The following is a 113,568-nucleotide window of genomic DNA, read 5'->3' as shown; positions in this document are numbered from 1 at the left end:
ATGGGCCTCACGCCTTACCGATTTGAGGCGGCGATGCAATTCACTGCCGAGTTTGTCACCGGCCATCATGGCGGTGCGATCACCGTGGGTCACGCGCCACAACACTTCGTACAGAAGGCTCCAGCGCTGATCGCCCCGATAGTGCGAGGCGCTCTCCAGCAACTGCACCAACTCCAGCGGAACCCGTGCCTGAAAAGGCCCGGCTTCCCTGGGGTACTCTTCTTCACTGCCGAACAGGTCGGCGGCATCCGGCGACTTCCAGCTGACCTGGCTGGGGTCGATTTCATGGCTCAACAGCCAGCGAGCCTGTTGTCGCCAGGTCTCGAACAGGTCGTCGCAGTCGAGGCAGATCATCCCCACAGGCCCATTTGCTGAGGCTGAGGCCGGTCGCGCAACTGGTGATGCAGGAACTCGCTGGTGGTTTCCGCGTGCGGCGGGTGGTAATCACTGGTAATGATGAACGGCTTGGCCTTGGCCAGTATGCAGCGCATGCGGGTGAGGTCTTCGTAGCGGATGCGTCGCTGTCTGCGCAGCTCGACCAGCCGCTGCGTGGTGCGGATGCCAATACCCGGCACCCTGGCGATCAGCGCCGGGTCCGCCTGGTTCAGGTCCAGCGGGAAAACCTGGCGGTTGCCCAGCGCCCACGCCAGTTTAGGGTCGATGTCCAGCGCCAGATCACCGGGGCCGTCGAGCAGTTCACCCGCGGTAAAACCATAGCCGCGCAGCAGAAAGTCAGCCTGATACAGGCGATGCTCGCGCATCAGAGGCGGTGCCGCCAGGGGAACGCTGTTGGGGCTGTTGGGTATCGGGCTGAACGCAGAATAGTAGACCCGGCGCAGCTTGAAGTTGCTGTACAGCGACTGCGCGCTGTGCAGGATGGTGCTGTCGTCGGTGGCATCGGCACCGACAATCATCTGCGTGCTCTGCCCGGCAGGCGCAAAGCGCGGCGAGCGAGGCTCGTTGCGCACCGTCTGCTCACCGGTGTAAATCGTCTGCATGGCCTGCTTGATCGACGCGACGTCTTTTTCCGGGGCCAGGGTCTGCAGGCTCAGGTCAGTTGGCAGCTCGATGTTGACGCTGAGACGGTCGGCGTAGCGGCCGGCCTTTTCGATCAGCGCCGGATCGGCGTCAGGGATGGTCTTGAGGTGGATGTAGCCGCGAAACTCATGCACCTCGCGCAACAGCCGGGCAACTTCGACCAGTTGCTCCATGGTGTAGTCCGCGGAGCGAATGATCCCGGAACTCAAAAACAGCCCGCTCACGCAATTGCGGCGATAGAAGTCCAGGGTCAGGGTGACCACTTCTTCGGGAGTGAAGCGCGCACGGGGCACATCGCTGGAGCGACGGTTGACGCAGTACTGGCAGTCGTAAAGACAGAAGTTGGTCAGGAGGATTTTCAGCAGCGACACGCAACGCCCGTCCGGCGTGTAGCTGTGGCAGATGCCCATGCCATTGGTGGAACCGAGCCCGGACTTGTCCTGCGAGCTGCGCTTGGGTGCTCCACTACTCGCGCACGACGCATCGTACTTGGCGGCGTCTGCCAGAATGCTGAGCTTGTCGATAAGCTGCATGAAGTGCCCCTTGACTGTTTGTATATACAGTATAGGGGGGCGTGCAGTGTCACAAGTACCGCACGGCGGAGTTGTGCGTGGCGATTCTGAAACTGATCTGCGCGGGAGTTTATCTGCGTGGCTGGAAAGCAAGGTGCCGGCATGAATGTTATTTAATAACATTTATCCGGTTGATATGTAATACTGTAACAAATAGTTGCAGGTTACTTTTACTTGAAAAATCCTCCTGACGCTTCGACAGCAAGCGCTTCGATAGCAGGTTCCGTGCTGGCTCAGTCGGCCTGGAAGCGCGTCCTGTTTTCCCTTGCGATACTGATATTGCTCTGGCTGGCCATTGGCTGGTCGGTGGCGATTCCATGAGTGCCGCCATCGCTCTGGAAAACCTCACGGTGGCGTATGAACGCCGCCCGGCCGTGCACCACATCAGCGGGCGCTTCGAGGCCGGTAGCCTGACGGCTATCGTCGGGCCCAACGGCGCGGGTAAATCGACGCTGATCAAGGCCATCGCCGGCACCATGAAGCCTGCTCAGGGGCGCGTCGACCGGGGGCGTCTGGCAACCCGCACAATTGGCTATCTGCCGCAGGCCGCAGAAATCGATCGCAGCTTTCCGCTGAGCGTTGCGGATACGGTTTCGATGGGCGCCTGGCACAGCATCGGCCCGTTTCGCAGCCTGACCCGCAATCACGCGCGTCTGACCGGCGAGGCGCTGACGACTGTCGGCCTTGAGGGTTTTGAAGGGCGTAGCGTGGGCTCGCTGTCGTCTGGCCAGTTTCAGCGGGTGTTGTTCGCCAGGCTGCTGTTGCAGGACGCCTCGGTGATTCTGCTGGATGAGCCGTTCACTGCCATCGACGCGCGCACCACGCGTGATCTGTTGCAACTGGTGCGCGCCTGGCACGGGCAGGGGCGCACGGTGATTGCCGTACTGCACGATATCGAACAGGTCCGTCAGCACTTTCCGCAAACCCTGTTGATGGCTCGCGAAGCCATTGCTTGGGGTGAGACCTCGCATGTGCTTAGCGACGCCAACCTGCGCAAGGCGCGCAACATGGCTGAATACTGGAGCCCGGATGCCTTGTTGTGTGATGCCGAGGACGACGCATGATGCTCTATAGCCTGGTGGTTGAGCCGTTTATCGAATTCGGCTTCATGCGCCGCGCGCTGGTGGCGTGTCTGGCGCTGGGCATCGGCTCGGGGCCGGTCGGCGTGCTGTTGATGTTGCGGCGTATGAGTCTGGTGGGCGATGCGATGAGCCATGCGGTGCTGCCGGGCGCGGCGGTGGGTTTCATGGTCGCCGGTCTGTCGTTGCCGGCAATGGGGTTCGGCGGCCTGATCGCCGGGCTGGCAGTGGCCTTGCTGTCCGGTCTGGTGAGTCGACTGACCTCGTTACGCGAAGACGCCAGCTTTGCCAGCTTCTACCTGACCTCGCTGGCCGCCGGGGTGCTGATCGTGTCGCTGCATGGTTCCAGCGTCGATCTGCTGCACGTATTGTTCGGCACCATTCTGGCCATTGATGACACGGCGATCTACATGGTCGGCAGTATTGCCTCCTTCACCCTCATTCTGCTGGCGATCATCTATCGCCCGCTGGTGCTGGAGTGCTTCGATCCGGGCTTTCTGCGTGCGGTCGGCGGGCGCGGCTCGCTGTACCACGTTCTGTTCCTGCTGCTGGTGGTGCTCAACCTGGTCGCAGGCTTTCAGGCGCTGGGCACACTGATGGCGGTGGGCATGATGATGCTGCCGGCAACCGCCGCACGTTTCTGGACCCACTCGCTGAGTGGCCTGATGGTGATTTCGACGCTGCTGGCGACCTTGTCCGGGCTGATCGGGCTGATTGTTTCCTACCACCTTGGCGTCGCCTCGGGGCCGGCCATCGTGCTCACGGCCAGTGCGTTCTACGGCATCTCCCTGTTGTTCGGGCGCACGGGCATCGTGCGCCGGCTGTTTCCCAAACCTCACCTGGCTCACTGAAAAGGTACGTCATGAAACGATTGATGATGTTGAGTTCCCTGGCTGCACTGGCGTTGTCGGCATTCGCCAGCCTGGCTCAGGCCAAACCGCTCGAAGCCGTTGCCTCGTTCACGGTCATTGCCGACATGGTCAGTACGGTCGGCGGTGATCGTGTGCACGTCAGATCACTGATCGGTCCGAACGGCGATCCACACGTCTACGAGCCGACACCCAGTGACGCCCAGGCGCTGAAAAACGCCGATCTGGCATTTGTCAGCGGCCTGCATCTGGAGGGCTGGATGGATCGTCTCATCAAGGCTTCAGGCTACAAGGGGCAGCCGGTGGTGCTGTCCGAGGGCATCAAGACCCGCAGCATGGATGAGGACGGCAAGCGCATTGTCGACCCGCATGCCTGGAACAGCGCGGCCAATGGGGTGATTTATGTGCGCAACATCGTCGCAGCGCTGAAGAAAGCCGATCCGGAAGGGGCCAGCGTGTATCAGGCCAATGGTGATCGCTACATCGTCGAGTTGCAGCAACTGGACACCTACGCCCGCGATCAGATCCGTTCGATTCCGGCTGCCAGACGCAAGATCCTCACCTCTCATGACGCGTTCGGCTACTTCGGCGATGCCTATGGTGTGACCTTCCTGTCGCCGCTGGGCTTGTCTACCGAGTCTGAGGCGTCGGCCGCCGATGTGTCGAAACTGATCCGTCAGATCAAGACCGAACATGTCAGTGCCTACTTCTTCGAAAACTCCAGCGACCCGCGTCTGGTCAAGCAGATAGCCGAAGCCAGTGGCGCTCAACCAGGGGGTGAACTGTACGTGGAGTCCCTGTCGCCAGCCGACGGCCCGGCGCCAACCTACGCGAAGATGTTCCGTTACAACGTCGATACCCTGACTGCGGCAATGAAGCGCAATCAGTAAGCCTGAAGCTGCCCGGCGCTCTGATCACAGGCGCCGGGCAGCTCAACGCTTTAGTCGTTGAGGAATTTGAACACAGTCGTCTGGGTGTAGGCCTTGCCAGGATCCAGTCGGGTGCTGGGGAATTTCGGCTGGTTGGGTGCATCGGGGTAGTGCTGCGTTTCCAGGGTAAAGGCGCCCCAGTGCGGGTAGACCTTGCCTGCCTTGCCGTGAATGCTGCCATCCAGGAAGTTACCGGTGTACAGCTGCACGCCGGGCTCTGTGGTGAACAGTTGCAGTCTGCGGCCTGATTGCGGATCGCTGACCTCGGCGGCCAGTTTCTTCACATCACCCTTGGTGTCGAGCACCCAGTTGAAATCAAACCCGCCTTGCTTGGGTTCGGCGTATTTCAACTGCTGGTGATCAGCCTTGATGTGTTTGCCGAACGCGGTGGGCTTGAGAAAGTCCATGGGCGTGCCAGCCACAGCAGGCAGTTCACCGGTCGGGATCAGCTTGTCGTTGACCGGGGTGTAGTGCGAGGCGTGAAGGGTGGCGACCTGTTTGAGCACATCACCACTGCCAGCGCCGGCCAGGTTGAAATAGCTGTGGTTGGTCAGGTTCAGCACCGTCGGTTTGTCGGTGGTGGCGCGGTAGTCGATCTTCAGCTCGTTTTTTTCATTCAGGCTATAGGTCACTTCAGTCAGCAGGGCACCCGGAAAGCCCATCTCGCCGTCCGGCGACAGGTAGGTCAGCTTCACGCCGACCGAATCACCGCTCTTGGTTTCTTCTGCCTTCCACAGACGCTTGTCAAAACCCTGCGTGCCGCCGTGCAGCGCGTTGGTCTTGTCATTGAGCGGGACCTGATAGGTTTTGCCATCCAGACTGAATTTGCCGCCTGCCAGCCGGTTGCCGAAGCGGCCGATGGTCGCGCCGAAATAGACCGTACCGTTGTTCTGGTAGCCCTGCACATCGTCGAAACCCAGGACGATGTCTTCGACCTTGCCGGCCTTGTCAGGTACCAGCAGCGATTGCAGCGTCGCGCCGTAGGTGATGATGCTGGCCTGCACGCCGTGACTGTTGCGCAGGGTGTATTTTTCGACGGCAGAGCCGTCGGGCAGTTGGCCGAACGCGCTGTGTTCGCTGGAGAGTGCGGCGGCCTGTGCGGTCAGGGTGCTGATCATCAAGGACAGTCCAAGGGTGCTGAGAAGCGCATGTTTTTTCATCTGATCTGCCTGCTTTTATTGTTATTGGTAAGACTATTTGATCGGATTCAAGCCGATGCATGGATGTATAGCCTATAAAATGGTGCTTGAAAAATAAATTGTAATACTATTTAGTAGTGCCATCGTCGCGGAAGGCTTGTGACTTACCTTAGCCGATCTGTCGAATTTTTTGCCATGCAGCCCGAACGCCGTGCAACGGGTCGGCGCAGGCAGAGGTTGGACAAGACCGCGACACAAACATCCAAAAGTGCCTTTACAACAATAACAAAGGACATTTTTCATGAACTGGCTGCCCGTTTCCGAGCACCGCTTCAAGCTGGCCGAAGGCGCCTTCTGGGATGCCGAGCAGCAGGCTTTGTACTGGGTCGACATTGCCGGGTTTCTGGTGTGTCGTCTGGTCGCCGGGCAGATCCGCCAATGGCGCATGCCGGAGCCAGTCTCCGCATTTATTCCGACCGAGCAGGGTGATGCACTGGTGACACTGGCCAGCGGCGTCTATCGTTTGGACTTGGACTCCGACAAGACTTCCTTGCTGCCGTTCTGCGTGGCAGATCCCACACCCGGCAATCGCGCCAACGAAGCCAGGTGCGATGCACGCGGCCACCTTTGGCTTGGCAGCATGCAGAACAACATCGATGCCGAGGGCGGCGACGTGCCTTTAGTGCGTCGTTCAGGCGGGTTGTTCCGCGTTGAACCTGATGCCCGGGTGACTCGTTTGCTGGACGGGCAGGGCATCGTCAACACCCTGTTGTGGAATGAAGAGTGCAGTGTGCTGTACAGCGCCGATACCCTGGACGACGTCATTTATCACTATCCGGTGCTGGCGGATGGTGCTTTGGGGCCACGCAAGGTATGGGCGGAAAAACACCATCGAGGCTCACCCGACGGCTCGGCGATGGATGCCGAAGGGTATGTCTGGAATGCGCGCTGGGGTGGCAATTGCCTGATCCGCTTTGCCCCGGATGGCAGCGTTGACCGGGTTGTCGAGCTGCCGGTCAGCCATCCCACCAGTTGTGTATTCGGCGGTCCTGGCCTGGAGACGTTGTACGTCACCAGTGCCGCGCCTGCCGATGCAAATGGTCGCTTCGACGGCGCGCTGCTGATGGCGCAGGTTGGCGTCAAGGGCACGCCGTGTCAGCGGTTCGCCGGTTGAGAGGTTGAGAAACACGTCGCGCCGCCGTCTGTTTACGACGGGAGCGTGGTTGTAGATGCAAGGGTGACATTAGGTTACATAGCGGTCATCCGTTATATGGTATGACTATTTGATCGGTTTCGGATGCTCCGGCGTTTGCAACCGCCACCTCGCTGGTCGCTGTAGCTATTCAATAAAAATAAGGAGTTAGCTATGTTGAGTCGTCACGGGATTCGTTCCCTGTGCTGTGCCGCTGTCACTACCGCCATTCTGGGCATGAGTGGCATCACCTCCGCTGCCGAAGAAGTCAAAATCGGCTTTCTGGTCAAGCAGGCCGAAGAGCCGTGGTTCCAGGCCGAATGGGCCGCTGCTGAAAAAGCCGGCAAGGAGCATGGTTTTACCGTCATCAAGATTGCCGTGCCCGATGGTGAAAAGACCCTGACCGCTATCGATAACCTCGCCGCCAACGGTGCCAAGGGTTTTGTGATCTGCCCGCCTGACGTGTCGCTCGGCCCTGCGATTGTGGCCAAGGCCAAAGCGCTGGGATTGAAAGTCATGGCCGTGGATGATCGCTTTGTCGACGCCAAGGGCAACTTCATGGAGGACGTGCCTTACCTGGGGATGGCGGCATTCGAGGTCGGCCAGAAACAGGGCGCCGCCATGGCCACCGAAGCGAAGAAACGCGAATGGGACAAGGATGGCTGGAAGGGCACTTACGCGATCATCAACACCTACAACGAGCTGGATACCGGCAAAAAACGTACGGATGGTTCGGTGAAGTCGCTTGAAGAAGCCGGCTTGCCAAAAGATCACATTCTGTTCACCGCACAGAAAACCCTTGATGTACCTGGCAGCATGGAGGCTACCAACTCGGCTCTGGTCAAGCTGCCGAGTGACTTCAAGAACCTGATCATCGGTGGCATGAATGACAACACGGTCATCGGCGGCATACGCGCTACCGAGTCCGCTGGCTTGCGCCCCACCTCGAAAGAAAACAGAGTCATCGGGATCGGCATCAATGGTACTGATGCGATCGAGGAGCTGAAAAAACCCGATAGCGGCTTCTTTGGCTCAATGCTGCCAAGTCCTGACAAGGAAGGCTACAACACTGCACTTCACGTCTATAAGTGGGTCACCGAGGGCGTGGAGCCACCCAAGTACACCGCCATGGACGACGTGACACTGATCACCCGCGCCAACTTCCAGGAAGTGTTGACCAAAATCGGTCTGTGGAAGTGAGCTGAACGAGGGGCCTGATGTTCAGGCCCCTCACACGTGCGAGGAGATTGGTTCATGCAACAGGCTATCGAGCAATACGCCGCAGGCGGTGCCTTGCGCTTCAACGGCATCGGCAAGGTCTTCCCCGGCGTCAAGGCGCTTTCGGACATCAGTTTCGAAGCGCGCCCCGGCAGCGTCCATGCATTGATGGGTGAAAACGGTGCCGGTAAATCCACGCTGCTGAAAATTCTCGGCGGCTCTTATCAGCCCAACAGCGGCGCCTTGCAGATCGGCGAGCAGAGCTATCAGTTCAAGTCCACCGCCGAGAGCATCGCGGCGGGTGTGGCAGTGATTCACCAGGAGCTGCATCTGGTGCCGGAAATGACCGTTGCCGAGAACCTGCTGCTCGGGCACATGCCCAATCGCTTCGGTCTGATCAATCGCGGTGCGATGTATCGCCGCGCCGGCGAGCTGCTCAAGGGGCTGGCTGACGAAATTGACCCGCACACACGCCTGGGCGACCTTTCGCTGGGGCAGCGGCAATTGGTCGAGATCGCCAAGGCCATGTCGCGCAATGCCCATGTCATTGCCTTCGACGAGCCCACCAGTAGCCTGTCAGCGCGTGAGATTGACCGACTGATGGCAATCATCGTCCGCCTGCGCGACGAGGGCCGAGTGATTCTTTACGTGTCGCACCGTATGGAAGAAATCTTCCGTGTCTGTGACGCGGTGACGGTGTTCAAGGACGGACGCTTCGTCAAGACGTTCGAGCAGATGGCCGATCTCGACCATGACCGACTGGTGACCTGCATGGTCGGTCGCGATATCCAGAACATCTACAACTACCGTCCGCGCCAGCATCAAGGGCCAAGTCTGCGTGTCACCGGTCTGCTGGGGGCCGGCCTGCACGAGCCGGTCACCTTCGCCGTGCAGAAGGGCGAAGTGCTGGGCTTTTTCGGCCTGGTCGGCGCCGGACGTACCGAGCTGTTCCGGCTGCTCTCGGGGCTTACCCGCAGCTCTGCAGGCACCCTGCAACTGGACGGCAAACCGCTGACACTCAAGTCTCCCCGAGATGCCATCGAGGCTGGAATTCTGCTCTGCCCCGAGGACCGCAAGAAGGAAGGCATCGTGCCGCTGTCCAGCGTCGCGGAGAACATCAACATCGGTGCGCGCCCCCGGCACGTGAATCTCGGCTGCCTGATTCAGGGTCGCTGGGAGCGTGACAACGCACGCAGCCAGATCAAGTCGATGAACGTCAAGACGCCATCCCCCGAGCAGCAGATCATGTATCTCTCGGGCGGTAATCAACAGAAGGCGATTCTTGGCCGCTGGCTGTCGATGCCCATGAAAGTCCTGCTGCTGGACGAGCCGACTCGCGGGATCGACGTCGGGGCCAAGTCCGAGATTTACGAGATCATTCACAACCTGGCCGCCGACGGTATTGCGGTGATTGTGGTCTCCAGCGATCTGATGGAAGTGATGGGCATTTCAGACCGCATTCTGGTGATGAGCGAAGGCGCAATCACCGGCGAACTCAATCGCGACGAGGCTGAAGAGTCGCGACTCCTGCAATTGGCTCTGCCTCGCACGCGGGGCTGACAATCGGTCCCTGACCATGAACAATAAAAAAGAGGTGCGTATGTCTACCGAATCCAGCCTGCAGGCTCCCCGCCAGGGCATGAACCTGCGTCGTTTCGCCGATGACTGGGTGATGCTCCTGGCCGCCGTGGGGATTTTCCTGCTGTGTGCCGTGTTCATCGATAACTTCATGTCGCCGCTGAACATGCGCGGTCTGGGCCTGGCGATTTCCACTGTAGGTATCGCTGCCTGCACCATGCTCTTTTGCCTGGCGTCCGGGCACTTCGACCTCTCGGTCGGTTCGGTGCTGGCCTGTTCCGGGGTGATCGCCGGTATCGTCATCCGCGACACCGACAGCGTATTCCTGGGTGTCTCGGCAGCCCTGGCGCTCGGGTTGGTCGTGGGTCTGATCAACGGCATTGTGATCGCCAAGCTGCGCATCAATGCCCTGATCACGACTCTGGCAACCATGCAGATCGTGCGCGGCCTGGCGTACATTTTCTCCAACGGCAAGGCCGTCGGCGTTTCCAACGAGGACTTCTTCATCTTTGGCAATGGCCAGGTGTATGGCGTGCCGGTGCCGATCCTGATCACCATTGCCTGCTTCATATTCTTCGGCTGGCTGCTCAACTACACCACCTATGGGCGCAACACCATGGCCATCGGCGGCAACCAGGAAGCCGCGCTGCTGGCGGGTGTCCACGTGGACCGCACCAAGATCATCATTTTCGCCGTCCACGGCCTGGTCGGTGCATTGGCTGGCGTAGTCCTGGCTTCGCGCATGACTTCGGGGCAACCGATGATCGGGCAGGGCTTCGAGCTGACGATCATCTCTGCCTGCGTATTGGGCGGGGTTTCGCTGAGTGGCGGCATCGGCATGATCCGGCATGTGATCGCCGGGGTGCTGATTCTTGCAATCATCGAGAATGCGATGAACCTGAAGAACATCGATACGTTCTACCAGTATGTGATTCGCGGCACGATCCTGTTGCTGGCGGTGATCATCGACCGCATGAAGCGCCGCTGACCGGCCAGCGCAGTTAAAGAGCCCTTGTCTATGTATGGCAGGGGCTTTTTATTGCGGGTCAAACCGGCCGACTGCGGAAGTCGAGTCCTGCCCGGGTGCCCAGCGTCGGCATTGACTCCAGCGTCAGTGTCCACTGAAAGCGTTCACAGATACGTCGCACCAGAAACAGCCCGAGGCCTTTGCCACTGCCCGTCCTGATCGGGTTCCTCAGCAGCGACAGGTAATGCCGGGAAGCCTGCTCGGTGTCGAACCCTTCACCCGAATCGGTCACGCTCAACACATCATCCTTGAGTCGCACAGCGATGGTGCCGTCGTAGGTGTTATCTGCCGCATTGCGCAACAGATTGCCGACGGCAATGCGTAGCATTGCTTCCGGCACGTGCAGAGTCAGGGTCTGGTGGATCTGCACCGAGAACTTCACCGGCTTGCCGTCGAGCAAATGCTCATGATCCTTGACCAGACCGGGCAGCAGACGATCAAGCTCGATCGGGTCATCCCGGTTGGAGGTCAACGGCTCACGCGACAGGTAAAGCAGTGCAACCATGATTTCCGTCAGGTTTTCCACGGTGGCTCGCATGCGTTGCAGTGGTGGCGCTGCACGCGCCGGCAGTTTCTGCCTGGCGAGGATATCCAGCGCACCGCTGATCACGGCGATGGGCGTGCGGAACTCGTGGCTGGCCTGATCCAGCAGCGCGCGTTCGCGGGCCATGAATTGTTCGACCCGTTCCAGGTGCGCGTTGATGCCGCAGGCAATGTCCTTGAGCTCTTCCTGAGCGTATTGCACTGACAATCGCTGAGCGGGGTGTTCCGGGTCGAGTTGCTTCATGCCCAGTGCAAGCCCCTGAACCGGAAGATGCAAGCGCACGTACAACCAGGCGATCACAGCAATGATCAGAATCAGATTGAGTACCAGAAACATCGCCCCGATCAGCGCGATGAAGTTCTGCTCCCGCTCCAGATCGCTGATATCGATGGCGGCGATCAGGCGCTCTCTGCCAAGCGAGGTCACCAGCACCGCATAGTCGCGATCGCCATTGTCAGCGTCCTGGCGGTCCAGATCGCCCTCACTGTAATAGCCAGGTGCGAGTGCAGCGAGAGAGGGCGGCATGCCGGCTGCCGGCGTGCTGCCTGACAGTTTCCAGACCTGGATCCTGGCGTCTTTCTGCGCCGCGGGCAGCACGTCGTCTGCAAGCGTGTTGGCGGTCGCGGTCTCAAGCAGATCCTTCCAGATCGGATGATCAACAAGGTCCTGGCTCATGAACGCGAGGGTGGTCAGGCCGGTGGTCATCAGCAGCCCGAAACCGAGAATTATCACGCTGACGAGGCGATGCAGGCTGCCACGTCGGCGAGCGAAGTCAATCATGTGCGCACACGCACAGACGAAAACCGATGCCCTGCACGGTATGCAGCAATTTTTGCCCGGCAGCACGCTCGCCATCAATGGTTTTTCTGAGCAGGTGCATGTGCGAGCGCAGCAGATCGCCATCGGGCACGCTGTCACCCCAGACGAGTGATTCGAGTTGCGTGCGTGTGACCACGTGCGGTGAGTTGCGCATCAGCACCTCCAGCAGCGTTCGTCGGATCGGCGAGAACGGTAACGGTATGCCATCGCGCGTCACCAATTGCGTGCCGAGATCGAAGCGCAGGTCAGCGATTTCCAGTATTTGTCGCCTGTCTGCCCGCGTGTGGTTACGCGCTGCCAGCACTCGCAGGCGAATCTCCAGTTCAGGCAAGGCCAGTGGTTTGACAATGTAGTCATCCGCACCCGATTCAAAGCCTTCCAGCTTGTCATCCAGCTGGTCCTTGGCAGTCAGCAACATGACTGGCACCGGGTTATTCAATTCATTGCGCAGATGACGCAGCAGTGAGATCCCGTCCATGCGCGGCATCATCCAGTCCAGCACAATGACGTCGTAACGGTTTTCCGCGAGCAGGCGGATGGCCGACTTGCCATCCGGTGCGGCGTCCGGCGTATGCCCGCAAGCCTCCAGGTAATCAAACATGTTGGCGGCCAGCGCCAGGTTATCTTCGACAATCAAGACGCTCAGTGATCGTTCGAGCACGGCGAGCTCCCGGTGAGTTGTTTCAAGGCAGCATAGGGTGGTAGTTCAGCATCAGAACTTTCGCGATATGCCGATGAACATCGACGTCGAGCTGTCTGTGTCGTGCTCCACCAGCGGGCTGTCGCTCAGTTCATCCGGCAGGGCGCTATAGCGCAGGTTACCCGAGACTTCCCACTGTTTACCGATTGGCTGAGAAAAGCCAATGCCGACATAGGACACTGTGGCGCTACCGGGACGATACTCGGCAATGCCGCGTCGTTCTTCCTCGTTCAGGGTGCCGTAATAGTAATCCACCCTATTGCCGGACAGGTGGGTGGCACCGATGTTGGGTTTGAAGCGGGTGTTGCCCAAGGTAAAGGGGTACGCGTATTCGAGGTTTAACGAATAGCCATCGCTGGCACCGCTGATATCGTTTTTGGCGACCAGTTCAAGCAGGCCGGCATCACCGCGCAGCTTTGCCGCCAATCCGGCGTCGATGCCATTGTCGCGGTCTTCCAGCAGGTCGCGGTTGATGCCGTTTCGAGCCAGTTCGCGACGACCGAAATCGTCACGATCAATACCGTCCATCTGCAGCGCAAGAATGGCATCGAGGGCAAACGACTCGGTGTTGATCAGGTGGTAACCCGCTGTTACGCCGTTGACGTAAAAGCGTTCTCCTTTGTACCTGATCAGCGGGATCGGGTTGACCTGCGTGCCGACGCCTGCGTAAGGGCTTTCGCTGATGGCGGCGCCCAGGCCCAGACTGAAATCGCCCGGTTCGGCGTGGGCCAGCTGTAAAGACAGGGCAGGCAATACGACAACAGTCAGTGCAGGAAGGAAAAGGTGCTTCATGTCGAGGCTCTCTGAGTGGTCTTTCTGGCGTGCATCAGTGTGCGACTGCGCGTGTCGCCTGCATGTCGGCGTCGCTGCCAGCGAGAGAGTCAGGTGTGCGAGACAGGGTGGCCAGGTAACGCTGGACTGCCGGTACGAAATCGTCCGTGGCGGTCAGGCCGACGTACCCGTCGGGACGTATCAGAAAGATGATGTTTTCCTGAAGGCTTACGCCGTAAGCGTCACGTGCCTGACCGGTTTCATCGACCAGACCGTAGCGGTCATTACTGATGTGCGCGGGGCGAACCGCAACTGCCTGCAGGAATCGCTCGTCGCGGCTGCCGAAAGTATTTATTGCAGCGATGGCCTGCGTACCGAAGGCCAGCAAGGTGAAATGCCCACCTCTGAAAACGTCGAACAATCGTGTGCGTCCGCCGTGCTGCTGCGAGCAGGTGGCATCGGGTGCGCGATCACCTGCCTGGACCTTGCCATCGACGGTGTCGGCGCTGTTCACGGAAAGCGAACTGGCGCGGTAGTTGAGTAATAGCTGCCGCTCCTTGTCGCCACGCCTGAATGTGGGCAAGCCGGTGCCAGTGGTGTTATTGAAGAGTTCGCTGGACAACTCCAGCACCGCAGCAGCTACAGGCCTGCGTTCCTCTTCGTAAGTGTCGAGCAGTGCCTCGGGCGCGCCGTCCAGCACCGCTGCCAGTTTCCAGCCCAGATTCCAGGCGTCCTGCACGCCCGTGTTGAGGCCTTGAGCACCTGCGGGGGGATGCACATGGGCGGCGTCGCCGGCGAGGAACACCCGCTCGACCCGATAGCGCTCGGCCAGCCGCACATTGGGGCGGAATACCGAAAGCCAGGTCGGGCTGTGCAGGTGAATCTTCCTGGAGCCCGTAGCTGCCAGCCAGCGGGTCTGGATAGCATGCTCTGAGAGTTCCGGAGCGGGTTCGTCGGCGTCCAGACGCATCATCAGCTGGAACAGGTTCGAATGCGGAAGCGGACACAGGCCGATCATTCCACCTTTGCGCGTCGGCCATATGTGCCATGCATCCCGGGAAAGCCCCTCTACGTGCAGATCGCCAACGATCATCCGGCCTTCCTGAGACGTGGAGCCCGTGAAGTTCACGCCCAGCTGCTTGCGCACAAAACTCTTGCCGCCGTCAGCGCCGACCAGATAGCGGGCATGCACGATGCGAGGCTCTCCCTGACGTGCAACCCGAACAGAGACACCTTCGGCATCCTGTTTGATCTGGAGTGCTTCAGTGTCCCATTCAACCTGAGTGCCCAGTTCAGCCAGTCGATCACGCAACACCTGCTCTGTGCGCCATTGCGGTACGAGCCAGACGTTCGGGTACGGGATATCCGCTGTCTGTTTCTGGTACTTCATCATGTTCCATTTGATCTTCAGGAAAGAAACATGAAACTTCATCGGCGGATAAAGCTGCCCGACGCCCAACAATGGCTGGGCGACGCCAAGGTTATCGAACACCTCGATCGTTCGTGGCTGTATGCCTTTGCCGCGAGAACCATTGAAGGGGACAGCCGATTTTTCAATGATTCTGACCTTGATCCCGCGCCTGGCCAGATCGCAGGCCAGCGTCAGTCCGGTCGGCCCCGAGCCGATTATCAGGACGTCGCAAACGTCCTGCTCAACAGGCTGATGTGTATTCAATTTAAAGGTGTTTGACTGGAAATGAATATCGCCGTCTGACATACCTGAACTCCACTTTTGTGTAGGCCACTTCCAGCGGCAGGTGGTTGCCTCTCCTATTTCGGATACGATGTATCCGAAATAGGATTGTGTCAATAAATCAGATCATTCACAAGGCAGCCAAGCAGACGGACGGTGATCCAGGTTGGCGCATCACCGGGGTGGCGGTAATCGATCACGTTGGGCTTATAATCTGCAAATGACTGAAGACCTGAATTGCCAAGCCGTTCCTGGAAGCCCTCGCTGGTGGATGAACCGCGTACGTCGCGTGGAAAAAAGCAGAAGTCGAGGCAGGCCTTCCGTTTCGGCAGAACGGATCATTGCAACTGCCCTGGAGGCGGTCGACGAGGTCGGCGCGCAGGCGTTCAATATGCGCATGCTTGCGGAGCGGCTCGAGTCCGGTACAGCGACGCTCTATCGGCATTTCGCCAGCAAGGACGAGATACTGGTTTACGTGGTCGATAGCGTGCTGGGCGAAATGAGTGCGGATCAATCCGATGCCGCTGAAGGAGCACCGCAGGAGCAGGGCGGCGATGAGCATGCCTGGCAAAAAGCCTGCGCATCAGGCGCCGAACGCCTTTATCGCGTATTGCGCAAGCATCCGGGTATCTTGCCGCTGTTGGTGTCTCAGATACCGATCGGACCTAACGGGCTCAAGCGCCGCGAGCAGGGCATTGCGTTGTTTCTGGCCAACGGGTTTCCTGCCGAACTGGCTGCCCGCGCCTACACGTCGGTCGCTCACTATGTACTGGGCTTCGCCATACAGCAGCATTCAAACGCTGCAAGCAAAGCCTCGGACGGCGAGGACCTGGTCGAGTTTTTCTCCGCACTGGATGCGGATGAATACCCGGCGATTGCGGCTGCCGGACGCCATTTACCTGACGTTTCCGTGGAGGATGAGTTCAGGTTTGGCTTGCAGCTCATCATCGACGGGCTGGACCTTGCGCTTGCCGGGCTCCAGCAAGGCACCGGCGAGCGCTGAAGCAATGACTGTACTGGTCAGCGAGGATGCGACGCCAGCGCCGAGCTGCCCAGCCGGGTCAGTCCGTAAAGCGCAGCACCGACCGCCAGCATGATGCCTGCCCGCAGCCAGGTTTCCGGACCTTGCTGAGTGAGCAGCAACAGGCACGAAAGAATGCCCAGCAGCGGGATAACCCAGTGGACCTGAAAGTGCCCGGCTTCGACCTTGTCGCGCTTGAGTACCAGCACGGCGATGTTCACGCTGAGAAACACGAAGAGCAGCAACAGCACGACGGTTTCGGCGAGGATGGTCAGGGTGCTGGTGAAGGACAGGGCAATGGCCACCAGTGTGGTCGCCAGAATTGCCAGCCCCGGCGTGCGCCGCTTGGGCAGCACCGAACCCATCACCGCAGGTAACAGGCCTTCGCGCGCCATGCCGAAGGTCAGTCGGCTGGCCATGATCATGGTCAGCAGTGCGCCGTTGGCCACCGCAATCAGTGCAATGACCGCAAACCACGGCGCAGGTATGCCAAGGCCCGAGGCACTGACCACGTCCATCAGGGGGGCTTGCGAATCCTTGAGTTGCTCGACGGGCAGGACCATCGCTGCGCCCATGCCAACCAGCATGTACACCGCACCCGCCGCCAGCAGCGCGCCGAACAGGGCACGTGGATAGACCTTGCGCACGTCCTTGATCTCTTCGGCTAGATTGGCCGAGGTTTCAAACCCCACGAACGAATAGAACGCCAGCAGCGATGCGCCGAGAATCGCCGTCGCAGGCGAGGCGCTATCCAGTTCGAACACGCGTTGCGGCACGCCTTGGCCCTGGCTGACGAACCACACGGCTGCAGCGATGACCATCAGCAAACCGCTCAGCTCGATGACCGTCATGACCAGGTTGGCTGAAAGCGATTCCTTGATACCGCGTGCATTGAGCAGGCCGACGATGACCAGAAATGCCACGCAGACCCACTGCGCAGGCCAGTCGAGCAGCGCCTGGAAGTAGTCGCCGGCGAACGCCACGGCCAGCCCGGCAGCGCTGGTAACGCCTGCTGCGACCATGGAGAAGCCAACCAGAAACGACAGCAGCGGCTTGCCGAAGGCTTTTTCGGCGTACACCGCGGCACCGCCCGCACGCGGGTATTTGGTCACCAGTTCGGCGTAGGACGCTGCGGTCAACAAGGCAAAGCACAGGGCAATCAGCAAGGGCGCCCAGATGGCTCCGCCGACGCGTCCGGCGATCGTGCCGGCCAATGCGTAGACGCCAGCCCCGAGCACGTCGCCAAGGATGAACAGGGTCAGCATGGGCGCCGTGATTGCCCGGCGCAGCGATGAAGTCTCGGCAGTGGCCATGGTCAAGGATTCCTTTCTCTGCAGGTGCGGGTATCAACAGCAGAGCGTCGCGCGACAGGTAAATTCAAAACGATGGTGGCTGGCCTGGACCAGCGGCGCCGTTTGCCTGCTTGACGCTGAAATAAACGCTGTTGGCAAAAAAGGTGGAGCATTGTGTCGGGGAGGGGTCTCAATGAGACATTTGATGGATCAGCCAAGAGGCGAACATGAGTCATAGCAGCCAGCAACAGTTCAGGTCAGTCTGGGCAACCCTGCAGTCGTTGCGCAAGGAAGTGGCTGATCTGCAGCTCAGTGAACTCGAGCGTGCCGAAAGCCTGCGCGGTCATCAGACGGTGGACGACAGGGAGGTCATTGAACAATCGTTCGCGACGCTGGAACAGGCCATCGATAATATGGAAATAACGCTTGCCAGCATAGGTGAGGCCACTGGAGAGATCGGCAAGCTTTGAGCGAATGGCAGCGCCATCCTCAAGCGTGCGGCGTGAACCATAAGCAATTTTCCAGGTCTTATTCCGGCCCTGAAATTGATGCCACGCTGTTTCCTTCCAGAGTCTGTTCTCATGCCCGCATTGCCCCGTTTTTCCTGGCGCATCTGGTTGTATCTGGTCGCTCTGTTGCCGATCTACGCGAGCCCTGTCAGTGCTGCCGAAGAACGACAACTGGTCCAGGCAATCAATGATTTTCGCGGCCAGCCGCAGCGTTGCGAAGCGCGTACGACAAACATCTCCAGAGCCCTGGCGCTCAATTCCAGCGTGGCACTGCCGATCGGTTTCAGCGGTAATTTACGTGACGCACTCAAGGCATCCGGCTATCAGGCGGTCACTGTGCGGACCGTACGACTGGCCGGTGTGCAAAGCGCCGACGCAGCGTTCGACATGCTCAGGAGCCGCTACTGCGGTGCGTTGCTCGACCCGCAATACGCGGACATCGGCATCACCCGGCAGGGGAGCGACTGGCGTGTGGTGCTGGCGAAACCGTTGATCGACGAGAGCCTTGAAGACGCGCGCTCGGCTGGACGGGCGCTGCTGGCGCAGGTCAACGCCGCGCGTGCCAAGCCGCGCATGTGTGGCAAGCGGCCTTTCCCGTCGGCTCGGCCGTTGAGCTGGAATACCACCCTGGAAACGGCCGCGCAGGGGCACAGCCAGTCTATGGCCAGCGAGAATTACTTTACCCATCGCGGTTTCGATAATGACTCGCCGGCAGATCGCGCGCGTGCTGCCGGTTACGGCGGACGGCAGATCGGTGAAAACATCGCCGCGGGGCAGAGCACGGCCAGCAAGGCCATGGCGAGCTGGCTGGCCAGCCCGGGGCATTGCGCCAACCTGATGAACCCGATGTTTACCGAAGTCGGCGCGGCTTATGCGACGGCTACCCATGCTGATTACGGTGTGTACTGGACCATGCTGTTTGGTGCGCCCTGATCAGCAGCCAGCACCGTAGCGATCTTGCTCACCTGGCAGTCAGGCCGGGTACCGTTTGTCGCCTGTTCGATGTTATTTGAAAACCGCCGCTGATGAGCAAGGGTCGGTTGTACCACAAGAGGCGCGCTTGAACGGTGCGTCCGGTGGCAACGTCAGCGAGGTGTAACAGACGTCATGAAACGAACCATTGATGCTGCAGAGCTGAATATCTGTTTCAGCGAGGACCTCGAAAAGGCCTTATTCAAGTGGTTCGTCGCCAGCTTTCTGATGGGCAAGCGCATTCAGGCAGACATTGCCTGCGAGGCCTATCGCGTTATCGTCGAGAAGCATCAGCGTGACACTCCACGCAAGCTTGCTCACTGCACTCACCGGGAACTGGTCGCCATGCTGGGGCAGGCACATTATGTGCGCTATGACGAGTCAACGGCGCATCGACTGTCTGCACTGTGCGCAAAGCTCAATGACGAATACGCGGGCAAGATAGGTCGAATTCGCGAAGTGAGTGAGGATCGGAAGCAATTCGAGAAGCGACTCTGCGAGTTTGCCGGTGTCGGCCCCAAGACTGTTGAGATATTCATGCGCGAAGCCGGCAAGGTGCTGTATTGATTATGCCGCCAGTTTATATCGGTTGTGCAGGCTGGAGCCTTGCGCGTGAGTACTGGCCCGACTTTCCTGAACAAGGCAGCCATTTGCAACGCTATGCTTCGCGCTTCAACGCGGTCGAGATCAACAGCTCGTTCTATCGCCCTCATCGCGCTCAGACCTACGCACGCTGGGCGCAGGCGGTGCCCGCCGGGTTTCGCTTCTCGGTCAAGATGCCGAAACTCATTACCCACGAACACCGACTGCGCGAGTGCGAGACCGTTCTGACCACGTTCCTTTCTCAATGCACTGCGCTGGGTGACAAACTGGGCTGTCTGCTGGTCCAGCTTCCGCCCTCTCTGGACTATGCACCGCAGGTAGCTGAGAGGTTTTTCAGAGCATTACGCAATCAGTACGCCGGCAGCGTGGTATTGGAACCGCGCCATGAATCCTGGCGGCAGGCTCAGGCGCTGCTGATCGAGCATCACATTGCGCAGGTAGCCGCCGATCCGTCAGTAATCAGTGAAGGGCACTTGCCCGGTGGGTGGCAGGGTGCTCACTACTGGCGCCTGCACGGGGCGCCGAAAATTTATCACAGTGCCTATTCCGTCGAGCATCTGGAAGGTTTGGCTGGGCGAGCGTCGGCGTCTGTGGCGCGGGAAATCGAGACTTGGTGCATCTTTGACAACACGGCCAGCGGAGCCGCCGTCCGTGACGCGCTCGCGCTGCAGGCACTGGTTGAGCGCAACAGGGCTGGGTAATAGGTGCGAACGGGTGCAGTGCTCAGACCTCAAGCAGCTCACTCAACGCTTCGCTCAGTTGCTCGGCACTGAACGGCTTGGCGACGCAACGCCGGTTGAGCCACGCGTCGGGGATCCCCAGCCGGCCGTACCCCGAGCAAAACATGAAGGGTATGCCGCGATCGGCAATGGCAGCGGCTATCGGGAACGAGTCTCCGCCAATAATGTTGATATCCAGGATGGCCAGGTCGTACTCGCCGTTACGCGCATATTCAATGCCGTCGTTCAGCGTGCTGGCGTGGTAGGCGGTCGCGAAACCCAGGTCCTCGAGCATCATCTCCATCAACATGGCGAGCATGGTCTCGTCTTCCACCAATAGCACTTTGGGGTGCGAGGTCCGGCCGTCTGATTCTGAACTCATAAGCGGCTTTCCGGTTTGTCTGGCCAGGGAATCAGCATTGACCAGATGATTCCTGTACGGGCGAACTGAATGTCGGCCTGGCCTTTGAGCTCTCGCTCGATGCTGCGGCGTATCAAGCGCAAGCCAAAGCCTTTCACCGTGGTTGCGACGACCGGCGGGCCGCCTGTTTCCTTCCATTCGATCTTCAGCGTCGGGGGAGTGTGTTCGTCAGTCAGCGTAGAGGTCACTGTCACCTGACCTGAGGCCGAAGAAAGCGCACCGTGTTGCACTGCATTGGCCATCAGCTCATGGAGCACCATGGAAAGTGTCAGTGAAAAACGCGGTTCCAGGGTCACCGGATCGCCTTCGAAACTGATCCTGTGTGCCCCCGAATCCAGCTCCTGCAGCTGCTCGATCAAGTCGACCAGTTCGGTAGAGATCCATTCCGCACGCGCCAGTGCATCGTGCGCCTGGCTCAGGGCAAACAGGCGCGCGCCGAAGCTCTTGTGAAAGGATTCCAGTGACGCAGAGCTGTTGACGGTGAGAGAGGCTATGGCCTGAACGGTCGCCAAGGTGTTTTTTACCCGATGATTCAGTTCGTTGAGCAATCCGGCGCGGGTCAGCCGGTCTTCCAGTTGCTGGCGTTCCAGTTTGCTGGAGATCGATTGCGCCAGCCGATGGGTCGTACCGCTCTGCTTTAAAAATGTCGTTTCGCCAATACTGTCCGCCCCCTGATGTACGGGCAGGGTGAAGGAAAATACGCTTCCCGAATCCAGTGAGCTGTCGGCCCACAGACGCCCGCCGTGGGCCGTGATAATGCCCTGGCAGATATACAGGCCCAGGCCGTTGCCGCGTGGGTTGCCTTCCTTCACGGACCAGTAGCGCTGGAAAATGAAAGGCAGGTGTTCGGCCGGAATGCCTATGCCGTCATCACTGACCCTGAACAGCACTTCGTTCTGATCGGCTACCGCATCGATGTTGATTCGGCCACCTTTCGGGGTGAACTTGATGGCGTTACCGACCAGATTGGAAAGTACCTGAAAGATTCGTTCCGGGTCCGCATCGATCACCAGGCCTTGCGCGGCGGTGCAGTTGAGCTCGATGTTCTTTTCGGCGGTCAGCATCACCAGCAGGCCGCAGGCTTCTTCCAGCAGGCTGGTGACACTCAGCGGCAGGCGCGAAAGCTGGTAGCGGCCGGCTTCGATCTGCGCGGTATCGAGCAGGTCTTCCAGGAGGCTGTTCATGCGCGTCGTGGCTTTCTCGATGGTGCCCAGCGCACGCCGGATGTTGCGATTTTCAAAGTGTGTGTCGCCCACCGCCCAGCTTTGCATCATGCCGCACTGCATGATGATGATCGACATCGGGTTACGCAGGTCATGGGAAACCACGGCGACCAGCTCATCACGCAAACGGACCGCTTCCTGTTCGCGCTGCACCTGGCGCTCCAGGTCGCTTTCCAGAGCAGAACGACGAATGTCTTCAGCGCCATAAAGATCTGCGCGCGACCACGGGCTGGCAATGCCGGTAACCTCTTGCTCCCAGACATCGAAAGACTGCCTTGGGTGCAGACGATGGCTCGCGGAACTCTCCGGACGGGTACTGACGTGGTGGGTCGGGTTACCGCTCCAGTTTATCGTGGAGGTGAGTTGGGCGCGAAACCACATCACTGCATTATCAATCGGCTTGGGCAGCGTGAACGCGATGACGCCGCTTGCGATGTCTCTGTAAACGGCGCTGTCGGGAAGCTCCCTCTGCATGGAGTTGGTGTGGAAAACCCCCAGACCCTGCAAGCCCGTCGCCCGCTGTCTGGATCGCTGACTGGCCAGGCCGGTGTCGCGTATCCAGGTGTACAGCTCACGCACCTGTTCGATTGAAGGGCAGGTGCCGAACAGATAAACCTGATCGTCAATCAGCACCGCAGCACCGTCTGCCAGGGTCAGCGACATGAGAAGCTCGGGCCGGCTCACCAGCCCGTCGAGTACTTCATGATTGGCGCGACTCATGGCGTCTGCCAGTTGCCCGAGCAGGACAACTTTCTCTTCCCGCTCGCGCTGGATATTAGTCGCGACAATGGCGGAAATTTTCACCGACAGTAACTGACCGATCATCGCGCAGGCATCGCGCAACTCTCTGGACACCCGCAACGGTTCGGGGTGACCGCAGGCAACCAGGCCCCAGAGCTCGCCGCCGTCCAGCAAGGAGATACTCATCGACGAGCGCACGCCCATGTTCTTGAGGTATTCGCAATGCACCGGGGACACGCTGCGCAGCGTCGAGAAGCCCAGGTCGAGCGGTTGCCCGGTCGCCGGGCGCAGTGTTGGTATCAGGGGTACGGGAACGTAGGTGGCGTCCGGAATCACACGGATCCAGTTCAGCCGATACAGCTCTCGCGCCTGGGCGGGAATGTCCGAACCGGGGAAGTTCAGGCCGCTGTAGCTGGGCAGTGGCCCGGTCAGTGCCTGCGCAACGACTTGGCCATGGCCCTCGGGCTCGAACCGGTAAATCATGACCCGGTCGTAACCGGTAAGCGCCTGAATCTCGTGCACACTGATATCGAACAGTGTTTCCAGCGTCGTGGCTGCCTGCAGGTTGCGCAATACCCGGGTAATGATTCTGGACTGCCCATGACCGGTTTCCACGAAGGGCTCCAGCTCGATTATCAGCACATCGTCGGCACGCTGCAGCGAGGCGCTGTAGTGGGCTGTTCCGATCGTCAGTTTTATCGGGTCAATGTGTGGGGCAGCGGGGTGGCCGTACGCATGGTCGATGAGGGCCGACTGTTCGGGCGATAACAGCCATGACAAAGGCTTGCCCAGCAACTCGTCAGCGGCCATTCCGAATTCTGTTGCGCAATTGGCGCTGACCTGCTCAATGCAAAGGGGATCGCCTGCAACGCTGAGCAGTACGCCATGCGGCTGAATCGCGCCAGGAACACGGATCGGCTCTCGGGCACATTCGGCCAGCGCAGCTTCAAGCGCTGCGTCAGGCTTTGCATCCAGCATGTCCTTGATCAATTGCGTGAACTCCATAGGGTGTTTCAGCCGGGAACAGCCAGCCGCTGCTTGGTACGACGTGCAGTCGTTCAACGCTAAACGCGGTTCAGATGGTTTTTTTGTCGGCCGCAACGAAAATTTGAGCGGCCAGCGGCCCGGATGGACAGCGCAAGAAAATGCGAGGTTGCCGCGAAAGTGCGGCGTGGAGACCTAGATGATGCGCTCTGCTGATACAAGCCAGAGATGGAAGGAAGTAGGCCACCATAACAGGTGCCCGTTGAACGCGTAGCTTTAACTGACTATGTCGGGGAAATGCCTGCAAGTTGGCAGGTGTGGGCCTTTTGAGGCCCTGCCTGCCATTTTTTAGCGAATTATCGGCAAATGCTGGGTTGCTACAGGCCCGCTTGGGCAATCAGCCCTGGCCGTTCAACTTGCGTTCCAGCTCACGATTCTTTGCGCGAAGCGTTTCGGCATCCTGCTCTTTTTCCTTGATGGACGTCGGGGTGATGACCTTGTCTACGCCTTCGGTTTCGGGGTTTTCCTGCGCAATGTCCTTGCGCACCACATCAACCGGCTTGCCGGACTGGTCTGTCGTTGGCGCGGACTGTACAAGCGTGTGGCTGGAAGGCTTGTCAGTATGCTTGCTCATTGCAGTTCCTCTCTGTGTGTCGTCCTGCTTGGAGGAACGAACGGCGCGAAGAGTTCGACGTGTTTTCATGTCGGCACGGTTTGCGTGAGAAAGCAGCTGCAAAAAAAAGCCCCGCCAGACGAGGTCTGGCGGGGCTTTGCTCAAGCTCTGAAAGCCTTAGAGCGCCATGTCACTGGCTGGATTGCTTTTCGCTGGCTGTGCAGCAGGTGCAGGTGTTGGAGCATTACCTGTCTTGTTCACCGGCGGCGGTGGAGTCAGTTGCAGGACTTCGGCGGTGTAAGCCCATTCCTCGGCAACACGATCCGGATTGTTGTTCAGCTTGGTGCCGTAGCTAGGCACGATCTGGTGCAGTTTTGCCTGCCATTCCGGAGTCGCTACCTTGTCCTTGAAGACTTTCTCAAGTACGCCCAGCATGATCGGCGCTGCAGTCGAGGCGCCTGGCGAAGCACCCAGCAGGCCGGCAATGCTGCCGTCCTTGGAAGCAACGATTTCGGTACCCAGCTTCAGAACGCCGCCTTTCTCTTCGTCACGCTTGATGATCTGTACGCGCTGACCGGCTTGCATCAGGCGCCAGTCTTCTTTCTTGGCGTTCGGGAAGTACTCTTTCAGAGCAGCGAAGCGATCGTCGTCAGACATCATCACCTGACCGGCGAGGTATTCGATCAGCGGGTACTGTTCGATACCGACGCGAGTCATCGGCCACACGTTATGCGTGGTAGTGCTGGTCAGCAGGTCGAAGTAGGAACCGTTTTTCAGGAACTTGGTCGAGAAGGTCGCGAATGGGCCAAACAGGATCACGCGCTTGCCGTCCAGAACACGGGTGTCCAGGTGCGGAACCGACATGGGTGGCGCGCCAGTCGACGCGATACCGTAGGCCTTGCCCATGTGCTGCATGGCCAGGGTCTGGTTGTCAGTGACAAGCCACGAACCGCCGACCGGGAAGCCGCCGTATTCCTTGGCTTCAGGAATACCGGATTCCTGCAGCAGATGCAGCGCTGCACCGCCGGCACCGATGAACAGGAACTTGGTGTCGGTTTCGGTAACGGTACCGTCCTTCAGGTTCTTGTACTTGACGCGCCAGGTGCCGTCGTCGTTGTGATTGATGTCTTCGACTTCGCTCGACAACTGCAGATTGAAGTTCTGCTTGGCTTTCAGGTTGGCGACGAACTGACGAGTGATCTCGCCGAAGTTGACGTCGGTGCCGATCGGGCTCCAGGTCACGGCCAGCTTCTGCGCCGGGTCACGACCTTCCATCATCAACGGGACCCACTTCTTGATCTGCTCGTGGTCTTCGGAGTACTGCATGCCGCTGAACAGCGGGCTGGCTTGCAATGCTGCGTAACGCTTGCGCAGGAACTGGATGTTGTTGTCGCCCCACACGAAGCTCATGTGCGGTGTGGAGTTGATGAACGAACGCGGGTCTTTCAGGACGCCGGTCTTGACCTGCCAGGACCAGAACTGACGGGAGATCTGGAACGCTTCGTTGATCTCGATGGCCTTGGAGATGTCGACGTTGCCGTTCTTGTCTTCAGGGGTGTAGTTCAGTTCGGCGAGCGCCGAGTGACCGGTACCGGCATTGTTCCAGCCGTTGGAGCTTTCTTCGGCAACGCCGTCGAGGCGCTCGACCATTTCCATCGACCAGCTCGGCTCCAGCTCGTTGAGCCAGACAGCGAGGGTTGCACTCATGATGCCGCCGCCGACGAGCAGTACGTCGACTTTCTTGGTTTCAGCCGCCTGCACGGGCATCAGGCCCATGGAAATGGCCAGACCCAGGAGGGCCGTGTTCACTTTCTTAAACATTCTGTCATCCATCTGATAAACGCCATCCGCCGACTACTCCTGGGGAAACGGCCTGTCACATGCATCGAGCCTGCGACAAACACTCGCACCCACGGGGACTAGAGGTGGACATACAAGGCCAATATAATACCGCTCGAGACCTCAATTTATGTCCTGCTGCGCTGACTTCTTATCATCATTGGATTCAGCGTCATGAGTGACATTTGCTCTGTTGGTGCGCTGCGATGCCCGAGGGTCTTGCCCTCTGAGCCACGTGCGAAGACACACCTGGTCAGCCTGTTCACGGAGTCTGGGACGCCGCATCGGAGCATGGAGGCACGCCTGACGCGCAATTTTATGTACGCGTACTGCGCCACATCCTCGGTGGCATACCGGCAAAGACGCGGTATTTTCGCATAATGTGCACCCCGGTTGCGAGATGCCATCATCAAATTGGCCACGAATGCGTTGATTTAGACACTTCACAGCCTTCCACTGCCTATCTGTATCGGCATTTTCGCCCGGGTCTTTAGCCGTCAGACGGATATGGCCCTCACTCGGTCTGCAACCCGCTCCGAACAACGCGCTCATCCGGCTCCCATGCATTCATGAGCCAGGCTCATAACGGCGTGTGACCTTGGCTGGCTAATCAGCGCGCTGACCTCCTGTTAGGGTCCGTACTCGGCTGTCATGCGGGTGGCGGCAATGTCCGGATACAGACGCCCGTCAAACAGTTGGAACTTTGGAGGCGCTGACCAGTTAAACACTTATGACGGGTGATAGCGTTTTGGCTTTGATTACCCCCGAAAATAAAGGCAGCACGTCAGTGAGCAGGAGTACGCCCGGGCCGCTGACCACACCATAACGCCCGTCGCTTTACAGCAGCGACGGCTATTACCGAGTGATCCTGATGACCGAACCCAAGAAGCACAAGGAAACTGCTGGCGACAGCAGTACCGTGCAGCCCTCACGCCGAAACTTTCTGAAGTTCGGTGCCTCCGGCATTGCTGCGGCCACGCTGTCTACCTGGATCCCCTCCGACGGCATGCTGCAGGCGGCGCCTCTGGCACCTGCGGCCCCCGTGGTCGAAGACAGTGACGCGCCCGCAGCGGGTGAGCAGCGCATCCAGTTGAAGGTCAATGGCCAAGTTCATACCCTGAACGTGCCGGCCAATGCCGTTCTGCTCGATGTGCTGCGTGACCGCCTGCAACTGACGGGCACCAAGAAAGGCTGCGATCACGGCCAATGCGGCGCCTGCACGTTGTTGGTCAACGGCGTGGCGATCAACTCCTGTCTGTCGATCGCCGTTCAGCACCAGGGCGACAGCATTACCACCATCGAAGGGCTGGCCGAGAACGGCAAGCTGCACCCGGTACAGGAAGCGTTCTGGGAACACGATGCCTACCAGTGTGGTTATTGCACCTCCGGACAGATCATGAGCGCGGTCGCGATTCTCAAGGATCCGAACATTGCGTCCGACGACGCCAGCGTTAGAGAGGCCATGAGCGGCAATATCTGCCGTTGCGGTGCCTACAAGAACATTCTGTCTGCCGTGCAATCTGCGCGCTCGAAAATGGGAGGTGTCGCCTGATGCGAACTTTTGACTACGCTCGCGCCGCTTCGCCCGCGCAGGCTTTCAGCACAGCGTCCGGTGAAGGGCAACGCTTCTATCTGGCCGGTGGCACCACACTGCTGGACCTGGTCAAGCTCGACGTGATGCAACCGCAGCAACTGGTGGACATCAACCATCTGGCGTTGAAGCAGGTCGAGTCGCTGCCCGATGGTCGCCTGCGCATCGGCGCGCTGGTCAGCAATACCGACCTGGCCAGCCACCCGCTGGTGCAGCAGCGCTACCCGGTGTTGTCCGAGGCGATTCTTGCCGGTGCTTCGACCCAATTGCGCAACAAGGCGACCACCGCCGGCAATCTCATGCAGCGTGTACGCTGCCCGTATTTTCGCGATGGTATTTCCGCCTGTAACAAGCGCCAGCCGGGCTCTGGCTGCGCAGCGATCGGCGGGATGAACCGCAGTGTGCACGCAGTGCTGGGCACCAGCGAACACTGCATTGCCACGCATCCGTCAGACATGTGTGTCGGCATGGCGGCCATCGGCGGGCAGGTTACCGTCCAGGGCGCCAACGGCTCGCGGGATATCCCGCTCGCCGACTTTCATTTGCTGCCGGGTGATACGCCAGAGCGCGAACACGCGCTGGCGCCCCATGAGCTCATCACGCATGTGACCCTCGACGCGCCGCTGTCAGGCAGCCGCTCTTCTTACCTGAAGCTGCGCGACCGAACCTCTTACCAGTTCGCCCTGGCATCCAGTGCCGTGATTCTGGTGATGGACGGCAAGCGCATTACCGATGCGCGCATTGCGCTGGGTGGCGTGGGCACCAAGCCGTGGCGTGCCCTGGAAGCGGAACGTGCGCTGATCGGTCAGCGTGCCGACCCGGACACCTTTGCGCAGGTCGCAGCGCTGGCGATGAAGGGCTCGCGGGCCTATGAACACAACGCCTTCAAGATCCCGCTGGGTCAGCAGGTCATCGTCCGCAACCTTCGTGACCTCACGGCCTAGGAATTTCTCATGAGTGAAAACATCATTGGTGTGCCGCAGCGTCGTATCGACGGCGGCAAGAAAGTCAGTGGTCAGGCGCGCTATGCCGCAGACCATCCGATGGGCAAGATGCTTTACGCCTATGGCGTCTACAGCACCATCGCCAACGGGCGCGTGCTGGCCATAAAGGATCAGCAGGCCAAGGCGATGCCTGGTGTGGTCGATATCTTTCATCATGACAACTTCCCCACGCTGCACCGTACTCCGAACACCAAACTGAGCTTTGCCAAGATGCTCTCGGCCAGCAAGGCGGACGAGCATCGCCTGCCGTTCGAGGATGACCGTATCTACTACCCTGGCCAGTTTGTGGCCCTGGTGGTGGCCGAGAGCTTCGAGCAGGCGAGGGCGGCGGCCTATCGCGTGACGGTGGATTACGACGAGCGTCCGGCGGTCAAGGACCTTGCCGAAGGCATGCGCGTCAACGGCGCCCGCGATGGCGGTGCCGGGCACAACCGGGGCAACCCGGACAGCGCGTTCGATGGCGCAAAAGTCAAAGTCGACCAGACCTACACCACGCCGGTGGAAGTACACAACCCGATGGAAATGCACGCCAGCACCGCCTGGTGGCAGGACGGCAAACTGTTTGTCTATGAAAGCACCCAGGGCGTGGTCAACCACCGCAACCTGCTGGCCAACGTCTTTGACCTGTCCCCCGACCGGGTGGAAGTGCGCGCGCCCTTCATCGGCTCAGGGTTCGGCGGCAAGCTGTGGCCGTGGCCGCATTCGGTCGCAGCGTGCGCCGCTGCCAAAGTCACCGGGCGACCGGTGCAACTGGTGTTGCCACGTGCGCAGATGTTCACCACGGTGGGCCACCGTCCGGAAACTCGCCAGCGCCTGCGTCTGGCCACCGATGCGAGCGGCAAGCTGGTGTCGATTCGTCACGAGTCGTTCAACAACACCTCGATGCTCGATGACTACACCGAAAACTGCGGTGGCGTGACCAAAAGCCTGTATGCCTGCGATAACGTACTGGTCAGCCACAAGATCAGCCCCATCAACCGCGGTACGCCGACCTCCATGCGTGCGCCGGGCGCGGCACCGGGTCTGTTTGCACTGGAGTCGGCCATTGATGAAATGGCGCTGGCCAGTGGCATGGACCCTCTGGCATTCCGCAAGCTGAACCTCTCTGACAAGGATCAGAGCGCAGGCCTGCCGTGGTCCAGCAATCACCTGCCTGAAGCCATCGACAAGGCCGCCGAACGGTTTGGCTGGCAGGCACGCAAGGCCGACGTCGGTTCGATGCGCGAAGGCGATGAAATCATTGGTTACGGCATGGGCGCCTGCAATTGGGAAGCCTATCAGGTGCCCACTGATGCGCGGGTCATTCTGCGTTCCGACGGCACGGCTCTGGCTCAGTGCGGCTTGCAGGACATCGGCACCGGCACGTACACCATCGTCGCGCAAACCGTCAGCCAGTTGACCGGCATTCCCATGGAGCGCGTCGAAGTGGAACTGGGCAGCTCGTCGTTCCCGGCAGGCCCGGTGTCCGGTGGCTCGTGGGTCACTGCCAGCGTAATGCCGGCGATTGCCGGCGCCACCCGCGAAGCGTTGCAGAAACTGCGCCAGTACGCCGTCAGCAAGGATGCCGTGTTCGCCGGACAGGACGCCGAAGCGATCAAGGTCGAGAACGGTCAACTGGTCATGGGTGAGCAGCGTGCGAGCTTCGTCGATGTGCTCAATGGCCAGCGTCTGTCGCGTGCCGAGGGCACGTTCCAGAGTGGCATGCCTGAGGCCGGCAAGTACTCATTCCGCTCGTTCGGCGTGCATTTTGTCGAGGTGCGCTGGGACCCGGGCATTTCCAGCCTGCGCGTTTCGCGGGTGGTCAGCGCCATTGACGTGGGCAAAGTGGTCAACCCGCTGGCGGCACGCAATCAGGTGGAAGGCGCGATTGTGATGGGCATCGGCATGGCCTTGTTCGAGGCCGGTGAATACGATCCGCGCAGCGGCATGCCGGTCAATAACAACTACGCCGAGTACGTGGTACCGGTGCATGCGGATCAACCGGACATCGACGTCCTGCTGCTCGATTATCCGGACTACAACCTGGGTGAATTCGGCGCACGAGGTATCGGCGAGATCGGTGTGACCGGGCTGGCCGCAGCAGTGGCCAACGCGGTGTATCACGCGACCGGCAAACGGGTGCGCAGCCTGCCGATCAGCAAGGAAAAACTGATGGCAGGGTTGTAACAATGAAACAGCTTGATTTGCAGGTAGTACAACAGGCGAGGGACTGGCTGGCCAGCGGCAAGGCGGTCTGGCTGTGCACGGTTCTTTCCACGTTCGGCTCGGCCCCACGCGGGCCGGGTGCGATGCTGGTGGCGCTGGGCAGCAGTGAGCATCGCGGCTCTCTGTCGGGTGGTTGCGTGGAAGAGGATTTTCTCGAGCGCGTTGCCGCGGGGCAGTTCGAGCCGGTCAATCAGGTGGTTCGCTATGGCGACGGCGGCTTCGCGCCAACGCGGGCCTTGCCGTGCGGCGGTGTGCTGGATGTGCTGATCGAGTTCATTGCGCCAAAACCTGAGGCCGATGCACATCTGGCGGCCATCGAGCAGGCGCTGGCCGGGCGCGAACTGGTCAGCAGGCAGGTGCACCTGGGCGGTGTGCAGAGAGCGATCGGGCCGGCGACGATGGGCGAGTCGCGTGTGCAGGTCGATGGTGAACGGATCAGCATCCGCATGGGCGCGGTGTATCGTGTGCTGCTCGCCGGGCTGTCGCCGGTGGCAGAGTTCTGCGCCAGTTTTGCCGTTGCGATGGGCTATGAGGTGATCGTCTGTGACCCTCGTGTCGAAGTGACCTCAGGGTTTTCAATGCCAGGTGTCGAGGTGCGTGGCGTGCTGCCTGCGGTGTTCATTGCCGAGGGCGGCTGCCACAGTTCGACGGCCGTGCTGGCGCTGACGCACGATCCGAAGCTGGACGATCTGAGCATGCTCGAGGCGGTACGTACCGAGGCGTTCTACATAGGTGCAATGGGCTCGATGCGCACCAGCAGCAAACGTCTGGAGCGTCTGGGGCGGATTGGCGGGCTGGACGCTCAGGTCCTGGACCGGATCCACGCGCCGATCGGCCTGAACCTGGGCAGCAAGACGCCTTCCGAGATCGCCATTGCGGTAATGGCCGATATCCTGCGGGTGGCCAACGGTGTCAGTCGTGCCGATGTGTAAGGTGTTGCCGGCAGGCTTCTGCCAGCGCTGAAGGGGTGTCGGCGTCGCGCAGGATGCCAGGGTCATCGCAATACAGTAGGTCACACGCCTCGGGGTTATTCGTGATCAGGGCCTTCGCGCCCTGATCGCTTTCCAGTTTCAGCAGTGCCGGCCAGAATCGTCGACCGATGATCACCGGATGGCCACGCTGGCCTTCATGCATTGGCAGGACGATGCGCTGGGGATCGGCCATTCTGGCCAGGTCATGCAGGGTCTGCGGCTGTATCCAGGGCATGTCCGCAAGAACAACGGCAACCGCATCGGCAGAGGAGTCCATCGCTGCCGCAACGGCGCTCGCCAGGCTGTGGCCCATCCCCAGTTCGGCCTGTTCGCTGCGGATGATCGTGATGTTCGAGGCAACCCCCAGCGCATCCGCCTGGTCATCAGGGCGCAATACCACCGCCGTTTTGGCGAATGCGTTTTGCGCGTTTTCCAGGCTTGCCGTCAGCAGGGTCCGCCCGCACGGCAGAAGCGCCTGCCGCTTGTCACCGGCAAAGCGCCTGCTGCGGCCGGCTGCGAGGACCAGGGCGAACACTTCGGGGATCTGGCTGTCTATGCTGCTCAATCCGAAACCTTATGAGTGGGTGAAAGGAGAGGGCGCGTGCGGTTTGCGCGGCGCACCCTGCAGTTCTGCCGATGCACGCACAATGCCTTATTTCGCTGCCTTGCCGGTAGCGGCACGAATCATGTTTTTCGAGGGTTTCAAGTGGACAATCATATTCGTCCTGTCGAACTGGAAAAAGCCTACCGTTTGCTCAACCACGGGCCGACCGTGCTGGTCTCATCCAGCCACGAGGGCACGCATAACGTCATGGCTGCGGCCTGGGCCTGTGCGCTGGACTTCTCGCCACCGAAGGTGACGCTGGTCATCGACAAGATGACCAAGACCCGCGGACTGGTGGAGAAGAGCGGCTACTTTGCCCTGCAGGTGCCCAATCTGGATCAATTGCAGATGACCTTCGACGTCGGCACCCAGAGCAAGGTCTTCACTCCGGACAAGCTGGACAAGGCCAATGTGGACCTGTTTCGCATTGACGGGCATGACTCGCCGCTGGTGGCCGGATGTTCGGCCTGGCTGATCTGCAAGGTCATTCCCGAGCCGCACAATCAGCAGACTTATGACCTGTTCATTGGCGAAGTGGTGGGCGCCTGGGCTGACAACCGCGTGTTCAACGACGGGCACTGGGAATTCGAAAAGGCCGACCCGAAATGGCGCAGTCTGCATTACGTCGCGGGCGGGCATTTCTATACGATCGGTGAGCCTGCGGTGGTGGATACGGGCGACGAGTAATCGCGATGTCTGGCCCTGACGATCCTCGCCGACCGTAAGGGCCTCTTCGTGAGCAAGCTCACTCCCACACAAGCACACTCATTGGTCCCACAGATGGCTCCCGTGGTAGCGAGCTTGCTCGCGAAGGGGGACTGACTGATCAGTCAATACTCAGCGGCTACACCTGCTCCTTGGTGAGCAACGCGAATCGCCATCCCGGCCAGTCCCGCAAGGGCTGTGTATCTTCTGCACCCTCAGTGACGATCCCGCCACACAGTCTGTGCATTGCAGAACTCGCGTACTCCAAAGTGCGACAGCTCACGGCCAAAACCGCTTTTCTTCACACCACCAAAGGTCACGCGCGGGTCTGAAGCGCTGTAGCCGTTGATGAACACACCGCCGGTTTCCAGTTCCTCGGTCATGCGCTCTGCCAGTTGCAGGTCGCGGGTATAAACCGTCGCGGTCAGGCCGAAATCACTGTCATTGGCCAGCTCCAGAGCGTGCTGCGCGTCGCGGGCGGTGATGATCGACGCAACCGGCCCGAACAGCTCCTGCCTGAACGAAGTCATCCGGTCGGTGACGTCACCGAGCACGGTCGGCTCGTAATAATTGCCCTGGCCTTCAGCTTTTTTGCCGCCCAGCAACAGCGTGGCGCCTTCGGCGAGCGTGTCCTGTACCTGGGCATCCAGCTCGTCGCGCAGATCGAAACGCGCCATGGGGCCAATGTAGGTTTCGCCGGAAAGAGGATCGCCCGTTACCAGTTGACGCGTTTGCTCGACGAACCTGCGGGTGAACTCCTCGACCACGCCTTGCTCGATGATCAGACGCTTGGCCGCTGCACAGACCTGCCCGGTGTTCTGGAAGCGGCCAATCACCGCGGCCTTCACAGCCTGATCCAGGTCCGCATCATTGAGCACGATGAACGGGTCGGAGCCGCCCAGTTCCAGCACGCACTTCTTCAGTGCCGCACCGGCCTGGGCGCCGATGGCCTGGCCGGCACGCACGCTGCCGGTCAGAGTGACAGCTGCGATGCGCGGGTCGGCAATGGCGTTTGAAACGCCTTCCGGGGTCACGTTGATGACCTCGAACACACCCTCCGGGAAGCCGGCACGCTTGAAGGCGCCGAGCATCAGGTAAGCGCAGCCCATTACGTTGGGCGCGTGCTTGAGCACATAGGTGTTACCGGCCAGCAGGGTCGGAATCGCGCCGCGCAGCACTTGCCAGATCGGAAAATTCCACGGCATTACCGCGAGAATCGGGCCCAGCGGACGGTACTCGATCCGCGCCTTGTCATGCTCGACCTGAGTTGCTTCGGCCACCAGCATCGCCGGGCCTTGTGCCGCGTACCAGTCGCACAACTGGGCGCATTTCTCGATCTCGCCTCGGGCCTGGGCAACGGGCTTGCCCATTTCCTGGCTGATCATGCGGGCAATGTTTTCGACGTCATCGCGCAGGGCCTGGCCCATGGCGACGATCAGTTGCGCACGTTGCTGAACCGGCGTGCGCTTCCAGCCGGCAAAACCGGCAGCCGCACGCGACAGGCTTTGATCCAGCGCAGTGGCGGATTCGAAGGCATAGTGGCCGATCTGCTCGCCGGTGGCAGGGTTGATCGAGATTGCATGGGTGTTGCTGGTGACAGTAGTCATTGCGCCATCCTGTTGAGGTGGAAGTGGGACCAGAATATAGGCGTGCAATGCTTTCTAAAACTGAATAATAATGAGCGTAACGTTCATGTTTGGAGAATGATATGGATCTGGTTCAGCTGGAGATCTTCAAGGCAGTGGCTGAACACGGCAGCATCAGCGCCGCCGCGCAGCACATCCACCGGGTGCCCTCGAACCTGACCACGCGCATCAAGCAGCTGGAGCAGGATCTGGGCGTCGACCTGTTCATTCGCGAGAAGCACCGCTTGCGCCTGTCTCCTGCAGGCTGGAATTTTCTCGACTACACGCGACGCATCCTGGATCTGGTGCAGGAAGCGCGTTCTGCTGTGTCCGGGGAGGAGCCACAGGGGCCTTTTGCACTGGGGTCGCTGGAAAGCACGGCTGCGGTCAGGATTCCTGCGCTGCTGGCCGCCTACAACCAGCAGAACGCCAAGGTCGAGCTGGACCTGTCCACTGGCCCGTGCGGAACCATGATCGACGGCGTGCTGGCCGGTAGACTGGTGGCTGCGTTCGTCGACGGGCCGGTGCAGCATCCGTCGCTCGACGGCGTGCCGGTCTTCGAAGAGGAAATGGTCATCATCGCGCCGCTCAATCATGCGCCGGTCAAGCGCGGGCGGGACGTCAGCGGAGAGAGTATCTATGCGTTTCGTGCCAACTGCTCGTACCGCCATCATTTTGAACGCTGGTTCACCGATGACGCGGCAGTGCCGGGCAAGATCCATGAAATGGAGTCCTACCACGGCATGCTCGCCTGCGTCAGCGCCGGTGCCGGGCTGGCGCTGATGCCGCGCAGCATGCTGGAAAGCATGCCCGGCTGCGCCACGGTCAGTATCTGGCCGTTGTCCGAGAAGTTTCGCTACCTGCACACCTGGCTGATCTGGCGCCGGGGCACGGTGTCGCGCAGCCTGGCCCGCTTTGTCGAACTCCTGGAACAGCGCAGCGAACCGGCGAACGTTTAACGGCCTGCAGAAACCCGCTCGGCAATCGCCGCACCCACGTGCTGAGTCGAAAGCGTGCCGCCCAGATCCGGCGTGACGTCGCCGTTGGCGATCACTTGCTCGATGGCGGTGATGATCTCGTCATGGGCCGCGGTGAAACGCTGATCGCCCTGGCCGAGGAATTCGAGCATCAGCGCCCCTGACCAGATCATCGCGATCGGGTTGGCGATGTTCTGGCCGAAGATGTCCGGGGCCGAGCCGTGGACCGGTTCGAACAGCGACGGGAAGTGGCGCTCGGGGTTGAGGTTGGCTGACGGCGCAATGCCGATGGTGCCTGCGCACGCCGGGCCGAGGTCGCTGAGGATGTCGCCGAACAGGTTGGACGCCACCACCACGTCGAAGCGCTCGGGTTGCAGCACGAAACGCGCGCAGAGAATGTCGATGTGTTGCTTGTCCCAGCTGATGCCGGGGTACTGGCTGGCCATCGCTTCGGTGCGTTTGTCCCAGTACGGCATGCTGATAGCCATGCCGTTGGATTTGGTCGCCGAGGTAACGTGCTTGCGCTCGCGTTTGCTGGCCATCTCGAAGGCGAACTTGAGAATGCGGTCAACGCCGCGACGGGTGAACACCGATTCCTGCAACACGAATTCGTTGTCGGTGTTTTCGAACATGATCCCGCCCAGCGACGAGTATTCACCTTCGGTGTTTTCCCGGACCACGACAAAGTCGATGTCGCCCGGTTTGCGATTGGCCAGCGGGCAGGGCACGCCGGGAAACAGCCGCACCGGGCGGATATTTGCGTACTGATCGAATTCGCGGCGAAACTTGAGCAGCGATCCCCACAGCGAGATGTGATCGGGAACCTTTTCCGGCCAGCCCACGGCGCCGAAGAAGATCGAGTCAAAGCCCTTGAGCTGTTCGAACCAGTCGTCTGGCATCATTTTGCCGTGCTTCAGGTAGTAATCGCAGCTGGCCCATTCGAAGTATTCGAACTCCAGTTCCAGCCCGTGCCGTGCGGCGGCGGCCTGCACCACGCGCACTCCTTCGGGCAGCACCTCCAGGCCGATGCCGTCACCGGCGATGGCAGCGATACGCAGTTTCTTGTTGTTCATGGTGGCGCTCTCTCTGAATCGATCCATTGCGGGTGTGCAATCAATGAGTTGCACAGGCCATCCATGCTATAAGCGCACGATATAAAGATAATCAGCTGATTAATGCACTGAGAAAACACGAATCGTGAATAAATATCCCAGCCTCGATGATTTGAATGTGTTCGTTCATGTGGCCCGGCGTTCAAGCTTCGTCGGGGCTGCGGATGAGCTGGGCATGTCCGCGGCCTACGTCAGCAAACGTATTCGTTTGCTGGAGCAGGGTATGGGTGTGGTGTTGCTGCACCGCTCGACCCGGCAGGTGTCGATTACCGAAGATGGCGAGCGCGTCTACGAGTGGGCCAAGGGCATGCTCGATTCAGTGCAGCAGATGGGTGACGAAGTGGCGGCGCTGCACGGCGAGCCGAGTGGCTTGTTGCGGGTCGTCAGCAGTCAGGGCTTTGGCCGCCGTTTCGTCGCGCCTGCGTTGTCGGAGCTGGCGGCGCGTTATCCGAAGCTGGATATCCGCCTGGACATTCAGGACCGGCTGGTCGATCTGATCGAGGAGGGCGTCGATCTGGATATCCGCGTCGGCAACGAAATCGCCCCGCACCTGCGCGCCAGGCATCTGGCCAACAACTGGCGGGTTCTGTGCGCGAGCCCCGGCTACCTCGACGTTCATGGCACGCCGCTTAATCTTGGTGAGCTGGCCAATCACGATTGCCTGGTGATCAAGGAGCGCGACCGGCCATTCGGCATCTGGCACCTCAACGGGCCGCAGGGTGCCGAAACCGTCAAGGTGACCGGCAGCCTGTCTACCAACCACGGCGAAATCGCCCGTCAGTGGTGCCTGGACGGGCGCGGGGTGTTGCTGCGTTCGCTATGGGATGTGCGCACTGACCTGGCCGAGGGCCGGCTGGTTCAGGTGTTGCCGGATTACCGCCAGGATGCAGACATCTGGGCGGTGCATACCTCGCCGCTGATGAGTTCGGCCAAGGTCCGCGTCACGGTGGAGTTTCTGCGCGACTACCTTGCCCTGCATCCTTCGCCGGTCAACCATTGAGGCACGCAATGCCCTGTCAGTGGGTGCCGGCTGCCTTGTTCAGGTCGCTGTCGGTCCACTCGGTGTAGATACAGGCGTCTGCGGCCGCCCAGCGCACGCGCACCGGGTCGCCCGCCTTGAGCGACATGCCGTTCGCGGAAAGCGCTTTGACGGTCATGGCAGTGCCTCCGGCTGAGACCACCGAGCATGTCTGGCTCTCGCCGAGAAAAAGCACTTCAGCAACCGTGGCGTTTACCTCGTTCCAGCCTGCTTCAAGCGGCATGGCCGCTGCCTGGGACACGCTCAGCGCCTGGGCTTTCTCCGGGCGCACCATGAGCAGCACCTCCTGATCGGTCTTCAGCCCTGCGGTCAGGCGAATCGCCAGTGTGCTGCCTTCGAAGGTCGCCACGGCATTGCCCTGGGCCTTGAGCCTGAGGAAGTTCGAGTTGCCGAGAAACGAGGCGACGAAGGCATTCGGCGGATCCTGATACAGGTCATAGCCCGAGCCCAGACCGACGATCTTGCCATGGCTGAAAATGGCGATGCGCTGTGACAGGCGCATGGCTTCTTCCTGATCATGGGTTACGTAAACGATGGTGATGCCCAGCCGGCGATGCAACTGGCGCAGTTCGTCCTGCAGGTCTTCGCGCAGCTTCTTGTCCAGTGCGCCCAGAGGCTCGTCCATCAGCAGGATGCGCGGCTCGTAGACCAGCGCCCGGGCGATGGCGACCCGTTGCTGCTGGCCGCCTGACAGTTGCGACGGGCGCCGATGAGCAAAGGCTTCCAGCTGAACCAGCTTGAGCATCGCATCGACTTTCTTCTCGCGTTCGGCCGCAGGCAACTTGCGGATCGCCAGCGGGAAGGCAATGTTGTCGCGTACCGACAGGTGCGGGAATAGCGAGTAGCGCTGGAACACCATGCCGATGTCGCGCTTGTGCGGCGGCACATTCACCAGCGATTTGCCGCCCACCAGAATCTCGCCCGAGCTGGGCGTTTCGAAGCCGGCGAGCATCGACAGCGTGGTGCTTTTTCCCGAACCGCTGGAGCCCAGGAAGGTCAGGAATTCACCGTCCTGGATGTCCAGGGAAATGTCGTCGACAGCGGCGAAATTTCCGTAGTGCTTGTTCAGATTACACAGGCTGACCAGTGTGTGCTTTTGCTGATGGGCGGGGGCTTTGATCACGGCACTCATGACGTACTCCTGGCTTCGTTGCGGCGACGCAGGGTCGCGGCGATGAACATGATCAGCACCGACAGGGCGATCAGCAGCGTTGAGGCGACGGCGATGACCGGCGTCAGGTCCTGACGCAGGGTGGTCCACATTTTCACGGGAAGGGTTTGCAGGGTCGGGCTGGCCATCATCACGCTCAACACCACCTCGTCCCACGACACCAGGAACGCGAACAGCGCACCGGCCATCATGCCCGGCCGGATCCCGGGAAAGGTCACCTTGTAGATGGCCTGCAAGCGTGAAGCGCCGCAGATGACCGCAGCATCCTCGATGGACTGGTCGAACAGCTTCAGCGAATTGATGATCGAGATGATGGTGAACGGCAACGCGACGATCACATGGCTGACGACGAAGGAAAACAATGTGCCGGTGTAACCGAGCTTGAGAAACAGCGCGTAGACCGCGACGGCGATGATCACCAGCGGCACGATCATCGGCAGTGTGAAGACGCCGTACAGAAAATCACGCCCCGGAAACCGGCCACGCACCAGTGCGAACGCGGTGGGCAGGCCCAGCGCCACCGAGGCGAGGGTGGTCAGGATCGCGACCTTGAAGCTGGACATGGCCGCGGCCATCCAGTCCGGGTTGGAAAAAAACTGCTGATACCACTTCAGCGTCCAGCCGGGCGGCGGGAACACCAGCCACTGCGAGGAACCGAACGACAGCAGGACGATGAACAGGATCGGCAGCAACAGGAACAGCGCGATCAGGGCGGTGGTCAGGTACAGGCCCGTACGCAAGCCGGGGCTCATGGCATTGGGTGTCAGGAGCATGGCGGTTTACCTCGCGTTGCTGGCGCCGACCGGTGATTCCGGCTGGAGCTTCAGGTAGAAGTAGAACAGCACCAGCGTGATCAGCACCAACAACGCAGCGGCGGCACTGGCCAGCCCCCAGTTGAGGAACGACTGCACCTGCTGGACGATGAATTCGGGCAGCATCATGTTCTGCGCGCCGCCGAGCAGTGCCGGGGTGACGTAGTAACCGAGTGACATGACAAACACCATCAGGCCTCCGGAAAACAGCCCAGGACGGCACAGTGGCAGAAACACTCTGAAGAAATTGCTCCAAGGGCTGGCACCGCAGATCGAGCCCGCCTGCAGCACCATGGGATCGATGGCCTGCATGGTCGCCTGCAATGGCAGGACGATGAACGGAATCATGATGTAGCTCATGCCGATCACCACACCGGTCAGGTTGTGCACCATTTCCAGCGGTTGATCGATGATACCCATGGCCATCAAGGCCTTGTTGACGACCCCGGAGGCCTGCAACAGCACCAGCCACGAATAGGTGCGGGCCAGCAGGCTGGTCCACATCGACAGCAGCACGATATTGAGAATCCAGCGGCCCCAGCCGCGCGGCACCAGGGTGATCACCCAGGCGAGCGGAAAGCCCAGCAGCAGGCTGAACAGCGTCACCAGACCGGCTACGGAAAAGGTATTGAGCAGCACCCGCGAGTAGGCCGAGTTGGCAAACAGTTGCTCATAGTTGCCAAGGCCCGGCACCGGCTCAAGCACGCCGCGCAGCAGTAGAGCAATCAGCGGCGCGAAGAAGAACAGTCCGAGGAAGATCAGCGCCGGAAGCAGATTGCGGCTGCCACGCCAGCGCTGTGCGAGGGAAGGGGATGGCGGCATGCCCGGCGCCTTCTGGCTGGCCGCGCCAGCGGTGCTGGAAGCACCCCCGGCCGGCATGGATTGACGAGGAGCAACCGCTGTCATCTTTACTTGACCAGCCATTCGTTCCACCGTGTCGCAATATCAGCGCCGTTCTTGGCCCAGTATGCGAAGTCGAGAGTGATTTGATCGGCAACGTGCGCGGTCGGCAGGTTAGGTGCCAGCGTAGAGTCCAGGCGCGCAACGCTCTGGGTATTGACCGGGGCATAGGCACTGAGGTTGGAGAAGTCTGCCTGGCCTTTGGCGCTGGTCGCGTTGGCGATGAATTTCATCGCGGCGTCCTTGTTTTTTGCACCCTTGGGTACGACCAGAAAGTCAGCCATGACCAGGTTCTGCTTCCAGCTCACCCCCACCGGGGCGCCATCCTGCTGCAGGGCGTAGACCCGGCCGTTCCACATCTGCCCCATCGACACTTCGCCGGAGGCCAGCAGTTGCTGGGACTGCGCACCGCCGCCCCACCAGACGATGTCCTTCTTGATGGTGTCGAGTTTTTTGAAGGCGCGGTCGAGGTCCAGCGGGTAAAGCTTGTCGGGTGCTACGCCATCGGCCAGCAGGGCCAGTTCCAGCACGCCGGGGCTTGGCCACTTGTACAGCGCGCGCTTGCCCGGGTAGGTCTTGGTGTCGAACATCGCGGCCCAGTCGCCAGGCGCCTTGCCGCCGACTTTACTTTCGTTGTAGCCGAGCACGAAGGAGAAGAAGAACGAACCGGCACCGTGGTCAGTCACGAAGCGCTTGTCGATCTCATCGCGTTTGATGGCGCTGAAGTCCAGAGGCTCCAGCAGGCCTTCGCTGGCGGCGCGCAGGGCGAAGTCGGCTTCGACATCGACAACGTCCCACTGCACGTTACCGCTTTCGACCATGGCCTTGAGTTTGCCGTAGTCGGTAGGACCATCCTGCACAACGGTGATACCGCTGGCCTTGCTGAATGGAGCCGCCCAGGCCTCCTTCTGGAAGTCTTGCGTGGAGCCTCCCCAGCTCACAAAGTTGACGCTCTCGGCGGCAATAGCGGCGACACTCGAGAAAGCCAGCACGCCAGCGGCCAGGACTGCTGTTGCACGTTTGTTCAACACCATTTTTACGCCCTCATTTGTTGTGTTTTGAGCGGGCTTTTCTTGCCCGCGTAATCGGGAGCAGTAGGTCCAATGGGCCTTGAAACCTTGTACAGGTCAGGTGCTGTTATTAGTGCTGTCCCTTGCCGGGCGCGTCTGACCAGATCTTGTATTTATGGAATGTCATATTATGGTATTCCAAACTTTCTGCAAGCGTTTTGCCCTCTCAAAACGCCTTCATGGTCCGGTTTCCGGTCAGCGCCTGTGGTTGCAGGCGGCGGATTATCGGGCTCGCGTGACGAGTTTTTGCCTGGTCAGCCGGGAAACGGAATACTTTCAATCACTTCCAGATCGTAGCCGGTCAACCCTGCGTATTTCAGTGGCGGGCCGAGGTGGCGCAGCTTGCCGACGCCCAGGTCCTGCAAGATCTGTGCGCCCGTACCGACCTCGGAATAAATGCGCGATTGCGAGCGGGTGTATTGACGGGGTGGCTGGGTGAGTTGCGGGATGCGCTCCAGCAGCGCCTGGGACGATTCGTGATTGGCCAGCACCACTACCACACCGTGACCTTCCTGTGCGACACGTTGCAGGGCGGCCCAGAGTGTCCAGTTGGCAGGCCCGTTGTATTCGGCGCCGACCAGGTCGCGCAGCGGGTCGACCACATGCACGCGTACCAGCGTGGCGGCGTCGCGCCGGATGTCGCCCATCACCATGGCCATGTGCACGCCACCTTCGATGCGGTCTTCGTAGCTGAACAGACGGAAGGTGCCGTGCACGGTCGGCAGTTCGCGCTCGCCAATCCTGACGATGGTGTGTTCGGTGCTCAGGCGGTAATGGATCAGGTCGGCGATGGTGCCGATACGGATGTCGTGCTTTTTGGCGAACACTTCCAGGTCGGGTCTTCTGGCCATGCTGCCGTCATCATTCATCACTTCAACGATGACCGACGCTGGCGTGAAACCGGCCAGCCGGGCCAGGTCGCAGCCCGCTTCGGTATGCCCGGCGCGGGTCAGCACGCCGCCGTCGCGAGCGCGCAATGGAAAGATATGGCCCGGCTGCACCAGGTCCTCCGGTACCGCGTGCGGGTTGACGGCGGCCTGCACGGTACGCGCACGATCTGCCGCGCTGATGCCGGTGGTCACACCCGTCGTCGCCTCGATGGATACCGTGAACGCGGTGGCGAATACGCTGCCGTTGCTGGGCACCATCTGTTCCAGGCCCAGACGCTGACAGTGCTCGTCGGTCAGCGTCAGGCAGATCAGACCGCGCGCTTCGCGAGCCATGAAGCTGATTGCCTGCGGCGAACAGCAGTCGGCGGCGAGTAGCAGATCGCCTTCGTTTTCCCGGTCTTCGTCGTCGACCAGCAACACCATCTTGCCCTGGCGGTAGTCTTCAATGATATCTTCGATGCGATCGAACGCCATAGTCAGTTTCCCGGTTTTATGGGTGGATGAATCGTGGTATACCATAAGACAGAATATTTCACAGATTGCCTATCAATGAAACAGCGAGCTCGCGATGAAAGCCTATTGGATTGCACACGTTGATGTGACCGACCCCCAGCAGTACAGCGAATACACCCAGCGCGCCCCGGCGGCTTTCGAGCTGTTCGGTGGCAGGTTCCTGGCGCGCGGCGGGCGTTCCGAGGCGCTTGAAGGGCGCGGCACGCCGCAGCGCACGGTGATTATCGAATTTGAATCCTACGAAAAGGCGCTGGCCTGTTATCAGTCGCCCGAGTATCAGCATGCGATGAGCCACAGGCAGGGCGCTTCCAAGGCCGAGATCGTGATCGTCGAGGGGCAGTTTTAGGCGTTCAGTGGCGAGCTGAAAGCGTCAGGCGTTCACCGGATAAAGTGCACCTTGCCGGTGTCGTCGTTGCCGATATAAATACCGTAGACACCGGCCTGATGTTCTTCGATATAGCGTTCCAGTATCTGCCGGATAGCGGGGTAATAGATGCTGTCCCACGGGATGTCTTCGGCGGCGAAGAATCTGTAGTCCAGGGTTTCCGGGCCGAACTGGCCGGTCACCTCCAGCGCGATGGCACGGAACACGATGTAGACTTCGCTGATGCGCGGCACGCTGAAAATGGAGTAGGGCGAAAGGATCTCGGCGCGTACACCGGTTTCTTCCCAGACTTCACGCAGCGCCGCCTGCTCGGTGGTTTCACCGCTTTCCATGAAACCGGCAGGCAGTGTCCAGGTGCCGGGGCGCGGCGGGATGGCACGCTGGCAGAGCAGGTACTTGCCTTCCTGCTCGATGATGCAACCCGCGATGATCTTCGGATTGACGTAGTGAATGTACTGACAGCCGCCACAGACCAACCGCACATGCGTATCGCCCGACGGCACACGCTGAACCAGATCAGCGCTACCGCATTGGGGACAGAAGCGCGGTGTGGCCATTTCAGCGACCTATGCGAGGTTCTTTCAGCGCGACGGGGGCGACGATGTCGCGGACTTTGCTGACTTCATCCTGCTTGGATTTGAGGTATTCCAGCGCCACGCGTGCGGCGTTGCGTACGTGATCGACCGACGCCTGATGCGCGGCCAGCGGGTCGCCGCTCTTGATCGCTTCGACCATGAGCTCCATTTCCTTGTTGCTGGCACCGCGGCGGTTTTCCTGGGATACCGAGGTGGCGCGCAGGTAGCTGATGCGCGCCTGCAACTGGCGTAACTGGGTCGCGGCCACATGGTTGCCCGAGCCTTCCAGCAGTACATCGTAGAAACCCTGGACCGAGTCGATCACCTGCTGCAGTTCGCCTTCCTTGAGCGCCTGACGATTTTCCTCCAGGGCTTTTTCCAGTGCACGAATGTCCTTGGGTTTGGCCCGCAGGGTAAACAGCTGAACGATCAGGCCTTCGAGCACGCAGCGCAGCTCGTAGATATCGCACGCGTCAGCCAGCGTGATGATGGCAACACGCGGGCCCTTGGCATCGGCGAACTCGACCAGACCTTCGGATTCCAGGTGGCGCAGTGCCTCGCGTACCGAGGTGCGGCTCACACCGAGGCGGTCACACAGATCACGCTCGACCAGACGGTCACCCGGCAGCAGCTGAAAGTTCATGATTGCGCTGCGCAGCTTGTCCAGCACGATCTCGCGCAGCGTGACGGGGTTGCGGTTGACCTTGAAGGTGTCGTCGAGAGGCAGGCGTTTCATCGGGTGTGCTCGGAATGGGGCTGTCAAAGTAAAAACGTGACTGGAAATAAAGTCTCGCTCATGTCGGCAACCCGCACACTGCGCGGGCTGCTGCATGGCCCGGACGGATGAACCCGGGTCGTGGTCGAGTTTATCACGCCCATGCCTGCAACCACCAAAACCGCCCTGAGCCGCCTCAGACGATGGCTGGCAGTGCGCCCATCTTGCCCCGGTGATAAACCATCGGTGTGACCGGAGTCGCGGGCAGGATCAGGTTTTTCACCCGACCGACAATGATCGCGTGATCGCCGCCGTCGTATTCGCGCCACAGTTCACACTCGATGATCGCTGTGGAGTTGCCCAGCAGCGGGTTACCCAGCTCGCTCAACTGCCACTCGATGCCCTTGGTCTTGTCCTTGCCCTTGCTGGCAAACGCATAGGCTTCTGTCTGCTGATCGGCAGACAGCAGGTGAATCGCGAATTTCCTGCTGTCGCGCAACACCGGGTAAGTGTCCGATTCGTAGTTGGGGCAGAACAGCACCAGTGCCGGGTCGATGGACAGCGCGCTGAATGCGCTGGCAGTAATGCCGACCAGATTGCCCTCAGGGTCCAGGGTGGTGACGATGGTCACGCCCGAAGGGAATGACGCCATGACTTCTTTGTAAATACCGGGTTCTATCATCGCAGCGGCCTCGTTAACGCATGACAAATGGATCAGGCATGGGCGCCTGCGAAAGGTTGATCCACACCGTTTTCAGTTCGGTGTAGGCCAGCACGGAGTCTATCCCGCTCTCACGACCGTAGCCGCTATTTTTGAAACCACCGATAGGCGCCATGGCCGACACGGCTCGATACGTATTCACCCAGATGATACCTGAGCGAATATCCCGCGCCAGGCGGTGCGCGCGTCCCAGGTCGCGGGTCCAGATGCCGGCGGCGAGGCCGAACTGGGAGTCGTTGGCGATGGCCAGCGCTTCGGCTTCGTCCTTGAAACGAATCACCGAGGCCACCGGACCGAACACTTCTTCCTGCATGATCTTCATCGAATTGTGATCGCACTCGAACAGCGTAGGTTCATAGAACCAGCCTTTGCTGTCCAGCTCCGGTCGCTTGCCGCCCAGACGCAGGCGTGCACCTTCGGCCAGCGCGTCGGCTACCAGGCCTTCTACCACGGCCAGTTGCTGGGCGGTGGCCATCGGGCCCATTTCGGTGCCTTCATCCTGCGGATTGCCGATCCGGATCCGACTGGCGCGTTCGGCCAGGCGTTCCACGAATTCGTCGTAGATTTCGTCCTGCACCAGCAGTCGCGAGCCGGAAACACAGCTTTGCCCGGACGCCGCATAGATGCCGGCGACGGCGCCATTGATGGCGCTGTCCAGGTCGGCGTCGGCGAAGATGATGTTGGGTGATTTTCCCCCCAGCTCCAGTGACAGTTTGGCAAAGTTCTCCGCGCTGCTGCGCACCACATGTCGCGCAGTGGCCGCGCCACCGGTGAAGGCTATCTTGCGCACCAGCGGGTGCCGGGTGAGGGCTGCGCCAGTGGTCGGGCCGTAACCGGTGATGACGTTGACCACGCCAGGCGGAATGCCGGCTTCAAGTGCCAGACGCGCCAGTTCGAGCACGGTCGCCGAGGCGTGTTCCGAGGGTTTGAGGACGATGGTGTTGCCAGCAGCCAATGCCGGGGCCAGCTTGATGGCGGTGAGGTACAACGGGCTGTTCCAGGGGATGATCCCGGCCACCACGCCCATCGGTTCGTGCACGGTGTAGGCGAACAGGTCCGGCTTGTCGAGGGGCAGGGTGCCGCCTTCGAGTTTGTCAGCCAGCCCTGCGGTGTAATGAAAGAACTCCGGCAGGTAGCCGACCTGCCCGCGGGTCTCGCGAATCAGTTTGCCGTTGTCGCGGCTTTCCAGCTGCGACAGTTGCTCCTTGTTTTCGGCAATCAGGTCGCCCAGCTTACGCAACAGCTTGCCGCGTGCCGTGGCCGTCAAGCCGCGCCAGGCCTGACCCTCGAAGGCTTTCTGGGCGGCCTGAACGGCTCGTTCGACGTCGGCTGCGTCAGCATCCGGCAATTGCGCCCAGGGTTCGGCCAGCGCCGGGTCGAGGCTGTCGAAGGTCTTGCCGGACAACGCATCGACCCACTGACCGTCGATGCACATCTGAAAGCGGGTAAGGCTCATGCAACAATCCCCTTGATCGAATGGTGAGCGGACGCCGGTTTGTCGAGGCCGATCTTTTCGAAGAAACCGAGCAGCACCTGGTTGACCAGACGCGGCGATTCAACCGGCATCATATGGCGTTGATCGGGCAATATCGCGACCTCGGCACCGGGGATACGCGCGGCCAGTTCGCGGGCCATTTCCGGCGTCGATCCCGGGTCAAGTTCGCCCGTGGCGATCAACGTCGGTGCGCGAATATCGCCCAGATCATCGGCGCGGTACATATCCTGAGTGGCGAACAGCTTGTACGTGGTCAGGTAACCTTGCGGATCGTTGCTGGCCAGGTTGTGCCGAATGGCTGCAATCTGCGCCGGGCTGGCCGCCTGATACTCACGGCTGAACCAGCGCGAAAGCGCTTCGCCTGCGTTGGCGTCCGGGCCATGCTCGGCAGCCTGGCTGGTGCGCGCTATGACGCTGGCACGCTGTTCCGCGCTGCGATTGAAGACGCTGCTGAGCACTACCAGCCCCGACAGGTGCTGGGGGAACTCCAGCGCGAACGCACGCGCCACCAGGCCGCCCATGGAGAAACCGACGACCGCCGCCTGCGGCAACTGCAAATGTGTCAGCAGCTCGTGCAGTTGTTCGGCATAGCCCGGCAGGCCGGTGTCCGGATCGGGGCGCGGGCTGGCGCCGTGGCCGAGCATGTCGTAGGCGATGACCTGATAATGCGTGGCCAGCCCGACGATCTGGCCGCCCCACATTTCCTTGTTCAGGCCCACCCCGTGAATCAACACCATGGGGTGACCTTGGCCGGTAGCCAGATAGCTGGTACCCGCCGGGGTGTGTTCAGCGGTGAGCTGAATCATGGATCGCTCCTGCGCGGACGTTAAAGGGGATGGATCACTGGGCCTTTTCGGCGGCCAGCTCTTCCAGATCGATATACCGATTGCCGATTCGCGGGTGCAGGCGTCCGCCGTTGGCGGCGCCAAGGACTACGATGATTTCGTCGGCGCGGGGCGAATCTTCGATGTGCATTTCCAGGGTGATGTAGTGCGAGCGCAGCCCTTCATCGTCCTTGTGCATCATCGGAATCTGGATCGACGTACCTGGGCCGCCGCGTTTGTTGGTGAAGCTCAGGTAGCTCTTGGCCTGGACGGCCTCACGGTAATGATTGCCAAAGCGCAGGGTATGGATCACTGCCGAGGCGTGTTCGATTTCACCTTCTGCGCCGACCACTGCAGCCTTGCCGTAGGCCTCGATTTTTTCCGCACCGCCAATCGCATCGGTGAGGCGCTTGACCATCAGCTCGCCCAGTGCGGAGCAGTTGGCGCGGATCTCCGGTTTCAGGTCTTCGACGAAGCCACGGCCCAGCCAGGGGTTCTTGATCACCGCCGCCAGTCCGATCATGGTGACCGGTTTGTCGGTGGCTTTGCCGCCCTCGATAAAGGTTTCTTCGGTGTACGTGACGATCTTGCGAATTTCAAAGCTCATGAATGACTCCCGGAGCGAGTAATTTTGTATTTCGTCTGATGGTATACCATAAGATCGAGCATGCAAATCCTTTATTTGCGGCGGCTACCGGGCTTGTCGTTCATCTCATTTACCTCAATCCATACGCGCCCACAGCTCTAGGCTCTGTACGAAAAGTGGCTGCGCTCGGTGATGCTTCGTTAAAAACAGGCTCGGAATGCTCATTTACAACACGTAGACTCCGCTTCCTCGCCTGTTTTTGCCTCGCCTGACCTTCGCTCGCCGACTTTTCGTACAGAGCCTATCTCGCACTCATCGATGACCATTCGTCAGGTGTAAAGGCAATCGCTTTGAACAGGCGCCTTCTGGTTGTGACAGATATTCGGTGAGCCCTAAAAAGCCCTAACGAATTTTTTACTGAGGAGACTCCGAACATGAAAGCCATCGTCTATAGCGGTCCGCGTGACGTCAGTGTCAAAAACGTACCGGATGCGAAGATTCAGAAGCCGACAGATGCGCTTGTCCGAGTGACCTCCACGAATATCTGTGGCTCGGACCTGCACATGTACGAAGGCCGCACGTCGTTCGAGACCGGGCGCATTTTCGGCCATGAGAACCTCGGCCAGGTGATTGAAGTGGGCGCCGGCGTTGACCGCATCAAGGTGGGCGACTGGGTGTGCCTGCCGTTCAACATTGGCTGCGGCTTTTGCGAAAACTGTGAGAAGGGCCTGACCGGTTATTGCCTGACCGCCAACCCTGGCAGCGCTGGCGCGGCCTATGGTTTTGCCGATATGGGCGATCACGAAGGTGGCCAGGCCGAGTTGCTGCGCGTGCCGTATGCCGACTTCAACTGCCTGCTGTTGCCCGAAGATGCCGCCGAGCGTGAAGAAGATTACGTCATGCTCTCGGACATCTTTCCTACCGGCTGGCATGCCACCGAGCTGGCCGGGCTGCTGCCTGGCGAAAGCGTTGCCATCTACGGTGCCGGCCCGGTCGGTCTGATGGCTGCCCACTCGGCAATGATCAAGGGCGCGTCGCAAGTGTTCGTGGTCGACAACCATCCTGATCGTCTGGCCCTCGCGGCGAAGATGGGCGCGACGCCGATCAACTCGCTGGCGCAGGGCGCGGTGGATCAGATCCTCAATCTGACTGATGGCAAAGGCACCGACCGAGGCTGTGAGTGTGTCGGTTATCAGTGCTGCGACCGTCATGGTCACGAGGCCAATCACGTCACCATGAACAACCTCGTTGCCTCGACCAAGGCGACTGGCGGAATCGGTGTCGTGGGCGTTTTCGTGCCGCAGGATCCGGGCGCCAAAAGCGACCTCGCCAAGGAAGGCAAGATGGCCTTCGACTTTGGCTCGTTCTGGTTCAAGGGCCAGCAGATCCGTACCGGTCAGGCCAACGTCAAGGCTTACAACCGTCGCCTCGCCGAGCTGATCCACCACGGTCGCGCCAAGCCGTCGCAGATCATTTCCCATCGCCTGAAGCTTGAAGAGGGCCCTGACGCCTACAAGCACTTCGATGCGCGTGATGAAGGCTGGACCAAGGTAGTGCTCAAGCCAGGTGCGTGATAGCCGCGTTTGACCAGCCCTTTGGTTGAAAGCCCTTGTCCTATCCGCCACAGGCGATCGGCAAGGGCTTCAGCACTTCAGTCAGAACTTTTATTCAGCGAGATTTATTCAGATGAACGAAGAATACCCAAAGCCGCCATTTGCCAGTCAGCCACAGGAAGTTCCAGGCATGCAGGGCAAGATGGACCCCTATCCCGATTGCGGTGAAAAGAGCTACAAGGGCTCCGGACGTCTGCAGGGCAAGATCGCTCTGATCACCGGCGCTGACAGCGGCATCGGCCGCGCAGTGGCGATTGCCTTTGCACGGGAAGGCGCGCAGGTCGCGATCTCCTACTTGAACGAGCATGAGGACGCGCAAGAAACCAAGCGCTGGGTCGAAGAGGCGGGCCGCAAATGCCTGCTGTTGCCGGGCGACCTGGCACAGAAGCAGCAATGCGAAGACATCGTGAGCAAGACCGTTGCAGAGTTTGGTCGCATCGATGTGCTGGTCAACAACGCTGCGTTCCAGATGACGCATGAAACGCTGGACGAAATCTCCGACGAAGAGTGGGTCAAGACCTTCGATATCAACATCACCGCGATGTTTCGCATCTGCAAGGCTGCGGTTCCGCATATGCCACGGGGCGGCTCGATCATCAATACCAGTTCGGTGAATTCGGACATGCCCAAGCCGACGCTGCTGGCCTACGCGACCACCAAGGGCGCGATTGCCAACTTCACCGGTGGCCTGGCGCAGTTGCTGGGCGAGAAGGGCATCCGTGTGAACAGCGTGGCACCCGGCCCGATCTGGACGCCGCTGATCCCGGCGACCATGACCGATGAAGACGTGAAAAGCTTCGGCAGCGAGACACCGCTGGGACGCCCGGGGCAGCCGGTGGAAGTTTCGCCGATCTATGTGCTGCTGGCCTCGGACGAAGCCAGTTACATTTCCGGCTCGCGCTATGCAGTGACGGGCGGCAAGCCGATTCTGTAATTACCCCGACAACGCCTTTTTTGTTGAAACGGTGCCCAGACAGGCACCGTTTTTTCAGGCGTCAATGGCACTCTGTATCTGCACTAGCGGGTACTGCCATTGATCACCTAATTTCCAGGCTGATTCATCCGTGTTTGTGCATATCGGACAGGCTGGCCGGTCGCCATGACCAGCGACGAAAGCGTGTCGGCATTCATCTGCAATAATAAAGTCCGGGTCGTTGTGTTGCTCAAGAACTCTTGTTTTCGCTGTGCCGGGGTGCGCGCATTCTTGGTCAACGCCTGCATAGCGGCTATATAGTCGGCAGGATCAAATTGTTCTTCGTCGGGGCCATGCTGCGAGATTTCTCTTAATGACATTCGGATCTCGCTGGACCACGCCTCGACCTGTGCAGCATCCGCTCCGTCGACGAGGAGCTTGCCAGCATCCGTCAGATAATAAAACGCATCCATCGTATTCAGTTGGACATGGGAGGCCTCATGAATAATGGATCGTGCAACTTCCAGCGCATCGTAGTTGGCAAGCAGGGAGGCCGACACCCCAATCCGTTCGACCGATTCCTGAAACTCGCCTTGAAAACGAGTCGATGCGAGAATGTTTTCGGGTCCATTAAAAAGAAACAGCGTCAGATCGGATTCTGGACTGCCGATGCCCTCAATGAGCTCCTGCATCTGCCGTAAGGAATCCTCCACGTCGATACTCGTAGCGGCGCGAGCGCTGGGGGCCAGCGCCCCAAAGGTTGCGTCGAATGCCTCCTTTACGTCTTCACTTGGTGATGCTTTTAACAGCTCGGAACGCGTGAACGTCAATAACGAAACGGCAACATCCCTGGCGGCAAATATTTTAAATTGCTGCTCAGGCTTGAACTCGGAAAGGTCGTCTGCGACGACTGTAAGGGGAACGTCGTGGGGAGCAGCCCCTTGTTGATCAGCAAACCGCAAAGGCGAATTCCTGACAAAACGATATAGATTCATCCCGTCCACTGTGCCCGCCGGATCCGGATTGATCCATCGCTGCAACCATGGCGCGTAATAGCGCAAGCCGTAGTAGTACAGCCCTGTTGCATCGCGTTCCTTGCCAGAATATCGAATGGTTTTATAGCTGGCTTCAATCGTACTGCGCCCTGCCCACCACGAGGTACCACCAAACGGGTAGTAACTTTCCTGGCTGATGATGTGCGCGTTTTTATCCAGCTCCAGGGTGCCGGACCCCAGATGATCGGCGAAGCTGTAGCGAACCTGATCGTTTTCAAGTCCTTCGGGTTGACCCGCCTGCCAGTGCAACACCCGTACCTGGTTGCGCCCGGCCTGGGTGACGATAACGTGCAAAGTCTCGGCTGTGGCGCTGTTGCTGTGCAGCTCCAGGCCTGGTAAATAGCGCACTTCGGCACTGTGCACGACGGCTTTCGCCCTGGTCGTGTGGACTTTGCGCAGGCGTTGCCCACTGGCGTCGTAGACATAGCGCTCTCTGTCGTCGTCACCCGCTGCCCGGACCACCGGCCGCACTTGCTGCAACTGATTACGCCAGTCCCAGCTCATCGCTTGCCCGGCTTGCAACTTATTCAGATTGCCATTGGCGTCGAACGCGGCAGCGATGGCTGCTTCATCTGGCGGTTGATCGTTGATGACCGGCAGGCTGCGATTGCTGGTTTGCGAAGTGACCAGAGTGCGCGAGTGAGACTGGGTGCCAGTGTGAGTCAGTTGCAGCAGATTGCCGCTCGCATCATAACGATAGGTTTGCCTGTAATTGGCTAGCTGCGTCGGGTCGGGGGAAACCTGGAATGATGGAAAAACCGGGCCTTTATTGAGTTTCGCGGACTCCGTCCCCGTAGCCTGGATCAACTGATACAGCGTGTCGTATTGATAAGTCGACACCGGTTCAAGGCGCTGATTGCGATAGTACCGCGTCGGCTGAGCGCGATCTTCAATACGCAGGACATTGCCCACCGGGTCGTAGTCATACAGCAGATGTTGCAGCAGTTGGCCATCTGCTCGTGTGCCTTTGAGTTCAATCAGACGGCCATTTGCGGCGTCATGCAACGCCTTGGTCATAACACCGTTGCCAGCCGTTTCCGAGGTTACGTGGCCTTGAGCGTCGTAATCGATCCTGTGAATCAGAATTCGCTCTGTCTGCCCGGGGAGGCTGAGTGAAATGGCCTCGATATGACCTGCCACACTATGGGCAAAGGTCTGGACGTTACGCTGGGCGTCCGTCTGCGAGATGACATCGCCAGGCGGACTGCGTGCCCAGCGCGTAGTTGCGCCTGGACCAGATTCGAGCAAGGCGTCACGTTCTGTCAGCGGTTCTGGCCAGTCGACATTTTCGGGATTGAAGAGAAAATGCCGCGTCTGTTCAAGCACGCCACCCGCCAGGGCGAACTCGTCATCCATTCGCGAACCAGCCGGGTCATCATGGCGTATACATTGGCCGCACTGGTTATGGCCCTTGGTATCCGGCCCGCCGTATTGCCGCCGCTCGACGCAGCGTCCGTTTTCAATGATGGCAACGGGTCTGAGCAGGGCGTCATACTGCACGCTCCGCTCAGTCCCACGGCCATCCCAGCCAGCCACGACCGCGCCGCTGTTACCGGCCAGCATCAGCCGCCAACCGGCATCGACACTGTCGCTGAGAAGCGCCTGACCACTTAGGGAAAACACAGTGGCAAGATTGACCGCAGCCTGGCTTTCCCAGAGCCTTGCATCCCAGCAGCTGACCGGATGCCCGGCAGCGTCATGAGCTGCGCGGTTTACCAGTCGTTCCGGCGTGTCGATTAACGGGTTGCGCCGAAAATCAATCGCGCGAATCTCCAGACCGCGTGGATCAATGACAGTCAGGCGGGGCGTATGATGATGCAGTGCGGCAGACTGTGCGTTCATGATCCCGTCATCCCTGACTGGTGGCTCGAATCCAGGCTGTGTAAGTTAAGTATTGTCGTAAGTGCAGCATAGCGCAGGCCAATGAGACCATTGCCCCAACGTATTGCGAGCTTGTCTAAGCGCGTGACGATGCGTCGGAAAGTCGACGAGCGGTTGCGCGTGACCCAACTCATTGCTGAACCTCGACAGTCGCATGCAGAAGGGCCTCAGGGCTCTACACAAGAAATCGCGTTACGGAGTTACGGGCGGCAAGCCGATTCTGTAGTTGCAACGAAAAATCCTGCTGTTGAAACGGTGTCCGAACAGGCACCGTTTTTTCAAGTGTCAATGACACTCTGCACAGGCGGACTGACCTGTCTGGTAGAGGCTGGTAAGAAGGTTTTTTGACATATTGAAAGGCAAAAGCTTCATAGTGAGTTAAGTATTTATAAAGGTAATGAAGTTGGTTTATGGCTGTCGGTGAAGACGGTCAGCTAACGTCGAGAAATACAGAGAATAGTATGGATGTGCAATGATTTTCAATCCAAAAATCGTCGTCCGGTATTGTCATTTATGATGGGTTAATGGCAGCCCAAAGCTCCACAAATATTGGGGTAAAAAGCGTTGACTTTAAATAGCTCAAACCGTCGGAGCCGCCTGTGCCTTTCGACTGGCCTATCGTGCGTTCGGCTAGTTTGGCATGGCGAAAGCGCCACTCTTGCAGCGCTGTGTCCAGGTCTAATAGCTGATTGAGTAATATCGCTTCGCAGGAAGGTCGCGCTAAAATAGCCGTGAGCAGATCCCTCGCATCTTCGTTTGGTTCCGCTGTGCCTATGAGTTGCTGACGAACAACGTTCCATAGTGAGGCAGGCTTAATAATAACGGCCAGTCTCTTTTGTATCACTTCATCGTGTTGGTATTGTTTAATTTTTTTGCTGTTCGCTTTGCCTAAAAGGGCTTCAATTCCATCAAATTGATAAGATTGAAAACCACTTGCGCTTCCCAAATAACCACGGAAGCGATGAAATTCATGAGAGTTCAACGTATTAATGATAGAGATTTGACTGACAATCGTATGAGCGATGGTATTTATGCGCGTCATAACGCTAATGGCATCAGGTATCGCCCCTTTGCTGATTAAGTCAATAACATAATGAATTTCATTGATTAATTGTTTAAACCATAATTCGTATGCTTGATGCACGATAATGAAAAGACATTCGTTGCGATGCTCGCTATGAGGTGATTTAGGTTGCTGCAATGATAATAGTTCATTTAGTCTAAGGTAGCTTGAATAATCCATGGTAAATGTTACTCCTCAGAAAAAAGGAAACAGTAGCGGTTTGCTGGGTAGAGCATCCCCTGTTAGATCCGGTAATTGTATGGAAATAAAATAATGCCCCGAGGGTGTATTTGCAGGCAATCGGATCATTTCAGTGATAGATGCAACGTTGCGTTCCTTGATGGGATGGCAGGGATCAGACAGCCCCCAGAAACAACGGTGATTATCCATCATTCCACCATCATTGAGTTTGTCAATGGAAGGTATGTCCACCAGCAGGTGTTGTACGCCTGACTTAACCACTAATTCCATGGCTTGATGACTAAAGTAAGGGGCGCCATTGCCATCAGGAAGCCATGTATTGTTATCAGTCGCAATGACCAGTGCCTGAAGATAGTCTGATCCCAGCGGGGTGATCGCACGTTCGATTGCACCTGCAGTGATAATCCAGTCATCAGCAGCGGCATGAATATTATAATGATCCTTCATCTGGGAGGCTCGTTCTAACGGAACATGAATCAACGTGGCAGCAATAAAAGGCGGAATATTGAGTTCTGCCACATCGTGTACGTCAGGCAAGAGATGACCGATACATTCAGTATGGGTGCCGTGGCAGTGTGGGACAAAACGAATGATTGAAGCGTTGCAGGAGCCTCCCAGTTTTACGCTGGCCAGACTACTGCCGTACTGTAATGGTTCTTCGAGGGCGGGGAGGATGCCATAAAGGTTGATAGCGTTATCTGCAAAACATAACTGGGCGGAGAGTTTAATGGATTCTTGAAGGCGCAGAGTGTGCATGCGTCCATTGTAAAGTATTTCAATACGAGTCATTGGAGCAGTCTCCTGGGTTTGTTTAAGTCTGGCTCTGTCGTCGGTGGCGTAATGGTTACAGGCGTGGTGGCTATCGTCTCGCCAGAAGTATCACTGTCTATAGCCTGCGATAACGATGTTAGAGCGTCGTTCGAGAAAGTTTGCGGTAGGTACGCTCAAGCGTGTCAAGTAGGCGGGAGAATGTCGAGTCATCGGTTGATGGCGCCATAATCGTAGTACGCCACCAGCGGCGGTTATCGACAAATGAAGACGCCAGGTGAAATGTTCCTTGTTGCATAAGCTCGTTGCGCACCGCAATGTGCAATCGGTCACTCTCGGCCCCTCGCATGTCGGCGTATCGAAAGCAGACAAGGTTGCTTTCTGGCTCACTAAGTGCATCGAATTCTTTTCGTTCAAGGATAAGCTGCCAGAATCTGCGCGCTGCTCGATGGCGGCTATGAACATATTCTGTCAAGCCTGCTTCGCCTCTGTGCGCCAAATTAAGAAATACCTTAAGGCCGAGTTCTGCCTTAGAACCTTCAATCGTGTAGTGCATCAGATCAGGTCCGGGACGGTTGTCGTCGAAGAAAAGGTAATCCGCACTTTGCTGAAATGCCTGGCTTAAGTCGGCAGCCGTGCGAACAAGCACGGCAGCAGCGAGTGTCGACGTTCGCAACATTTTGTGAGCATCCCAAGTGATTGAGTCTGCCTGGTCGATCCCTTTCAGCCGGTTGCGTAACTCGGGAACGATTAAAGCCGATCCTCCATGAGCTGCGTCGACATGCAGCCAAACGCTTTCTTTATGGCAGGCGTGGGCGATTTCCTGTAAGGGATCGAACAGGCCCGTCGGCGCAGCGCAGGCGTTGGCGACAACTGCCATCACCGTACGTCCCGCACGTTGATGGGCTCTGATGCTTTCACTAACCTGCGCACCTATAATGCGTCCGAAGCGATCACAGGGCAGCGCGCATACAGCACGACTTCCAAGGCCAAGGATGGCGGCCGCTCGTGCCACGGAGACATGGGCGTTTTCTGGTGCAAGGATGACCGCATTTTGTGGAGTCCCGAGCTGCCACGCTTCGGGAAATACATGATGGCGGGCAACGAGAAGCGCGGTGAGGTTAGCCAGCGAACCGCCATGAACAAGAGTCGCGCCAGACTCGTCGGGGCGCCAACCCACTTTTCCGAGCATCCATTCAGTGACCACCAGTTCTGCAGCTACTCCGGCGGCGCCCATCTCGAATAAGGACATGGCGTTGTTGCTTACGCCGTGCACGAGATCGGCAATGGCCGAACCGATATCGGGAACCGCACATTGGTGAGCCATATAGCCGGGATGGTGGAGCCGCGTTCCTTGGGCCAGATATTCCTTAACAAAGGCGGCAAGGGTGTCGTCCGTCATTCCGCCCGATTTAATGCAATTACGCATTCCCAAATCGTTGATCAGGCGCTCTGGGGGAGTTTGTTTTAATACCGGTACCTTGCCTTTCTGCGAGTCCTGTACATAGGCGTCCAGCACGTTGGCCACTGCCTGTACAGCGCCAGTGAGCTCACCCGCGTGCCAACCGTGGCATTCGTCTTTGTGCATCATGTGATGTCCTCTTTCAAGATCGCACGCGGGTTTTGCATCGTAATGCATCCCGGATGCACGCCGAGCCCCATGGAAGCGTCAATAACGGCTCCATGCAGGGCAATAGCTGCCTCCGTAGTTAGCCACCACAGGATCTCGGAAATCTCGTCCGGACGGATGAGTCGTCCCTTCGGGAGACGAGCAATGAGTTCATCAGCCGAGGCAGGCGATAAGGGATCCAACGTGCTTTGACGGAACATAGGCGTATCCACGGCCCCAGGACACACGCAAAATATCTCTACTGGATCATGAATAAGTTCCGCCGCCCATTGTCTCGTCAGGAATGCAATCGCGGCCTTGGTCATGCCATCGGTGTCCCTGAACCCCGGAAAGGCTGCTATTCCACCATCTACGCTTGAGAGCATGAGTATTTTCCCGTAGCCACGTTTCAACATGCCAGGAAGAAGCTGTTTGGTTAGCCAGAGCGGCCCCAGGCAGTTTACTTGCGTGAATAACTCGTCCTGTAGATGCCGCTCTTCTAGTCCGGCAAGTTCGACAGTTTTAGTGCCTAGTGCAGCGTTGTTGACCAGAATGTCGATTTCAGCGGGGAGCGCGCCAATGAGCTGTTGAAGGCTGTCCCAACTACTTTGATCAAACGGTAAGGCGTTGGGGGGGGATAAGGGCATTTCGACGAAGAGCGTTAATAAGTTCATGCGCGCGCTTCTTGCCGCGATGATAAGTAAACCATACTTGATCGCCCCTGCTGGCGAACGTACGTACTGCCGCAGCTCCAATGCCGCTAGAGCCACCGGTAATTAAAATATTTCTGCTCTTTCTCGGTTTCACAGCTTTCTCGTCCATCATGACAACTCCTGAAGAAAGTTAAAGTATCCGTTCTGATGAATGTGCTTGCCTGACATGCCTCATGTCTGTTGTGCTCTTTGAGCCTGTGTTTCTCATTGAGCCTGTCGTCTTTAATGTTCTATCAGTGTCTGAGAACTGTTGAAATTTTACGTCAATATAAAGTTGTGCCCATCAAAAATGAATGACGTTTATTGTGACTTACGCCACGGCAACCACCCACGGGTTTGGGGAGCACGGATACTCCGGCCAACTTGTCGCGCCCATACCTATCCGCTGTTTACGTCTTCGGGTACTGGCGCAGTCAAGGTCGGATGAGCGAACTGACGCATGGGCGACTCGGATCAGCTGGTTTGTAAGTCTTCGCAGGTAGGGAGCTTCTTTGGAGACTCTTTAAGCGTAGAAGACTAGGAAAAATAATCAATAATTAATATCAGGCTAGGAAGGCTGTGACCGTTTAAATGCAAGCTATCGCTTTAAAAAAGCGTATAACGTTAAAGAACTCATACGGTAACGATACACGTGTGTAACGCCCCGACTACGACTCAGTGATAACTACGGGGCCCCGCTGCGGATAACAGTGTAACGTATGCGTACAGGCTACCCTTGGCGAGAAACGTTGAACATGTTCGAAAACTGAAAAATCTACACGAGCTTCAATGCAGGGTCCGTGCCCAGATCTATCACTTGGTCTAGACCATTAGACTCAATGGTCAAGAGGCTTATGCGCGGTAGCGCTACGTGTTTGAACGTTACCGCGTGCATTGTCGGTAGAAGATTACGACGCCTTGTTGAGGTAGTACTGCTCGCCAGAGATGGCCCGGTAACCAGGTACTCTTTTTGCCGGGCAGGGTTCGGTGCGCGGATACAATCATTAATCCCTCGACTATCATCACCCCCGATGGCCGCATGCAGAGGGGGCTCAGGGTCCTGCGCAAGAAATATGTGGCCACGGGAATCGAGCGTAATATCAGGCTACCTTTGTCGATGGCTGCCGCTGATCGGCAGGTCTGACCTTTGGCAATTCCATCGCCTCCCTATGGAGATTTTTCATGTATCCAGACGTACAGCTTTATATCGATGGCCAATGGCGCGCGAGCCGCGATGGCCGGTCCATCCCGGTCATAGATCCTGCTACCGGCCAGTCGCTGGGCAGCGTTGCGCACGCCGGCATCGCCGATCTTGACGAAGCACTGGCGGCCGCCGAGCGGGGCTTTGCCACCTGGCGTAATACGTCGGCCTACGACCGTTACAAAATCATGCAAAAGGCTGCAAACCTGGTTCGCGAGCGTGCGGACAGCATTGCCCGAATCATGACGCAGGAGCAGGGCAAGCCTCTGGCCGAAGCGCGCATGGAAACCTTGTCGGCGGCGGACATCATCGACTGGCTGGCCGAAGAGGGGCGTCGCAGTTATGGCCGTCTCGTGCCATCGCGTAACGTGTCCATCGAGCAGAAGGTCATCAAGGAACCGGTCGGTCCGGTTGCTGCGTTCACGCCGTGGAATTTCCCGATCAACCAGGTGGTGCGCAAGTTGTCCTCGGCGCTGGCTGCAGGCTGCTCGATCATCGTCAAGGCTCCGGAAGAGACGCCGGCGTCGCCTGCCGAGCTGATCCGCGCATTCGCCGATGCGGGCGTTCCAGCGGGCGTTATCGGGCTGGTGTACGGGGACCCTGCAGAAATCTCCGGTTACCTGATCCCGCATCCGGTCATTCGCAAGGTCACGTTCACCGGCTCCACGCCGGTCGGCAAGCAGCTGGCCGCATTGGCTGGCAAGCACATGAAACGGGCGACCATGGAGCTGGGCGGCCATGCACCGGCGTTGGTGTTCGATGATGCGGATATCGATCTCGCCGCTCGCGTGCTGGCCACCGCCAAGTTCCGTAACGCCGGGCAGGTCTGTGTATCGCCGACGCGAATTCTGGTGCAGCGCAAGGTGCTGGATGCGTTCACCGAGAAATTCGTCGGGCTGACCCGTGAAATCAAGGTTGGCAACGGTCTGGAGGCGGGCACTACCATGGGCCCGGTGGCCAATGATCGACGTATTCCTGCGCTGGTCGATCTGATCGATGACGCGGTGAGTGGTGGGGCGACGCTGTCTGCGGGTGGCAAGGCTGGCGAAGGACCGGGCTATTTCTTCGAGCCGACGGTGTTGAGTGGCCTCAAGCCGCACATGCGCATCATGAATGAGGAGCCTTTCGGCCCGGTCGCGCTGCTGGTGCCGTTCGACATACTAGAGGAGGCGATCGCCGAGTCCAACCGCGTGCCGTTCGGGCTGGCATCCTATGCCTTCACCACGTCGATGAAGACTGCCCAGGCGCTGAGCACCTATATCGAAGCGGGCATGTTGTCGATCAACCATCAGGGCATCGGCTTGCCGGAAGTGCCGTTTGGCGGGATCAAGGATTCCGGTTACGGTTCCGAAGGTGGCACCGAAGCCATTGAGGCTTACCTGAATACCAAGCTGGTCACTCAATACAACTGAGCGTTGTTCGGGTAAATAAAAACGGTCGCGATGTGCAAGCATCGCGACCGTTTTTCGTTGCCTGTGTGACTCAGTCTCTGGCTTGAATACCGGTCTGTCTCATGACCAGATTCTTTTCCTTCTTGTACTGCAGGGCCACTTCGGGGGCCGGGCCGCTCTGGCCGGTTTCCATCCATTTGCGTATGCGGCTGGCGTCGGCGAAGTGCGTGTACTTGCCGAACGCATCGAGAATCACCACTGAAACCGGGCGGTTGGCCATGCTGGTCAGCAGCACCAGGCAGTGACCGGCCTGATTGGTAAAGCCGGTCTTGGTCAGCTTGATGTCCCAGTTGTCCTTGCGCACCAGATGATCAGTGTTGCTGAAACCGAGGGTGTAGGTCGGTTTGCGGAACGTCACGGTCTTCTGCTCGGTGGTGCTCAGCTCACTGAGCAGCGGGTATTTGCGTGCTGCCATCACCAGCTTGGTGAGGTCGCGTGCGGTCGACACGTTGTACACCGACAGGCCGGTGGGTTCGACGTAGGCCGTGTGTTTCATGCCCAGCGCCCTGGCCTTGGCGTTCATCGCCAGAATGAACGCCGGATAGCCGCCCGGATAGCTGTGCGCCAGGCTGGCCGCCGCGCGGTTTTCCGAGGACATCAGGGTGATCAGCAACATGTCCCGGCGGTTCATTTCACTGCCGAGTTTGACCCGTGAGAAAACGCCTTTCATTTCCGGTGTCTGGGAAATGTTCACCGGAATGACTTCGTCCATCGGCTGCTTGGCATCCAGCACGACCATCGCGGTCATCAGCTTGGTGACCGAGGCAATCGGCACGATCACATCCGGGTTGCTGGAATACAGCACCTTGTCGGTCTGCAGGTCGATGACCATTGCGCTGCCCGAGGCAAGGTGCAGGTTGGAAGGATCACGGCTCAGGACGGCAGGTTCGTTTGCCAGCGTAGGGGTAGAAAGCATGGGGCCGGTAAGTACAAATAATAGGCCCAAAAGAGACAGACGGATTTTCAAGAGCAAGGCTCACTCGATAAAAGGTGGTAAATGGAAGGGATCGCGTCAAAACGCTGCATTTTATGAGCAGACTTTGCCGTATGTCGATGGGCTGGGGTGGGCGTTTGCGCAATAAATGACGCAATCGGTCGTTCATTAAGTTGCCGTTAAGTCGCTTTCTGCTCTGCAACCTGCCAAAAACCGCCTCTCAATTGAATATTCGTGGTGCGCAAGGCCCGCACCGATTAGCATTCCATGCCATTCAGGTCACCGATTCAGGAGTCATGCAATGCTCAAGGGGTTTGTCAGCAAGGATTACGCAGTTCTGGTGATCATCGCGTCATTGATTGTCATTCTGCTGCTGGGGGTCGGCTTTACCTCACGTCCAAGTGACTGGGCGGGCTGGATGCAGGCGATCGGTCTGATTGTCGGGCTGATGGCCGCCGTCGCAGTACCGGGCATCCAGCGCAAGCAGGAAGCGGAACTGGCGCACAAGCAGCTACGTGACCGGGAAGTGGGCTACGCGCGGCGCATGCAGTACCTGTGCGGCGAGCTGAGCGAACTGCAGGGCCGTATCAGCCTCAACCTGACCCATCTGCGCGCAAGTGACCGGCATAGCCTGAAATACACTTTGCAGGATTACCTGCATCGCCTGTTCGAGTCGCATAAACATGACCTGAATGATGACCGCGTGGTGCTGGCTTACGAATTGCGTCAGGTCGCCAATGACCTGATCGATGAACTCGACAGTGGCCGTACCGATCGCGTGGTGTTCATGGCGCTGGAAAAACGCCTGCAGAAACTGGCCCATCGCTGTCAGGTCAACGCGGCCATGGCCGAGCGCGGCTGAGCCTCGTTACCGGCTTTTTCCGTGGCAAAAAAAGCCCGCCTTCAAAGAGGCGGGCAAGGGATGTGCGGAGCAACGCACGAGGTTTGCAGAAGAAGTCAGCTGTTGAGGGGCTGGCACTGCATTTGCCGCGACAGGGCCTCTGCAACAGGCAATGACGCAAACGGGCCGCTGACGGGTTCGCCATCCTGAATCAGGTACCAGCAGGCCAACAGGCCGCGCTCTCTGAGCGGGGCTGGAACTGCGCTACCGACGACGGACATGATGTGTACCTTGGTCATACGTGCCTCCTCAATCCATGGCGCTACTGTAGAGGGCGAGCGGGCAAGTCAGAAATCGACGCTCTCAATAGTGGTCATTGATAACAACGAGGGTTGGGCGCATTGCATTGGCAGCCGATAGTGTGAGCACACCAATGAAAAACCCGCCTGAAAAGGCGGGTTTTTTGTTCTGTTACCAGCGGCCGCGTGGCGGGCCGTAGTAATAGCCGGGGCCTGGTGGTGGCCCATAATAATGGTGATAGTAGCCAGGCGGTGGGGGCGGAGGATAGCGCTCGACGACCTGATAGACCGGGGCCGGCTGGTAATAGACCGGTGGCGGCGCGTAGTAGACCGGCCGCTGCTGCACATAAACCGGCTCGCGCTCGACGTACACCGTTCTGTCGCGACCTGAAGATACCGCCGCCCCGACAACGGCAGCGCCAACGATAGCACCTACCACGGCAGGGCCACCCCAGCCACGGTCAGCATTCGCCTGGCCAGCAAGGGCCAGGGCACCTACAAACAAGGCGATCTTGGGGATTTGACGAATCATGACTGTTCCTCGCTCTCAACCCGTTGTCGCGCGCCTGCATCACTCTCAAGCACTGCCACGGGATAACACTATGACACCGAAATTGTAAGAATCTGCGAAAGTGCTGAGTAAATTTTATGTAAGGTGTGCCGCGTATGTCCTCGCGCTCACTGGTGCGTAGCATACGCTTCTATCGAAGATTCAAGCCATTACCGTCTGGAGGAAACACCCGATGTCCGTCACTGCTAACAGGGAGACATTATTGTGCATGTCCATGGCCGCCCGTCCCGGCAACTTTGGTGTGCGTTTCCATAATCATCTTTACCAGCAGTTAGGCTTGAACTTCTATTACAAGACCTTCGCCCCCAATGACCTTGCCGCCGCCGTGGCCGGCATACGCGCGCTGGGGATTCGTGGCAGCGCAGTTTCGATGCCCTTCAAGGAGGCCTGCATCGAACTGGTCGACGAACTGGACGCCTCGGCTGCCGCTATCCAGTCGATCAATACCATCGTCAACACCGACGGGCATCTGAAGGCGTTCAACACCGATTACATCGCCGTCGCTCAACTGATGGAGAGCCATGCGGTGCCGCGCAGCGCGTTTGCCCTGCGTGGAAGCGGGGGGATGGCCAAGGCGGTTGCGTTCGCGCTGCGCGATGCCGGTTTCACCGAGGGTCTGATCGTGGCCCGCAACGAGCAGGCCGGCCGGCGTCTTGCAGAGGCGTGCGGCTTTCGCTGGCAAGCGGAGCTGGGTAGTGCGCGCCTCCCCTTGCTGGTCAACGTCACTCCGTTAGGCATGCAGGGCGCGCAAGCTGACGAACTGTCGTTTGACCTGCAAGCCATCGACGCTGCTGAAACGGTTTTCGATGTGGTGGCTACCCCCGCCGACACGCCGCTGATCCAGGCTGCACGTCGCTTGGGCAAGCGTGTGGTGAGTGGTGATGAAGTGGCGGCGATCCAGGCACTGGAGCAGTTTGTGCTCTATACCGGCGTGCGCCCGACCGACGAGCAGTATCAGCAGGCTGCAGCCTTCGCCAGAGCCGGCTAGCCGTCGGGTCGGGCAGGGCGCGTTACGCCTCGGCGTGCTCCAGTCTGGCCAGGCGTTCTTCAAGGGCCGCGACCCGTGCCTCCAGCTCATCGATACGCGAGTTGGCCGCCGGGCTTGCCGAATGTCGCTCCGGTGCCTGTTGGCGAGCGGCAAGCAGTTCCTGCAGCGATTCCGGGTCACCGAGCAGATGCATGTAACGGTCTTCGCGCTGGCCCGACTGGCGCGGCACGAGCATCGCCAGGCCTCTGGCGATCAGGCGTTCCAGCTGGTGGACGACCTGCTCGCTGTCCTCGAAATCGTGCATGCGGTTACTGCGGGTCAGCAGCTCGTTGACGGTCTGCGGCCCGCGCAGCAGCAACAGGCCAGTGAGTATCACCTGCGCCGGGACCAGCTCCAGCCCCTTGTCGACCCTGTGCTCCCAGCGATCGGCGCGACTGCCCATGACCAGCCGCGTCAGACCGCGGCCTTCCAGGGCACGCAGGCTCTGGCCGACTTGACCCTGGGTGAGGTTCATGACCGGGTCACGACTGGTCTTCTGGTTGCAGGCCGTCACCAGTGCATTGAGGGTCAGCGGGTAGGTTTCCGGGTTGGTCGCCTGTTTTTCGATCAGGCAGCCCAGAATGCGCACTTCAGTGCCGTTGAGTTGTAACGCCTCGGTATTCGGGGAGGATTCGGTGGAGGACGATTCGATGGACATGACGCTTCCCTGAGTGATGGCGGTGGATCAGCGTAGGGCGTGGCGGACATTATTGCCAGCGTCTGCTGCACGGATCTGCAGGGGCGCTGAAAAGTGTCACGGCGTTTGGCGTCGTGTGGGTCTATAATTGCGCCTTTCTCAATCAGGATATGTCATGTCTATTTCCCTGTACGCCGCTTCCATTCCTGTCTTTCAGCAAATGCTCAACGCGCTGAGCGACGTTCTGACCAAAGCCGAAGCTTACGCGACCGAGAAGAAAATCCAGCCACCAGCCCTGCTGCAGGCGCGTCTGTTCCCGGACATGCTGCCGTTTACCCGTCAGGTGCAGATCGCCGTCGATTTTGCCAAGGGTGCGTCGGCGCGCCTGGCAGGCGTCGAGATCCCGCAGTACGATGACACCGAAACCACCTTTGCCGAGTTGCAGGCACTGCTTGCCAGGACACTCGCGTTCATCGGCAGCATCACTCCTGATCAGGTCGACGGCAAGGAAGGCATCGAAATCGTCCTGCGCCCCGGCACTGAAAAGGAAAAACGCCTGAACGGTCAGGCCTATCTGCTCAGTTACGCCTTGCCGCAGTTCTTCTTTCACGTCACGACTGCCTACGATCTGCTGCGCCATAACGGCGTTGAAATCGGCAAGCGCGATTTCATGGGCAAGTTCTAAACAGTGCGGGGCTGAGACCTGGTTGATGGTCTCGGCCCCCGGCGTTATACACAAAGCCAACTGACTATCGTGCCAATGCTCCGCGTTGGCATGCATTGGGTGACGCTGCGCGTCACACATCTGCAGTCTTGCGCGGTATCAAGCGCAAAGGCGTCGCAGACACTGCTTCACAAAATGCATGCCAGTGCGAAGCATTGGCGTGACAGTCATCTTCAAGCTACTTTAATCCGCCTCCCGCAGGCCGCGCTGTTGCAGCGGGCTCTGTTGTTGTTCTGGAGTATTCATGTTGTTGCCCATCCTTCTGCTGTCAGCCGCCGGGTTTACCGTGCTGACCACAGAATTCGTCATCGTCGGTCTTTTGCCAGCGGTTGCCCGCGACCTGAATGTCACGGTCTCCCAGGCAGGTCTGCTGGTGACGCTGTTTGCGTTTACCGTCGCCGCCTTTGGTCCTTTTCTGACCGCCTATTTTTCGCGCTTCGAGCGCAAGCGCCTGTTTGTCAGCATCCTGGTGCTGTTCGGCTTTGCAAATGTCCTGGCGGCGCTGGCGCCCAATATCGCCGTGATGGGGATCGCCCGGCTGATTCCTGCGTTGGGGTTACCGGTGTTCTGGGCGCTGGCCAGCGAGACCGCCGTGGACATTGTCGGTCCGCAGTTCGCAGGCCGGGCAATTGCCAGGATCGGTTTCGGCATCGTTTGCGCCACGGTATTCGGCATTCCCATCGGCACCCTGATCTCCGATGCCTTCGGCTGGCGCACGGCCTTTCTGGTTCTGGCCGCTCTGGCGTTCGCCAAGGCACTGTTGCTGACGGTCTATCTGCCGAAGACGGCTGCCAGGCAGAACCCGGTATCGATCCTTAAGCAGTTCGGCATCTTGCGCAGCCGGATGATGCAGGGGCACGTGCTGCTCTCGGTGCTGGTGTTCAGCGGCATGTTCACGGCCTATACCTATCTGGCGGACATGCTCGAGCGTCTTGCCGGTTTCGACGGCGCTCTGGTGGGCTGGTGCCTGATGGGCTTTGGCGCTGTCGGCTTGCTGGGCAACTCGCTGGGCGGGCGCATGGTCGACCGCCATCCGTTGATTGCCAGCCTGGTGTTCTGCGCATTCATGGTCATCGGCATGGTCGCGGTGGTGCCGAGCATCCATTCGGTGGTGGCCTTGCCACTCGCGCTGGCCGTTTGGGGCATTACTCAGGCGGCCCTGTTCCTGGTCAGCCATGTACGGTTGATCAAGGCCGCGCCGCAAGCGCCTGCGTTCGCGGCGTCACTGAACATCGCTGGTGCCAACCTCGGCATTGGCATCGGCGCGGTGATCGGCGGCAGGGTCATTGATCACCTGGGGCTGGGCCACGTCGGTTTTGCCGCTGCGGGCATCATCGTGCTGGCGATTGTGCTGGCGCTGCTGTTGATCAAGCGTGATCCGGGTCCGCTCCCGGCTTAGCCAGCATCGGTAAACAGCTGATTCCGAGCACTTTCGGCAATGGCGACGACGCCGGGGTGCTTGACCTTGCGCTCCACGGTGATGGCGTAGAACGATTCGGTCACCGCATCAGTATGGCCAATCACTTGTACGCCATACTGGTTCTGCACTTCGTCGGCGATCACGCTGGGCGCCACGAACACGCCGCTGCCGGATTTGCCAAACGCCTTCATCAGTGCGCTGTCATCGAATTCGCCGATGATGCGTGGCTGAATGCCCTGTTCGGCAAACCAGCGCATCAGTCTGCCTCGAACCACGGTCTCCTGACCCGGAATCAGCAGCGGTGCTCCATGCATGCACTGCGGAAAATTTGTCCCGATACGCTCCGCCATTTCACGCGTGGCGAAAAAACTGACCCCGCATTCTCCCAGCTTCTGGCTGTAGCCCTTGATGTCCAGGTGCGGCGGCATGGGGCTGTCGGAAATCACCAGGTCCAGACGCTGGATGGCCAGGTCTGCCAGCAGTCGTTCCAGCTTGTCCTCGCGACAGGTGATGCGAATGGACTCATCCAGCGTCATGGTCGGGGCAATCAGGCGGTAGACAATGGACTTGGGCACGACGTCGGCCACCCCAATGCGCAACAGCAATTGCTGTTCATCCGGCTGTGAGCGCAACAGGTTTTCCAGGTCATTGCCCAACTGAAACATCTGTTCGGCATAGGGCAGGGCGAGGCGGCCTGCTTCGGTCATTTCCAGCTGCCGACCGACGCGCTGGAACAGATCGACCCCAAGCGACGCCTCGAGCAGGCTGATCTGCCCGCTGACAGTCTGCGCGGTCAGATTCAGCTGTTCGCAGGCGCGCACGATGCTGCCGGTCTTGGCCACGACCCAGAAGTAGTGGAGTTGGCGGTAATTGAGCATAATTTCAGCCGATTCGGTAAAACCGAAGTATACGACTTATAAAATCGAATTTTCCTTATGTTTCAAGATGTCTAGAATCCGCTCCAACGCCGGGCTGAACATGCCGCCCGGCTTCACAACCGAGGAGCCCATGAACAAAGCCCTTTACGCTGTATTACTGAGCGGTTCGCTGCTGGTAGTGGCAGGGTGCGATCAGCTAGAGTCTTCCACCAAGCATGTGGTGAACGCCGCAGCTGACAGTGCAAAACAGGTGGTCGATGACACCCATAAAGCTGCGACCCAGGCATTGGACGACGCCAGGCAGGAACTTTCGTTGCAGGAATCACCACCAAACTCGGCTGAAACCGAAAACACGTCTGATAAAGAAATCTGACTTATAACTATTGGCGCAGGCAGGGCAGTGATCTATGGAATACCTATTGGAACTCGCGACAAGTCCGGCAGCCTGGATCGCGCTGGCGACACTGGTGGTGATGGAAGTCGTACTGGGCATCGATAACCTGATTTTCATCTCGATTCTCACCAACAAGCTGCCTGAACATCAGCGCGAGAAGGCTCGCAAGCTGGGTATCGGCATGGCGCTGGTGATGCGCCTGGGTCTGCTCAGTACCGTTGCGTACATCGTGCAGCTGACAGAACCGGTTTTCGAGGTATTCGGCCAGGCGTTCTCATGGAAGGACATGATCCTGATTGCCGGTGGTCTGTTCCTGGTGTGGAAGGCAACAACGGAAATTCACCACAGCATGGACGTCAAGACCGAGGAAGAGAAAGCCCTGGGTTCGGTGGTGATGTTGAGCATGAGCGCGGCGATCGTACAGATCCTGATGCTGGACCTGGTGTTCTCCATCGACAGTATCATCACTGCCGTGGGCATGACCGAACACCTGCCGATCATGGTCATCGCGGTCATCTCTGCTGTCGTGGTGATGCTTGTTGCAGCCAACCCGCTGGCGAAATTCATCAACGACAACCCGACGGTGGTCATGCTGGCGCTGGGCTTCCTGATCATGATCGGTATGACACTGATCGCCGAAGGTTTCGGCGCCCATGTGCCCAAGGGTTACATCTACGCGGCGATGGCCTTCTCGGCAGCCGTTGAAGCCTTGAACATGCTGGTACGCAGGGCAAGACGCAAGAAAGCCGGTACCCAGGAGTCCACACACTGATAACTGGCGAAGCGGTAAAAAAGGTCGGCCCTGGCAACAGGGTCGACCTTTTGCATTCAAGGTGCGGGCAAATACGCTGAGGAGGGCAGATCAGCTAAGCGCTGCTCATACTCTGTAAATCAGTTTGCGGCGACAGCGGGGGCCTTGATGTGTTTTGCAAGTACAGCCGGTTGTACCGCACGCGGCTCGACGCTGCGCGGCTGATGATGGCGACGGGATATACGCATCACCCCCCACAGCATCGCGCTGGCGACGGCAAGCCACGAAGCGATCAGCATCACTATTGTCAATTCCAGGCTCATAAGTGCCTCCACATTCCTGCTTTTTGTTGCGGTCTTGATAATTGACAGTCTAGTACGGGGCATGTTTCGGTTAATTGACCAGTGGCATCGGGCTATGAATTATTTTCGCCACTCTGTTGGCCGAGGTGCCACGCGTGGCTATCCCCGGAACCCGGTCGGCTCTATCATCGGTGCTCAGGTCGGGTCGCGGGTTGCCCGACAACAGTTGAAGTGAGTGGACATGCTGTCGGTTTCTTTCTTTACCGGTACTTCCGGTGCACTGCGTTCATGGCTGATTGGGGCCATGCTGATTGGCCTTGCCGGTTGTTCATCGATGGTTACGCCGGAGATGAAGCGCCTTCCTGACCGGGTCGAGCTAACTTCGGTGCCGTTCTTCCGGGGTAATGCCTATCAAAGCGGGCCGATGGTGCTGGCAAGCATGCTGGCCAACCAGCAGGTGCAGACGACGCCTGGTTTGCTCGACAAGCCGCTGCAATTGCCGGGTGCCGAGGACCGGCTCGAGCAGAACATGCAGAAGGTCGCGCGTGAATACGGTTTCATGGTGTACCCGCTTGATGGCCAGTTGCAGGACCTGCTGACTCAGGTCTCGGCGGGCTATCCGGTGATGCTGCGTTTTGCCCAGGGCTCTGTACTGTGGAAAGGGCCACGTTATGCGGTGCTGATCGGTTACAACCGCATCAAGGAGACCGTGCTGCTCAACGCAGGCATGGACCGTCGCTATTCAATGAGTTTCAGCAGCTTTGCGTCGGCCTGGAAAGACGCGGGCAGTTGGGCGGTGCTGATCCAGTCGCCCCGGCAGTTGCCAGCCAACGTCGATGCGCAGCGCTGGTTGCAGGCGGCCGAAGCATTATCGACATCAGGACAGGACCAAGCGGCGGGCGAGGCGAAAAGAACGCTGGCACGCGGCGTTAAATGAACTCAACGCGGCAGGAACAAAAACGGCACCGAGAAGGTGCCGTTTTACGTTCAGCGAGCTTAGAAACCGAGTCGGTCACGCAGGCTGTAATACCACGCGCCCAGCGCAGTCAGCGGGGTGCGTAGCATCTGCCCGCCGGGGAACGGGTAATGAGGCAGGTCGGCGAATGCATCGAAGCGTTCGGCCTGCCCGCGCAGGGCTTCGGCCAGCACTTTGCCGGCCAGGTGCGTGTACGTCACGCCATGCCCGCTGCAACCCTGCGAGTAATAGATGTTGTCGCCCAGCCTGCCAACCTGCGGCAGGCGAGACAGGGTCAGCAGGAAATTGCCGGTCCACGCGTAGTCGATCTTCACGTCCTTGAGTTGTGGGAATGCCTTGAGCATCTTCGGGCGAATAATGGCTTCGATGTTGGCCGGATCTCGTGCGCCATACACCACGCCGCCACCGAATATCAGGCGTTTGTCGGCGCTGAGACGGTAGTAATCGAGCAGATAATTACAGTCCTCGACGCAGTAGTCCTGCGGCAGGAGTGTCTTGGCCAGTTCATCGCTCAACGGCTCGGTGGTGATCACCTGAGTGCCGCACGGCATCGACTTGGCCGCCAGCTCCGGGACCAGATTGCCCAGGTAGGCATTGCCGGCCACGATAATGAACTTGGCCCGGACCCTGCCTTGTGCCGTATGCACCACAGGGTTTGCCCCGCGCTCGATACGAATGGCCGCTGATTGCTCGTAGATGGTGCCACCCAGCGTCTCGACAGCGGCGGCTTCACCCAGCGCCAGGTTGAGTGGATGAATATGCCCACCGGTCATGTCCAGCAACCCGCCGATGTACTGATCACAGGCCACAACTTCATTGATCCGGCGCTTGTCCATCAACTCGAGTCCGGTATGCCCATAGCGCTCCCAGAGCCGCTGCTGGGCCTCGAGATGCGCCAGTTGCTTGCTGGTCAGCGCTGCGAATACACCACCATCTTTCAGGTCGCACTGAATGCCGTAACGGGAAACCCGATCCCGAATGATCGATGCGCCTTCGAAGGCCATCTGCCCGAGCAATTGCGCCTGGCGTGGCCCCACGGTTCGCTCGATGACATCGATGTCGCGGCTGTAGCTGTTGACGATCTGCCCGCCATTACGCCCCGATGCGCCAAACCCGACCTTCGCCGCTTCCAGCATAGTGACCCGAAATCCGTTTTCCAGCAGAAACAGAGCGCTGGACAAGCCTGTGTAACCGGCTCCGATGACACACACGTCAGTTTCGACTTCGCCCTGCAGCACGGGACGTTCCGGGGCAGCATTGGCTGAAGCCGCGTAATAGGACTGCGGGTAGGGCGTGTTTGCCATCCTGAGACTCCGTTTAATATTCTTGACGATGGCGGCAATCGTACCCGAGATGTAAAAGCTCTGCCAGCAGCAGGCAAAAAGAGCCGTTGCCTGTTGATTGGCAAAAAACGCTGTATTTCATAGGGTTAGCAAAAAAACAGATTGACAGGTATTCGCATATCCGTAGAATGCCGACCCACAGCAGGCACGTAGCTCAGTTGGTTAGAGCACCACCTTGACATGGTGGGGGTCGTTGGTTCGAGTCCAATCGCGCCTACCAGACAAAATCCGCTCTGCTGGGCGGTATCAAAAGGGTCAGCCGAGAGGCTGGCCCTTTTCGTTTCAGTGTCTTTTGCAGGTCTGATTTTTCAGGAGCTGAGGCACATGGGCTTCTAAAGGCTTAAATCATGGGCTTATAGGGCCATCTAAGGGTTTCAAGACCAGGGTCAGCGTACTATCTTCCTTAATACTGTAATATGCCAGCGAGCGTTTATCTTCTTCCAGTCCCTTACCTGCAAATATAAGCCGTTGTCTTGGTATAGAATTGCTCGTCTTGTCCTTTATCTTTTCGTGTATCTTGGCTTTAACATCACTGATCAAGTCGCTGCTTTCTACGTCTAGGTCAAATTTGTCGCCTAGTAATAGCTCTATGTGAATTATCATCTGGTTTGCCTGAATGGTTTTATGAGTATAAGGGGCTCGAACATAAATGTCTGCGTTGGACGTTCGAGGTGTTTGTACGTCATTCAGGTTAGAACTGCCTGGCGATGGGTGATACTAGTAAAGTTGCTAGGTAGGGTTTGGTAAGATCTTCAAGCGCAAAGTCGAGTGCGCAAGGGGGGAGCGTGGGTTCGAGTCCAATCGCGCCTACCAGACAAAATCCGCTCTGCAGGGCGGTAAAAAGGGTAATCCGAAAGAATTGCCCTTTTTGTTAGTCTTTGAAGGGGGTATCATGAATTAATGCTCTCTTCACAACTTCCTTGCACTAGTCTAGTTAGCCTTATCTTTGAGATTTATTCGAATCCGACTACGGATGCTTTTTGAAACGCCAATATAGCACCACCACTCATTACTGTTGACCAACTGAGTTTTTGTCTTTGCGTGCCAATAGCGAACTCCATACTTGGTGCTCCAGGCGATTTCGATTTCGGTACCATTAATAATGTTGACTGGCTCGATGTTCGTTGAAGGGTCGGCACCGGGCAAAATTAAATGTTGGATTCTGTCGGTATCCGTACTTCCCGCTCTGTATGCGCCCACGGAGCCACCATCTTCCCCTACCATGTTTTTTGTATTGGCCAAGTAATAACCAGGTTTAAACGTTCCGGTTGTGGGCGTTATTTCATAATGCTTTTTGTCAGCGTAATACAAAAACTGAAAAGTGACTGGTGTTTTTGCAGCTGAGTTGGCGCATAGCCATCCCTGTGTCTCAGCCACGAACTCTTCAGCGTAGACATTGCCCGTACCATTTCCGACACCTTCGCCCGTCGATTTCAAATAGACATAAGAAAAATCCAAGGGTGTGTATTTTGTTTCATAAGCTGAATCATCACAAAGATCTAAAGTAGCATAAAAATAGCTCGATAAATTGCTCATGGAATAATCCTCACGTCTGGTTGTTTCGATGTAGGTGAAAGCCAACTGTAGCTGCAGTTGATATCTTCAGCCACTGTCAGGTCTGATAGTTGACGTGTGAGGCAAAGTGAAAGTAGTCGCCGCAACGGTCGCGCTGTCGAACCTGTAAATGGCAGAGAAGTTCCTGGGTATAGGCGGGTTGCGTACTTAATATGAGCGGCGAAGCATGAAAAGTAAAACTGTCATTAAGGAGCTGCTGATTTATTCCATTTTTCACCCTGGCAAGCCCCTGGATGATTTGATTTATAAAAGGGTAATAACGGACTTTTTGAATAAGTCAGCATTTCCCTGCAGCATTGGAACATGCTTGAGCGAACGAGTATGGGAGCGGGATATCGCTTGATCTGCGCTCTGAAAGGCACCACCTTGACATGGTGGGGGTCGTTGGTTCGAGTCCAATCGCGCCTACCACATAAAATCCGCTCTGCTGGGCGGTAAGAAAAGGGTCAGCCGAAAGGTTGGCCCTTTTTTTTTGTGCTGTCAGTTGCCAATGATCGAGTAGACGCGCGTGTTGCGCAATCCTCCCTGAATACTCATACGATCATGTCTAAGCGTGCCTTCGTACTCAAATCCGACCCGCTCGGCGAGTCTCTGGCTCGCCAGGTTTCTTTCATCCATTGTCAGAAACACGCGATTAGCCATCAAGTTGTCCAGCGCATAGCTGACCAATGCTGCAACGCCCTCACTTATCAGGCCGGCGCCAAGGTATTGAGTTCTGCCCCAATAGCCTACTTCAAAGCTTCGCAACTGCCAGTTGGCATTATGCAAGCCGCTGCTTCCTACTAATGCGCCGTTGTTTTTCAGAAAGAGAAGAGCCCTGAGATCCTCATTCAGGAGGAACCGGGCGTAGGCATGGCGGCAGATCAGTTCGGACTGATCGATACCAGGAGTCGGCGTTGCCCAGGCTAACCATTTCTGCAAATGCTCGGCTGATTCGGCAACGGCCTGATTGAATACGATGCCGTCACCTGGCTTTGCAACGCGAATCAACAGGCGCTCTGTCTGGATTTCAGCAGGCAGTAGATTGGATTCTGTCATCGACAATGCTCATGTGTCAGTACTTTGAGCCCTCTTTTGTATCGGCCTTGCACAGTTTCCAGTCAGGCGTCGGGGGTGGGCCCGGGATGTTTTGAATGATAATGACGATCCCGTCACTTCCTACCCTCGCATAGCGATTCGTGATAACAGCCCCGTCTGCGGAGGCTGATTTGCTTTCACTGTTGCTCTGAACCGAGCCTGAGCTGTTATCAGCCACCAGTGCAGACACTTCTTCGTCCATGATTTTTCTCCTGAGTAACGCATAATTCGACGCCTATGACGCTAGCAAGGCTATTGCAGCCGGATGATGAGTGATACTGGTAAATGTGCCAGGTGAGGTTTCGAAAGGTGCGTGAACCCACGAAGGCTGTTCGATCAGTGCTCTGGATGGACGGGCGGAATTTCTGATGTTGCGTGATCACTGGCAGGAGCCTTAAAAATTTCACGTATTCAGCGAGTTACTGCAAAAAAGCGTTTGACAGGCAATCGAATATCCGTAGAATGCCGACCCACAGCAGGCACGTAGCTCAGTTGGTTAGAGCACCACCTTGACATGGTGGGGGTCGTTGGTTCGAGTCCAATCGCGCCTACCAAACAAAATCCGCTCTGCTGGGCGGTAAAAAAAGGGTCAGCCGAGAGGTTGACCCTTTTTTGTTGTGCTTGCCTTAGCTGTAGCCAGTGCCAGCTCTCGTGCCAACGCGAGCATTGGCACGAGAGGGCAAGTTGCCTCAGGGAATCAGGCGGTCACGGCGCAGCTTTTCAAACACGTCGAAGAACGCGTCGTCACTGGCCTGAAATGCCGTGAAGCCCAGTTTGCGGCTTTTCGACATGTCGGTGACCACCTCGATCGGGCGGCCAAGGTCGGCATCGCTGTGCCATGGCGAAATCAGGCGGTTGATGTCACTTTCCTTGAGCTGATGCTCGCGGACAATGTCATCCCAGATTGCTTGATCGTTGGCCATCTGCGTTTCCAGCGGGGCAGGCTCGCTCGGGAAATCGGCTGGTTGCAAGCCGAAGTATTCGGCGATCTGTCCCCACATCCAGCTCCAGCGGAACACATCGCCGTTGGTGATGTTGAACGCCTGATTGGCCGCTGCAGGTGTGGTCGCAGCCCACAGTTGCTGGCGGGCCAGCTGACGCGCATCGGTCATGTCGGTCAGGCTGTCCCACTGCACGCGTGAACCCGGGAACACGAAAGGCCGGCCGGTGGCTTTACAGATCGAGGCGTAAACGGCCAGGGTCGTCGCCATGTTCATTGCGTTGCCGACGGCGACACCGGTCACGGTGTGCGGGCGATGGACGCTCCAGGTAAAGCCATCCTTTTCGGCGGCAGCGAAGACTTCGTCTTCCTGGGCGTAGTAGAAGTTCTCGATATCCAGGCGCGCCTGCGATTCCCTGAACGGCGTTTGCGGCAGGGTGCCTTTGCCATATGCTTCGAACGGGCCGAGGTAATGCTTGAGGCCGGTCACCAGCGCAACATGCTTGACACTGCCAGCGGGCCGCACAGCGTCCAGCACGTTGCGCACCATCGCAGCATTGACGCGGATGTTTTCTGCTTCAGTGGCCTGACGCGACCATGTGGTGATGAAAACGTGGGTGGGCTTCACATCAGCCAGAGCCGCACGCACGGAATCCGGGTCCTGCAGGTCTGCAGCTACCGGGATTACACCGGGCCGCGCTGACGGGCTACGGGAGAGGGCGGCAACCTGCCAATCGTTTTCCAGTAACAACTGCGTGATTGCGCTGCCGACAATGCCACTTGCGCCAACAACCAGGGCGGTCTGAGTCATAGGGGTCTCCTGAGACGGGGAAGAAAGTAATGAACCGTCTGCTGTCTCAGAACAGAATCAGGCCATACCGTTCAACCTTATTGTCCCGATTACCCTGTGACGTGGCTCCGGGAACCGGCGACATCTTCGGACTCGTTGGCATATGACTTGACGATGGTCTTGGTCGCACTGCTGGCTTTCAGGTCACCAAGTTTCTGCGGCGCAAGCCATTTGCAGGCGGCGATTTCGTTCTGCGGCGATGGCTCGCTGGAGGCTGGGACTTGGGCGGTGAAAACGTAATGGGCCACCTGATCCTTCTCGTACACATCGAGGTACAGAAGATCAAGGTCGGCAAGCCCGGTTTCTTCGCACAGTTCACGCACTGCGGCCTGGAAGGGCGTTTCACCCGCTTCTATCTTGCCGCCGGGCAACGCCCAGCGGGATTTCGGTTTGCGCACGTAGAGGACCTGGCCGTCACGTTTGCAGATGACTGTCGCTCGTTGTTTCATAATCCATTCACCTGTTGAACGTCCGTTGGCATGAGTATCTGCAAGAAGTGCGTGAACTTGAGACTCAAAGACAGTCAGTAGTAGTCACCAAAATGTAATAAATAGTTCATTCTGGAGGGCGGGCCGCTCAGGCCGTAAAGGGCGACGGCCAGAGCGGGTCGCGCAGCAGGCGGGTTACCGATGCCTGCAATCAGAGTCCTGCAACCAGAGTATGGACATCAGTGGGCGATTGATGGCGATCGGTTCACCGGGGGCGACGTACGGCATGTCAAAGCGCAGCCGTCCATGGCTGCCAGGTGCGCATCAGGCAGCGTTCGAGTCGGCAGCCGCTTCCTGCTTGAGGCTGTCCATGTCGATGACGAAGCGATACTTGACGTCGCCCTTGAGCATCCGCTCGTAAGCCTCGTTGATGTCCTGCATGGCGATCACTTCAATGTCGGAAACGATGCCGTGCTCGGCGCAGAAGTCCAGCATTTCCTGGGTTTCCTGAATGCCTCCGATCAACGAGCCGGCCAGGCTGCGACGCTTGAAGATCAGGTTGAACACTGCGGGTGACGGATGCGGCTCTGCCGGCGCGCCAACCAGTGTCATGGTGCCGTCGCGCTTGAGAAGAGACAGGAAGGCGTCCAGGTCATGCGGCGCTGCGACCGTGTTGAGGATAAAGTCCAGGCTGTTGGCCTGCGCGGCCATCTGTCCCGCGTCCCTGGATACGACCACTTCGTCGGCGCCCAGACGCAAGCCATCTTCGCGCTTGTCGGGGGAGGTCGTGAACAGCACCACATGGGCGCCCATGGCGTGGGCGATCTTGACGCCCATGTGGCCGAGGCCGCCAAGCCCGACAATGCCGACTTTCTTGCCGGGGCCGACCTTCCAGTGGCGCAAGGGGGAATAGGTGGTGATACCTGCGCACAACAGCGGCGCGACGGCGGGCAGGTTGGCATCATGTGAGATGCGCAAGACGAACTTTTCCTTGACCACGATCTTGTCGGAGTAGCCGCCGAATGTGTTCTCGCCGCCAAATACCGGTCCATTGTAGGTGCCGGTGAAGCCGCTCTCGCAGTATTGCTCGTCGCCCTCGGCGCACGATGCACATTGCTGGCAACTGTCGACCATGCAACCGACGCCAGCCAGGTCGCCGACCTTGAATTGCTTGACGTCGGAGCCTACCGCCGTGACCCGGCCGACGATTTCGTGACCCGGAACAGAAGGATAGAGTGTGTTGTGCCACTCATTGCGCGCAGTATGCAGATCGGAGTGGCACACGCCGCAGTAAAGGATGTCGATCTGAACATCGTCAGCGCCGGGCGAGCGACGTTCGAATTGATGGGGCTTGAGTGTGTCCTGAGCCGATTGCGCTGCGTAGCTGTATGTCTTGACCATTACTGTCACCTGTTCAATGGGGATAAGTGTAACGCCGTACGACAGCATAGCCGAGCCTCGCTCATTGACCTTGCTGTCTGGCAATGCACCTGAATCTGACCCATGGGGCAGCCAGGTAGTGCCCCGCATCACACAGGCTTGATCGGGAAGCTGAAGGATCTGCCAAAAAGGTATGAACTTTGCAACAATGCCCTGTCACGCTTGTAATCTTTGGTCATGGTTTTAAGGATGACCGCCGTCGGCTCATGCATCTGGATGCTTCCATGACAGTCTCACTTCTGGCCACGGGCCTTTGCCCAAGCGTAGCTTGCACCTCAATTGCTCCCGGCAGCGCGTTGCCAGCCACCCGCGACCGATTCTCCTGTCACGCCTCCATCGAAGCACTGATCAGCGCCGCAAGGCAGCAGACAGGAGCCATTGCCTGGGCTGCATACGCCGCTGGTGAACTGAAATGCCTGCTCGGGCAGGGCGACGAAAGCGTTGTCTGGCCGACACATATCGCTGCTGAAGATTTCGAGGCGTATTGCACTCAGTTGCAGCTGCATTGCCGGGTCGCGGGGCAGGGCGAGGGCGTGCTGGGTTGGGTGTTGGCTCCGATGGCTGAAAAAGACCACCCCTTGCTGTTGGATCTGGCTGTCAGGCTGGGCTCGCTGTTGCAGACCGCGGCGTTGATCCGCGCGCAGAACACCCAGCGCGTTCTGTACGAAATCAGCTTGCTGGCCAGTACTACGCTGGACCGCGGCGCTTTTCTGCAAGGCATTCATGAGCAACTCGGGACCCTGATCGATGCCGAGAACTTCTACGTTGCGCTGTATGACCGGCAAAGCGGCAAGATCACCTACCCTTATTACATTGACCGCTTCGATGACGAAGCGATGGCACATGAGACGTTCGAATTTATTGACGCTGACCGGATGTCGCTCACCGGGTATGTCTTGAGCAGCGGGCAGCCGTTGTTTCTCGATGCCGCCTGCATCGAACAGGCCAAAGCCGAAAACCGGTTTTACTGCGTTGGACGTCTACCTGAGTTCTGGATGGGCGCGCCTTTGAAAAATGCATCGGACGACGTCTTTGGCATGGTCGCGATGCAGGTTTATGACGTGTCTCGTGTCTACAGTGCCCAGGATCGTGCGTTGTTCGCCGTGGTGTCGCGCCATGTGGCCATGGCACTGGACCGCCAGCTACATCGGACGGACCTCGAGCAGGTAGTGGCCCTGCGCACGCAGCAGCTTTCTGCAGCCAACGACGCGTTGCGTCAGGAAGTCAGGGATCGTGAGCGCGCCGAGCATCTGCAGAATGCCCTGTTCCAGATTGCCGAGCTTTCCAGTCAGCCCGGTGACATGAACGAGCTTTTCCGCAGCCTGCACATGATCGTCGGCGAGCTGCTGGTGGCGCTCAATTTCTACATCGCGCTTTACGACAGTGCGACGGGCGAAGTGACCTTTCCGTACTACATTGACGAGTTCAAGCCCGCGCCGCCGCGCTCACGACGCGGGCAGCGGGGGTTTACCGAATATGTGATAGGCCAGCGGCGACCGTGCCTGATCGATTACGAGGAAGCTCGCAGGCTGGAAGGCCTTGGCGAGATCGAGGTACAGCGACAATCCGGTCGTTGCTCTTCATGGCTGGGCATTCCGCTGTTCGACGGCGGGCAGGTTCGCGGCGTGCTGGTGGTGCAGAGTTATTCCAAGGATGTGAGCTATACCTTGCGCGATCAGGAGCTGCTGACCTTCGTTTCTCGCCACATCGATACGGCACTGTCCCGGCGCAGCGCGGCAGAAGCGATCCATACCGCCAATGTTCTGCTTGAAGCCAGGGTTCGAGACAGGACCCGTGAGCTGGACCGGGCCAACGCCAGGCTGCAGCACGAAAACTCCCATGACTCACTGACCGGGCTGCCCAATCGCAGCCATTTGCAACATCGCCTGAGGCAGGCCTGGCAGGACTTCTGCCGCAACGGCCAGCAAGTGATTGTCATGTTCATCGATCTGGATCGCTTCAAGATGATCAATGACAGCCTTGGTCATCACTGTGGCGACATCCTTCTGGTGCAGGCCGCCGAACGCCTGCGCAGTTGCATGCGCGAAAGGGACCTGCTGGCGCGGCTGGGCGGTGACGAGTTCGCCGTGTTGAGCATCGACACGCCGTTGCAGACCGGCACGGAGATCGCTCAGCGAATACTGACCGCATTCGAGCAGCCGTTCGTGATCGATGATCACACCGTTTTCTCTTCCTGCAGTATTGGTGTGGTGGGGGCTGACAGCCGCTTCCATCAGGAGCCGGCTGACCTGCTGCGCGATGCCGATACCGCCATGTACCGGGTCAAGAACGGTGGGCGGGACAGCTTCGCGGTGTTCAATCAGGCGTTGCGCCGCGAGGTGTCGGATCAGGTCGAGCAGGAGGGTGCGTTGCGCACGGCGCTGAAACGTACGGATCAGTTGATTCCCTATTTTCAGCCGGTGATCTGCGTCAATAGCGGAAAGTTGCTGGCGTTCGAGGCGTTGATCCGCTGGTGCATGCCGGATGGACGCATCGTCGGGCCAGAGAGCTTTCTGCCTGCGCTCGAGGGGCTGCGCCTGATTGGCCGTCTGGACCTGTACATGCTCAGGCGTGTGGTTTCCATTCTGGCGCAACCCGAGAACAGTCATTGGCCGCCCGTGCACGTGAACTGTTCGAGCTACAGCATCACCCGTCCGGCGTTCGCCGCAGAAGTACTGGCACTGCTTGCCGAGCAGAATGTTGCGCCTGAACGTCTGTGTCTGGAACTCACCGAAGGCGCACTGGTGGCCGATCCCGAGCAGGCACGTCTGTCGATGAAGCTCCTGGCCGAGCACGGCATGTCGGTCATGCTCGACGATTTCGGCGCGGGCTTCTCTTCGCTCAGCTACGTGCACCAGTACCATTTCAGCGGTTTGAAAATCGACAAGTCGTTTATCTTTGGCTTGACCTCCAGTGTGCGCAGCCGCGCCATTGTGCGTGCCATTGTGCGCATGGCCGAATCCCTCGATCTGACCGTGGTTGCCGAAGGGGTCGAGGATCGAGAAACGCTTGAGTTGCTGCGCGAGATCGGCGCCACGCAGGCGCAGGGCTACTACTTCTCCGAGCCGCTGCCGATTGAGCTGTTGGATATCAACACCGGTCTTGCAGCAGGCTGACGCTCGGCCAGTGCTTGCCGCAGACGGCAGGTTGTATCCGTTCTTTGACGCGCTCGATAGACCTGATTTTTAGTTAAGCTTTAAAAATCAACGGATTATGACTTTATGCGGAAGTTGGCACTGGACTTGCTGGTAAACCTGGGCAACAGGTTCATCAGGAGGTGAGAGATGATTATTGGCACGAGTGCGCTTGAGCAGCTTGTTTCCCGGGCTGTTGTCGGGCGCAAGACCGTGGATGAGGTGTCCCAGGACGCCTTCAGCTCGGTCGCTGCCGCTGGCCTGACATCAGGTTCGGCACCGGTTACCACGCCGGTCAGCAATTCAACATCGCAAGACAGCAAGCAGGACAACAGCGGTTACAACGAATCCTTTGCACGGATGATGATCAACCTGAAGTCCGCCGGTGATACGTCACTGTCGGAAAAGACGGCTGACCGTGACAACGGTGTCATCGGTTCAGTGGCTGGCACCACCAGCACCACTGACACGGCATCGACGGATTCGGTACAACAGAAATTCATGGACTCTCTGAAGCAGACAGCCGAAGAGAAAGTGCGCGAAAAGCTGACGGGCATCACCCAGAAAGACTATGACGCCATGGCGCCACAGGACCAGCTGGCGATTGACCAGAAGGTTCAGGACGCGCTCAAGGACAAGCAGAACGATGTTGCGGATGACATCAACACCCGCATCAGAGGGATCAAGGCCGGTATGGTGGCTTGATGGCTCGAAAAAAGCCGCTCAGACCATGATGACCGTCGTGCCGATGCTCTGCATTGGCACGATATTCATTGGATTTCAGCCCTGTCACCCCAATTGATGCCTGTACGGCAAATCCGGCCCGACCTTCGTGCAGGTCAGCGCGGCCGCGCCGACGGCGAAACTCAGCATCTCATCCAGCAATTCCCGTGACAGTGTTGCCAGGCCCTCTGGCGTGTCCAGTTGGCGTTCGCTGAGGAAGGTCAGCAGCGCCGCCTGAAACGTATCCCCGGCCCCGACGGTATCGGCGGTCACCACTGTTTTTGCCGGCGCCGACCAGGTGCCGTGCTGGCGGGTGAAGACGCTGGCGCCTTGCGTGCCGCGGGTAACGATGACCAGTTGCGTACGCTTGCCGAGCCAGCCTTCGGCGATCTTTTGTGGATCGCTGTCCGGGTACAGCAGGTGCAGGTCTTCGTCGCTGACCTTGATCAGGTGCGCATGCTCGGCGAACGCTGCGACCTGGCTGCGCCAGCGCTGAATGTCCGGTGCCGGGTTGAGGCGCACGTTGGGGTCCAGCGAGATCAGCCGTGTGCTGCTTTCACGGGCGACCAGCGCCAGCAGCGTGTCGGCGATCGGCTGCACCACCAGGGAAAACGAGCCGACGTGAATGCCGCGTACCTGCCCGTCGAGTTCCGGCAGGTGTTCCAGGCGCAACTGACGGTCTGCGCAGCCTTCGCCTCGAAAGCTGTAAGTTGGCGATCCATCGCTGCCCACGGCGACCATGGCCAGTGTGGTGGGCGCGTCGAAGTCGATCAGGTGATCGGTATTGACCGTTTCCTTTTCCAGCACGGCGCGCAGACGGCGGCCCAGGTAATCGGTGGACAGCCCGGCAAGGAAGCTCGCTTCTACACCCAGACGGCGCAGGCCGATGGCAACGTTGAACGGAGAGCCGCCGGCTATCGCATCGAACCCCAATCTGTTCAGGGAACCGCTGTCATCCGCGCGGGTAAAAATATCGAACAGTGCTTCGCCACAAACCAGAAACATAAGTGCTCCATGAAAAAACGCTTCAAACCTTGCGCAATTGCGCCTGATAACCCTGATAGACCTGCTGGTAGGCGGCCACATTATGCACCACAGGATGCGTCTCACTGCTCTGATCGAGACTCACGCAGCGTTCACACAGTTGCTGCAGGTCCTGAGCTTTGCCGTTGGCGCGCGACCAGCACCAGGCCGCTTGAATGGCGGCGCCCAGCGCGGCGGCTTCCGAGTGGTCGGTGCAGATCACCGGAGTGTTCATGATGTCGGCCACGATCTGCCGCCACACGGCACTTTTGGAGCCACCGCCGATCAGACGGATCTTTTCGCTTTTGATACCGCTGTCGCGCAACAGGTCGAGTCCGTAGCGAAGGCCGAAGGTAGTGCCTTCGACCACCGCACGGGACAGGTTGGCCTGAGTCAGATTGGTGCTGTCCAGCCCGACGATGCTGCCGGTAGCGTCGGGCAGGGCGGGCACGCGTTCGCCGTTCAGAAAGGGCAGCATCAGTACGCCTTCGGCACCGATCGGCGCCTGGGCGACCACCTGGTTGAAACCGGCGATGTCGAGGGCGAACAACTCGCGAATGGCAGTCGTTGCGTTGGTCAGGTTCATCGTGCAGATCAGCGGCAACCAGCCGCCTGAGGATGAGCAGAACGTCGCGACCGACTCATGCTCACTGACCTGCGCCTCATCGGCGTAGGCATACACGGTGCCCGAAGAGCCCAGGCTCATGGTGATCAGCCCCGGCTGGATATTGCCTGTGCCGATCGCGCCCATCATGTTGTCGCCGCCGCCACTGGAGACCAGCGCGTCAGGATTCAGGCCCAGCAGCCGGGCGACCTCAGCACGCAGTGCGCCCACCGGTTCATGGGCGTGCAACAGCTGTGGAAGTGCCTTGCCCAGGCGACCGCTCGGGTCGATGTGCGCGAGCAACGGCAGGTCCCACTCGCGAGTGCGCAAGTTGAAGTAACCGGTGCCCGATGCGTCGCCAAACTCGGTGCAGCAGCGGCCGGTCAGCCAATAGTTGAGGTAGTCGTGGGGCAGCAGCACCTTGTCGATCCGCTCGAACAGATCCGGGTATTGCTCCTTGGTCCACAACAGTTTCGACACGGTATAGCCTGGGGCAATGACCAGGCCAAGGCGTTGCAGCGAACCCTGCGCGCCGCCCAGAAAGTCCAGCAGGCGCTGGTTTTCCGGTGCCGACTCGGTATCGCACCACAGTTTGGCCGGGCGCAGTACCTGGCCTTGAGCATCGAGCAGCACCAGGCCATGTTGCTGGCCTGAGACCCCGATGCCCTGAATCTGCTGACCGGAAACGCCCGACGCTGCCAGTGCCTCGCGGGTCGCCTGTTGCAGCGCGTCCAGCCATTGCTGCACGTCCTGTTCACGGCGTCCGTTATGGTCGCTGATCAGGCTGTGCGGCGCCGAGCCTTCGCCCAGCACGGTGCCGCTTTCGGTATCGAGCACCAGCACCTTGGTGCCCTGGGTCCCGCAATCGATTCCAAGAAACATGGGAATTCCCTCAGGCCTTGGCGGCCAAAAGTTTTTCCAGTGTGCCACTCACACCCAGTGTGCGGAGATCATTGAGGTTCTGCTCGAAGGCCGCCACAAATGCTGCGGATTTCGGAATGGCCGAGCCAAAGATTTCTTCCACTGCCAACAAGCGCTGAGTAATAAGCGTGTCATCAGCCACCAGCGCCTGATAGAACCCGGCACGCGGGTCAGGAATGGTGTAGGTCGTGCCGTTTTCGTCGACCCCCTTCAGATACAGCGCCCATGCAGCGACGACCAGCGAAGCGCGTTCGAGATTGCCCTGATCGACGATCAGACGATTGATCGTCGGAATGGTGAACTTGGGAAATTTCGACGATCCGTCCGAGCAGACCCGTTCCAGCTGGTCGGCAATCGCCTGGTTGGAAAAGCGCTCGATCAAGGTGTCCTTGTAACCTTCCAGATCGATACCTGGCACCGACGCCAGTTGCGGGGTCACGTCCAGGTCCATATAAGTGCGGATATAGCTCACGAACAGCGGGTCATTCATGGTTTCGTGGACAAAACGATAACCTTTCAGGAAGCCCAGGTAGGTCAATGCCAGATGACTGCCGTTAAGCAGTTTGATCTTCATCTCTTCATAGGGCGTCACGTCATCGGTGAACTGCACGCCGACTTTTTCCCACGCCGGGCGACCATTGACGAACTTGTCTTCCAGCACCCACTGCACGAACGGTTCGCAGACCACTGGCCAGGCATCGTCGATGTGCTTCTCGTCTGCCAGTTGCAGCCGGTGGGCTGCGCTGGTCATCGGTGTAATACGGTCGACCATCGCGTTGGGAAAACTGACGTTTTCCTTGATCCAGTCGTGCAGATCGGCATCGCGCAACGTGGCAAATGCCAGCAATGCCTTGCGAGTGACCGCGCCGTTGTGTGGCAGGTTATCGCAGGACATCAGGGTGAAGGCTGGCGTACCTTGCGCCCGGCGGCGGGCCAGTGCGGCGCAGAGGAAGCCGAAGACCGTCGTTGGCTGATCCGGGTTTGCCAGGTCGTGTTGAATCTGCGGCAGATGGGCCATGAACTGCCCGTTGCTGTCGTCGATGCAGTAACCGCCTTCGGTGATGGTCAGCGAGACGATGCGGATGTCCGGGCTGGCCAGTTTGTCGATCAGCGCCTGCGGGCTGTCGTCGGCCAGCAGCATGCCGCTGATCGAGGCGATAATGCGGGTTTTGGTGTCGGGTGTGTCACCCAGTTCATAGAGCGTGTACAGGTAGTCCTGTTGCGCCAGTGCATCGCGCACGACCTTGTCTTCAGGACGCAGGCCCACGCCGCAGATGCTCCATTCAAAGCCTTCGCCGCTGTTCATCAGCGCATCGGTATAAAACGCCTGATGCGCCCGGTGGAAGCCCCCGACGCCGATGTGGGCAATGCCCTGGCGAGTGCTCTCGACGGTGTAGGCGGGCACGGCAATGTCGGCGCCCAATCGGGACAGATTGTTTTTGTTCAGTTTCATGACGGGCTCTCCGGGACTCAGGCTGCGGCAGTCTGCAAGGCTTTGGCAATCACCAGACCTTGAGCGTCGAACAGGTGGCATTGGGCACTGTCGAGATGCAGGTTCAGCGTCTCGCCATACTGGCTGGCCAGATCGCCACGAATACGCATGGTCAGCGCTTCGCCCGAGCGGGTACGCACGTGACAGTAGGTGTCACTGCCAAGACGTTCGCTGACGTCGGCAACCACCTGCAACTGGCAATCATCGCTCTGGGCAAGGTTCAGGTGTTCCGGGCGGATGCCCAGCGTTACCGCAGCGCCGACGCTCTGTCCTGCGCCATTGACCGGCAGGCTGATGCGCGTTCCGGCATCCAGCTCGACTTCGCAGCTGGCGCTGCCCACCCGGCTGATCGTGCCCTTGAGGAAGCCCATTTTCGGCGTGCCGAGAAAGCCGGCAACGAACAGGTTGGCCGGGTGGTGGTACAGCTCAAGCGGCGAGCCGACCTGCTCGACCTTGCCGCCATTGAGGACGACGACCTTGTCGGCCAACGTCATGGCTTCTACCTGATCATGCGTCACGTAGATCATTGTGGCCTGCAACTCCTTGTGCAGGCGCGACAATTCCAGGCGGGTCTGCACGCGCAGCGCGGCGTCGAGGTTGGACAGCGGTTCGTCGAACAGGAAAATCTTCGGGTTGCGCACGATGGCCCGGCCAATCGCGACACGCTGGCGTTGCCCGCCGGACAGTTGTTTGGGCTTGCGCTCCAGCAGCGGTCCGAGCTCCAGAATACGTGCGGCTTCATCGACCTTCTTCTTGATCTCGGCCTTGTCACCGCCCGCCAGGTCCAGCGCGAACGACAGGTTCTTGCCGACGGTCATGTGCGGATACAGCGCATAGGTCTGGAACACCATGGCCAAGTCGCGCTTGGCCGGCGTGACCTGAGTGATGTCCCGGCCATCGAGCTCGATGGTTCCCGACGTCACTTCTTCAAGCCCGGCGATCAGCCGCAGCAGGGTGGATTTGCCGCAGCCCGAAGGCCCGACGAAGACCACGAACTCGCGGTCTTTCACCTCCAGGTCGATACCCTTGATGATCTGGTGACCGTCAAAGCCTTTTTGCAGATTGCGGATGCTCAGGTTAGCCATGTTGGACTCCTTCTTGTTCTTTGGGCCGGGCTATTTGACAGCGCCGAACGACAGGCCGCGAACCAGTTGTTTCTGACTGATCCAGCCGAAAATCAGAATGGGTGCACAGGCCAGGGTCGAGACCGCTGACAGCTTGGCCCAGAACAACCCTTCAGGGCTGGAGTAGGAAGCGATCAAGGCAGTCAACGGCGCTGCGGCGGACGAGGTGAGGTTCAGCGACCAGAATGCTTCGTTCCAGCACAGGATCAGCGACAGCAACGCGGTGGAAGCCAGGCCGCCCTTGCAGATCGGCATCAGCACGCGAAAGATCTCCTGACGGGTGCTGGCCCCGTCCAGCCGTGAGGCCTCGAGGATCTCGCCGGGGATATCCTTGAAGTAGGTGTAAATCATCCAGACCACGATCGGCAGGTTGATCAGCGTATAGATGATGATCAGCGCCAGCCGCGAATCGAGCAGGCCAAAGGTCTTGGCCAGCAGATAGATCGGCATCAGCACGCCCACCGGCGGCAGCATCTTGGTCGAGAGCATCCACAGCAGTGTGCTCTTGGTGCGCTTGGTCTCGAAAAACGCCATGGAATACGCCGCAGGAATCGCGATCAGCATGGCCAGCACCGTGGCGCTGAAGGAAATCAGCACCGAGTTCCAGGCAAAATGGAAGTAATCGCTGCGCTCCTGAATATGCAGGTAGTTTTCCAGCGTCGGCGTGAAGAACAGCTGTGGCGGTGTCGCGAACGCATCGATCTCGGTCTTGAAGCTGGTCAGGACCATCCAGAAGATCGGAAAGAACACCAGCGCAGCGATGATCCAGGACAGGGCCCCGAGCAGCAGGCTTTGCAGACGGCGTGATTGTTTGAGGGTCATCATGGCAAGGTCCTCATGACTTGTCGGTGAGGTTTTTGCCGATCATCCGGATCAGGATGATCGCCGCGATGTTGGCTATGACCACGGCAATCAGCCCGCCCGCCGAGGCCATGCCGACGTCGAACTGCAGCAGCGCCTGGATATAGATCAGGTAAGCCAGGTTGGTCGAGGCAAAGCCCGGCCCGCCGTTGGTCGTGGTGAAGATTTCAGCGAATACCGAAAGCAGGAAGATCGTTTCGATCATCACCACCACGGCAATCGGACGCGCCAGGTGCGGCAGGGTCAGGTGCCAGAAAATCGCCAGCGGACCTGCGCCGTCCAGCCGCGCTGCTTCTTTCTGCTCCTGATCCAGTGACTGCATGGCGGTCATCAGGATCAGAATGGCGAACGGCAGCCATTGCCAGGACACAATGATGATGATCGACAGCATCGGGTAATGGGCGAACCAGTCAATCGGTTCGGCGCCGAAGAACTTCCACACCGCTGCGAGTACGCCGGACACCGGATGAAAGATCAGGTTTTTCCAGATCAGCGCGCTGACCGTGGGCATGATGAAGAACGGCGAGATCAACAGCACACGGACGATGCCGCGACCGAAAAACTCACTGGCTTCCAGCAGTGCCGAAATCAGCACGCCGAGGATCACACTGATCGCCAGCACACTGCCGACCAGCAGTAATGTATTGCCGGCACCCGGCAAGAAGCCGCTGTCGGTCACGAAATACTGGAAGTTCTCCAGGCCAACGAATTCGTTTTCGCCGGGGGAGAGCAGGTTGTAGCGGATCAGCGAGAAGTAAATGGTCATGCCCAGCGGCACGATCATCCACACCAGCAGAAGCGCCACGGAAGGACTGACCAGAAACCAGCCCGGCTTGAATCGACGGCTTTTGAGCGGTTGCTGTTCGCCGGACAGGTCCGTGCGTTCAGGGGAGGCTGAGGTATTCATGGGGAGCTCCGAACCGGATTGCACCAGAGTTGTTGCGCAGTTGAGCGGCAGGGCGAAAGCATTGGCTTTCGCCCTGATGCGTGACGGTTACTTTTTCGGGTAACCCGCTCGTTTCATGTCGCGCGCGGTAGCGGTTTGCGCATTCTGCAAGGCCTGATCCACAGTGGACTGACCTATGAGTGCTGCAGAGAACTGCTGACCGACGCTGGTGCCGATGGCCTGGAACTCGGGAATGGTCACCAGTTGAATGCCGACGTAAGGCACGGGTTTGAGGGTTGGCGACTTGGGATCGGCCTTCTTCAACGACTCAAGCGTGATGTTGGCAAACGGTGCTGCCTTTTTGTATTCGTCGGTGTAGGTCGAGGCGCGGGTGCCCGGCGGTACGTTGGACACGCCGTCGGTATCGGCAACCAGTTTGGCGTACTCTTTCGACGTGGCCCACTGGGTGAACTCGGCAGCGTCCTTGGTGTTCTTGGCGCTGGTCGGGATCGCCAGCGACCACGAGTACAGCCACGACGAGCCCTTGTCGGTCACTTCGTGCGGGGCGTAGGTGAAGCCGACGCTGTCAGCCACTTTGCTCTGCTTCTTGTCGGTCACGAACGAACCGGCCACGCTGGCATCCACCCAGATGGCGCATTTGCCGCTGTTGAACAGCGCAAGGTTCTCGTTGAAACCGTTACTTGAGGCACCCGGCGGGCCAAATTTCTTCATGGTATTGACGTAGAAGTTCAGCGCATCCTTCCATTCTGGCTGATCGAACTGTGGCGTCCACTGCTCATCGAACCAGCGTCCGCCATAGGCGTTGGCCAGCGTGGTGATCAGCGCCATGTTCTCGCCCCAGCCAGCCTTGCCGCGCAGACACAGGCCGTACTGTTCCTTGGACTTGTCGGTCAGTTTCTCGGCGAACCCGGCGATCTGGGTCCAGGTAGGGCGCTCGGGCATGGTCAGGCCTGCGGCCTTGAACAGGTCGGTGCGGTAGTAGGTGATCGAGGCTTCAGCATAGAACGGCAGGGCAAACAGTTTGTCGTCCACCGACAGGCCGTCGCGTACTGATGTGAACACATCCTTCAGATCGTAGCTGTCAGGCAGGTCTTTCATTTCCTGCAGCCAGCCTTTCTGACCCCAGAGTGAGGCTTCGTACATGCCGATGGTCAGCACGTCGAACTGGCCGCCCTTGGTGGCGATGTCGGTGGTCAGGCGTTGACGCAGGACGTTCTCTTCCAGCACGACCCAATTGAGCTTGATATCGGGGTGCTTTTCTTCGAAGGTCTTGGAGAGGCGTTGCATGCGAATCATGTCGCTGTTGTTGACCGTGGCGATGGTCACGGTCCCCGCGGTGGCACTGCCACTGAACACGAAACAGGTGCTGAGGACGGAACTGGCGAGCAGAAGTTTTGCTGAGTTCTTCATTGATCACTCCTCTTCCACGCCCAAAGGACTGCAGAAGGATGGTTATTGTTTTTTTCTCTTCCGGAGGTGAGGAAGATGTGCATTGATTACACCGGCGTTCGGTCTGAAAGACAAATCCTGCGCCGCACTCTGACTGATACTTTTTTGCACTCGGGTGGGAAAAGGCAACAGCGCCGAATCGCCCATGGGGCGGCTTCGGCGCAACTCCAGCGTAGACGATGAGGGCGAGGGCGGGGCGAATCAGTACAGGTTTTGTTCGGTCAGACGCTGAACGGCGAGTCGGCGGTAGTGCGACGGAGTCATGCCCTTGAGTTGCTGAAAACGCCGATTGAAGTTGGAAATATTGTTGAATCCGGACTCGAAGCACACATCGGTGACCGGTTTGTCGCCGTCGGCGAGCAGTTCGCAGGATTTGCTGATACGCAGCCGGTTGACGAACTCCACGAAGCAGCGCCCGGTAGCCTGTTTGAACACCCGGGAAAAATAGGTCGGTTTCATGCCCAGATACTCGGCGACTTCCTCCAGCGGCAGCTCGCGGCCGTAGTGGGCGAAAATATAATCCACCGCCCGGTTGGTGCGATCCACGCTGTGCTCGTCCGCCGTGTGGGCCACCGCCGTGCCTGACAGCAACTGATAGTCGTCGCTGGCGGCGAGCAGTTCGAGCAGGATGAAGAAATGGCCCAGGCGAGTAATACCTCGCGAGTCGGCGATTTTCTGCATCTGCTTCATGGCCTGACGAATCGTGCGTTTGCAGCGAAATTCGATGCCGTAGCGGGCGCGCTCCAATAACGGCGTCAGGGTCTTGAGCTCGGCAAACACCTGGTTGCCGCTTTCCAGCAGCTCATCGGTAAAGTTGACCAGCATGTCGCGCTTGGGCACCACTTCACCGTCGTCGATCTGGCTGATCCAGTTATGCGGCAGGTTGGGGCCGGTGAGAAACAGGCTGGCAGGATTGAAATTGCCGATGTAGTCGCCGACAAACACCTTGCCGGAGCTGGCGACGATCAGGTGCAGTTCATATTCCTTGTGGAAGTGCCAGCGCACCAGCGGGCAGGGGAAACCATGCTCGCGGTAGATGATCGACAGACCGTTGTGGTCGTCCATCAGTTCGTAGGAAGGGTCGGCGATTCTTGTTGTTTTATTCATTGGCGATGTCATGTTCATCTGTTGCCAAAAGAGTAATGTGCCTGATTTTTCAGTTCAATGCCCGGTCATTGGCAAAAATCGCCTACGATCAGGCCTCTGCACAGAGGAAGCGTTGACCGATGAAACAGATCCTGCTGATCGGCATGGGGGCCGGGGATCCCGAACAGATCACCCTGCAGGCCGTTGCGGCCCTGAACCTTGCAGAGGTGATCTTCATCCTCGACAAGGGCTACGTCGACGATCAGTTGCTGAGGCTGCGCAAAGAGCTCTGTCAGCGCTATATCACTCATCAACGCTACCGTCTGGTGCAAGTCCAGGACCCTCGACGTGAAGATGATCCGCAGGCCTACGAGCGCGGCATCGAGGGGTGGCACGAACAGCGCGCGGTACTGTTCGAGCGGCTGTTGACCGATGAACTTGACGTGGATCAGGTCGGCGCGTTTCTGGTCTGGGGCGACCCGTCGCTCTACGACAGTACGATGCGCATCCTTGACCAGGTTCTGGTGCGGGGTAATGAGGCTTTCGAGTATCAGGTGATACCCGGTATCACCAGCGTCCAGAGTCTGGTCGCGCGGCACCGCATCCCGCTCAATCGCATTGGCGAGTCGATTCTTGTCACCACCGGCCGACGCATGGCGACAGCTCCGCTGCAGCACCCCGGCAACGTCGTGGTGATGCTTGACGCGCACTGCACATTCGAGCGTTATACGGGGCAGGGGCTGGACATCTATTGGGGCGCGTACCTGGGCACGCCGGACGAGATACTGGTGGCCGGACGGCTGGATGATGTCTGCGAGCAGATCAAGCGCCTGCGCAGTGAGGCACGCGAGCGCAAGGGGTGGATCATGGATACCTATTTGCTGCGCAAACCGGCCTAAGCCGGTTTTTCATCCTTGTTGCGATTCTTCGCTTCGATCCACTGCGCCATGTATTTGGTGCTCTTGTGGTGATGGTGCCGCAGCATGGCGCCGGTGAAGTTCGCCAGTCGATGCTCCGTCAGTCCGTTGCGAAGGGTCTCGATGCGCTCGATCAGGCTCGCACAGTGCTGCCGATGCTGGAAGCGTGCCTGCAGCAACGCCTGACCCGCTTGTTGCGCTTCAAGCCAGAGGTTCTGGTCCTGATACAGCCTGACCGCAGCGCCAGCGATTTCCGCAGGGTTATCGGCAATGATGCCGGGCCACGGCAGCCCGCCGCTCATGGCTTCCGCACCCACCGGCGTCGTGACTGACGGCGTTCCGCAGAGCATCGCGTCCATCAGCTTGCCCTTGATGCCGGCCCCGAAGCGCAATGGCGCGAGGCACACCCGCGCGTTGGACATGACCTCCAGCGCATCCTCGGCCCAGTGCTTCACATGAAAGCCCTGAGCGGCATTGTGCAGCGCCGAGGCCTTGGGTGGCGTATAGGCGCCATAAATGTGTAGCTGGGCTTCGGGCAGTTGCTGGCGAATCAGCGGCCAGATAACGGTTTTCATCCACAGCACGGCATCCCAGTTGGGCGCATGGCGGAAGTTGCCGATGCTGAGGAAGTGCGCACGCTGTGCAAAAGGCCGGAAGCTGTCGGGAATACCGTCGATCATCAATGGGCACCAGTGCAGCAGCGCCGCGGGCAGGCCGAAAGGGCCGCTCAACAGCGCGATTTCGACATCCGACGTCATCAGGTTGAGGTCGCAGCGATACAACGAAGCAATTTCGCGCTGCGCCAGATCACTGGATGCGATCTGCCGGAAAAGCTGCGGCGCTGAAACGTCGGCGCTGCCCGGCCCGGCCTCGGCACAATCGCTGTTCAGCGAGTCCTTCAGCAACTGATGGCGTGCGTGGCGCAGGCTCTGGAAATCCGACGTCTCCAGCATCCGCAGTGCGTCAGGACACTGCTGCTCGACCCGCCAGCCGAACTGCTCCTCGATCATGAACTGATCGAAGAGCACCACATCAGGCTGCAATTGGCTGACAAATACATCAAAACTGCTGTCGTTGAGCGTGATGTGCACTTCATTGATGCCCAGACTGAGCAGATCGGCGCGATGCTCGCCCTCGGTGGCAGGGCTGGCGAAGGTGATCTGCCAGCCCTGCTCCAGAAAGCATCGAATCAGTTGCATCATATGCCCGCTGGCGGCCGAAGATCGCGGCTCAGGCCATACGTAGCCAATGATCAATAAGCGGGTGCTGACAGGCTTTTCAGTGCGGTTGAAGGCAGCGTCGATGTCAGTCAAGGCTGTTTCCAAGAATGCTTTTTACCTTGTCACGCAACTGGTCGATGGAGAACGGCTTGCCGATCGAGTGCATGCCTGGCGGCACGTCGATATTTTCCGAGTAACCGCTGGCGAACAGCACCGGCAATTGCGGGCGAAGTTCGATGACCTTTTTGGCCAGTGCAGTGCCTTTCATGTCAGGCAGCCCCTGGTCAGTCATCAACAGGTCGATGTGATTGGAATCGTCTGCAACAAAGGTGAGTGCCGACGTAGCGTCCTCGGCTTCCAGTACCTTGTATTCCAGCTCTTCGAGCACGTCGACAATCAGCATGCGCACAATGGCGTCGTCTTCGACCACGAGAATGGTGCGGGCTGTGTCGGGCATGGTTGACTCCTTAAACCTGAATAATGGTGATAGCGCAGACGGTGTGGAGTTTCGCGCATCCTTTCCCGTCGACTCAGGGTAACCGAGCGAGGGCCTGTCCGCTGTCGATACAGTCCCTGTATCAGTAAATAAAAACCGTGTGGAAGTTCAATCGAGGCACAAATACTGTAAATCGCGAGGGCGACTCACGGGTTGGCGTCATTAATGAATACCGGCGTGAGCTTATCGCCCATTTATGTGTGAAATTTCAATCCTCTATGTCAGAAATAAGAGTGTTTTCTGTAGGTTTACGGCAAACTCTACGGTTTTGATCCATTGGTCAGGGATATTTCATGAATCGGACGTCTGTTGTCGATGAACAACGCTTTCGAAAATTGCTGGGACGTAACGTTGGCTTGCCACTGGGTGTCGGTGTACTGAGCGCAGTTTTCTTCATTCTGCTGATCAGTTATCTGCTCACTGCAATACAGTGGGTCGAGCACACTGACCGGGTGATCAACAACACCAACCGCTCAATGAAACTGTCGATAGACATGGAAACCGGCATGCGCGGTTTTCTGTTGACGGGGGATCAGCATTTTCTCGACCCCTACGAGGTCGCCAAGCCGCTGCTGCTCGCCGAGCTGCAGGGGCTGGAGAAACTGGTAGACGACAACCCCACGCAACTGGATCGGTTCAGACGTCTGTCCACACTGCAGCAGGAGTGGAATGCGTTCGCCCAGGAGATGATTACGTTGCGGCGCACCAACGGCGATTATCAGACGCCGGTACTGGCCGGACGTGGCAAGCGAATCACCGATCAGATCCGTACTGAATATGATCAGGCGGTGGAAATGGAGCAGCAACTTCGTCTGACCCGCAATGCGGAAGTCACGCGCAGTACCATCCTTTCCGTAACCCTTTATCTGATATTCGTGGTGGTCGTCAGCGCAATTCTGGCCTATATCGGTCGCAGGGATCTGCTGTCGCTGTCGAATACCTACAGCGAAAACCTCAGGCTTCAGGAAGTCAATACCGAGCGCCTGCAGAAGGTAGCCTGGCTGCGCAATGGTCAGAGCGAGCTGGCCGAGCAGGTCCTGGGGCAACTGACGCTGAACATGCTGGGCCGCAATATCCTCCAGTTTCTGACCCAATACCTGGGTGCATCGGTGGCGGCGGTCTACATTCGCCAGGACCACGGCGGCCTCACGCGGGCTGCCTCGTATGGCTTCTCCCGTGAACAGGAGCAGCAGGATCAGACCATTCACAGTGATGAAGGCATTGTCGGGCAGGCCGCCCAGCAGGACCGCATCATTACCCTGGATGAACTGCCGGATAATTACTTCAAGGTTGCGTCCGGCCTGGGCGAGGGCTCGCCGCGCAGCGTGGTGGTGGTGCCAACCAGCAATGACGATCAGGTCAACGGCGTGATCGAACTGGGTTTTCTGCGCGCCCTGACCGAGCGGGACATCGAGTTCCTTGAGCTGGTGGCGGACAACGTCGGCACGTCCATCGAAGCCGCCCGTTATCGCCAGCGTCTGCAGGAGGTGCTGGCCGAGACCCAGCAGCTCAACGAAGAGCTGCAGGTGCAGCAGGAAGAACTGCGCACCGCCAACGAAGAGCTGGAGGAGCAGTCGCGCATCCTCAAGGAATCCCAGGCTCATCTGGAGACCCAGCAGGCCGAACTTGAGCAGACCAACGAGCAGTTGGCCGACCAGAGTCAAGCGCTGGCCGAGCAGCGCGATGCGCTGGATCGCAACAACGAAGAACTGAATATCGCCCAGGCCGAGTTGCAGGCGCGGGCGGACGAGCTGCAGCGTGCCAGCAAGTACAAGTCCGAGTTCCTCGCCAATATGTCCCACGAGTTGCGCACGCCGCTCAACAGCTCGCTGATCCTCGCCAAGCTGCTGGCCGAGAACCCGGGCGAAAACCTCACCGCCGAACAGGTCAAGTTTGCCGAGTCGATCTATTCGGCAGGTAATGACCTGCTGAATCTGATCAACGACATTCTGGATATTTCCAAGGTCGAAGCCGGCAAGCTGGAAATGCGTCCGGAAAACAGCAGCGTGTCCCGTCTGGTTGAAGGTCTGCGGACACTCTTCCAGCCGCTCGCCGCCGAGAAGAAACTGGCGTTTACCGTCGACATCCAGGCCGGTGCGCCCACCATGCTGTTCACGGATCGCCAGCGCCTTGAGCAGATCCTCAAGAACCTGCTGTCCAACGCGATCAAGTTCACCGAGGCCGGCTCGGTCAGCATGGTCGTCTCGCGCCAGCCAGGCGCCGGTATCGCGTTCATTGTGCGTGACTCGGGCATCGGCATCGCCGAGGAGCATCAGCAGGGTATTTTCGAAGCGTTCCGTCAGGCAGACGGCACCACCAACCGACGTTATGGCGGTACCGGCTTGGGGCTGTCGATTTCACGAGATCTGGCGGCATTACTGGGCGGATCGATCAGTGTCACCAGCGCACCGGGGCAGGGCAGTATTTTCAGCCTGGTGCTGCCGGAGCATTACGTCGAGCAAGACGATCGCGAGCCGGGCAGCGATCTGCCGATCGTGTCAGCGCCTGCTGCGCTACAGCCGTATGCCCCTGTGCTTCCGGTCATTGCGCAGCCCGTTCCGGCACCCGTGCCGATGGATACGCCGGTGCCGGTATTTGACGACGACCGTGACAAGGCACCTTTCCAGCGGCGCTGCATCCTGGTGATCGAAGATGAAGTGCGATTCGCCCAGATTCTCTACGACCTGGCCCATGAGCTGGGTTACGACTGTCTGGTGGCGCATGCTGCCGACGATGGCTTCAATCTGGCATCCCGTTATACGCCGGATGCGATCCTGCTGGACATGCGCCTGCCGGACCATTCGGGCCTGACCGTGCTGCAACGTCTCAAGGAGCTGGCGCCCACCCGGCACATTCCCGTGCACGTGATCTCGGTCGAAGATCGTCAGGAAGCCGCATTGCACATGGGCGCCATTGGCTACGCGGTCAAGCCGACCACACGCGAAGAGCTCAAGGACGTGTTCGCCAAGCTGGAGGCCAAGCTGACGCAGAAGGTCAAGCGTATCCTGCTGGTCGAGGACGACGCGCTACAGCGTGACAGCATCGCGCGCCTGATCGGTGACGATGATATTGAAATCACGGCGGTAGGCTTCGCCCAGGAGGCGCTGGACCTGCTGCGCGATCATGTCTATGACTGCATGATCATCGACCTGAAGCTGCCGGACATGCTCGGCAATGAGTTGCTCAAGCGCATGTCGATGGAAGACATCTGCGCCTTCCCGCCGGTCATCGTCTATACCGGCCGCAACATGACCCGCGATGAAGAAGCCGAGCTGATGAAGTATTCGCGTTCGATCATCATCAAGGGCGCGCGCTCGCCGGAAAGGCTGCTCGATGAGGTGACGCTGTTTCTGCACAAGGTCGAATCGCAACTGTCCAACGAGCGACAAAAGATGCTCAAGACCGCGCGTAGCCGTGACAAGGTCTTCGAGGCGCGCAAGATCCTCGTGGTCGACGACGATGTGCGCAATATCTTCGCGCTGACCAGCGCTCTGGAACATAAAGGCGCGGTGGTGGAAATCGCCCGCAATGGTCTGGAGGCGATTGCCAGGCTTAACGAGGTAGAAGACATCGATCTGGTCCTGATGGATGTGATGATGCCTGAGATGGACGGCTATGAAGCGACCATCGAGATTCGCAAGGATCCGCGCTGGCGCAAACTGCCGATCATCGCCGTCACGGCCAAGGCCATGAAAGATGATCAGGAACGCTGCCTGCAAGCGGGTTCCAACGATTACCTGGCCAAGCCCATTGATCTGGACCGTCTGTTTTCGCTGATTCGCGTCTGGCTGCCGAAGATGGAGCGTATCTGAATGAGGGCTCAATGTAGAGGCGTCTGCGATGACAAGCCCGGACCGCACCATGCACCGTGATCGAAGCATGGATATCGAGCTGCGCCTGCTGATCGAGGCGATTTACCTTCAATACAGCTACGACTTTCGTGATTACTCCGGCGCTTCGGTCAAGCGTCGCGTGATCCATGCGCTGCGTCAGTTCGATTGTGCGACCATCTCCGCCCTGCAGGAACGTGTGCTCCACGATCCTGCAGCATTCATGCAACTGCTGCAGATTCTCACGATTCCGGTCAGTGAGATGTTCCGTGACCCGTCGCATTTTCTGGCAATCCGCAACGAGGTCGTGCCGGTACTGCGCACCTACCCATCACTCAAGGTGTGGATTGCCGGTTGCAGCACGGGCGAGGAGGTCTATTCCACGGCTATTCTGTTGCGCGAGGAGGGGCTGTTGGAGCGGACCATCATCTATGCGACCGATATCAACCCCAGCTCGCTGGAAAAGGCCAAGCAGGGCATCTTCTCCATGGACAACGTGCGGGCCTATGCCGAGAACTATCGAAAGGCGGGAGGGCAGCGCGATTTTGCCGAGTACTACACGTCTGCCTATGACTATGCGATCTTCGACAAGACGCTGTGCGAGAACGTCACGTTTGCCGATCACAGTCTGGCCACAGATAGTGTATTCTCCGAAACGCAATTTATTTCTTGTCGTAACGTACTGATTTATTTCAACAAAAAGCTTCAGGATCGAGCGTTCGGGCTGTTTCATGATTCGTTGTGCCATCGTGGCTTTCTGGCGTTGGGCAGCAAGGAAACCCTGGATTTCTCCGCCTACGGTGGCGCCTTCGAGGCGCTGGTGAAGCCCGAGCGGATTTACCGGAAATTATGAAAATCACGTTTGGCGATGACACGCTCAGCCACCCGTTGCCCGTGGTCGATGCCATTGTCGTCGGCGCCTCGGCGGGCGGCGTGGAGGCGCTGCTGAAAATATTCAGCGGCCTGCGCAAGGGGTTTACGTTACCAATCCTGATGGTCCTGCATTTGCCTGATGACCGGCTCAGCCAGTTGGCCAATGTGTTTCAGAACCGGCTGGCGATTCCGGTCAAGGAAGCCGACGACAAGGAGGGCATCGTGCCCGGCACTTTGTACGTTGCGCCAGCGGGCTATCATGTTTCGGTGGAGTCTGACTTTTCCCTGTCATTGAGTCAGGAGGACAGGGTGTTTTATTCGAGGCCCAGTATCGACATTCTGTTCGGTTCGGCCGCTGATGCCTATGGGCCGAGACTGGCTGGCGTGCTGTTGACCGGCGCCAACAATGACGGCGCGAACGGGTTGCTGCAGATCAAGAAGTATGGTGGTTTCACGGTGATTCAGGACCCCGCGCAGGCCCAGGCTTCTACCATGCCTGAAGCTGGCCTGGCGCTGCACTCGCCCGATTACCTCCTTTCCCTGAACGATATTGGCCGCTTGCTGGTCGAGCTGGAACGAAGCGCATGTTAAGTGAAATTCAGGCAAAACTGCTCATCGTTGACGATTTGCCGGAAAACCTGCTGGCGCTCGAAGCGCTGATCAAGCGCGGTGATCGAATCGTCTACAAGGCGCTGTCTGCGGACGAAGCGCTGTCACTGTTGCTGCAGCACGAATTCGCCATGGCCATCCTCGACGTTCAGATGCCCGGAATGAACGGCTTCGAACTGGCCGAGCTGATGCGCAGCACGGAAAAGACCAAAAGCATTCCAATCGTCTTCGTCAGTGCTGCCGGCCGCGAGCTGAATTACGCCTTCAAGGGCTATGAAAGCGGTGCCGTGGATTTTCTGCACAAGCCGCTGGATATTCACGCGGTGAAGAGCAAGGTCAACGTGTTCGTCGATCTTTACCGACAGCGCAAGGCCATGAAAATACAGGTCGAGGAGCTTGAGCGCAGTCGTCAGGAGCAGGAAGCCCTGCTCAAGCGTCTGCAGTCGACCCAGGGCGAGCTGGAACACGCGATTCGCATGCGGGACGACTTCATGTCCATCGTGTCCCACGAGGTGCGCACGCCGCTCAACGGCCTGATTCTGGAAACCCAGCTGCGCAAGCTGCACCTGGCCAAGGACAACGCGGCGGCGTTTACCATGGAGAAGCTGCGCGCGATGGTCGATCGCGACGAGCGACAGATTCAGAGCCTCATCCGCCTGATCGAAGACATGCTCGACGTATCAAGGATCCGTACTGGCAAGCTGTCGATCAGACCGAGCCCGTTCGACCTGAGCGAACTGGTCACGCAACTGCTGGAGAGCTTTGCCGCGCAGATCGCCGCCGCCAATTCCACCATCACCCGGTTCGCCGAACAGCCGGTGATCGGTGTCTGGGACGAATTCCGTATCGAGCAGGTGGTTGCCAACCTGCTGACCAACGCGCTGCGCTACGGTGCGCGAAAGCCGATTGAAGTGCATGTGTACAGCAAGGACAGCGAGGCTTTCATCGAAGTCAGGGATCAAGGTATTGGCATTACGGCCGAAAACCAGAAGCGCATCTTTCAGCAGTTCGAGCGGGTGTCGAGCAATCACGCTGTTGCCGGGTTGGGTCTTGGGTTGTTCATTTCCGATCAGATCGTCATGGCGCACGGCGGTCGCATCGAGGTGGAAAGTGAAGAGGGCAAGGGTTCTGTGTTTCGTATCTGCCTGCCTCTGTAAGGTCGCCGCCACCGGCAATAAAGTTTAATCACAGGTTGGCGCAACCTCCCATGCGTGCCGTGGTCGTAATGGCAGCTATTTATAAGATCAAAGGCAGTTCAATGAGCGCTGATGCAGAAAACGTCGTACTAATCGTCGAAGACGAGCCCCTGATCCTGATGCTTCTGGCCGATTATCTGTCGAATGAGGGTTATCGTGTCCTGAAAGCCCAGAACGGCGAGCAGGCTTTCGAGATTCTGGCGACCAAACCCCATCTCGACCTGATGATTACCGATTATCGGCTGCCGGGCGGCGTTTCGGGCGTCCAGATTGCCGAGCCTGCGATCATGCTGCGGCCTGAGTTGAAGGTGATTTTCATCAGCGGTTACCCGGCGGAGATACTCGACTCGGGCAGCCCGATTGCGCTGAAGGCGCCCATTCTTGCCAAACCCTTCACCATGGACACCTTGCATACCCAGATTCAGAAGCTGCTGGCTTGATGGCGAATGAGCGGGCAACCGGACAAGTCTGCGCTACCTGAAGCCTGAGCATTGCTCAGGCTTCAATCATTTCCCGTACTTTTGAAGTCAGGTGATCGAACGCAAAGGGTTTGGTGATCAATTGCATCCCTGTGTCCAGAAAACCTCCGCGCACCGCCGCATGTTCTGCATAACCGGTGATGAACAGCACCTTGAGTTCCGGTCGCAGTTGCCTGGCGATTTCCGCCAGCTGCCTGCCGTTCATGCCTGGCAGGCCTACATCGCTGATCAATAGATCGATGCGCCGTCCGGATTCCAGGATCGGCACGGCGTCCGTCGCTTCGCCAGCCTCGATAAACGTGTAGCCCAGCTCGCCGAGCACTTCACTGACCAGTGCCCGCACGGCGGGGTCGTCTTCGACGATCAACACCGTCTCGCCATTCTCGGCATAAACCGCGTTGCTCTGGAAGCTTTGCTCGGTTTCGTTCGCCAGCCCGCTAAAGCGCGGCAGAAACAGTTGTACGGTAGTGCCGACGCCGACCTCGCTCTTGATCAGGACGTGGCCATGTGATTGTTTGCTGAAGCCGTAAATCATCGAAAGACCCAGGCCCGTGCCCTGGCCGATGGGTTTGGTGGTGAAGAAGGGGTCGAAAGCGCGGCTGATGACAGTTTCAGGCATGCCACAGCCATTGTCGCTGACGCTCAGTACGACATAGTCACCCGGCAACAGGTTCTCATGGGCATTGGTGAAGGATCTGTCCAGTTGCTGATTGAAGGTCTCGACCACCAGCGTACCACCGTCAGGCATGGCGTCGCGGGCGTTGAGCACCAGGTTGAGCAGGGCACTCTCCAGTTGGTTGGGGTCGGCTTCTGCGGTCCAAAGATCGTGTGCCAGACGCAACTGCAGGTGAATGCTCTCGTTGACGCTGCGCTGCAGCAGTTCGTCCATGGCATTGACCAGATGATTCATCTCGACCGGCTTGGAGTCCAGCGACTGACGCCGTGAGAAGGCCAGCAGGCGATGGGTCAGGGCGGCAGCGCGGTTTGCCGACGTCACACCCAGGTCAATAAGGCTGTTCAGGTCCTCAGTGCGCCCACGTGCCAGCCGCCGCCTTATCAATTCCAGACTGCCGATGATCCCGGTCAGCATGTTGTTGAAGTCATGGGCAATCCCGCCGGTCAACTGGCCGACCGCTTCCATTTTCTGTGACTGGCGGAGAATCTCCTCTTTGTGACGCAGCTGCGAGGTTCGCTCTTCAACCTGTTGCTCAAGTGTTTCGTTGAGACGACGCAATTGCGACTCGGCCTGCTTGCGCTCGGTGATGTCAGACGTCACGCCCGCCAGTGAGCCGACCATGCCGTTCTTGCTGCGAGTGGCGCGGGCGCGTACATCCACCCAGTTGAGCGAACCGTCCGGCCAGACATTACGGTACTCGATGATCAGGTCGACACCGGTGTCCAGGCTGCGCTGCAACGCCGATTGCATTCTGGGCTGGTCTTCGAAATAAACGGCGGCCAGCCAGTCGTCGTAGTCGAGCGTGTTCTGCTCGTCGCGGCCGTAGTGACTTTTGGTGATGTTCGAGCAGGTCAGCTTGAGGTCTTCCGCCTCCAGTACCCATGAGCCCAGCCTGCCGGCCATCAGTGCATTCTGCAGGCGGCCTTCGCTTTCGTGCAGGTCCTCCATGCGTGCCCGGGCTTCATACTGACGTCTTCGACCGCGCACTGCCGTCATCACCAGGCTGACCAGCGTCACCGGATGGAAAGGGCGTTCGAGAAAGGTCACGTTACCCAGCAGGCTGCCCGTGCGCGCAGGCGGGGTGTGATCCGGTCCGCCGTGATGGGTCAGCAAGACGATAGGCAAGTCCGACCAGGGCGGCTGGCGACCGAGGAGTTCGAGCAACGGGGTCATATCTGCGTTGCGCAGTGCCTCGTCAGCGATGATCGCCAGGCCGGCCCCCATACCCAACTCTCTGACCAGCTCGGACACATCACGGGCTACCGTTGCCGGGTAACCCGCTTCGTCGAGAATGCGCAGAGCGATCTGACTGTCCCGCCCGCGTGGGGCGAGAATGATCGCGCGCTCTGACGACAGGCCTGGAGTACTCAAAGGTCGTCATCCTCAAGCAGCGGTTTCTTGTCGCCCATGTACGACGGCACACCGCGCAGTACGCCCTGAAAGGCCTGCAATGGTTCGCCGATTTTCAATCCGTTGGAACTGATGCGGTACTCGCGGATAGTGGACTCGTGAGTACCGGTACGCTTCTTGATGATCGATATCGCTCGGCGTACCTGGCCCAATGCTTCGAAGTAGCGCAACAGAATCACGCTGTCGGCAAGGTAGGTAATGTCCACCGGCGAGCGCATATCGCCCACCAGTCCGTGCTGCGCAACGGTCATGAAGGTCGAGGCGCCCTGGCGGTTGAGGTAGAGCAGCAGCTCGTGCATGTGCAGAACCAGCGCGCTTTCTTCCGGCATCGCAGCCTGATAGCCGTTGATGCTGTCGATGACAACGGTCTTTATCTGCTTTTTATCCACCGCGCGTCTTACGCGGTGTGCAAATTCACCAGGGGACAACTCTGCGGCGTCGATCTGTTCGATCACCAGATTGCCGGTTTCCTGCAGCGCACGCAGGTCGATCCCCAGTTTGAGCATGCGCTCAAACAGCAGGCCCATTTCCTCATCGAATATGAACAGGCCAACACGCTCGCCGCGTGCGACCGCCTGCACGGCGAAAACCAGCGAGATGAGCGATTTCCCGGTCCCGGCCGGGCCGAGAATCAAGGTGCTGGAGCCGCCTTCGATGCCGCCGCCCAGCAGATTGTCCAATTCCGGGATGCCGCTGCTCAATTGGGAGCGCGAGTAGTTGGAGCGGTGTTCCGCCGCCACCAGGCGTGGAAAGACGTGAATACCGTTCTCGGCAATGGTGAAGTCGTGAAAACCGCCGCGATACTTCTGGCCACGATACTTGACGATTTTCAGGCGCCTGCGCTCGGCACCGTAAGTAGGTGTCAGTGCCTCAAGGCGAATAACGCCGTGGGCGACACTGTGCACAGTCTTGTCCAGCGCCTCGGTGGTCAGGTCATCAAGCAGCAGCACCGTCGCGTTGTAGCGGGTGAAATAATGCTTGATAGCCAGGATCTGCCGTCTGTAACGCAGCGAACTCTGCGCCAGAAGACGGATTTCCGAGAGGCTGTCGATCACCACGCGAGTGGGTTTGACGCGCTCGACCACCTCGAATATCTGCCGCGTCGCCTCACCCAGCTCCAGGTCCGAGGAGTAGAGCAGACTCTGGTGATGATCGGCATCGAGCAGGCTTTCGGGCGGCGTCAGTTCGAAGATATTGATATGTTCGTCGAGTTCCCAGCCGTGCGAGGCGGCACCCGAGCGCAACTCGCTTTCAGTCTCGGACAGGGTGATGTAAAGGGATATTTCGCCCGCTGCCGCTCCGGCCTGCAGAAATTGCAGGGCCACGGTTGTCTTGCCGGTTCCGGGTTCTCCCTCGAGAAGAAACACATGACTGCGTGAAAGACCCCCTGCAAGGATGTCGTCCAGGCCCTCAATGCCGGTTGCCGCTTTTGACGTATTCAAGTATCGCCCTCTGATAACCGTACAGGTTTTGTTGCTACTGATTACTGGACCTTCGCCTGATGCGACCGTTCCCCCTATTTGAGGGGGACAGCGATATCGAATATAGCCGGGCGGGTGATTTTCGCGTCCGGCAAATGTCACTTCAGTCCGGTTCCGGTGTGCCTGTTGCAGTTGTTATAGTCCTGCGCCTGAACACCCAACCTGCCTGAGGATCACGTCGTGACCGATTATCAAAGTTTCCGGGTCGATCTGGCCGACAGCATTGCTCACGTACAAATCAACCGGCCCGAAAAACTCAACGCAATGAACGAGTCGTTCTGGACGGAGATAATCGCCATTTTCGACTGGATAGAGCGTACCGACGAGGTGCGCGTCGTGATTCTCAGCGGGGCAGGCAAGCATTTTTCGTCAGGCATCGATCTGGCGCTGCTGGCCTCGGTCGCCAGCCAGATGGGCAAGGATGCCGGGCGTAATGCCCGCCTGTTGCGGCGCAAGATCCGTGACATGCAGGCTTCGTTCACTGCCGTGGACAATTGCCGGAAACCGGTTCTCGCTGCCATTCACGGCTATTGCCTGGGCGGTGCCATCGACCTGATTTCTGCGTGTGACATGCGTTACGCGGCCGCCGACGCGCAGTTCGCCATTCGCGAGATCGACATGGGCATGGCCGCTGATGTCGGCACGCTGCAACGGCTGCCAAGGATCATCGGTGATGGTGTGTTGCGCGAACTGGCCTACACCGGGCGTACCGTCGGCGCTGAAGAGGCGCAACGCATCGGGCTGGTCAATCGCACCTTCGATGACGCGGACGGTCTGTTGCAGGGTGTCCTGGCGGTGGCTCGGGAAATAGCCGGAAAATCGCCCATCGCCATCGAAGGCACCAAGCAAATGATCAGCTACATGCGTGATCACAGAGTGGCAGACGGTCTCGAACACGTTGCCATCTGGAACGCAGCCATGCTGCAATCACCTGACCTGAAGCTGGCGATGGCTGCGCAGATGAGCAAGCACAAGCCAGTCTTTGATAATTGATACATGACAAGGCTCGAGTTTGAGCGAAGGAGTTTCTAATGTCGCGCCCGGAGCGTTGGACAACTGCAGTTCTGGATGTCGAGGCCCCTGGCGGTTTGGCTGTGGTTCAGGGGGATCAGGGTTTTTTGCTGGACGCCAATGGGGTGATGTTCCCCAGGGGCTGGTTAGCCGGGCAGGACCTGCCGGTGCAGAGCGAGCACGGCATCGGTTATTTCGAGGGTGAGCCTGTCTACTTGCTGGTGCTTGAGCGCTCGGTTGCCGTTGAGGGCTGCGCCTGGCAAGGCTTGCGTCAGTTCATGCTGGAAGGCGATTTCGCTGTCTTCCAGATGCTCGGCTACGCCGCGCAGGTCAGCACATGGGCCAGGGAACACCGTTTCTGCGGTGCCTGCGGTCGTGCGACGGTGCAGATTCGCGGAGAGCGGGCGATGTTCTGCGAACATGACAACCTGCGGCTGTACCCGCGTATTTCGCCGAGCATGATTGTGCTGGTTACCCGCGGCGATGAAATCCTGCTGGCCCGCTCACCGCGGTTTGTCACCGGCATGTACAGCGCACTGGCCGGGTTCGTGGAGCCGGGTGAGTCTGCTGAAGACTGCGTACACCGCGAGGTGATGGAAGAGGTGCAGGTGCGCATCAAGAACCTCAAGTACCGGGGCAGCCAGTGCTGGCCGTTCCCGCACTCGATGATGCTCGGGTTTCATGCCGAATACGAAAGCGGCGAAATCGTGCCCCAGGCAGAAGAAATCGAAGACGCACGCTGGTTTCATGTCGATGACCTGCCGCCGTTACCGGCCAATCGGTCGATTGCCCGTTACCTTATCGAGGCGTATCTGGCCGAGCGGTCAGGCGCCCCCGAACCAGTGCTGCCAGGCTAGGCGTACGGTCAGGCCCAGCACCACAGTGATGAACACCGGGCGGATGAATTTGGCTCCGCCCTTGATCGCGGTGCCTGCACCGAAGTAGGCACCGAGCATTACCGCAAGGCCCATGCTCAGGCCGATGATGTAATCCACCTGGCCCGAGAAGATGAACACCGACAATGCCACGGCATTGCTGACGAAGTTCATGCTGCGTGCGACGCCGCTGGCCTTGACCAGGTCTACTGGATAGAGCAGCAGGGTGCTGACGGTCCAGAAGGCACCGGTGCCCGGACCGGCAACACCGTCGTAGAAGCCTAGGCCCAGCCCCTGTGGCAACTGCCATTTCTTCCTGATCGGCGCGTTGCTGTCCAAGGGCGCCTTGGGCGTGCCGCCAAACAACAAGTACAGCCCGCAACCGAACACAATCACCGGCAACATCTGGTTCAGCCACTCGGCTGGCAGGTAATGGGCGATCACCGCACCCAGTGCAGCGCCGACGGCGGTGCCGACCACTGCATGCAGCCATTGGCGTGGATCAAACAGCTTGCGACGGTAGAACGTGAAACTGGCCGTCGCTGAACCAAAGGTCGAACTGAGCTTGTTGGTGCCCAGCACCAGATGCGGCGGCAGGCCGGCGGTCATCAGCGCAGGAGTGGTCAGCAGTCCGCCGCCGCCGGCGATGGCGTCTATGAATCCCGCTATGAAGGCAACCACGGCAAGAATGGCGAGGGTGGTCAGGTCGACGCTGAGTTCAAAGGGCATGGTGGCAGAGGGCTTATGGCGAGGGCGGCAAAGGGGCAGAATGACTGCCCGAACGTGGCGCATTCTACCCTTTGTACAACGTTTGCAGGAAGTCAGATGTCGGTGAGCGCGACCCAGCGCTGCTCGGCTGCGGCCACGCGAATGGCCGTCGCCAGGCGTTCGATTTGCCACGCTTCCTCGAAGTCCGGGCCACGGCTGCGCTGACCACAGACGGCCTGGATGAGCGCTTGTACTTCGAGCGCCTTGAGCTCGTTGTAGCCCAGCTGGTGGCCGGGAGCCGGGCAGAATGCGGCGTAACCCGGTTGTGCGGGGCCGGCCAGCAGTCGCTGAAAACCATCGCGTCCGGCTGCGCCTGTGCGGTAGAGGCGCAGCTCGTTGAGCCGCTCCTGATCGAACGCCAACGTGCCTTTGGTGCCGCTGATCTCGAAACTCAGGTGGTTTTTATAGCCGTGTTTGAGCCAGCTGCTGCTGAAGGTTCCGCGCGCACCGTTGGCAAAGCGCAGCAGCGCGTGGGTCTGGTCGTCCACCGCAATGGCGCGCAGTTGCTGGCTGCCGATGCTCGCCGGGCGTTCACGGTGTACGGTGCTGGCATCGGCGCAGACTGCTTCGATGTCGCCCAGCAAATGACGAGCCATCGCCAGCAAGTGGCTGCCCAGATCGGCCAGTGCACCGCCGGCATGCGCCGCTTCACAGCGCCACGACCAGGGTGACGCCGGATCGCCCATGAAATCCTCGCTGAACTCGCCCTGAAAGCTGACGATTTCGCCCAGTTCGCCGGCTTCGATCATTTCCCTGGCGAGTCCGATCATCGGGTTGTGCTGGTAGTTGTAGCCCACCTGGGTAACGACACCCGCAGCCTTGGCGCTGCGGCGCATTTCATCGGCCTCGGCGAGATTCACGGCCAGCGGTTTTTCGCAATACACCGCCTTGCCTGCGGCGATGGCAGCCATGGCCATGGGGAAGTGCAGGTGATTGGGGGTGGTAATCGCCACGATCTGTACGTGCGGATCATCGATCAATTGCTGCCAGTCAGCGTGGCTGCGGTCGAACCCCCAGGCGCTTGCGCATTGCTCGGCGCGTGCACTGTCGGCGTCCGCCAGCGCGCAGAGCTGGATGCGTGCGGGCAGATCAAGCGCAGCGTTGGCGTTGCCGAACGCCAACGCATGGGCACGGCCCATGAAGCCGGTGCCGATCAGTCCGATACCCAGTTGCGCAGGCGATGTGGAAAGTGATTCGCGCATGACATTCTCCAGACAGGATTGTTGTTATGCGGAAAATATATTCCATATATTTTAATAATGGAAAATTAATTCACTTACTTTTTGCCAGTCCGGCGGCTCTTCAGGATAAAAAGCCCCCGTCGACGTTCAGCGCCACACCGGTGGTATAGCTGGAGGCTTCACTGGCCAGGTAAAGCACCGCGCCGGCCATCTCGCTGGGAGCGGCCACGCGTTTCAGCGGGATCTGGGACAGCGCCACATTGAGGATTGCGTCGTTCTTGACCAATGCGGATGCGAACCTGGTGTCAGTCAAGCCGGGAAGCAGGGCGTTGCAGCGAATACCGAATTCAGCGCACTCCTTGGCAAACACCTTGGTCATGTTGACCACGGCTGCCTTGGTCATCGAATAGACGCCTTGATAGGCACCCGGCGATACCGCGTTGATGGACGCCACGTTGATGATGCTGCCGCTACCGCTTTCGCGCATCAGCTTGCCGGCTTCCACGGACATGAAAAAGTAGCCGCGAATGTTGACGTCGACTGTCTTCTGGAAGGCGCCGGGATCGGTGTCCAGCACGTTGCAGAACTGCGGGTTGGTGGCGGCGTTGTTGACCAGGACATCCAGGCGCCCGAACTGTTGGCGAATCTGCGCGAATGCACTGTTTATCTGTTCCAGCTCACCGATGTGGCAGGCAATGGCTGTTGCCTTGCCACCCTCGCTGACGATGGCGTCCGCCACTGCCTGGCAACCCTCGAGCCGGCGACTCGAGACGATAACGTGCGCGCCTTGCTGGGCCAGCAGCCGAGCAATGGCTTCACCGATGCCTCGGCTGGCACCTGAAACGAATGCAACCTTGCCATCAAGGTCGAATAGCTGGGTTCTGGACATATCATTTCCTTGTCTTGCCGCTGGCGGTCAGAGGCTGGTTTTTTCGATCACGCGCAGGCTCATCTGCTCCAGCAGCCTGTTCATGTGAATGAATTGGGCAAAGCGTTTGTCCTGGGTCTGGCCGTGAAAAAACCGGTAGTAGATCTGTTGCACGATACCGGCCAGACGGAACAGGCCATAGGTGTAGTAGAAATCGAAATTGTCTATGCGCACGCCTGCGCGCTCGGCGTAATAGTCGACAAAAGCCTGGCGGGTCAGCATTCCCGGCGCATTGCTTGGCTGGCGGCGCATCAGTTGCACCGTGGCTGGATCGTCGGCCTGTATCCAGTAGGCGAGGGTGTTGCCCAGGTCCATGAGCGGATCGCCGAGCGTGGTCAACTCCCAGTCCAGTACGCCGATGATGTGCATCGGGTTGGCCGGGTCGAGGATCACATTGTCGAAACGGTAGTCGTTATGCACGATGCTCGAGGTCGGCGAGTCGGCAGGCATTTTGTCTGCCAGCCAGCGCTTGACCTGCTCCCACGCCGGAGCGTCCGGGGTCAGCGCTTTCTCGTAGCGCTCGGACCAACCGGAAATCTGCCGCTGTACGTAGCCCTGCGGCTTGCCGAGGTCACCCAGACCACAGGCCTGATAATCGACACGATGCAGGTCTACCATTTTGTCGATGAAGTTTTTGCACAGCTGTTCGGTCTGTGTTGCATCCAGCGCCAGTTCCGGCGGCAGGTCAGAGCGCAGAATGATCCCCTTGACGCGCTGCATCACGTAGAACTCCGAGCCGATCAGTGACTCGTCCGTGCAGTGCAGATAAGCCTCCGGGCAGTAGGGAAAGGCTTCCTTGAGCTGATTGAGAATGCGGTACTCGCGGCCCATGTCATGGGCCGAACGCGCCTTGTGTCCGAAGGGGGGACGACGCAGTACCAGTTCCCGCTCAGGGTACTGAAGCAGGTAGGTCAGGTTCGATGCGCCGCCCGGAAACTGACTGATCGTCGGCGTGCCGTGAAGCTCCGGCACGTGCGCCTTCAGGTACGCGTCGATCAGGGAGGCGTCCAGTTCTTCGCCGCTGCGAATCTCGGTGGACTGGTCAGTCAGTGCCATACGTATCCCTTTTGCTTATTATGGTCAGCGCAAACTATTGACTAATCTAATGATCGTCCAATCCGCGATCAAGCGCATGACCGCTTTATAGGCTAGCGTGTTGCCGGGCAATCAGTGGCTCTGATCGCTTTTTTATACAAAGGTGCGCATAAAAAAACCGAAGCCGGCAGGGCTTCGGTTTTCAGGTAGTGCAGTCTGCCGTGTGCGGCAGGTTTATACCGGGAACAGTTCGCTGAGCTTCATGGCCAGCATCATGTCGCCTTCGGCACGCAGCTTGCCACCCATGAACGCCTGCATGCCATCGGTCTCGCCGCTGACGATACCCTTGAGGGTCTGGCTGTCCATGACCAGCGTCACGTTGGCGTCCGGGTTTTCGCCTTCCTGCAGTTCGCAGGTGCTGTCCTTGACGATCAGTGCGTAGTGCTTGTCTTCGTCGGTGATGTTGAAGCCGAAGACCAGGTCCAGACCGGCAGCAGCAGCTGGGTTGAACTTGTTTTTCATGGTCTGTACGGCGTCTGCTACTGAGGTCATGTGGTGATCCTTTTAGAGTAAGTGCCAGCGTCCGACAGGACGCGATTGGCCGGGCTCAACGATAGGTGATGAGCTCCGGCGCCTTCAGCAGTTGCAAATGTGTGTAACCGTTGAAGGAAGCCAGGGTCACGTCGGTGCCTTTGAATTTAAGCTGGTGCAACGACGTATTGACGATGTGCCAGTGAAGCTCCAGTGCCTTTGATGCAGGCATTCCGGTAATAAGATGCAGCAGCGCGGTAATGGTGCCGCCGGAGGTGAATACCGCGATCCGCTCATGCGGGCCGGCAGCCTGGAGAATCCGCTTCAGGCCTGCCTCGACGCGCGCCACGAACGCCTGCCAGCTTTGCAGCCCCGGCGTATCGTGGTTGCCGCTCAGCCAGCGCCCGGTAATCAGGTTGAACAGGCGCTGGAACCCTGCAGGATTTGCCGCTGCATCGCGCAGTATATCCAGCGCTTGCGGTTCGTCTTCGAGCATGGCCGGTATCAATGCCCTGATCACGCCTTCGGCATCGAATTCATCGAAAGCGCTGTCCAGTTGCACCTCAGGCGTATCGAGGCCTGCTTCGCTGTACTGACCCAGTACATGCCGGGCGGTGTCTTTCTGGCGCATGAGCTCACCGGACACGCAGCGATCAAAGCTCAGCCCCTGCTCGGCAAGGTGGGCACCCAGCACTTGAGACTGACGAATCCCCACGGGCGACAGCACGTCGTAATTTTCGGCACCAAATGAGGCCTGGCCATGTCGTATCAGGTAGATGCTGCCCACGTCCGTTTCTTCTCGGTACGCCGAAGGTGCACCGAGGTTATGAGGGATGCCGGGGGACTGTCAATGAAAAAACATACGCTCGTTTGAAATCATCGTTTTAATGGTTTGTAACGGGTCATTGACTGGTGCGCGGCAAAGGGCGTCGGTATGCTGCATTCAGCACAGCCCTTGATTGGTAAGGGCCTGACACTCATGAGGGATATTCGTGGATTTCGTTGTCGATTACGCAAGTTTTCTGGCCAAGACCGTGACGCTGGTGATCGCCATCGTTGTGGTACTGGTTGCCATTGCGTCCATGCGTGGCAAGGGCCGTCGCAAGTCGTCCGGACAATTGCAGGTCACCCGGCTCAATGATTTCTATAAGGGCCTGCGCGAACGGCTTGAGCAGTCATTGCTCGACAAGGAGCACCTCAAGACGCTGCGCAAAGAGCAGGGCAAGGCACTGAAGAAAGAGAAAAAGCACGCCGAGCCCAAGGCTCGTGTCTACGTGCTGGATTTCGACGGGGACATCAAGGCCTCGGCCACTGAAAGCATGCGCCATGAAATCACCGCGCTGCTGACCCTGGCCACCGACAAGGATGAAGTGGTGCTGCGTCTGGAAAGCGGCGGCGGCATGGTTCACAGCTACGGCCTGGCGTCTTCGCAACTGGCGCGTATTCGTCAGGCGGGCATCCCGCTGACCGTGTGCATCGACAAGGTCGCTGCCAGTGGTGGTTACATGATGGCGTGCATCGGCAACAAGATCATCAGCGCACCGTTCGCCATCCTCGGGTCCATTGGCGTGGTGGCACAGCTGCCCAACGTCAATCGCCTGTTGAAAAAGCACGACATCGATTTCGAAGTGCTGACCGCAGGTGAATACAAGCGCACCCTGACCGTGTTTGGCGAAAACACCGAAAAGGGCCGCGAGAAATTTCAGCAGGACCTGGACATCACCCACGACCTGTTCAAAAACTTCGTTGCCAGCTACCGCCCGCAATTGTCCATCGACGAAGTGGCGACGGGCGAGGTATGGCTGGGCATGGCGGCGGTCGACAAGCTGCTGGTCGATGAACTCAAGACCAGTGACGAGTACCTGGCCGAGCGGGCCAGGAATGCAGACGTGTTCCACCTGCACTACGTGCAGCGCAAAAGCCTGCAAGAGCGCATGGGCATGGCGGCTGCCACCTCAGCAGATCAACTGGCCACCAAGTGGTGGGGACGTTTGACCCAGCAGCGGTTCTGGTAGTAGGTGTAGGTGAAAAGCTGACTTGAGTCGAACCCCAAGTCAGCTGAGTGTTACGGAACCGCCGCGTGACGCAGAGCGTCACGAACTGCATTCCCGCGCGGAGCATGGGAACGATAGTCATCAGTTCCCGAGCCGTGCCTTTAGCCAAATCCCGGGACGCCTGAATCAGCGGCGTCGGAACAGCGGCAGCGGCTCGTCGGTCGCGGCCTGGTAGGTGACCGAGAAGTCCTTCAGACCTTCCAGTGCCTCGTACGGATCCTTGTC

106 protein-coding genes and 2 tRNA genes (2 of these 108 only partly in view) are annotated in these 113,568 nt (G+C 58.9%); 43 read left to right on the top strand and 65 right to left on the bottom strand.

From position 1 onward, the window contains the following. Together QRN50_RS02605 and QRN50_RS02600 are read right to left on the bottom strand one after the other, a co-directional pair. Positions 1-354, bottom strand: partial view of a TIGR03915 family putative DNA repair protein gene (locus QRN50_RS02605; protein ID WP_011267625.1) — the start only. The gene continues 486 nt to the left of window position 1, outside the view; the window shows 354 of its 840 coding nt (coding positions 1-354); it begins with the start codon at positions 352-354; the stop codon falls past the left edge of the window. Next, the gene (locus QRN50_RS02600; protein WP_003405604.1) at positions 351-1,571 is read right to left on the bottom strand and encodes a putative DNA modification/repair radical SAM protein; all 1,221 of its coding nucleotides are present in this window, start codon (positions 1,569-1,571) and stop codon (positions 351-353) included. Before QRN50_RS02600 ends, QRN50_RS02605 begins: the two co-directional genes overlap by 4 nt. 356 nt (positions 1,572-1,927) lie before the next feature. Between QRN50_RS02600 and aztA the strand changes: the two genes are divergently transcribed. The 3 genes from aztA to QRN50_RS02585 are packed head-to-tail and all read left to right on the top strand — an operon-like array spanning position 1,928 to position 4,448. Continuing rightward, positions 1,928-2,674 (top strand): zinc ABC transporter ATP-binding protein AztA, encoded by a 747-nt coding sequence (gene aztA / locus QRN50_RS02595; protein ID WP_003405598.1) that lies wholly within the window; start codon positions 1,928-1,930, stop codon positions 2,672-2,674. Continuing rightward, positions 2,671-3,540: a metal ABC transporter permease gene (locus QRN50_RS02590; RefSeq protein ID WP_003410031.1), complete on the top strand. Its 870-nt coding sequence runs from the start codon at positions 2,671-2,673 to the stop codon at positions 3,538-3,540. The genes aztA and QRN50_RS02590 overlap by 4 nt, the downstream gene beginning before the upstream one ends. A gap of 11 nt (positions 3,541-3,551) precedes the next feature. Further along, a complete protein-coding gene (locus QRN50_RS02585; RefSeq protein ID WP_011267627.1) occupies positions 3,552-4,448 on the top strand; it encodes a metal ABC transporter substrate-binding protein in 897 nt (298 codons plus the stop codon). A gap of 50 nt (positions 4,449-4,498) precedes the next feature. Here the strand turns inward: QRN50_RS02585 and QRN50_RS02580 are convergent, their stop codons facing one another. Then, on the bottom strand, positions 4,499-5,647 hold the full coding sequence (locus QRN50_RS02580) for an aldose epimerase family protein (RefSeq protein WP_003405591.1): 1,149 nt from the start codon (positions 5,645-5,647) through the stop codon (positions 4,499-4,501). A gap of 280 nt (positions 5,648-5,927) precedes the next feature. Between QRN50_RS02580 and QRN50_RS02575 the strand changes: the two genes are divergently transcribed. From QRN50_RS02575 to araH, 4 genes are all read left to right on the top strand, one after another. After that, positions 5,928-6,800, top strand: a complete 873-nt coding sequence (locus QRN50_RS02575; protein WP_024643218.1) for an SMP-30/gluconolactonase/LRE family protein — start codon at positions 5,928-5,930, stop codon at positions 6,798-6,800. A gap of 192 nt (positions 6,801-6,992) precedes the next feature. Next, positions 6,993-8,018 (top strand): substrate-binding domain-containing protein, encoded by a 1,026-nt coding sequence (locus tag QRN50_RS02570; protein WP_024643219.1) that lies wholly within the window; start codon positions 6,993-6,995, stop codon positions 8,016-8,018. 54 nt (positions 8,019-8,072) lie between these two features. Continuing rightward, positions 8,073-9,596 (top strand): L-arabinose ABC transporter ATP-binding protein AraG, encoded by a 1,524-nt coding sequence (araG, locus tag QRN50_RS02565; RefSeq protein ID WP_096126956.1) that lies wholly within the window; start codon positions 8,073-8,075, stop codon positions 9,594-9,596. 40 nt (positions 9,597-9,636) lie between these two features. Next, the gene (araH, locus tag QRN50_RS02560) at positions 9,637-10,602 is read left to right on the top strand and encodes an L-arabinose ABC transporter permease AraH (RefSeq protein WP_004403886.1); all 966 of its coding nucleotides are present in this window, start codon (positions 9,637-9,639) and stop codon (positions 10,600-10,602) included. A 58-nt stretch (positions 10,603-10,660) separates the two neighbouring features. Here araH and QRN50_RS02555 read toward each other — a convergent pair whose 3' ends face one another. The 4 genes from QRN50_RS02555 to QRN50_RS02540 are packed head-to-tail and all read right to left on the bottom strand — an operon-like array spanning position 10,661 to position 15,150. Continuing rightward, complete coding sequence (locus tag QRN50_RS02555) at positions 10,661-11,965, bottom strand: sensor histidine kinase (RefSeq protein ID WP_096126955.1); 1,305 nt, start codon at positions 11,963-11,965, stop codon at positions 10,661-10,663. Beyond that, positions 11,958-12,665 carry a response regulator transcription factor gene (locus QRN50_RS02550; protein ID WP_011267633.1) on the bottom strand — a complete coding sequence of 236 codons (708 nt, stop codon included), beginning with the start codon at positions 12,663-12,665 and terminating at the stop codon, positions 11,958-11,960. Before QRN50_RS02550 ends, QRN50_RS02555 begins: the two co-directional genes overlap by 8 nt. 51 nt (positions 12,666-12,716) lie before the next feature. After that, the gene (locus tag QRN50_RS02545; RefSeq protein ID WP_096126954.1) at positions 12,717-13,496 is read right to left on the bottom strand and encodes a MipA/OmpV family protein; all 780 of its coding nucleotides are present in this window, start codon (positions 13,494-13,496) and stop codon (positions 12,717-12,719) included. Positions 13,497-13,530: 34 nt separating this feature from the next. Next, positions 13,531-15,150, bottom strand: a complete 1,620-nt coding sequence (locus QRN50_RS02540; protein WP_204903283.1) for an FAD-dependent oxidoreductase — start codon at positions 15,148-15,150, stop codon at positions 13,531-13,533. Between the two features lie 289 nt (positions 15,151-15,439). On the opposite strand from QRN50_RS02540, the gene QRN50_RS02535 reads away from it, so the two are divergent. Continuing rightward, complete coding sequence (locus QRN50_RS02535; protein ID WP_192873887.1) at positions 15,440-16,171, top strand: TetR/AcrR family transcriptional regulator; 732 nt, start codon at positions 15,440-15,442, stop codon at positions 16,169-16,171. A 17-nt stretch (positions 16,172-16,188) separates the two neighbouring features. On the opposite strand, the gene QRN50_RS02530 is transcribed toward QRN50_RS02535, so the two are convergent. Further along, positions 16,189-17,502: an APC family permease gene (locus QRN50_RS02530; RefSeq protein WP_096126951.1), complete on the bottom strand. Its 1,314-nt coding sequence runs from the start codon at positions 17,500-17,502 to the stop codon at positions 16,189-16,191. Between the two features lie 206 nt (positions 17,503-17,708). Between QRN50_RS02530 and QRN50_RS02525 the strand changes: the two genes are divergently transcribed. From QRN50_RS02525 to QRN50_RS02510, 4 genes are all read left to right on the top strand, one after another. Then, positions 17,709-17,951, top strand: coding sequence for a hypothetical protein (locus QRN50_RS02525; protein ID WP_096126950.1), 243 nt, complete (start codon positions 17,709-17,711; stop codon positions 17,949-17,951). A gap of 111 nt (positions 17,952-18,062) precedes the next feature. Further along, positions 18,063-18,923: a CAP domain-containing protein gene (locus QRN50_RS02520; protein ID WP_024643224.1), complete on the top strand. Its 861-nt coding sequence runs from the start codon at positions 18,063-18,065 to the stop codon at positions 18,921-18,923. Between the two features lie 174 nt (positions 18,924-19,097). Beyond that, positions 19,098-19,529, top strand: a complete 432-nt coding sequence (locus tag QRN50_RS02515; RefSeq protein ID WP_003405571.1) for an HhH-GDP family DNA glycosylase — start codon at positions 19,098-19,100, stop codon at positions 19,527-19,529. A gap of 2 nt (positions 19,530-19,531) precedes the next feature. Further along, a complete protein-coding gene (locus QRN50_RS02510) occupies positions 19,532-20,266 on the top strand; it encodes a DUF72 domain-containing protein (protein WP_003405569.1) in 735 nt (244 codons plus the stop codon). Between the two features lie 22 nt (positions 20,267-20,288). On the opposite strand, the gene QRN50_RS02505 is transcribed toward QRN50_RS02510, so the two are convergent. The 4 genes from QRN50_RS02505 to mqo all read right to left on the bottom strand — a co-directional run bounded on the left by QRN50_RS02505 (position 20,289) and on the right by mqo (position 26,087). Beyond that, positions 20,289-20,666, bottom strand: a complete 378-nt coding sequence (locus tag QRN50_RS02505) for a response regulator (RefSeq protein WP_096126949.1) — start codon at positions 20,664-20,666, stop codon at positions 20,289-20,291. Then, on the bottom strand, positions 20,663-23,674 hold the full coding sequence (locus QRN50_RS02500; RefSeq protein ID WP_096126948.1) for an ATP-binding protein: 3,012 nt from the start codon (positions 23,672-23,674) through the stop codon (positions 20,663-20,665). The genes QRN50_RS02505 and QRN50_RS02500 overlap by 4 nt, the downstream gene beginning before the upstream one ends. Before the next feature lie 376 nt (positions 23,675-24,050). Further along, positions 24,051-24,287 carry a hypothetical protein gene (locus QRN50_RS02495; RefSeq protein ID WP_096126947.1) on the bottom strand — a complete coding sequence of 79 codons (237 nt, stop codon included), beginning with the start codon at positions 24,285-24,287 and terminating at the stop codon, positions 24,051-24,053. Between the two features lie 156 nt (positions 24,288-24,443). After that, a complete protein-coding gene (gene mqo, locus QRN50_RS02490) occupies positions 24,444-26,087 on the bottom strand; it encodes a malate dehydrogenase (quinone) (protein ID WP_024651478.1) in 1,644 nt (547 codons plus the stop codon). An 889-nt stretch (positions 26,088-26,976) separates the two neighbouring features. On the opposite strand from mqo, the gene QRN50_RS02485 reads away from it, so the two are divergent. From QRN50_RS02485 to QRN50_RS02470, 4 genes are read left to right on the top strand one after another with little or no spacing between them, the layout of a single operon-like run. Then, positions 26,977-27,657, top strand: coding sequence for a (2Fe-2S)-binding protein (locus tag QRN50_RS02485; protein ID WP_024638827.1), 681 nt, complete (start codon positions 26,977-26,979; stop codon positions 27,655-27,657). Continuing rightward, entirely contained in the window at positions 27,657-28,640 is a 984-nt protein-coding gene (locus QRN50_RS02480) for an FAD binding domain-containing protein (protein WP_024651477.1), read from the top strand. Before QRN50_RS02485 ends, QRN50_RS02480 begins: the two co-directional genes overlap by 1 nt. 9 nt (positions 28,641-28,649) lie before the next feature. Then, entirely contained in the window at positions 28,650-30,866 is a 2,217-nt protein-coding gene (locus QRN50_RS02475; RefSeq protein WP_003405554.1) for a xanthine dehydrogenase family protein molybdopterin-binding subunit, read from the top strand. 2 nt (positions 30,867-30,868) lie between these two features. Further along, positions 30,869-31,837, top strand: coding sequence for an XdhC family protein (locus QRN50_RS02470; protein ID WP_096126946.1), 969 nt, complete (start codon positions 30,869-30,871; stop codon positions 31,835-31,837). On the opposite strand, the gene QRN50_RS02465 is transcribed toward QRN50_RS02470, so the two are convergent. Further along, the gene (locus tag QRN50_RS02465; RefSeq protein WP_096126945.1) at positions 31,818-32,441 is read right to left on the bottom strand and encodes a nucleotidyltransferase family protein; all 624 of its coding nucleotides are present in this window, start codon (positions 32,439-32,441) and stop codon (positions 31,818-31,820) included. The genes QRN50_RS02470 and QRN50_RS02465 overlap by 20 nt on opposite strands. A gap of 141 nt (positions 32,442-32,582) precedes the next feature. On the opposite strand from QRN50_RS02465, the gene QRN50_RS02460 reads away from it, so the two are divergent. Next, positions 32,583-33,167: a flavin reductase family protein gene (locus QRN50_RS02460; RefSeq protein ID WP_024638824.1), complete on the top strand. Its 585-nt coding sequence runs from the start codon at positions 32,583-32,585 to the stop codon at positions 33,165-33,167. A gap of 233 nt (positions 33,168-33,400) precedes the next feature. Here the strand turns inward: QRN50_RS02460 and QRN50_RS02455 are convergent, their stop codons facing one another. Continuing rightward, on the bottom strand, positions 33,401-34,792 hold the full coding sequence (locus QRN50_RS02455) for an aldehyde dehydrogenase family protein (RefSeq protein WP_096126944.1): 1,392 nt from the start codon (positions 34,790-34,792) through the stop codon (positions 33,401-33,403). Between the two features lie 101 nt (positions 34,793-34,893). Here QRN50_RS02455 and ptrR point away from each other — a divergent pair, with 101 nt between their 5' ends. Further along, positions 34,894-35,769, top strand: coding sequence for a putrescine utilization regulator PtrR (ptrR, locus tag QRN50_RS02450; protein WP_096126943.1), 876 nt, complete (start codon positions 34,894-34,896; stop codon positions 35,767-35,769). On the opposite strand, the gene QRN50_RS02445 is transcribed toward ptrR, so the two are convergent. Beyond that, on the bottom strand, positions 35,766-36,860 hold the full coding sequence (locus QRN50_RS02445; RefSeq protein WP_024659723.1) for a tartrate dehydrogenase: 1,095 nt from the start codon (positions 36,858-36,860) through the stop codon (positions 35,766-35,768). The two genes, ptrR and QRN50_RS02445, sit on opposite strands and share 4 nt — an antisense overlap. A 124-nt stretch (positions 36,861-36,984) precedes the next feature. On the opposite strand from QRN50_RS02445, the gene QRN50_RS02440 reads away from it, so the two are divergent. After that, a complete protein-coding gene (locus QRN50_RS02440; RefSeq protein ID WP_024651470.1) occupies positions 36,985-37,899 on the top strand; it encodes a LysR substrate-binding domain-containing protein in 915 nt (304 codons plus the stop codon). Positions 37,900-37,915: 16 nt separating this feature from the next. Here the strand turns inward: QRN50_RS02440 and QRN50_RS02435 are convergent, their stop codons facing one another. The 5 genes from QRN50_RS02435 to ribBA form a co-directional block, all read right to left on the bottom strand. Then, positions 37,916-39,070: an ABC transporter ATP-binding protein gene (locus QRN50_RS02435; protein WP_096126942.1), complete on the bottom strand. Its 1,155-nt coding sequence runs from the start codon at positions 39,068-39,070 to the stop codon at positions 37,916-37,918. After that, a complete protein-coding gene (locus tag QRN50_RS02430; protein ID WP_003405538.1) occupies positions 39,067-39,882 on the bottom strand; it encodes an ABC transporter permease in 816 nt (271 codons plus the stop codon). Before QRN50_RS02430 ends, QRN50_RS02435 begins: the two co-directional genes overlap by 4 nt. Before the next feature lie 6 nt (positions 39,883-39,888). Continuing rightward, a complete protein-coding gene (locus tag QRN50_RS02425) occupies positions 39,889-40,845 on the bottom strand; it encodes an ABC transporter permease (RefSeq protein WP_024638821.1) in 957 nt (318 codons plus the stop codon). Beyond that, the gene (locus QRN50_RS02420; protein ID WP_003405534.1) at positions 40,830-41,855 is read right to left on the bottom strand and encodes an ABC transporter substrate-binding protein; all 1,026 of its coding nucleotides are present in this window, start codon (positions 41,853-41,855) and stop codon (positions 40,830-40,832) included. The genes QRN50_RS02425 and QRN50_RS02420 overlap by 16 nt, the downstream gene beginning before the upstream one ends. A gap of 290 nt (positions 41,856-42,145) precedes the next feature. Next, positions 42,146-43,255: a bifunctional 3,4-dihydroxy-2-butanone-4-phosphate synthase/GTP cyclohydrolase II gene (gene ribBA / locus QRN50_RS02415; RefSeq protein ID WP_024638820.1), complete on the bottom strand. Its 1,110-nt coding sequence runs from the start codon at positions 43,253-43,255 to the stop codon at positions 42,146-42,148. Positions 43,256-43,349: 94 nt separating this feature from the next. On the opposite strand from ribBA, the gene QRN50_RS02410 reads away from it, so the two are divergent. After that, positions 43,350-43,640, top strand: a complete 291-nt coding sequence (locus QRN50_RS02410) for a DUF1330 domain-containing protein (RefSeq protein WP_060406201.1) — start codon at positions 43,350-43,352, stop codon at positions 43,638-43,640. 32 nt (positions 43,641-43,672) lie between these two features. Here QRN50_RS02410 and QRN50_RS02405 read toward each other — a convergent pair whose 3' ends face one another. From QRN50_RS02405 to QRN50_RS02380, 6 genes are all read right to left on the bottom strand, one after another. Further along, positions 43,673-44,236, bottom strand: a complete 564-nt coding sequence (locus QRN50_RS02405; RefSeq protein WP_024659725.1) for an NUDIX hydrolase — start codon at positions 44,234-44,236, stop codon at positions 43,673-43,675. A gap of 1 nt (position 44,237) precedes the next feature. Next, positions 44,238-44,990, bottom strand: a complete 753-nt coding sequence (locus tag QRN50_RS02400) for a GntR family transcriptional regulator (protein WP_003405525.1) — start codon at positions 44,988-44,990, stop codon at positions 44,238-44,240. Positions 44,991-45,165: 175 nt separating this feature from the next. Continuing rightward, positions 45,166-45,651 carry a flavin reductase family protein gene (locus QRN50_RS02395; protein WP_024659726.1) on the bottom strand — a complete coding sequence of 162 codons (486 nt, stop codon included), beginning with the start codon at positions 45,649-45,651 and terminating at the stop codon, positions 45,166-45,168. A gap of 13 nt (positions 45,652-45,664) precedes the next feature. After that, on the bottom strand, positions 45,665-47,146 hold the full coding sequence (locus QRN50_RS02390) for an aldehyde dehydrogenase (RefSeq protein WP_024659727.1): 1,482 nt from the start codon (positions 47,144-47,146) through the stop codon (positions 45,665-45,667). Next, positions 47,143-47,991, bottom strand: coding sequence for an alpha/beta fold hydrolase (locus QRN50_RS02385; protein WP_096126941.1), 849 nt, complete (start codon positions 47,989-47,991; stop codon positions 47,143-47,145). Before QRN50_RS02385 ends, QRN50_RS02390 begins: the two co-directional genes overlap by 4 nt. Positions 47,992-48,025: 34 nt before the next feature. Continuing rightward, positions 48,026-48,616 (bottom strand): amino acid synthesis family protein, encoded by a 591-nt coding sequence (locus QRN50_RS02380; RefSeq protein ID WP_003405503.1) that lies wholly within the window; start codon positions 48,614-48,616, stop codon positions 48,026-48,028. A gap of 413 nt (positions 48,617-49,029) precedes the next feature. Here QRN50_RS02380 and QRN50_RS02375 point away from each other — a divergent pair, with 413 nt between their 5' ends. After that, positions 49,030-50,169 carry a glutathione-independent formaldehyde dehydrogenase gene (locus tag QRN50_RS02375; protein ID WP_096126739.1) on the top strand — a complete coding sequence of 380 codons (1,140 nt, stop codon included), beginning with the start codon at positions 49,030-49,032 and terminating at the stop codon, positions 50,167-50,169. A gap of 112 nt (positions 50,170-50,281) precedes the next feature. Next, complete coding sequence (locus QRN50_RS02370; protein ID WP_011267661.1) at positions 50,282-51,142, top strand: SDR family oxidoreductase; 861 nt, start codon at positions 50,282-50,284, stop codon at positions 51,140-51,142. A 107-nt stretch (positions 51,143-51,249) separates the two neighbouring features. Here QRN50_RS02370 and QRN50_RS02365 read toward each other — a convergent pair whose 3' ends face one another. From QRN50_RS02365 to QRN50_RS02340, 6 genes are all read right to left on the bottom strand, one after another. Continuing rightward, complete coding sequence (locus tag QRN50_RS02365) at positions 51,250-54,018, bottom strand: RHS repeat domain-containing protein (protein ID WP_096126738.1); 2,769 nt, start codon at positions 54,016-54,018, stop codon at positions 51,250-51,252. 550 nt (positions 54,019-54,568) lie between these two features. Then, entirely contained in the window at positions 54,569-55,300 is a 732-nt protein-coding gene (locus tag QRN50_RS02360) for a tryptophan 2,3-dioxygenase family protein (RefSeq protein WP_032653631.1), read from the bottom strand. A 15-nt stretch (positions 55,301-55,315) separates the two neighbouring features. Beyond that, a complete protein-coding gene (locus QRN50_RS02355) occupies positions 55,316-56,110 on the bottom strand; it encodes a cyclase family protein (protein ID WP_032653626.1) in 795 nt (264 codons plus the stop codon). Positions 56,111-56,228: 118 nt separating this feature from the next. Continuing rightward, complete coding sequence (locus QRN50_RS02350; protein WP_050601891.1) at positions 56,229-57,680, bottom strand: pyridoxal phosphate-dependent decarboxylase family protein; 1,452 nt, start codon at positions 57,678-57,680, stop codon at positions 56,229-56,231. Then, positions 57,677-58,372 carry an SDR family oxidoreductase gene (locus QRN50_RS02345; RefSeq protein WP_204903280.1) on the bottom strand — a complete coding sequence of 232 codons (696 nt, stop codon included), beginning with the start codon at positions 58,370-58,372 and terminating at the stop codon, positions 57,677-57,679. The genes QRN50_RS02350 and QRN50_RS02345 overlap by 4 nt, the downstream gene beginning before the upstream one ends. Next, positions 58,311-58,520: an SDR family NAD(P)-dependent oxidoreductase gene (locus tag QRN50_RS02340; RefSeq protein ID WP_204903281.1), complete on the bottom strand. Its 210-nt coding sequence runs from the start codon at positions 58,518-58,520 to the stop codon at positions 58,311-58,313. The genes QRN50_RS02345 and QRN50_RS02340 overlap by 62 nt, the downstream gene beginning before the upstream one ends. Before the next feature lie 1,052 nt (positions 58,521-59,572). On the opposite strand from QRN50_RS02340, the gene QRN50_RS02335 reads away from it, so the two are divergent. Continuing rightward, positions 59,573-61,003 carry an NAD-dependent succinate-semialdehyde dehydrogenase gene (locus QRN50_RS02335; protein ID WP_060400170.1) on the top strand — a complete coding sequence of 477 codons (1,431 nt, stop codon included), beginning with the start codon at positions 59,573-59,575 and terminating at the stop codon, positions 61,001-61,003. Between the two features lie 70 nt (positions 61,004-61,073). Here the strand turns inward: QRN50_RS02335 and pbpG are convergent, their stop codons facing one another. Continuing rightward, complete coding sequence (gene pbpG / locus QRN50_RS02330; protein ID WP_060400169.1) at positions 61,074-62,009, bottom strand: D-alanyl-D-alanine endopeptidase; 936 nt, start codon at positions 62,007-62,009, stop codon at positions 61,074-61,076. 268 nt (positions 62,010-62,277) lie between these two features. Here pbpG and QRN50_RS02325 point away from each other — a divergent pair, with 268 nt between their 5' ends. Beyond that, positions 62,278-62,838 (top strand): hypothetical protein, encoded by a 561-nt coding sequence (locus QRN50_RS02325; protein ID WP_003405490.1) that lies wholly within the window; start codon positions 62,278-62,280, stop codon positions 62,836-62,838. A 95-nt stretch (positions 62,839-62,933) separates the two neighbouring features. Here the strand turns inward: QRN50_RS02325 and QRN50_RS02320 are convergent, their stop codons facing one another. Continuing rightward, on the bottom strand, positions 62,934-63,116 hold the full coding sequence (locus QRN50_RS02320; RefSeq protein ID WP_003405489.1) for a hypothetical protein: 183 nt from the start codon (positions 63,114-63,116) through the stop codon (positions 62,934-62,936). Positions 63,117-63,288: 172 nt separating this feature from the next. Next, on the bottom strand, positions 63,289-63,648 hold the full coding sequence (locus QRN50_RS02315; protein ID WP_003318019.1) for a hypothetical protein: 360 nt from the start codon (positions 63,646-63,648) through the stop codon (positions 63,289-63,291). Between the two features lie 211 nt (positions 63,649-63,859). Between QRN50_RS02315 and QRN50_RS02310 the strand changes: the two genes are divergently transcribed. After that, on the top strand, positions 63,860-64,675 hold the full coding sequence (locus tag QRN50_RS02310) for a shikimate 5-dehydrogenase (protein WP_024651464.1): 816 nt from the start codon (positions 63,860-63,862) through the stop codon (positions 64,673-64,675). Positions 64,676-64,697: 22 nt separating this feature from the next. Here QRN50_RS02310 and QRN50_RS02305 read toward each other — a convergent pair whose 3' ends face one another. Continuing rightward, positions 64,698-65,372: a YceH family protein gene (locus QRN50_RS02305; RefSeq protein ID WP_024642539.1), complete on the bottom strand. Its 675-nt coding sequence runs from the start codon at positions 65,370-65,372 to the stop codon at positions 64,698-64,700. 154 nt (positions 65,373-65,526) lie between these two features. Here QRN50_RS02305 and QRN50_RS02300 point away from each other — a divergent pair, with 154 nt between their 5' ends. Next, positions 65,527-66,036, top strand: a complete 510-nt coding sequence (locus tag QRN50_RS02300; protein ID WP_003405482.1) for a DUF1993 domain-containing protein — start codon at positions 65,527-65,529, stop codon at positions 66,034-66,036. A 283-nt stretch (positions 66,037-66,319) separates the two neighbouring features. After that, entirely contained in the window at positions 66,320-67,474 is a 1,155-nt protein-coding gene (locus tag QRN50_RS02295; protein WP_024660153.1) for an MFS transporter, read from the top strand. Here the strand turns inward: QRN50_RS02295 and nhaR are convergent. Beyond that, positions 67,471-68,373 carry a transcriptional activator NhaR gene (gene nhaR / locus QRN50_RS02290; RefSeq protein WP_003405479.1) on the bottom strand — a complete coding sequence of 301 codons (903 nt, stop codon included), beginning with the start codon at positions 68,371-68,373 and terminating at the stop codon, positions 67,471-67,473. The genes QRN50_RS02295 and nhaR overlap by 4 nt on opposite strands. A gap of 130 nt (positions 68,374-68,503) precedes the next feature. Here nhaR and QRN50_RS02285 point away from each other — a divergent pair, with 130 nt between their 5' ends. Next, on the top strand, positions 68,504-68,746 hold the full coding sequence (locus QRN50_RS02285; RefSeq protein ID WP_003405475.1) for a hypothetical protein: 243 nt from the start codon (positions 68,504-68,506) through the stop codon (positions 68,744-68,746). A gap of 34 nt (positions 68,747-68,780) precedes the next feature. Then, positions 68,781-69,539 carry a TerC family protein gene (locus QRN50_RS02280; RefSeq protein ID WP_024651462.1) on the top strand — a complete coding sequence of 253 codons (759 nt, stop codon included), beginning with the start codon at positions 68,781-68,783 and terminating at the stop codon, positions 69,537-69,539. 119 nt (positions 69,540-69,658) lie between these two features. On the opposite strand, the gene QRN50_RS02275 is transcribed toward QRN50_RS02280, so the two are convergent. Beyond that, the gene (locus tag QRN50_RS02275) at positions 69,659-69,841 is read right to left on the bottom strand and encodes a hypothetical protein (RefSeq protein WP_024651461.1); all 183 of its coding nucleotides are present in this window, start codon (positions 69,839-69,841) and stop codon (positions 69,659-69,661) included. Positions 69,842-70,061: 220 nt separating this feature from the next. Here QRN50_RS02275 and QRN50_RS02270 point away from each other — a divergent pair, with 220 nt between their 5' ends. After that, positions 70,062-70,757 carry a hypothetical protein gene (locus QRN50_RS02270; RefSeq protein ID WP_024651460.1) on the top strand — a complete coding sequence of 232 codons (696 nt, stop codon included), beginning with the start codon at positions 70,062-70,064 and terminating at the stop codon, positions 70,755-70,757. A 59-nt stretch (positions 70,758-70,816) separates the two neighbouring features. Here QRN50_RS02270 and QRN50_RS02265 read toward each other — a convergent pair whose 3' ends face one another. Then, entirely contained in the window at positions 70,817-72,100 is a 1,284-nt protein-coding gene (locus QRN50_RS02265) for an NAD(P)/FAD-dependent oxidoreductase (protein ID WP_024651459.1), read from the bottom strand. A 182-nt stretch (positions 72,101-72,282) separates the two neighbouring features. Here QRN50_RS02265 and QRN50_RS02260 point away from each other — a divergent pair. Then, a tRNA-Val gene (locus tag QRN50_RS02260) sits at positions 72,283-72,359 on the top strand. 125 nt (positions 72,360-72,484) lie between these two features. Here the strand turns inward: QRN50_RS02260 and QRN50_RS02255 are convergent. The 4 genes from QRN50_RS02255 to QRN50_RS02240 all read right to left on the bottom strand — a co-directional run bounded on the left by QRN50_RS02255 (position 72,485) and on the right by QRN50_RS02240 (position 74,993). Further along, positions 72,485-72,742 carry a ubiquitin-like protein gene (locus QRN50_RS02255; RefSeq protein ID WP_003398137.1) on the bottom strand — a complete coding sequence of 86 codons (258 nt, stop codon included), beginning with the start codon at positions 72,740-72,742 and terminating at the stop codon, positions 72,485-72,487. Positions 72,743-73,069: 327 nt separating this feature from the next. Then, positions 73,070-73,675 (bottom strand): hypothetical protein, encoded by a 606-nt coding sequence (locus QRN50_RS02250; RefSeq protein ID WP_003397697.1) that lies wholly within the window; start codon positions 73,673-73,675, stop codon positions 73,070-73,072. Positions 73,676-74,194: 519 nt separating this feature from the next. After that, positions 74,195-74,752 carry a GNAT family N-acetyltransferase gene (locus QRN50_RS02245; protein ID WP_060400168.1) on the bottom strand — a complete coding sequence of 186 codons (558 nt, stop codon included), beginning with the start codon at positions 74,750-74,752 and terminating at the stop codon, positions 74,195-74,197. A 16-nt stretch (positions 74,753-74,768) separates the two neighbouring features. Continuing rightward, complete coding sequence (locus tag QRN50_RS02240) at positions 74,769-74,993, bottom strand: hypothetical protein (protein WP_058398516.1); 225 nt, start codon at positions 74,991-74,993, stop codon at positions 74,769-74,771. Between the two features lie 275 nt (positions 74,994-75,268). Here QRN50_RS02240 and QRN50_RS02235 point away from each other — a divergent pair. Further along, positions 75,269-75,345, top strand: a tRNA-Val gene (locus QRN50_RS02235). A gap of 135 nt (positions 75,346-75,480) precedes the next feature. Here the strand turns inward: QRN50_RS02235 and QRN50_RS02230 are convergent. The 3 genes from QRN50_RS02230 to QRN50_RS02220 form a co-directional block, all read right to left on the bottom strand. Next, the gene (locus QRN50_RS02230; protein ID WP_011267673.1) at positions 75,481-76,542 is read right to left on the bottom strand and encodes an SDR family oxidoreductase; all 1,062 of its coding nucleotides are present in this window, start codon (positions 76,540-76,542) and stop codon (positions 75,481-75,483) included. 89 nt (positions 76,543-76,631) lie between these two features. Next, complete coding sequence (locus tag QRN50_RS02225) at positions 76,632-77,030, bottom strand: NUDIX hydrolase (RefSeq protein WP_003402836.1); 399 nt, start codon at positions 77,028-77,030, stop codon at positions 76,632-76,634. Between the two features lie 303 nt (positions 77,031-77,333). Next, positions 77,334-78,410 (bottom strand): NAD(P)-dependent alcohol dehydrogenase, encoded by a 1,077-nt coding sequence (locus tag QRN50_RS02220; protein WP_060400167.1) that lies wholly within the window; start codon positions 78,408-78,410, stop codon positions 77,334-77,336. Between the two features lie 245 nt (positions 78,411-78,655). On the opposite strand from QRN50_RS02220, the gene QRN50_RS02215 reads away from it, so the two are divergent. Both QRN50_RS02215 and QRN50_RS02210 read left to right on the top strand, forming a co-directional pair. Beyond that, the gene (locus tag QRN50_RS02215) at positions 78,656-81,565 is read left to right on the top strand and encodes a bifunctional diguanylate cyclase/phosphodiesterase (protein WP_060400166.1); all 2,910 of its coding nucleotides are present in this window, start codon (positions 78,656-78,658) and stop codon (positions 81,563-81,565) included. 168 nt (positions 81,566-81,733) lie between these two features. Beyond that, positions 81,734-82,288 carry a hypothetical protein gene (locus QRN50_RS02210; protein WP_058398578.1) on the top strand — a complete coding sequence of 185 codons (555 nt, stop codon included), beginning with the start codon at positions 81,734-81,736 and terminating at the stop codon, positions 82,286-82,288. Between the two features lie 84 nt (positions 82,289-82,372). Here QRN50_RS02210 and QRN50_RS02205 read toward each other — a convergent pair whose 3' ends face one another. The 8 genes from QRN50_RS02205 to QRN50_RS02170 all read right to left on the bottom strand — a co-directional run bounded on the left by QRN50_RS02205 (position 82,373) and on the right by QRN50_RS02170 (position 91,794). Further along, entirely contained in the window at positions 82,373-83,311 is a 939-nt protein-coding gene (locus QRN50_RS02205) for a carbohydrate kinase family protein (protein WP_032653596.1), read from the bottom strand. 22 nt (positions 83,312-83,333) lie between these two features. Next, positions 83,334-84,815 carry a xylulokinase gene (gene xylB / locus QRN50_RS02200; RefSeq protein ID WP_060400165.1) on the bottom strand — a complete coding sequence of 494 codons (1,482 nt, stop codon included), beginning with the start codon at positions 84,813-84,815 and terminating at the stop codon, positions 83,334-83,336. Between the two features lie 10 nt (positions 84,816-84,825). Next, the gene (locus tag QRN50_RS02195) at positions 84,826-86,307 is read right to left on the bottom strand and encodes a mannitol dehydrogenase family protein (protein ID WP_060400164.1); all 1,482 of its coding nucleotides are present in this window, start codon (positions 86,305-86,307) and stop codon (positions 84,826-84,828) included. A 17-nt stretch (positions 86,308-86,324) separates the two neighbouring features. Further along, the gene (locus tag QRN50_RS02190) at positions 86,325-87,431 is read right to left on the bottom strand and encodes an ABC transporter ATP-binding protein (RefSeq protein ID WP_053275798.1); all 1,107 of its coding nucleotides are present in this window, start codon (positions 87,429-87,431) and stop codon (positions 86,325-86,327) included. A 30-nt stretch (positions 87,432-87,461) separates the two neighbouring features. Then, positions 87,462-88,295: a carbohydrate ABC transporter permease gene (locus tag QRN50_RS02185; protein WP_003347187.1), complete on the bottom strand. Its 834-nt coding sequence runs from the start codon at positions 88,293-88,295 to the stop codon at positions 87,462-87,464. Between the two features lie 10 nt (positions 88,296-88,305). Continuing rightward, positions 88,306-89,238, bottom strand: a complete 933-nt coding sequence (locus tag QRN50_RS02180; protein WP_003318051.1) for a carbohydrate ABC transporter permease — start codon at positions 89,236-89,238, stop codon at positions 88,306-88,308. 87 nt (positions 89,239-89,325) lie between these two features. Next, positions 89,326-90,648 (bottom strand): ABC transporter substrate-binding protein, encoded by a 1,323-nt coding sequence (locus QRN50_RS02175; RefSeq protein ID WP_011267682.1) that lies wholly within the window; start codon positions 90,646-90,648, stop codon positions 89,326-89,328. A gap of 240 nt (positions 90,649-90,888) precedes the next feature. Continuing rightward, positions 90,889-91,794, bottom strand: a complete 906-nt coding sequence (locus tag QRN50_RS02170) for an AraC family transcriptional regulator (RefSeq protein ID WP_003402817.1) — start codon at positions 91,792-91,794, stop codon at positions 90,889-90,891. A gap of 119 nt (positions 91,795-91,913) precedes the next feature. Between QRN50_RS02170 and cobF the strand changes: the two genes are divergently transcribed. Further along, positions 91,914-92,672: a precorrin-6A synthase (deacetylating) gene (gene cobF, locus QRN50_RS02165; RefSeq protein ID WP_060400162.1), complete on the top strand. Its 759-nt coding sequence runs from the start codon at positions 91,914-91,916 to the stop codon at positions 92,670-92,672. On the opposite strand, the gene QRN50_RS02160 is transcribed toward cobF, so the two are convergent. After that, a complete protein-coding gene (locus QRN50_RS02160) occupies positions 92,669-94,003 on the bottom strand; it encodes a glycosyltransferase (protein WP_054092591.1) in 1,335 nt (444 codons plus the stop codon). The genes cobF and QRN50_RS02160 overlap by 4 nt on opposite strands. Beyond that, positions 93,996-94,367, bottom strand: coding sequence for a response regulator (locus QRN50_RS02155; protein WP_003369350.1), 372 nt, complete (start codon positions 94,365-94,367; stop codon positions 93,996-93,998). Before QRN50_RS02155 ends, QRN50_RS02160 begins: the two co-directional genes overlap by 8 nt. Before the next feature lie 332 nt (positions 94,368-94,699). Between QRN50_RS02155 and QRN50_RS02150 the strand changes: the two genes are divergently transcribed. The 5 genes from QRN50_RS02150 to QRN50_RS02130 all read left to right on the top strand — a co-directional run bounded on the left by QRN50_RS02150 (position 94,700) and on the right by QRN50_RS02130 (position 101,354). Continuing rightward, positions 94,700-98,218, top strand: coding sequence for a response regulator (locus QRN50_RS02150; RefSeq protein ID WP_011267686.1), 3,519 nt, complete (start codon positions 94,700-94,702; stop codon positions 98,216-98,218). A 49-nt stretch (positions 98,219-98,267) separates the two neighbouring features. Next, complete coding sequence (locus QRN50_RS02145) at positions 98,268-99,089, top strand: CheR family methyltransferase (protein WP_024638804.1); 822 nt, start codon at positions 98,268-98,270, stop codon at positions 99,087-99,089. Next, positions 99,086-99,700, top strand: coding sequence for a chemotaxis protein CheB (locus QRN50_RS02140; RefSeq protein WP_058398585.1), 615 nt, complete (start codon positions 99,086-99,088; stop codon positions 99,698-99,700). Before QRN50_RS02145 ends, QRN50_RS02140 begins: the two co-directional genes overlap by 4 nt. Continuing rightward, positions 99,694-100,875: a hybrid sensor histidine kinase/response regulator gene (locus QRN50_RS02135; RefSeq protein WP_011267688.1), complete on the top strand. Its 1,182-nt coding sequence runs from the start codon at positions 99,694-99,696 to the stop codon at positions 100,873-100,875. The genes QRN50_RS02140 and QRN50_RS02135 overlap by 7 nt, the downstream gene beginning before the upstream one ends. Before the next feature lie 101 nt (positions 100,876-100,976). Beyond that, a complete protein-coding gene (locus tag QRN50_RS02130; RefSeq protein ID WP_024641974.1) occupies positions 100,977-101,354 on the top strand; it encodes a response regulator in 378 nt (125 codons plus the stop codon). Between the two features lie 55 nt (positions 101,355-101,409). On the opposite strand, the gene QRN50_RS02125 is transcribed toward QRN50_RS02130, so the two are convergent. Next, the gene (locus QRN50_RS02125; RefSeq protein WP_024641973.1) at positions 101,410-103,440 is read right to left on the bottom strand and encodes a hybrid sensor histidine kinase/response regulator; all 2,031 of its coding nucleotides are present in this window, start codon (positions 103,438-103,440) and stop codon (positions 101,410-101,412) included. After that, positions 103,437-104,921 carry an ATPase domain-containing protein gene (locus QRN50_RS02120; protein WP_011267691.1) on the bottom strand — a complete coding sequence of 495 codons (1,485 nt, stop codon included), beginning with the start codon at positions 104,919-104,921 and terminating at the stop codon, positions 103,437-103,439. The genes QRN50_RS02125 and QRN50_RS02120 overlap by 4 nt, the downstream gene beginning before the upstream one ends. Positions 104,922-105,140: 219 nt before the next feature. On the opposite strand from QRN50_RS02120, the gene QRN50_RS02115 reads away from it, so the two are divergent. Further along, positions 105,141-105,953 (top strand): crotonase/enoyl-CoA hydratase family protein, encoded by an 813-nt coding sequence (locus tag QRN50_RS02115; protein ID WP_032653566.1) that lies wholly within the window; start codon positions 105,141-105,143, stop codon positions 105,951-105,953. Between the two features lie 38 nt (positions 105,954-105,991). After that, a complete protein-coding gene (gene nudC, locus QRN50_RS02110; protein ID WP_024638799.1) occupies positions 105,992-106,828 on the top strand; it encodes an NAD(+) diphosphatase in 837 nt (278 codons plus the stop codon). On the opposite strand, the gene QRN50_RS02105 is transcribed toward nudC, so the two are convergent. From QRN50_RS02105 to QRN50_RS02080, 6 genes are all read right to left on the bottom strand, one after another. Next, a complete protein-coding gene (locus tag QRN50_RS02105) occupies positions 106,796-107,575 on the bottom strand; it encodes a TSUP family transporter (RefSeq protein ID WP_003402798.1) in 780 nt (259 codons plus the stop codon). The genes nudC and QRN50_RS02105 overlap by 33 nt on opposite strands. Before the next feature lie 92 nt (positions 107,576-107,667). Further along, on the bottom strand, positions 107,668-108,816 hold the full coding sequence (locus tag QRN50_RS02100; RefSeq protein WP_096127262.1) for a Gfo/Idh/MocA family protein: 1,149 nt from the start codon (positions 108,814-108,816) through the stop codon (positions 107,668-107,670). A gap of 100 nt (positions 108,817-108,916) precedes the next feature. Continuing rightward, entirely contained in the window at positions 108,917-109,684 is a 768-nt protein-coding gene (locus QRN50_RS02095; RefSeq protein WP_024641970.1) for an SDR family oxidoreductase, read from the bottom strand. 27 nt (positions 109,685-109,711) lie between these two features. Continuing rightward, on the bottom strand, positions 109,712-110,779 hold the full coding sequence (locus tag QRN50_RS02090) for a phosphotransferase family protein (RefSeq protein WP_003402791.1): 1,068 nt from the start codon (positions 110,777-110,779) through the stop codon (positions 109,712-109,714). 213 nt (positions 110,780-110,992) lie between these two features. Continuing rightward, entirely contained in the window at positions 110,993-111,310 is a 318-nt protein-coding gene (locus QRN50_RS02085) for an SCP2 sterol-binding domain-containing protein (protein WP_003348992.1), read from the bottom strand. Between the two features lie 55 nt (positions 111,311-111,365). Continuing rightward, positions 111,366-112,076 carry a histidine phosphatase family protein gene (locus tag QRN50_RS02080; protein WP_024641969.1) on the bottom strand — a complete coding sequence of 237 codons (711 nt, stop codon included), beginning with the start codon at positions 112,074-112,076 and terminating at the stop codon, positions 111,366-111,368. Positions 112,077-112,281: 205 nt separating this feature from the next. On the opposite strand from QRN50_RS02080, the gene sohB reads away from it, so the two are divergent. Further along, positions 112,282-113,304: a protease SohB gene (gene sohB, locus QRN50_RS02075; RefSeq protein WP_003402788.1), complete on the top strand. Its 1,023-nt coding sequence runs from the start codon at positions 112,282-112,284 to the stop codon at positions 113,302-113,304. A 165-nt stretch (positions 113,305-113,469) separates the two neighbouring features. Here sohB and QRN50_RS02070 read toward each other — a convergent pair whose 3' ends face one another. Then, positions 113,470-113,568, bottom strand: the final stretch of a protein-coding gene (locus QRN50_RS02070) for a DUF934 domain-containing protein (RefSeq protein WP_003402787.1). It continues 396 nt past the right edge of the window; the window shows 99 of its 495 coding nt (coding positions 397-495); its start codon lies off the right edge, out of view — the gene reads right to left on this strand; it ends in the stop codon at positions 113,470-113,472.

The organism is Pseudomonas sp. MEJ108 (assembly GCF_030208985.1).
Classification (GTDB): domain Bacteria; phylum Pseudomonadota; class Gammaproteobacteria; order Pseudomonadales; family Pseudomonadaceae; genus Aquipseudomonas; species Aquipseudomonas fragariae.
The sequence above is the reverse complement of the archived record's forward strand: the minus strand, read 5'-3'. Positions and strand labels throughout refer to the sequence as shown.

Coding starts and splice junctions, on each gene's coding strand:
- QRN50_RS02600 (WP_003405604.1), bottom strand. CDS start 1,571: ATGCAGCTTATCGACAAGCTCAGCATTCTGGCAGACGCCGCCAAGTAC.
- aztA (WP_003405598.1), top strand. CDS start 1,928: ATGAGTGCCGCCATCGCTCTGGAAAACCTCACGGTGGCGTATGAACGC.
- QRN50_RS02590 (WP_003410031.1), top strand. CDS start 2,671: ATGATGCTCTATAGCCTGGTGGTTGAGCCGTTTATCGAATTCGGCTTC.
- QRN50_RS02585 (WP_011267627.1), top strand. CDS start 3,552: ATGAAACGATTGATGATGTTGAGTTCCCTGGCTGCACTGGCGTTGTCG.
- QRN50_RS02580 (WP_003405591.1), bottom strand. CDS start 5,647: ATGAAAAAACATGCGCTTCTCAGCACCCTTGGACTGTCCTTGATGATC.
- QRN50_RS02575 (WP_024643218.1), top strand. CDS start 5,928: ATGAACTGGCTGCCCGTTTCCGAGCACCGCTTCAAGCTGGCCGAAGGC.
- QRN50_RS02570 (WP_024643219.1), top strand. CDS start 6,993: ATGTTGAGTCGTCACGGGATTCGTTCCCTGTGCTGTGCCGCTGTCACT.
- araG (WP_096126956.1), top strand. CDS start 8,073: ATGCAACAGGCTATCGAGCAATACGCCGCAGGCGGTGCCTTGCGCTTC.
- araH (WP_004403886.1), top strand. CDS start 9,637: ATGTCTACCGAATCCAGCCTGCAGGCTCCCCGCCAGGGCATGAACCTG.
- QRN50_RS02555 (WP_096126955.1), bottom strand. CDS start 11,965: ATGATTGACTTCGCTCGCCGACGTGGCAGCCTGCATCGCCTCGTCAGC.
- QRN50_RS02545 (WP_096126954.1), bottom strand. CDS start 13,496: ATGAAGCACCTTTTCCTTCCTGCACTGACTGTTGTCGTATTGCCTGCC.
- QRN50_RS02535 (WP_192873887.1), top strand. CDS start 15,440: ATGAACCGCGTACGTCGCGTGGAAAAAAGCAGAAGTCGAGGCAGGCCT.
- QRN50_RS02530 (WP_096126951.1), bottom strand. CDS start 17,502: ATGGCCACTGCCGAGACTTCATCGCTGCGCCGGGCAATCACGGCGCCC.
- QRN50_RS02525 (WP_096126950.1), top strand. CDS start 17,709: ATGAGTCATAGCAGCCAGCAACAGTTCAGGTCAGTCTGGGCAACCCTG.
- QRN50_RS02520 (WP_024643224.1), top strand. CDS start 18,063: ATGCCCGCATTGCCCCGTTTTTCCTGGCGCATCTGGTTGTATCTGGTC.
- QRN50_RS02515 (WP_003405571.1), top strand. CDS start 19,098: ATGAAACGAACCATTGATGCTGCAGAGCTGAATATCTGTTTCAGCGAG.
- QRN50_RS02510 (WP_003405569.1), top strand. CDS start 19,532: ATGCCGCCAGTTTATATCGGTTGTGCAGGCTGGAGCCTTGCGCGTGAG.
- QRN50_RS02505 (WP_096126949.1), bottom strand. CDS start 20,666: ATGAGTTCAGAATCAGACGGCCGGACCTCGCACCCCAAAGTGCTATTG.
- QRN50_RS02500 (WP_096126948.1), bottom strand. CDS start 23,674: ATGGAGTTCACGCAATTGATCAAGGACATGCTGGATGCAAAGCCTGAC.
- QRN50_RS02495 (WP_096126947.1), bottom strand. CDS start 24,287: ATGAGCAAGCATACTGACAAGCCTTCCAGCCACACGCTTGTACAGTCC.
- mqo (WP_024651478.1), bottom strand. CDS start 26,087: ATGTTTAAGAAAGTGAACACGGCCCTCCTGGGTCTGGCCATTTCCATG.
- QRN50_RS02485 (WP_024638827.1), top strand. CDS start 26,977: ATGACCGAACCCAAGAAGCACAAGGAAACTGCTGGCGACAGCAGTACC.
- QRN50_RS02480 (WP_024651477.1), top strand. CDS start 27,657: ATGCGAACTTTTGACTACGCTCGCGCCGCTTCGCCCGCGCAGGCTTTC.
- QRN50_RS02475 (WP_003405554.1), top strand. CDS start 28,650: ATGAGTGAAAACATCATTGGTGTGCCGCAGCGTCGTATCGACGGCGGC.
- QRN50_RS02470 (WP_096126946.1), top strand. CDS start 30,869: ATGAAACAGCTTGATTTGCAGGTAGTACAACAGGCGAGGGACTGGCTG.
- QRN50_RS02455 (WP_096126944.1), bottom strand. CDS start 34,792: ATGACTACTGTCACCAGCAACACCCATGCAATCTCGATCAACCCTGCC.
- ptrR (WP_096126943.1), top strand. CDS start 34,894: ATGGATCTGGTTCAGCTGGAGATCTTCAAGGCAGTGGCTGAACACGGC.
- QRN50_RS02445 (WP_024659723.1), bottom strand. CDS start 36,860: ATGAACAACAAGAAACTGCGTATCGCTGCCATCGCCGGTGACGGCATC.
- QRN50_RS02435 (WP_096126942.1), bottom strand. CDS start 39,070: ATGAGTGCCGTGATCAAAGCCCCCGCCCATCAGCAAAAGCACACACTG.
- QRN50_RS02430 (WP_003405538.1), bottom strand. CDS start 39,882: ATGCTCCTGACACCCAATGCCATGAGCCCCGGCTTGCGTACGGGCCTG.
- QRN50_RS02425 (WP_024638821.1), bottom strand. CDS start 40,845: ATGGCTGGTCAAGTAAAGATGACAGCGGTTGCTCCTCGTCAATCCATG.
- QRN50_RS02420 (WP_003405534.1), bottom strand. CDS start 41,855: ATGGTGTTGAACAAACGTGCAACAGCAGTCCTGGCCGCTGGCGTGCTG.
- ribBA (WP_024638820.1), bottom strand. CDS start 43,255: ATGGCGTTCGATCGCATCGAAGATATCATTGAAGACTACCGCCAGGGC.
- QRN50_RS02410 (WP_060406201.1), top strand. CDS start 43,350: ATGAAAGCCTATTGGATTGCACACGTTGATGTGACCGACCCCCAGCAG.
- QRN50_RS02405 (WP_024659725.1), bottom strand. CDS start 44,236: ATGGCCACACCGCGCTTCTGTCCCCAATGCGGTAGCGCTGATCTGGTT.
- QRN50_RS02400 (WP_003405525.1), bottom strand. CDS start 44,990: ATGAAACGCCTGCCTCTCGACGACACCTTCAAGGTCAACCGCAACCCC.
- QRN50_RS02395 (WP_024659726.1), bottom strand. CDS start 45,651: ATGATAGAACCCGGTATTTACAAAGAAGTCATGGCGTCATTCCCTTCG.
- QRN50_RS02390 (WP_024659727.1), bottom strand. CDS start 47,146: ATGAGCCTTACCCGCTTTCAGATGTGCATCGACGGTCAGTGGGTCGAT.
- QRN50_RS02385 (WP_096126941.1), bottom strand. CDS start 47,991: ATGATTCAGCTCACCGCTGAACACACCCCGGCGGGTACCAGCTATCTG.
- QRN50_RS02380 (WP_003405503.1), bottom strand. CDS start 48,616: ATGAGCTTTGAAATTCGCAAGATCGTCACGTACACCGAAGAAACCTTT.
- QRN50_RS02375 (WP_096126739.1), top strand. CDS start 49,030: ATGAAAGCCATCGTCTATAGCGGTCCGCGTGACGTCAGTGTCAAAAAC.
- QRN50_RS02370 (WP_011267661.1), top strand. CDS start 50,282: ATGAACGAAGAATACCCAAAGCCGCCATTTGCCAGTCAGCCACAGGAA.
- QRN50_RS02365 (WP_096126738.1), bottom strand. CDS start 54,018: ATGAACGCACAGTCTGCCGCACTGCATCATCATACGCCCCGCCTGACT.
- QRN50_RS02360 (WP_032653631.1), bottom strand. CDS start 55,300: ATGGATTATTCAAGCTACCTTAGACTAAATGAACTATTATCATTGCAG.
- QRN50_RS02355 (WP_032653626.1), bottom strand. CDS start 56,110: ATGACTCGTATTGAAATACTTTACAATGGACGCATGCACACTCTGCGC.
- QRN50_RS02350 (WP_050601891.1), bottom strand. CDS start 57,680: ATGATGCACAAAGACGAATGCCACGGTTGGCACGCGGGTGAGCTCACT.
- QRN50_RS02345 (WP_204903280.1), bottom strand. CDS start 58,372: ATGAACTTATTAACGCTCTTCGTCGAAATGCCCTTATCCCCCCCCAAC.
- QRN50_RS02340 (WP_204903281.1), bottom strand. CDS start 58,520: ATGGACGAGAAAGCTGTGAAACCGAGAAAGAGCAGAAATATTTTAATT.
- QRN50_RS02335 (WP_060400170.1), top strand. CDS start 59,573: ATGTATCCAGACGTACAGCTTTATATCGATGGCCAATGGCGCGCGAGC.
- QRN50_RS02325 (WP_003405490.1), top strand. CDS start 62,278: ATGCTCAAGGGGTTTGTCAGCAAGGATTACGCAGTTCTGGTGATCATC.
- QRN50_RS02320 (WP_003405489.1), bottom strand. CDS start 63,116: ATGACCAAGGTACACATCATGTCCGTCGTCGGTAGCGCAGTTCCAGCC.
- QRN50_RS02315 (WP_003318019.1), bottom strand. CDS start 63,648: ATGATTCGTCAAATCCCCAAGATCGCCTTGTTTGTAGGTGCCCTGGCC.
- QRN50_RS02310 (WP_024651464.1), top strand. CDS start 63,860: ATGTCCGTCACTGCTAACAGGGAGACATTATTGTGCATGTCCATGGCC.
- QRN50_RS02305 (WP_024642539.1), bottom strand. CDS start 65,372: ATGTCCATCGAATCGTCCTCCACCGAATCCTCCCCGAATACCGAGGCG.
- QRN50_RS02300 (WP_003405482.1), top strand. CDS start 65,527: ATGTCTATTTCCCTGTACGCCGCTTCCATTCCTGTCTTTCAGCAAATG.
- QRN50_RS02295 (WP_024660153.1), top strand. CDS start 66,320: ATGTTGTTGCCCATCCTTCTGCTGTCAGCCGCCGGGTTTACCGTGCTG.
- nhaR (WP_003405479.1), bottom strand. CDS start 68,373: ATGCTCAATTACCGCCAACTCCACTACTTCTGGGTCGTGGCCAAGACC.
- QRN50_RS02285 (WP_003405475.1), top strand. CDS start 68,504: ATGAACAAAGCCCTTTACGCTGTATTACTGAGCGGTTCGCTGCTGGTA.
- QRN50_RS02280 (WP_024651462.1), top strand. CDS start 68,781: ATGGAATACCTATTGGAACTCGCGACAAGTCCGGCAGCCTGGATCGCG.
- QRN50_RS02275 (WP_024651461.1), bottom strand. CDS start 69,841: ATGAGCCTGGAATTGACAATAGTGATGCTGATCGCTTCGTGGCTTGCC.
- QRN50_RS02270 (WP_024651460.1), top strand. CDS start 70,062: ATGCTGTCGGTTTCTTTCTTTACCGGTACTTCCGGTGCACTGCGTTCA.
- QRN50_RS02265 (WP_024651459.1), bottom strand. CDS start 72,100: ATGGCAAACACGCCCTACCCGCAGTCCTATTACGCGGCTTCAGCCAAT.
- QRN50_RS02255 (WP_003398137.1), bottom strand. CDS start 72,742: ATGATAATTCACATAGAGCTATTACTAGGCGACAAATTTGACCTAGAC.
- QRN50_RS02250 (WP_003397697.1), bottom strand. CDS start 73,675: ATGAGCAATTTATCGAGCTATTTTTATGCTACTTTAGATCTTTGTGAT.
- QRN50_RS02245 (WP_060400168.1), bottom strand. CDS start 74,752: ATGACAGAATCCAATCTACTGCCTGCTGAAATCCAGACAGAGCGCCTG.
- QRN50_RS02240 (WP_058398516.1), bottom strand. CDS start 74,993: ATGGACGAAGAAGTGTCTGCACTGGTGGCTGATAACAGCTCAGGCTCG.
- QRN50_RS02230 (WP_011267673.1), bottom strand. CDS start 76,542: ATGACTCAGACCGCCCTGGTTGTTGGCGCAAGTGGCATTGTCGGCAGC.
- QRN50_RS02225 (WP_003402836.1), bottom strand. CDS start 77,030: ATGAAACAACGAGCGACAGTCATCTGCAAACGTGACGGCCAGGTCCTC.
- QRN50_RS02220 (WP_060400167.1), bottom strand. CDS start 78,410: ATGGTCAAGACATACAGCTACGCAGCGCAATCGGCTCAGGACACACTC.
- QRN50_RS02215 (WP_060400166.1), top strand. CDS start 78,656: ATGCATCTGGATGCTTCCATGACAGTCTCACTTCTGGCCACGGGCCTT.
- QRN50_RS02210 (WP_058398578.1), top strand. CDS start 81,734: ATGATTATTGGCACGAGTGCGCTTGAGCAGCTTGTTTCCCGGGCTGTT.
- QRN50_RS02205 (WP_032653596.1), bottom strand. CDS start 83,311: ATGTTTCTGGTTTGTGGCGAAGCACTGTTCGATATTTTTACCCGCGCG.
- xylB (WP_060400165.1), bottom strand. CDS start 84,815: ATGTTTCTTGGAATCGATTGCGGGACCCAGGGCACCAAGGTGCTGGTG.
- QRN50_RS02195 (WP_060400164.1), bottom strand. CDS start 86,307: ATGAAACTGAACAAAAACAATCTGTCCCGATTGGGCGCCGACATTGCC.
- QRN50_RS02190 (WP_053275798.1), bottom strand. CDS start 87,431: ATGGCTAACCTGAGCATCCGCAATCTGCAAAAAGGCTTTGACGGTCAC.
- QRN50_RS02185 (WP_003347187.1), bottom strand. CDS start 88,295: ATGATGACCCTCAAACAATCACGCCGTCTGCAAAGCCTGCTGCTCGGG.
- QRN50_RS02180 (WP_003318051.1), bottom strand. CDS start 89,238: ATGAATACCTCAGCCTCCCCTGAACGCACGGACCTGTCCGGCGAACAG.
- QRN50_RS02175 (WP_011267682.1), bottom strand. CDS start 90,648: ATGAAGAACTCAGCAAAACTTCTGCTCGCCAGTTCCGTCCTCAGCACC.
- QRN50_RS02170 (WP_003402817.1), bottom strand. CDS start 91,794: ATGAATAAAACAACAAGAATCGCCGACCCTTCCTACGAACTGATGGAC.
- cobF (WP_060400162.1), top strand. CDS start 91,914: ATGAAACAGATCCTGCTGATCGGCATGGGGGCCGGGGATCCCGAACAG.
- QRN50_RS02155 (WP_003369350.1), bottom strand. CDS start 94,367: ATGCCCGACACAGCCCGCACCATTCTCGTGGTCGAAGACGACGCCATT.
- QRN50_RS02150 (WP_011267686.1), top strand. CDS start 94,700: ATGAATCGGACGTCTGTTGTCGATGAACAACGCTTTCGAAAATTGCTG.
- QRN50_RS02145 (WP_024638804.1), top strand. CDS start 98,268: ATGCACCGTGATCGAAGCATGGATATCGAGCTGCGCCTGCTGATCGAG.
- QRN50_RS02140 (WP_058398585.1), top strand. CDS start 99,086: ATGAAAATCACGTTTGGCGATGACACGCTCAGCCACCCGTTGCCCGTG.
- QRN50_RS02135 (WP_011267688.1), top strand. CDS start 99,694: ATGTTAAGTGAAATTCAGGCAAAACTGCTCATCGTTGACGATTTGCCG.
- QRN50_RS02130 (WP_024641974.1), top strand. CDS start 100,977: ATGAGCGCTGATGCAGAAAACGTCGTACTAATCGTCGAAGACGAGCCC.
- nudC (WP_024638799.1), top strand. CDS start 105,992: ATGTCGCGCCCGGAGCGTTGGACAACTGCAGTTCTGGATGTCGAGGCC.
- QRN50_RS02105 (WP_003402798.1), bottom strand. CDS start 107,575: ATGCCCTTTGAACTCAGCGTCGACCTGACCACCCTCGCCATTCTTGCC.
- QRN50_RS02100 (WP_096127262.1), bottom strand. CDS start 108,816: ATGCGCGAATCACTTTCCACATCGCCTGCGCAACTGGGTATCGGACTG.
- QRN50_RS02095 (WP_024641970.1), bottom strand. CDS start 109,684: ATGTCCAGAACCCAGCTATTCGACCTTGATGGCAAGGTTGCATTCGTT.
- QRN50_RS02090 (WP_003402791.1), bottom strand. CDS start 110,779: ATGGCACTGACTGACCAGTCCACCGAGATTCGCAGCGGCGAAGAACTG.
- QRN50_RS02085 (WP_003348992.1), bottom strand. CDS start 111,310: ATGACCTCAGTAGCAGACGCCGTACAGACCATGAAAAACAAGTTCAAC.